This is a genomic window from Arthrobacter sp. PAMC25284 (assembly GCF_019443425.1).
In the GTDB taxonomy this organism is placed as follows: Bacteria; Actinomycetota; Actinomycetes; order Actinomycetales; family Micrococcaceae; genus Arthrobacter; species Arthrobacter oryzae_A.
Map to the genome: position 1 here is coordinate 57,672 of NZ_CP080382.1, position 115,068 is coordinate 172,739.

At 64.9% G+C, this 115,068-nt stretch carries 98 protein-coding genes, 3 tRNA genes, 1 other RNA gene, 13 pseudogenes and 1 riboswitch (1 of these 116 cut by a window edge); of the genes and pseudogenes, 63 read left to right on the forward strand and 52 right to left on the reverse strand.

From position 1 onward, the window contains the following. Positions 1-353, reverse strand: the 5' portion of a protein-coding gene (locus KY499_RS00270) for an ATP-binding protein (protein ID WP_308813063.1). It extends 58 nt beyond the left edge of the window; the window shows 353 of its 411 coding nt (coding positions 1-353); the start codon lies at positions 351-353; its stop codon lies off the left edge, out of view. 141 nt (positions 354-494) lie between these two features. Between KY499_RS00270 and KY499_RS17950 the strand changes: the two are divergent. Continuing rightward, a pseudogene (locus KY499_RS17950) lies at positions 495-773 on the forward strand (IS21 family transposase); the annotation flags it as partial. On the opposite strand, the pseudogene istA reads toward KY499_RS17950, so the two are convergent. After that, positions 773-1,828, reverse strand: a pseudogene (gene istA / locus KY499_RS00275) (IS21 family transposase); the annotation flags it as partial. The pseudogenes KY499_RS17950 and istA sit on opposite strands and share 1 nt — an antisense overlap. Positions 1,829-2,004: 176 nt before the next feature. Between istA and KY499_RS00280 the strand changes: the two are divergent. Then, positions 2,005-3,282 (forward strand): ISL3 family transposase, encoded by a 1,278-nt coding sequence (locus tag KY499_RS00280; protein WP_219886000.1) that lies wholly within the window; start codon positions 2,005-2,007, stop codon positions 3,280-3,282. Between the two features lie 149 nt (positions 3,283-3,431). Here the strand turns inward: KY499_RS00280 and KY499_RS00285 are convergent, their stop codons facing one another. Then, entirely contained in the window at positions 3,432-4,709 is a 1,278-nt protein-coding gene (locus KY499_RS00285; protein ID WP_219886001.1) for an IS1634 family transposase, read from the reverse strand. A gap of 64 nt (positions 4,710-4,773) precedes the next feature. Between KY499_RS00285 and KY499_RS17955 the strand changes: the two are divergent. Next, positions 4,774-5,063: pseudogene (locus tag KY499_RS17955) on the forward strand (IS21 family transposase); the annotation flags it as partial. Between the two features lie 86 nt (positions 5,064-5,149). On the opposite strand, the gene KY499_RS00290 reads toward KY499_RS17955, so the two are convergent. The 4 genes from KY499_RS00290 to KY499_RS00305 form a co-directional block, all read right to left on the reverse strand. Further along, positions 5,150-5,929, reverse strand: coding sequence for a hypothetical protein (locus tag KY499_RS00290; protein ID WP_219886002.1), 780 nt, complete (start codon positions 5,927-5,929; stop codon positions 5,150-5,152). Between the two features lie 321 nt (positions 5,930-6,250). Next, positions 6,251-7,834 (reverse strand): heparinase II/III family protein, encoded by a 1,584-nt coding sequence (locus KY499_RS00295; RefSeq protein ID WP_219886003.1) that lies wholly within the window; start codon positions 7,832-7,834, stop codon positions 6,251-6,253. An 83-nt stretch (positions 7,835-7,917) separates the two neighbouring features. Then, a complete protein-coding gene (locus tag KY499_RS00300) occupies positions 7,918-9,831 on the reverse strand; it encodes a glycosyltransferase (protein ID WP_219886004.1) in 1,914 nt (637 codons plus the stop codon). A gap of 283 nt (positions 9,832-10,114) precedes the next feature. Next, entirely contained in the window at positions 10,115-12,232 is a 2,118-nt protein-coding gene (locus KY499_RS00305) for a glycosyltransferase (protein WP_219886005.1), read from the reverse strand. A 298-nt stretch (positions 12,233-12,530) separates the two neighbouring features. On the opposite strand from KY499_RS00305, the gene KY499_RS00310 reads away from it, so the two are divergent. Together KY499_RS00310 and KY499_RS00315 are read left to right on the forward strand one after the other, a co-directional pair. Next, positions 12,531-12,719: a hypothetical protein gene (locus tag KY499_RS00310; protein WP_219886006.1), complete on the forward strand. Its 189-nt coding sequence runs from the start codon at positions 12,531-12,533 to the stop codon at positions 12,717-12,719. 475 nt (positions 12,720-13,194) lie between these two features. Continuing rightward, positions 13,195-14,542: pseudogene (locus tag KY499_RS00315) on the forward strand (UDP-glucose dehydrogenase family protein). A gap of 259 nt (positions 14,543-14,801) precedes the next feature. Here KY499_RS00315 and KY499_RS17960 read toward each other — a convergent pair. Together KY499_RS17960 and KY499_RS00325 are read right to left on the reverse strand one after the other, a co-directional pair. Beyond that, positions 14,802-15,173: pseudogene (locus KY499_RS17960) on the reverse strand (glycosyl hydrolase). A gap of 337 nt (positions 15,174-15,510) precedes the next feature. After that, positions 15,511-16,392 carry a glycosyl hydrolase gene (locus KY499_RS00325; RefSeq protein ID WP_219886873.1) on the reverse strand — a complete coding sequence of 294 codons (882 nt, stop codon included), beginning with the start codon at positions 16,390-16,392 and terminating at the stop codon, positions 15,511-15,513. Positions 16,393-17,338: 946 nt separating this feature from the next. On the opposite strand from KY499_RS00325, the gene wecC reads away from it, so the two are divergent. Continuing rightward, positions 17,339-18,652, forward strand: coding sequence for a UDP-N-acetyl-D-mannosamine dehydrogenase (gene wecC / locus KY499_RS00330; protein ID WP_219886007.1), 1,314 nt, complete (start codon positions 17,339-17,341; stop codon positions 18,650-18,652). Positions 18,653-18,944: 292 nt separating this feature from the next. On the opposite strand, the gene KY499_RS18655 is transcribed toward wecC, so the two are convergent. The 10 genes and pseudogenes from KY499_RS18655 to KY499_RS00375 form a co-directional block, all read right to left on the reverse strand. Then, positions 18,945-19,130, reverse strand: a complete 186-nt coding sequence (locus KY499_RS18655) for a transposase (RefSeq protein WP_375141152.1) — start codon at positions 19,128-19,130, stop codon at positions 18,945-18,947. Next, positions 19,060-19,458 (reverse strand): annotated as a pseudogene (locus KY499_RS00335) (transposase); the annotation flags it as partial. The pseudogene KY499_RS00335 and the gene KY499_RS18655, both read right to left, overlap by 71 nt. A gap of 67 nt (positions 19,459-19,525) precedes the next feature. Next, the gene (locus KY499_RS00340) at positions 19,526-20,815 is read right to left on the reverse strand and encodes an ISL3 family transposase (protein WP_219886008.1); all 1,290 of its coding nucleotides are present in this window, start codon (positions 20,813-20,815) and stop codon (positions 19,526-19,528) included. Between the two features lie 312 nt (positions 20,816-21,127). Next, the gene (locus tag KY499_RS00345; protein ID WP_219886009.1) at positions 21,128-22,486 is read right to left on the reverse strand and encodes an IS110 family transposase; all 1,359 of its coding nucleotides are present in this window, start codon (positions 22,484-22,486) and stop codon (positions 21,128-21,130) included. Positions 22,487-22,884: 398 nt separating this feature from the next. Next, a complete protein-coding gene (locus KY499_RS00350) occupies positions 22,885-23,082 on the reverse strand; it encodes a transposase (protein ID WP_219886010.1) in 198 nt (65 codons plus the stop codon). Positions 23,083-23,162: 80 nt separating this feature from the next. Next, positions 23,163-24,386 carry an ISL3 family transposase gene (locus tag KY499_RS00355; protein ID WP_258190871.1) on the reverse strand — a complete coding sequence of 408 codons (1,224 nt, stop codon included), beginning with the start codon at positions 24,384-24,386 and terminating at the stop codon, positions 23,163-23,165. 335 nt (positions 24,387-24,721) lie between these two features. Continuing rightward, positions 24,722-25,132, reverse strand: coding sequence for a transposase family protein (locus KY499_RS00360; protein WP_219886011.1), 411 nt, complete (start codon positions 25,130-25,132; stop codon positions 24,722-24,724). 207 nt (positions 25,133-25,339) lie between these two features. Next, entirely contained in the window at positions 25,340-26,485 is a 1,146-nt protein-coding gene (gene wecB / locus KY499_RS00365; RefSeq protein ID WP_219886012.1) for a non-hydrolyzing UDP-N-acetylglucosamine 2-epimerase, read from the reverse strand. Between the two features lie 113 nt (positions 26,486-26,598). Then, a complete protein-coding gene (locus KY499_RS00370) occupies positions 26,599-27,015 on the reverse strand; it encodes a hypothetical protein (RefSeq protein ID WP_219886013.1) in 417 nt (138 codons plus the stop codon). An 86-nt stretch (positions 27,016-27,101) separates the two neighbouring features. Continuing rightward, entirely contained in the window at positions 27,102-27,671 is a 570-nt protein-coding gene (locus KY499_RS00375; RefSeq protein ID WP_258190872.1) for a YdcF family protein, read from the reverse strand. Positions 27,672-27,879: 208 nt separating this feature from the next. Between KY499_RS00375 and KY499_RS00380 the strand changes: the two genes are divergently transcribed. From KY499_RS00380 to rsmD, 5 genes and pseudogenes are all read left to right on the forward strand, one after another. Next, complete coding sequence (locus tag KY499_RS00380; protein ID WP_219886014.1) at positions 27,880-30,837, forward strand: hypothetical protein; 2,958 nt, start codon at positions 27,880-27,882, stop codon at positions 30,835-30,837. 89 nt (positions 30,838-30,926) lie between these two features. Further along, positions 30,927-31,938 (forward strand): annotated as a pseudogene (locus KY499_RS00385) (thiamine-phosphate kinase). 22 nt (positions 31,939-31,960) lie between these two features. Beyond that, positions 31,961-32,999: pseudogene (locus KY499_RS00390) on the forward strand (DAK2 domain-containing protein). Further along, positions 32,989-35,242, forward strand: a pseudogene (locus KY499_RS00395) (ATP-dependent DNA helicase RecG). The pseudogenes KY499_RS00390 and KY499_RS00395 overlap by 11 nt, the downstream one beginning before the upstream one ends. Before the next feature lie 42 nt (positions 35,243-35,284). Further along, entirely contained in the window at positions 35,285-35,890 is a 606-nt protein-coding gene (gene rsmD / locus KY499_RS00400; protein WP_219886015.1) for a 16S rRNA (guanine(966)-N(2))-methyltransferase RsmD, read from the forward strand. Here rsmD and KY499_RS00405 read toward each other — a convergent pair. Together KY499_RS00405 and KY499_RS00410 are read right to left on the reverse strand one after the other, a co-directional pair. Continuing rightward, positions 35,887-36,672, reverse strand: coding sequence for a spermidine synthase (locus tag KY499_RS00405; protein WP_123255002.1), 786 nt, complete (start codon positions 36,670-36,672; stop codon positions 35,887-35,889). The two genes, rsmD and KY499_RS00405, sit on opposite strands and share 4 nt — an antisense overlap. 2 nt (positions 36,673-36,674) lie before the next feature. After that, positions 36,675-37,910 (reverse strand): aminotransferase class I/II-fold pyridoxal phosphate-dependent enzyme, encoded by a 1,236-nt coding sequence (locus tag KY499_RS00410; RefSeq protein ID WP_219886016.1) that lies wholly within the window; start codon positions 37,908-37,910, stop codon positions 36,675-36,677. A 48-nt stretch (positions 37,911-37,958) separates the two neighbouring features. Between KY499_RS00410 and coaD the strand changes: the two genes are divergently transcribed. The 7 genes and pseudogenes from coaD (at position 37,959) to ftsY (ending at position 46,172) form a co-directional block, all read left to right on the forward strand. Then, positions 37,959-38,459 carry a pantetheine-phosphate adenylyltransferase gene (coaD, locus tag KY499_RS00415; RefSeq protein ID WP_123255004.1) on the forward strand — a complete coding sequence of 167 codons (501 nt, stop codon included), beginning with the start codon at positions 37,959-37,961 and terminating at the stop codon, positions 38,457-38,459. A gap of 174 nt (positions 38,460-38,633) precedes the next feature. Further along, positions 38,634-39,159, forward strand: a pseudogene (locus KY499_RS00420) (DUF177 domain-containing protein). Between the two features lie 36 nt (positions 39,160-39,195). After that, on the forward strand, positions 39,196-39,399 hold the full coding sequence (gene rpmF / locus KY499_RS00425; RefSeq protein WP_056738282.1) for a 50S ribosomal protein L32: 204 nt from the start codon (positions 39,196-39,198) through the stop codon (positions 39,397-39,399). Between the two features lie 21 nt (positions 39,400-39,420). Then, the gene (gene rnc, locus KY499_RS00430; protein WP_219886017.1) at positions 39,421-40,200 is read left to right on the forward strand and encodes a ribonuclease III; all 780 of its coding nucleotides are present in this window, start codon (positions 39,421-39,423) and stop codon (positions 40,198-40,200) included. Between the two features lie 9 nt (positions 40,201-40,209). Then, a complete protein-coding gene (gene mutM / locus KY499_RS00435; RefSeq protein WP_219886018.1) occupies positions 40,210-41,178 on the forward strand; it encodes a bifunctional DNA-formamidopyrimidine glycosylase/DNA-(apurinic or apyrimidinic site) lyase in 969 nt (322 codons plus the stop codon). Positions 41,179-41,259: 81 nt separating this feature from the next. Further along, the gene (smc, locus tag KY499_RS00440; protein WP_219886876.1) at positions 41,260-44,907 is read left to right on the forward strand and encodes a chromosome segregation protein SMC; all 3,648 of its coding nucleotides are present in this window, start codon (positions 41,260-41,262) and stop codon (positions 44,905-44,907) included. 41 nt (positions 44,908-44,948) lie between these two features. Beyond that, positions 44,949-46,172: a signal recognition particle-docking protein FtsY gene (gene ftsY / locus KY499_RS00445; protein ID WP_219886019.1), complete on the forward strand. Its 1,224-nt coding sequence runs from the start codon at positions 44,949-44,951 to the stop codon at positions 46,170-46,172. A gap of 78 nt (positions 46,173-46,250) precedes the next feature. Here ftsY and KY499_RS00450 read toward each other — a convergent pair whose 3' ends face one another. The 3 genes from KY499_RS00450 to KY499_RS00460 are packed head-to-tail and all read right to left on the reverse strand — an operon-like array spanning position 46,251 to position 49,232. Beyond that, positions 46,251-46,430: a hypothetical protein gene (locus tag KY499_RS00450; protein ID WP_219886020.1), complete on the reverse strand. Its 180-nt coding sequence runs from the start codon at positions 46,428-46,430 to the stop codon at positions 46,251-46,253. Beyond that, positions 46,390-47,925 (reverse strand): hypothetical protein, encoded by a 1,536-nt coding sequence (locus KY499_RS00455; protein ID WP_219886021.1) that lies wholly within the window; start codon positions 47,923-47,925, stop codon positions 46,390-46,392. The genes KY499_RS00450 and KY499_RS00455 overlap by 41 nt, the downstream gene beginning before the upstream one ends. Positions 47,926-47,966: 41 nt before the next feature. Further along, positions 47,967-49,232 carry an MFS transporter gene (locus tag KY499_RS00460; RefSeq protein WP_219886022.1) on the reverse strand — a complete coding sequence of 422 codons (1,266 nt, stop codon included), beginning with the start codon at positions 49,230-49,232 and terminating at the stop codon, positions 47,967-47,969. 253 nt (positions 49,233-49,485) lie between these two features. On the opposite strand from KY499_RS00460, the gene KY499_RS00465 reads away from it, so the two are divergent. After that, on the forward strand, positions 49,486-50,850 hold the full coding sequence (locus tag KY499_RS00465) for an ammonium transporter (protein WP_219886023.1): 1,365 nt from the start codon (positions 49,486-49,488) through the stop codon (positions 50,848-50,850). Further along, positions 50,847-51,185: a P-II family nitrogen regulator gene (locus KY499_RS00470; RefSeq protein ID WP_123255011.1), complete on the forward strand. Its 339-nt coding sequence runs from the start codon at positions 50,847-50,849 to the stop codon at positions 51,183-51,185. Before KY499_RS00465 ends, KY499_RS00470 begins: the two co-directional genes overlap by 4 nt. Here KY499_RS00470 and KY499_RS00475 read toward each other — a convergent pair. Next, positions 51,182-52,657, reverse strand: coding sequence for a glucose-6-phosphate dehydrogenase (locus KY499_RS00475; protein WP_219886024.1), 1,476 nt, complete (start codon positions 52,655-52,657; stop codon positions 51,182-51,184). The two genes, KY499_RS00470 and KY499_RS00475, sit on opposite strands and share 4 nt — an antisense overlap. Positions 52,658-52,809: 152 nt before the next feature. Between KY499_RS00475 and ffh the strand changes: the two genes are divergently transcribed. Beyond that, the gene (ffh, locus tag KY499_RS00480; RefSeq protein WP_123255013.1) at positions 52,810-54,390 is read left to right on the forward strand and encodes a signal recognition particle protein; all 1,581 of its coding nucleotides are present in this window, start codon (positions 52,810-52,812) and stop codon (positions 54,388-54,390) included. Positions 54,391-54,450: 60 nt separating this feature from the next. After that, the gene (locus tag KY499_RS00485) at positions 54,451-55,185 is read left to right on the forward strand and encodes an alpha/beta fold hydrolase (RefSeq protein ID WP_123255014.1); all 735 of its coding nucleotides are present in this window, start codon (positions 54,451-54,453) and stop codon (positions 55,183-55,185) included. Between the two features lie 40 nt (positions 55,186-55,225). On the opposite strand, the gene thiC is transcribed toward KY499_RS00485, so the two are convergent. Next, positions 55,226-57,067: a phosphomethylpyrimidine synthase ThiC gene (gene thiC, locus KY499_RS00490; RefSeq protein WP_375141105.1), complete on the reverse strand. Its 1,842-nt coding sequence runs from the start codon at positions 57,065-57,067 to the stop codon at positions 55,226-55,228. Next, a riboswitch (TPP riboswitch) is annotated at positions 57,036-57,143 on the reverse strand. It overlaps the preceding gene by 32 nt. Before the next feature lie 76 nt (positions 57,144-57,219). Here thiC and KY499_RS00495 point away from each other — a divergent pair. The 19 genes and pseudogenes from KY499_RS00495 (at position 57,220) to KY499_RS00585 (ending at position 73,907) form a co-directional block, all read left to right on the forward strand. Continuing rightward, positions 57,220-58,332: an amidohydrolase family protein gene (locus tag KY499_RS00495; protein ID WP_219886025.1), complete on the forward strand. Its 1,113-nt coding sequence runs from the start codon at positions 57,220-57,222 to the stop codon at positions 58,330-58,332. Between the two features lie 68 nt (positions 58,333-58,400). Beyond that, positions 58,401-59,276 (forward strand): VOC family protein, encoded by an 876-nt coding sequence (locus KY499_RS00500; RefSeq protein WP_123255017.1) that lies wholly within the window; start codon positions 58,401-58,403, stop codon positions 59,274-59,276. A gap of 208 nt (positions 59,277-59,484) precedes the next feature. Next, on the forward strand, positions 59,485-59,922 hold the full coding sequence (locus tag KY499_RS00505) for a hypothetical protein (protein ID WP_123255018.1): 438 nt from the start codon (positions 59,485-59,487) through the stop codon (positions 59,920-59,922). A 272-nt stretch (positions 59,923-60,194) separates the two neighbouring features. Then, on the forward strand, positions 60,195-62,540 hold the full coding sequence (locus KY499_RS00510) for a bifunctional diguanylate cyclase/phosphodiesterase (RefSeq protein WP_219886026.1): 2,346 nt from the start codon (positions 60,195-60,197) through the stop codon (positions 62,538-62,540). Between the two features lie 146 nt (positions 62,541-62,686). Next, a complete protein-coding gene (gene rpsP, locus KY499_RS00515; protein ID WP_123255039.1) occupies positions 62,687-63,109 on the forward strand; it encodes a 30S ribosomal protein S16 in 423 nt (140 codons plus the stop codon). A gap of 1 nt (position 63,110) precedes the next feature. Then, entirely contained in the window at positions 63,111-63,353 is a 243-nt protein-coding gene (locus KY499_RS00520) for an RNA-binding protein (protein WP_123255020.1), read from the forward strand. 150 nt (positions 63,354-63,503) lie between these two features. Beyond that, positions 63,504-64,082, forward strand: coding sequence for a ribosome maturation factor RimM (gene rimM / locus KY499_RS00525; protein WP_219886877.1), 579 nt, complete (start codon positions 63,504-63,506; stop codon positions 64,080-64,082). Next, positions 64,083-64,872 (forward strand): annotated as a pseudogene (gene trmD, locus KY499_RS00530) (tRNA (guanosine(37)-N1)-methyltransferase TrmD). A gap of 219 nt (positions 64,873-65,091) precedes the next feature. Further along, positions 65,092-65,451: a 50S ribosomal protein L19 gene (gene rplS, locus KY499_RS00535; protein WP_123255022.1), complete on the forward strand. Its 360-nt coding sequence runs from the start codon at positions 65,092-65,094 to the stop codon at positions 65,449-65,451. Positions 65,452-65,555: 104 nt separating this feature from the next. Further along, a complete protein-coding gene (gene lepB / locus KY499_RS00540; protein ID WP_123255023.1) occupies positions 65,556-66,239 on the forward strand; it encodes a signal peptidase I in 684 nt (227 codons plus the stop codon). After that, a complete protein-coding gene (gene lepB, locus KY499_RS00545; protein WP_123255024.1) occupies positions 66,240-67,139 on the forward strand; it encodes a signal peptidase I in 900 nt (299 codons plus the stop codon). It begins immediately after the preceding gene. A gap of 10 nt (positions 67,140-67,149) precedes the next feature. Further along, positions 67,150-67,815 carry a ribonuclease HII gene (locus KY499_RS00550; protein WP_123255025.1) on the forward strand — a complete coding sequence of 222 codons (666 nt, stop codon included), beginning with the start codon at positions 67,150-67,152 and terminating at the stop codon, positions 67,813-67,815. Between the two features lie 96 nt (positions 67,816-67,911). Continuing rightward, positions 67,912-68,238 carry a DUF2469 domain-containing protein gene (locus KY499_RS00555; protein WP_018773443.1) on the forward strand — a complete coding sequence of 109 codons (327 nt, stop codon included), beginning with the start codon at positions 67,912-67,914 and terminating at the stop codon, positions 68,236-68,238. 207 nt (positions 68,239-68,445) lie between these two features. Further along, positions 68,446-68,679 (forward strand): hypothetical protein, encoded by a 234-nt coding sequence (locus tag KY499_RS00560; RefSeq protein ID WP_148045191.1) that lies wholly within the window; start codon positions 68,446-68,448, stop codon positions 68,677-68,679. A gap of 171 nt (positions 68,680-68,850) precedes the next feature. Beyond that, positions 68,851-69,207, forward strand: coding sequence for a YraN family protein (locus tag KY499_RS00565; protein ID WP_123255027.1), 357 nt, complete (start codon positions 68,851-68,853; stop codon positions 69,205-69,207). Further along, a pseudogene (locus KY499_RS00570) lies at positions 69,208-70,756 on the forward strand (YifB family Mg chelatase-like AAA ATPase). 120 nt (positions 70,757-70,876) lie between these two features. After that, positions 70,877-72,064 (forward strand): DNA-processing protein DprA, encoded by a 1,188-nt coding sequence (gene dprA, locus KY499_RS00575; protein WP_219886027.1) that lies wholly within the window; start codon positions 70,877-70,879, stop codon positions 72,062-72,064. Positions 72,065-72,188: 124 nt separating this feature from the next. Then, positions 72,189-73,115 carry a tyrosine recombinase XerC gene (locus KY499_RS00580; RefSeq protein WP_219886028.1) on the forward strand — a complete coding sequence of 309 codons (927 nt, stop codon included), beginning with the start codon at positions 72,189-72,191 and terminating at the stop codon, positions 73,113-73,115. Between the two features lie 288 nt (positions 73,116-73,403). Beyond that, positions 73,404-73,907, forward strand: coding sequence for a DUF3145 domain-containing protein (locus KY499_RS00585; RefSeq protein WP_123255031.1), 504 nt, complete (start codon positions 73,404-73,406; stop codon positions 73,905-73,907). Between the two features lie 123 nt (positions 73,908-74,030). Here KY499_RS00585 and KY499_RS00590 read toward each other — a convergent pair whose 3' ends face one another. The 6 genes and pseudogenes from KY499_RS00590 to aceE all read right to left on the reverse strand — a co-directional run bounded on the left by KY499_RS00590 (position 74,031) and on the right by aceE (position 82,219). Continuing rightward, on the reverse strand, positions 74,031-75,266 hold the full coding sequence (locus KY499_RS00590) for a beta-ketoacyl synthase (RefSeq protein ID WP_123255032.1): 1,236 nt from the start codon (positions 75,264-75,266) through the stop codon (positions 74,031-74,033). Positions 75,267-75,508: 242 nt separating this feature from the next. After that, positions 75,509-75,754, reverse strand: a complete 246-nt coding sequence (locus tag KY499_RS00595; protein ID WP_056426718.1) for an acyl carrier protein — start codon at positions 75,752-75,754, stop codon at positions 75,509-75,511. Between the two features lie 144 nt (positions 75,755-75,898). Next, positions 75,899-76,951: a beta-ketoacyl-ACP synthase III gene (locus KY499_RS00600; RefSeq protein WP_123255033.1), complete on the reverse strand. Its 1,053-nt coding sequence runs from the start codon at positions 76,949-76,951 to the stop codon at positions 75,899-75,901. Then, positions 76,948-77,877, reverse strand: coding sequence for an ACP S-malonyltransferase (locus KY499_RS00605; RefSeq protein WP_123255034.1), 930 nt, complete (start codon positions 77,875-77,877; stop codon positions 76,948-76,950). The genes KY499_RS00600 and KY499_RS00605 overlap by 4 nt, the downstream gene beginning before the upstream one ends. Positions 77,878-77,964: 87 nt before the next feature. Further along, positions 77,965-79,209, reverse strand: coding sequence for a CdaR family transcriptional regulator (locus tag KY499_RS00610; protein WP_123255035.1), 1,245 nt, complete (start codon positions 79,207-79,209; stop codon positions 77,965-77,967). Between the two features lie 228 nt (positions 79,210-79,437). Then, a pseudogene (aceE, locus tag KY499_RS00615) lies at positions 79,438-82,219 on the reverse strand (pyruvate dehydrogenase (acetyl-transferring), homodimeric type). A gap of 399 nt (positions 82,220-82,618) precedes the next feature. On the opposite strand from aceE, the gene KY499_RS00620 reads away from it, so the two are divergent. The 6 genes from KY499_RS00620 (at position 82,619) to KY499_RS00645 (ending at position 86,402) form a co-directional block, all read left to right on the forward strand. Next, positions 82,619-83,038: a DUF3052 domain-containing protein gene (locus KY499_RS00620; RefSeq protein WP_123255634.1), complete on the forward strand. Its 420-nt coding sequence runs from the start codon at positions 82,619-82,621 to the stop codon at positions 83,036-83,038. Then, complete coding sequence (locus KY499_RS00625) at positions 83,035-83,547, forward strand: peroxiredoxin (protein ID WP_123255635.1); 513 nt, start codon at positions 83,035-83,037, stop codon at positions 83,545-83,547. The genes KY499_RS00620 and KY499_RS00625 overlap by 4 nt, the downstream gene beginning before the upstream one ends. A gap of 4 nt (positions 83,548-83,551) precedes the next feature. After that, a complete protein-coding gene (locus KY499_RS00630) occupies positions 83,552-84,472 on the forward strand; it encodes an NAD-dependent protein deacetylase (protein ID WP_219886029.1) in 921 nt (306 codons plus the stop codon). A gap of 143 nt (positions 84,473-84,615) precedes the next feature. Further along, positions 84,616-84,688: transfer RNA gene (locus KY499_RS00635), tRNA-Val, on the forward strand. 93 nt (positions 84,689-84,781) lie between these two features. Next, complete coding sequence (locus tag KY499_RS00640) at positions 84,782-86,047, forward strand: glycosyltransferase (protein WP_219886030.1); 1,266 nt, start codon at positions 84,782-84,784, stop codon at positions 86,045-86,047. 76 nt (positions 86,048-86,123) lie between these two features. Then, positions 86,124-86,402 (forward strand): hypothetical protein, encoded by a 279-nt coding sequence (locus KY499_RS00645; protein WP_123255637.1) that lies wholly within the window; start codon positions 86,124-86,126, stop codon positions 86,400-86,402. A gap of 326 nt (positions 86,403-86,728) precedes the next feature. Here KY499_RS00645 and KY499_RS00650 read toward each other — a convergent pair whose 3' ends face one another. Beyond that, entirely contained in the window at positions 86,729-87,457 is a 729-nt protein-coding gene (locus tag KY499_RS00650) for a FadR/GntR family transcriptional regulator (protein ID WP_123255638.1), read from the reverse strand. A gap of 238 nt (positions 87,458-87,695) precedes the next feature. Here KY499_RS00650 and gndA point away from each other — a divergent pair, with 238 nt between their 5' ends. After that, the gene (gene gndA, locus KY499_RS00655) at positions 87,696-89,132 is read left to right on the forward strand and encodes an NADP-dependent phosphogluconate dehydrogenase (RefSeq protein ID WP_123255639.1); all 1,437 of its coding nucleotides are present in this window, start codon (positions 87,696-87,698) and stop codon (positions 89,130-89,132) included. 153 nt (positions 89,133-89,285) lie between these two features. Here the strand turns inward: gndA and epsC are convergent, their stop codons facing one another. The 3 genes from epsC to msrA all read right to left on the reverse strand — a co-directional run bounded on the left by epsC (position 89,286) and on the right by msrA (position 91,435). Beyond that, on the reverse strand, positions 89,286-89,870 hold the full coding sequence (gene epsC / locus KY499_RS00660) for a serine O-acetyltransferase EpsC (protein WP_123255640.1): 585 nt from the start codon (positions 89,868-89,870) through the stop codon (positions 89,286-89,288). A gap of 39 nt (positions 89,871-89,909) precedes the next feature. After that, positions 89,910-90,845 (reverse strand): cysteine synthase A, encoded by a 936-nt coding sequence (gene cysK, locus KY499_RS00665; protein ID WP_123255641.1) that lies wholly within the window; start codon positions 90,843-90,845, stop codon positions 89,910-89,912. 65 nt (positions 90,846-90,910) lie between these two features. Beyond that, positions 90,911-91,435: a peptide-methionine (S)-S-oxide reductase MsrA gene (gene msrA / locus KY499_RS00670; RefSeq protein ID WP_123255642.1), complete on the reverse strand. Its 525-nt coding sequence runs from the start codon at positions 91,433-91,435 to the stop codon at positions 90,911-90,913. Positions 91,436-91,534: 99 nt separating this feature from the next. On the opposite strand from msrA, the gene KY499_RS00675 reads away from it, so the two are divergent. Both KY499_RS00675 and KY499_RS00680 read left to right on the forward strand, forming a co-directional pair. Continuing rightward, positions 91,535-92,461, forward strand: a complete 927-nt coding sequence (locus tag KY499_RS00675; RefSeq protein ID WP_123255643.1) for a Nif3-like dinuclear metal center hexameric protein — start codon at positions 91,535-91,537, stop codon at positions 92,459-92,461. Positions 92,462-92,584: 123 nt separating this feature from the next. After that, the gene (locus KY499_RS00680) at positions 92,585-93,322 is read left to right on the forward strand and encodes a zinc ribbon domain-containing protein (RefSeq protein WP_123255644.1); all 738 of its coding nucleotides are present in this window, start codon (positions 92,585-92,587) and stop codon (positions 93,320-93,322) included. Positions 93,323-93,395: 73 nt separating this feature from the next. Here KY499_RS00680 and KY499_RS00685 read toward each other — a convergent pair whose 3' ends face one another. Further along, positions 93,396-94,160 (reverse strand): YaaA family protein, encoded by a 765-nt coding sequence (locus tag KY499_RS00685; protein WP_219886032.1) that lies wholly within the window; start codon positions 94,158-94,160, stop codon positions 93,396-93,398. Positions 94,161-94,285: 125 nt separating this feature from the next. Between KY499_RS00685 and rnpB the strand changes: the two genes are divergently transcribed. The 4 genes from rnpB (at position 94,286) to KY499_RS00705 (ending at position 97,670) form a co-directional block, all read left to right on the forward strand. Beyond that, an RNA gene (gene rnpB / locus KY499_RS00690) (RNase P RNA component class A) lies at positions 94,286-94,679 on the forward strand. Between the two features lie 339 nt (positions 94,680-95,018). Continuing rightward, positions 95,019-96,470: a glyceraldehyde-3-phosphate dehydrogenase gene (locus KY499_RS00695; RefSeq protein WP_258190875.1), complete on the forward strand. Its 1,452-nt coding sequence runs from the start codon at positions 95,019-95,021 to the stop codon at positions 96,468-96,470. 68 nt (positions 96,471-96,538) lie between these two features. Beyond that, positions 96,539-96,748: a hypothetical protein gene (locus KY499_RS00700; RefSeq protein ID WP_123255647.1), complete on the forward strand. Its 210-nt coding sequence runs from the start codon at positions 96,539-96,541 to the stop codon at positions 96,746-96,748. Between the two features lie 103 nt (positions 96,749-96,851). Further along, a complete protein-coding gene (locus tag KY499_RS00705) occupies positions 96,852-97,670 on the forward strand; it encodes an HNH endonuclease family protein (protein ID WP_123255648.1) in 819 nt (272 codons plus the stop codon). Positions 97,671-97,702: 32 nt separating this feature from the next. Here KY499_RS00705 and KY499_RS00710 read toward each other — a convergent pair whose 3' ends face one another. Continuing rightward, on the reverse strand, positions 97,703-98,671 hold the full coding sequence (locus tag KY499_RS00710) for a 1-phosphofructokinase family hexose kinase (RefSeq protein ID WP_123255649.1): 969 nt from the start codon (positions 98,669-98,671) through the stop codon (positions 97,703-97,705). Positions 98,672-98,738: 67 nt separating this feature from the next. On the opposite strand from KY499_RS00710, the gene KY499_RS00715 reads away from it, so the two are divergent. Then, on the forward strand, positions 98,739-99,245 hold the full coding sequence (locus KY499_RS00715) for a hypothetical protein (protein WP_123255650.1): 507 nt from the start codon (positions 98,739-98,741) through the stop codon (positions 99,243-99,245). 21 nt (positions 99,246-99,266) lie between these two features. Here KY499_RS00715 and def read toward each other — a convergent pair whose 3' ends face one another. From def to orn, 4 genes are all read right to left on the reverse strand, one after another. Then, complete coding sequence (def, locus tag KY499_RS00720; protein ID WP_123255651.1) at positions 99,267-99,839, reverse strand: peptide deformylase; 573 nt, start codon at positions 99,837-99,839, stop codon at positions 99,267-99,269. A 32-nt stretch (positions 99,840-99,871) separates the two neighbouring features. Next, entirely contained in the window at positions 99,872-101,026 is a 1,155-nt protein-coding gene (locus tag KY499_RS00725) for an acyl-CoA dehydrogenase family protein (RefSeq protein WP_183164536.1), read from the reverse strand. Between the two features lie 129 nt (positions 101,027-101,155). Next, positions 101,156-101,228: transfer RNA gene (locus KY499_RS00730), tRNA-His, on the reverse strand. A 162-nt stretch (positions 101,229-101,390) separates the two neighbouring features. Then, entirely contained in the window at positions 101,391-102,002 is a 612-nt protein-coding gene (gene orn / locus KY499_RS00735) for an oligoribonuclease (RefSeq protein WP_258191041.1), read from the reverse strand. A 200-nt stretch (positions 102,003-102,202) separates the two neighbouring features. Between orn and mptB the strand changes: the two genes are divergently transcribed. Then, positions 102,203-103,771: a polyprenol phosphomannose-dependent alpha 1,6 mannosyltransferase MptB gene (gene mptB / locus KY499_RS00740; protein WP_183164537.1), complete on the forward strand. Its 1,569-nt coding sequence runs from the start codon at positions 102,203-102,205 to the stop codon at positions 103,769-103,771. A gap of 7 nt (positions 103,772-103,778) precedes the next feature. Here the strand turns inward: mptB and KY499_RS00745 are convergent, their stop codons facing one another. The 5 genes from KY499_RS00745 to KY499_RS00765 all read right to left on the reverse strand — a co-directional run bounded on the left by KY499_RS00745 (position 103,779) and on the right by KY499_RS00765 (position 106,144). Beyond that, positions 103,779-104,402, reverse strand: a complete 624-nt coding sequence (locus KY499_RS00745; RefSeq protein ID WP_123255653.1) for a hypothetical protein — start codon at positions 104,400-104,402, stop codon at positions 103,779-103,781. Between the two features lie 72 nt (positions 104,403-104,474). After that, the gene (locus tag KY499_RS00750) at positions 104,475-105,047 is read right to left on the reverse strand and encodes a DUF6286 domain-containing protein (protein WP_148045209.1); all 573 of its coding nucleotides are present in this window, start codon (positions 105,045-105,047) and stop codon (positions 104,475-104,477) included. 10 nt (positions 105,048-105,057) lie between these two features. Then, entirely contained in the window at positions 105,058-105,495 is a 438-nt protein-coding gene (locus KY499_RS00755) for an Asp23/Gls24 family envelope stress response protein (protein ID WP_123255655.1), read from the reverse strand. Further along, entirely contained in the window at positions 105,492-105,671 is a 180-nt protein-coding gene (locus KY499_RS00760; protein ID WP_123255656.1) for a hypothetical protein, read from the reverse strand. The genes KY499_RS00755 and KY499_RS00760 overlap by 4 nt, the downstream gene beginning before the upstream one ends. A gap of 65 nt (positions 105,672-105,736) precedes the next feature. After that, positions 105,737-106,144: an Asp23/Gls24 family envelope stress response protein gene (locus KY499_RS00765; RefSeq protein WP_123255720.1), complete on the reverse strand. Its 408-nt coding sequence runs from the start codon at positions 106,142-106,144 to the stop codon at positions 105,737-105,739. Between the two features lie 275 nt (positions 106,145-106,419). Here KY499_RS00765 and KY499_RS00770 point away from each other — a divergent pair, with 275 nt between their 5' ends. Genes KY499_RS00770 through KY499_RS00780 form a run of 3 tightly spaced genes read left to right on the forward strand, consistent with a single transcriptional unit; the run spans position 106,420 to position 108,018 of the window. Further along, complete coding sequence (locus KY499_RS00770) at positions 106,420-107,016, forward strand: RNA polymerase sigma factor (RefSeq protein ID WP_219886034.1); 597 nt, start codon at positions 106,420-106,422, stop codon at positions 107,014-107,016. Then, entirely contained in the window at positions 107,007-107,594 is a 588-nt protein-coding gene (locus KY499_RS00775; RefSeq protein WP_148045210.1) for a hypothetical protein, read from the forward strand. Before KY499_RS00770 ends, KY499_RS00775 begins: the two co-directional genes overlap by 10 nt. After that, positions 107,587-108,018: an Asp23/Gls24 family envelope stress response protein gene (locus KY499_RS00780; RefSeq protein ID WP_123255659.1), complete on the forward strand. Its 432-nt coding sequence runs from the start codon at positions 107,587-107,589 to the stop codon at positions 108,016-108,018. Before KY499_RS00775 ends, KY499_RS00780 begins: the two co-directional genes overlap by 8 nt. 38 nt (positions 108,019-108,056) lie before the next feature. Here the strand turns inward: KY499_RS00780 and KY499_RS00785 are convergent, their stop codons facing one another. After that, a complete protein-coding gene (locus tag KY499_RS00785) occupies positions 108,057-108,392 on the reverse strand; it encodes a DNA alkylation repair protein (protein ID WP_258190876.1) in 336 nt (111 codons plus the stop codon). A gap of 130 nt (positions 108,393-108,522) precedes the next feature. Between KY499_RS00785 and map the strand changes: the two genes are divergently transcribed. Beyond that, positions 108,523-109,290: a type I methionyl aminopeptidase gene (gene map, locus KY499_RS00790; RefSeq protein WP_123255661.1), complete on the forward strand. Its 768-nt coding sequence runs from the start codon at positions 108,523-108,525 to the stop codon at positions 109,288-109,290. Between the two features lie 186 nt (positions 109,291-109,476). Here map and KY499_RS00795 read toward each other — a convergent pair. Next, a tRNA-Arg gene (locus tag KY499_RS00795) sits at positions 109,477-109,549 on the reverse strand. A gap of 262 nt (positions 109,550-109,811) precedes the next feature. Here KY499_RS00795 and KY499_RS00800 point away from each other — a divergent pair. Continuing rightward, complete coding sequence (locus KY499_RS00800) at positions 109,812-110,393, forward strand: single-stranded DNA-binding protein (RefSeq protein WP_219886035.1); 582 nt, start codon at positions 109,812-109,814, stop codon at positions 110,391-110,393. A 101-nt stretch (positions 110,394-110,494) separates the two neighbouring features. Beyond that, positions 110,495-112,177: an energy-dependent translational throttle protein EttA gene (gene ettA / locus KY499_RS00805; RefSeq protein WP_123255663.1), complete on the forward strand. Its 1,683-nt coding sequence runs from the start codon at positions 110,495-110,497 to the stop codon at positions 112,175-112,177. A gap of 48 nt (positions 112,178-112,225) precedes the next feature. On the opposite strand, the gene KY499_RS00810 is transcribed toward ettA, so the two are convergent. After that, entirely contained in the window at positions 112,226-113,128 is a 903-nt protein-coding gene (locus KY499_RS00810; protein WP_123255664.1) for an acyl-CoA thioesterase II, read from the reverse strand. A gap of 63 nt (positions 113,129-113,191) precedes the next feature. On the opposite strand from KY499_RS00810, the gene KY499_RS00815 reads away from it, so the two are divergent. Then, the gene (locus tag KY499_RS00815; protein WP_123255665.1) at positions 113,192-113,851 is read left to right on the forward strand and encodes a hypothetical protein; all 660 of its coding nucleotides are present in this window, start codon (positions 113,192-113,194) and stop codon (positions 113,849-113,851) included. A 10-nt stretch (positions 113,852-113,861) separates the two neighbouring features. On the opposite strand, the gene KY499_RS00820 is transcribed toward KY499_RS00815, so the two are convergent. Both KY499_RS00820 and KY499_RS00825 read right to left on the reverse strand, forming a co-directional pair. Further along, a complete protein-coding gene (locus tag KY499_RS00820) occupies positions 113,862-114,317 on the reverse strand; it encodes a globin (RefSeq protein WP_123255666.1) in 456 nt (151 codons plus the stop codon). 2 nt (positions 114,318-114,319) lie between these two features. Further along, positions 114,320-114,988, reverse strand: coding sequence for a mechanosensitive ion channel family protein (locus KY499_RS00825; RefSeq protein ID WP_123255667.1), 669 nt, complete (start codon positions 114,986-114,988; stop codon positions 114,320-114,322). Between the last annotated feature and the right edge of the window lie 80 nt (positions 114,989-115,068).

The following is a 115,068-nucleotide window of genomic DNA, read 5'->3' on the forward strand; positions in this document are numbered from 1 at the left end:
CCTGAGGTTTGGCAGACGTGCGCGTGGTGCAGCAGCCGGTCGACGGTGGCGGTGGCGAGGGTTTTGGGCATGAGCTCGTCAAAACCGGCCGGATGTAGGTTCGAGGAGACCGCGATGGAGCGCTTCTCGTAGGCGGCGTCGACGAGGCGGTAGAGCCCCTCGGCCGCGTCGGTGCCCACCGGCAACAGGCCTATGTCATCGACCACCACCAAATCTGCCCGCAGGATCCGGGCGACAACTTTGGTAACGCTGTCATCGGAGCGGTGGGCGCGCATGAGAGCGCCGAGGTCCTCGAGCCGGAACCACGCGACCCGCAGGCCGGCCTCGACGGCCTGTTGAATACTGGCTTCCAAGGGAGCCACCTGCCGTGCGCTTCAGAGCCAGCTGCCCAGATCGCGGATCGTATCGTTCAGCGCCACGATTGGCGTGGTTGAGAGCCACCTGAAAAGCTCCTCCCACCATGTGATGGCCACGTGGTGGGAGGAGTACCGGTAATGGTACGGAAGATCAAGGCGAAACTTGTCTTGCAGTTACGAAATCAGGGTTTGTCAGGCAGGTCGATCGCCTCGGCTCAGGGCATCGCGCGCAATAGCATTCAGGCGGTGCTCGATGCAGCGGACCGGCTCGGCGTCGTCTGGGATGACGTCGCGGAGCTGTCGGAAGCCGAGGTGTATGCGGCCGTGTTCCCTGGCCGCGGCGTTTATGAGAGCGTCTTCGTGCAGCCGGACTGGCCCCGGGTTCACACTGAGTTGGCCCGGGTCGGGGTGACGTTGATGACCTGCTCGTCGGGCCCGGCGCCGTGGGCGCGGACGAACACCCGGGAGCCGAGCAGATACGCCGGAACGGAGTATTGGCCGTTTTCGAAGGTGACCATTGGTGTGTTCTCCGGGACGGTGCGGGAGAGCCCGAACGCGACGGTGTGCGCGGCGTCCGGGATCCGGTGCAACCGCGGCGCCTCCTCGGTGAGCATCGCGGCGGGTTTGCGCCGGGTAGCCCGGTGTTCACGATGGTTGACCTCGTCCATGAACGACTGGCACGCCTGTTCGAGCTCGGCGAACGAAGCGTACTCGGCACGCAGGTTGGTGTCCTTGGGCACGATGTCTGCCTTGGCGAGCTTCACCGAGGACTCCACGCCGCCCTTGGACGCAGGATCCGCCGGCTGGCAGGTCAGCACCGTCACCCCGTAATGGCGGGCGAAGTCGACCGTCTGCTGGTTACGGACCGGGACCCCGGCAACGTGGGACACCGTCACGGTCTTCTCGTTATCCGTCAGAACGTAGGTCGGGGCGCCGCCCAGGACCCGCAAGCTGCGGTCAAGAGCTGCGAACACACTCGGCGCCGTCCGGTCCCGCAGCGCGATCACGATCCTGAAGCGGGACCAGGCCAGCCAGGCCACGAACAAAACGGTCTTCTTCCCCTCGATCACGGGGCCGTCGCCGAAATCGTACTGAAGCCACATGCCCGGTTCCGTGATCCACGGCCGGTGCACCCGGACGTGGCCGAGCCGCCAGGCGGCGCGGACCTGGGCGACGGCCCGGCGGGTTGAGCGCTCCGAGCCCTCGTAGCCGAGGGCCAGGAGTTTCTGGTGGGCTTTGTCGGCGCGGATCTTGCCCTTGGAGGCCTCGATCCATTCCTCGATCTTGGGCAGGAACGCATCGGTGACCCGGCCCCGGTAGACCGGTTCGGCGATCGGCTGGCCCGCGTCCCTGGCAGCGACGTGCCTGGCGACCGTGTGGTGCGAGCAGCCGGTGAGTTCCGCGGCGGCGCGCAACGATCCGGTCAGATCATACGCAGCAAGTATTTCCATGATTTCTCCGTCAAACTTCATTAGGGCCTCTTCCCGGGCGACTTTGGTGCGACTAGACACCGTCATCAAACCCCGGGGAGAGGCTCCCGCCGCTTAAGGGCTCATCAACTTTTAGCGTGGCGTCCTTCAAATGAAGGGGCTCGTAGCCCTGCGAGCATAGGTGTTGTCGAGACATCTATTGCTGAGGACTACGAGCCTTGTTACAGATTACGCAGACGCGCGATGCCGCGTCGATTCTGTTCAATTTGGAGGGCCATGTTGTGCTCTCCGCAGAGCGTACCGGCGACACCCGCACTGTGCTGGTCGAGCCGATCGAGCGGGAAGGAGCCTGCCCTGACTGCGGCGTGATGTCCTCCCGGATCCAGGCCCGCCCGGTCCACCGGGTCCGGGACGTCCCGTGTGGCGGGTCGCCGGTGGAGGTCAGGGTCCGGAAGCGACGGCTGGCGTGTCTGGAACCGCAGTGTCCGCGCCGGTCCTTCGTGCAGACCACCGATGAGATTCCGCTGCGTTCGAGGCTGACCAGCAGGCTGGTGGCCGGCATGGTCGCTGCCCTGTCCGCGGAGCTTCGGGCCGTGTCCCGGGTGGCCGGCGCCTCGGGTGTGTCGTGGACGACGGTCATGCGTGTCATGGAGGACACGGCCGTGGTGGACGGCGGCGTGGACCGAAGACTGGTCCGCCGGCTGGGCGTTGACGAGCATCGCTTCCGTCGGGTCCGGTACCTGAAAAACGAAGCCGGCAAAGTCACCCGGGTGGAGCCCTGGTCGATCGTGTTCACGGACCTGGACACCGGGGCGATCCTGGACATCGTGGACGGCCGCCGCGGCCAGGCGGTGCGGGACTGGATCGGAGCCCGGCCGCGCTGGTGGCGCAACAGGGTCGAATTGGTGGCGATGGACATGTCCACCGAGTTTCGCCGGGCCGTCCGCAAGGTTCTGCCCAAGGCGGCCATCACCGTGGACCACTGGCACGTGGTGGCGCGGGCGAACCAAATGGTCACCGAGGTCCGCCGGCGCCGCGCGCATGACCTCCACGGCCGGCGGGGCCGGGCCACGGATCCGGCCTGGAAATACCGGAAACTGCTGACCTGCAACCAGGAGAACATGTCTTCCGCCCAGCGCGGAAGAATGCAGGAAATCATCGCCTCCGACGTTGAGCTCGGCGTCATCTGGGGCATCAAGGAACACGTCCGCCAACTACTGAAGACCGATCACATCGACGGCTTCCACCGCGCCTGGGCCGAACTCGAACACGCCGTCAAAGCGACCAGAATGCGGGAGGCCAAATCACTATTCACGACCCTGAAGATGTGGCGCAAGGAGCTGCTCACGTTCTGCCGGACCAGGGTCACAAATGCACGCAGCGAGGCGGCGAACCTCAGCGCCAAGAACCTCAAACGGGCCGCCCGCGGATACCGGAATCATGAGCATTACCGGCTCCGGTTATTGTTGTACACGGCAGCCCAACAGGCATGCTGAACACCTGCCACCACGTCAAAAGTGGAAGAGCCCGCTTAAGCGGCAGGGTTCAGTAAGGAAGTGGGCAGATCTCATGGCCACCGACGGGCAGTTTTCATGGCCGTCAGTGGGCAGTTCCGTGGCCGCCTATGGGCAGTTTTTCATGGCCGCTAACAGTAGCCCTTGAGGCCGGCCAGTTGCCGGGCACGTGTCAGTGATGCCTCGTCCAGGCTCCGCGCCCCGCCGCTGGTCTTGACGAATCGCGGGGTCCGGGCCGCTTTCTGGCCGTCAATGACTTCACGGGCTCGGCTCTCCTGAAGCGCGAGGGTGGCGGTATCACGGGCGGCTCTTTTGCGGGAGTAGGCCCACACGGCCCGCCACGAGCCGGGGTGCGTTCCGGGGTCCCAGACGGGTTCGGCGCGGAGGTCGGGATTGTTCTCGTTCCTGTGGCCAGTTCTGGGGGTGAGGGTGTCGATCAGCTGCCCGTCGGTAAACGCGTCGCCGTGCCAGCGGAAGTGCGAGGCCAGATCGGCCGGGGCCTTGGTCATCCGGGAACCGACGATGAACCGCAGGTCCGCCTCATCCAGCTCACGCAGGTTCGAAGACGAGAGCATGCCGGCGTCCGCGACGACAACCATGTCGGCCAGGTTGTGGCGGGCCTGGAACTGCTTGATGATCGGGACGATGGTCGCGGTCTCGGCCTTGTTGCCTTCGAAGCAGCCGATCTCCAGCGGGAACCCGCCACGGTCCACGAGCAGGCCAACCACGATTTGCGGGTCGACGCGACGCTCCTTGGAGTACCCGACCTTTCGCAGTTCATCTTCCTTTTCGGCCTCGAAGTACAGCGTGGTGACGTCGTAGAGCACCAGGGAAACATCCCCGCTGGTGCTGGCGTGCTGGAAGCACCAGGTCGCGATCAGGTCGCGGTACTTACCCGCCCCGGCCCGGCCAAGGGTGCGTTTCATCGTTGCGTAACTGGCCGGGGCCCGGCCCAGGTCCCGCAGGACCCTGCCGGTATCAAGCAACGATGTCGGTTCCACGACCCGGGCGATCACTAAGTCGCGGAACACCTCATCACCGAGACCGTCGAAGCCCAATGCCGTAAACACCCCGGCCAACGCACCGAACAGGATCCGCGAGTCGGTGCCGACCACGCGACCCGGACCGTCACGGCCAGCAGGCACCGCCGTGCCGGCCGCGGCGAACAAGCCCGACCCTACCGGGGTGACCAGCGCCTTCACCGGCGGTGCCGGAACGACACCAAGATCGAAAACACCCTGGGCCGGGTCCTCCAGCAGCTCACTGGCGCGCTGGAGCAGCACGCCGAGCTCGGCTTCCGAATGCGCCGATCCGATGTGCTCCACGATCCGCTGACGGCCCCGCACGTACTCGGCGATCTGCACCGCCGTCGCTCCCGAGGCCGTCAGCACCCGCCTGATGAACACCACACGGCGACCCTAGGCCAAATCCTTAGTGCGTGAAAAGACACAAATCAGAACACATCACCGCAGGTCACAGCCGCAGCCCATCCCCAAGTCACGCCCCGTGAGCCAAGTCAGGTTAAGAGATACAAGCCTTCAAACCCGCCATCAATGCCATGCTGACGGGAGACCTCAGCGCCAAGGAAGCAGCACCATACCGCCCGCAGGGAATTGGCCCGGCTGATCGAGGAGCACGGAGGGGAGGATCCGTCGTATTCCAAGGTGCGTGACTACGTGCGGTTCCGCCGGGCGCAGATCGATGTGAAAGTCGGCCGCCGGGTTGAGGTTTTTGTGCCACAGGGACACGAGCCAGGCGCTGAACTCCCGAACCCACATTCCCCGAATGGCCCTCGACCTGTGCTAAAACCCCCACGATACTCGACATTGTATAATACAACAGAGATTGGTCAACTTAGTATTGAGTTGAGTGTGGAAAACAAGAATCCCGGAAAATACCTGCCTACCTCTGAATGGAGTTCATATTCCTGAACATCCAAAACATGATCTGCGCCCATTTCTTTAAGAAGCTCGACAAAAGGCACTACATGACCTTTATAGTGGTGATCTCCTCTGCCTACGTGCAAATAAATCTGTGGTATATAAGTTGCTCTCTCTAGTTCAATAGGTAGCAACGTATTTAGAAATTCCCTATCCACGTCGGACAGTCCTCCAGAGATGTATTCTCCTACATCTCTATGGTTATTGAAAACAAAGTTCCCCAGTCTAGTTTGAGGAGCCGCGGAAATGACATGGCCAAAACTGTATTTTATGCCAAAATATAGTGCTGCAAACCCGCCTTTGCTAGATCCCATTGAAATAATATGCTTAGTATCGAATCCGTGTTCTCTACTCAGATCCCTAATAAGCGCGATTACAGATTCTTCCACCGCAAAATCTCTATTTCGCCCTAAGTAGTAACTAGCTGACGGACCATACTCGTCCAAAATAAATAGTCTATTACAAGCTACAGGAGAAAGTGTTCTAACATAATTATAGACTGGTGAATGTCCGATTTTTGGGATGGCAGAAAATACAACTATCAGATATTTGCTTTCAGTTGTTGATTTCTGAAACAAATAGTGAAGCTTGAGTTTAGCTTTATCGTAGCTCCTCTCACCAGGAAACCCGGAACCTTTAACTTCTTCAAACTCGATGCTATCTGTTGTCTCGGAATCAAAATTTGTCATAGCACAACATCGACTACAATAGAACTCGTAATTGGCACTTTTACTTCTTTCACAGATTCTTTATCTTCACACTCTCGAAGTAACTAATTAGTGTAAGGCTGAATATTCAAACTGCTTTTTTTGCATCTTGAAAATACAAAAGACAATATAATGCTGTCGTATGCATAGATCTATCCAGGTCGGGCAAACAACCCCGCGATCAAGGACAAGCGCACCGCGAGAGGAATTCGTCAATTGTGCCACTTACACAGCGAAAATTGTGCCGCCAGAGGACTAAGTCAGCACTGGCAAAATCACTTAGGTGGCCCCATCGTGTACGAATCAAGTTTTATCGCTGGAAACTGCGGTGGGGACACCGAAATATAGATAACTACGAAGTGTGCCTGGCCCCGGCCACTGAGACACTAGCCTCGTTGTCGTTTCGTATTCGCCGAAGACTCGTGACGTAACAGCAGTATCCGTAACACCGGTCCCTTTCCCTGCGTATAACGCCGAACCTTCGACGGAATCCTCGGGACTTATCGATAAGGAGTACCCCTCCGCGTCCTTGAAGAGCGCTTGGCCAGACGGGGTGTCGAAGTTCGCAACTGAGAAATGTGGTGATAGTAGCCAATTAGTGAGTATCGAACCATGCTGGCTCGCCGACCTGGCTTGGCATTCCACAACCAGCCGGCCTTGAGCAAGCTTCTGAATATTAACAACTCGGCGAAGTTTCCAATGTGGAACAGAACTGCTAGTGGCGATTAACCTGAGAGGTTCTGTCTTGATCTGTAGTGGCACGGGTTCGGAATTTGTCCTGTCCGAACGCTTAGGAGTAGACCCAGCAACTATCAACGTACTGTGTGCATACGAAGACCTTGCGTACAGGCGAACCGGGTCGTTTTCATTGTGGGAGTAGAGACCTGCGTCGTCCAAGAGGACTCGGTTGCCCACGATCCAGTGGATGGATAGGTCGTCATCCTGCCGGTGGTAACGAGAAAACTGACCGGACTTCAAGATTAATTTTCCAAGCTCGTTGGTGCGTGCATCGATGTAGTCGACCATGAGGTAGCCCGACTCTGCGAAGTCGTGGATTCTCATGTGCCCCTCATTTGCTTTTAGGACAAGGTCATCTTCACCATCGGCTGGCAGGTAATCCGGGTTGACTGGAGTTCCCAACCGTGTGTCACCGATTGCGGGGAGTGTTCTATCGGGCAATGAGATAGCACCGAGAAAACGTCGAGAGTTCTCAAAGTACCGCCTAGCGAGGCCGCCCAGCTCGGGGTCGCCAAATGTTTCGTAGACCAAAAGCTGTTCTAGCCGTGACATCATAAATTGATGATAGCCGGGACTGTTTTCTTTGTGGACGCCTTGATTAGTGAAGGCGAAGGTAATCTCGTCTAACAGCCGTAGTCGGGCAACTCTTGCGAGGCGTGAGGAGTGCTTCCAATCCGGGAAAACAAGTGCCGTAAAAAGCAAAATATCTGCCTGGTCAAAACCATGATTAGTGCGGACACTGTAATTTTCGGGCTTCTCAAGCCATAGGCAGTGTTCTTCGATCTGGACTTCGAGTTCGCGCTGAAGGTCGGATTGGTAGCTGTCAAGAGAGCTAGCTACAACATAGAGATCTCGCAACCCACGGAGGCGGAGGGCCGCAGCGTGATCGTGCCAGGTGAGGGGGATGTTCCCCCGGACGTTCGGGGCGTGCCGCGCCCAATTTCTAAGGACTCGAAGCAAGAAAGTTTGCGCTAACCGATGCTGATTCTCATCAGTTGAGGAGTCGAATCCGTTCACGTACCAGCGATTGACCGGAAGCTGCTGGATCTGCCACCACCAATTTCGGTTCTCTGACCCATTCACCCAATCGAATGAGTCGAGTTCGATGCTTTCCGACGGAAAGCTGTTGAAAGAAATTGAGCCATTCATAGCTCGCTGCAGTCTCGTCTTGTCCTGCGAGCTGCTGCCGTCTATGAGGAGCTTTGCGTAGTCTTGTCGGACATCTCCTAGCATTACCGTTGACTCCTTCGCTGGCTGCCGCTTACGCCGATGAGGATCTCCCGCCAGGCCTCTACAACTCTGCTGGCCTCATAGGCCGTGGGGAGAACTACATCATGTCCGGTGTTACCTTCCAGGATCCGGCGGGCAGCCTCACCGGAGTCACCGACCACGAGGTGAGCACCCCAGATTTCTGTTGCACCCGGCCAGTCCCACACCACGGGGTTAGTGCCTGCTAGTAACGCTTCACCAACGGCCATGTGGAATGACTCGAAGTCCGATGGGGACAATAGATGGCCAACCATGGTGAACCAGTCATTGACGTCATCGCCGGGTGGATCAAAGACTACGCTGTGGGCGAGCAAAGGTGAACTATTTATTCTTGCCAACACGCTGCGATAGAACTGAAGTTCTTCGTGTCGGGACGATATCCATCCATACTCCAGAGGATGTTTTCCCTTAACTCTCAATTGATATCGATTATCCGATGCGCGGAGGACTTCAAGCACGTCTAGCGCTCTGTCCAATCTCTTCCTCGACGGTACGGCGCCGATCAACCCTAAGGTGTATTTTGCGTCCCCCGTCTTCTTCTTTGGGTAAAACCGTTCAGGATCAAGATAGTTGGAAATCACAGATGTCCGGTTTTCCGGAAAGCCAAACGCCTCTTGGCCTTGCCGACGAACTATATCGCTCACGTAACTGATGTGGTCGATCCTGTCCCATTTAGATCTTGCTAGATATGGAAGGGCCCGCTCTTGAAGGTGGAACCGAGCGACGAGGCTCTGGTGCGGCAGTCTCATGTGCGAATACCATTCCAAATTCCCAAGAGCCCATTCGCAAAACACTATATCGGCACGAGCTAACTTGCGTTTGCTTTGATCGGTATCATGCTTGGCGTGCCCTGACCACTCATCGACCTGGAACTTGAAGTCTCCGCTGGCCTCGAGACAACGCTGCAGGCCGCGAAAGAACTTGAGATCGTGACCGGCGACCAGGACATTGAGAGGCTGCTCACGGACTGCTGCCCGGGGAAGAAGCTGCCGTGGGCTCAACTCGAGCCACTTCTTTAAGGTCTCAACTCGATTGCTGAACGTGTGGTCTATAGCAACGGTACACAGGCGGTCAGCGGAGGCTTGGGCGACCTCGTCTGAGGTAAGTGCCAGTTCAAGCTTGGCCAAAAACTCACTGGCACTGTTGGCGTACAAAGGATAGTCAGTTCCCAGAAGCGACTCGTGCAATGGATTGCGGTTCACGATGGCAGCGCAACCCGCCGCACCGTATTCGAGCAGTTTGGTCGAAAACTCTAAAGACGAGTCCATCGACTCCGCACGCCACGAAAGACCGACTCGCGTACGCCGCATTTCCTGCTGCAGTTGCTCACGGGATATGGCGCCTTTCCATTCCAATCCAATAGTCTCACTGAGGGCGGTCTTCATTTTCCCGACAAAGTCCGGCGAGTCAGCGTTAAACTTATCGCCAAAAACTCGAAAATGGGAGCCGGGGATCCTCTGATGCACTTTTTCCCACTGTTCTGCCATCTCCAGTGTGTTCCAGGCCGGCTTGAATTTACCGGCGTACACAGCCGTAATTTCTCGGTTGGCAATCGGTGGGCTATCCGGTGAAAAATCGGGTACAAGAGGAGCATAGGAGCACAGCTTGTTAGTGTCGATGTCGGGAACGAGGCGTGTCCAGAGATTGCGGAAATCCTCGGTTTGACACATGATTCTCGCTGCACCGTGGGCAAGTTGAGTCACTTGTTCACGTTGCTCGGCCGAGTAGTCCTGCAGAACCTGCGGCATGTCCGTTAGGTAGAGCCAGCTTTTCTTCAGCAACCAGGGGCGCTTAAGCATTTTGACGGCTATGTCGAAGCCCCGCACGACGATGACATCGTAGGATTGGGTTTTGTTAAGTATCCGTGCGGCTTTCACTAGACTCGCTGCGTCCCTCAGCCGGGTGCTAAACAAATCCCCCTTAAGTCCAAGAACCTTACTGCCAACAACCAGAGAGATATTGGGTTCATTAACGAGAGCGCCATAGAGCTCGAACCTTCGCGGTATGCTTCGCGTTAGGAGGTCGACTGTTGCTACACCGGTTCTCGCTAGAAGGAGAGCCAGGGATTGAGCCCACACAGAAGAGCCGTCAATGTAGTTCAGATCGGGGTTTGCGCAAATTAGTACGCGTCGATTGTCCAAGCTAGATACTGTTCCCATCCTATAAAGCAGTGCCTGGTGAAAATTCTGAAGAGTCGGCAAAGAAAAGACCGTCGTGTGTCACGAGATGGTCCTCCGAGTGAGCCCAATTTTGGCGAAAGATTTCTGGCCGCCAGATTGAACCGCTGAGGTACCCACTTCCATCGTAACTAAAAGCATCTTGTTCTAGTGATTTCCCCCATCCTGCACCTCCAGGTTGATATTGGGATGCGTTCACAAGGTCACGCAAGTAGTGACGACCATAATGGTGCCGTGTAGAAACCTGGCCCATGAGACTGAATCCGCTTTCTTCTGCGTCAAGAGCAATAACGTTTGCGACTCCAGGGGCGACGGGCGAAATTCGTTCACTAAAGTGTTCAGGGGTATAACCGGGACTTACCTCAGCTAAAACCTTAAAGTTACGATATGACTGATTGTCAGCAAAGGCATTAATTGTCTGAAGATCTGAATCGTCAACAATTTTAGTCTTGAACAGCACTCCGGGACTGGTGTCTGTCTGTTTACCGACTCCACATATTCTGAAGATGTCATTTGCGCGATGAGCGTAAGTATGGTGTGCAAAAACTTCACGAATTCCTGCGAGGCTTCTGCGCCGCCACTCTTCATCATCATTAAGTAGGACATCGAGTGCCTCCCGAGCCTCGCTCGGGGAATCTACTAACCAGACCGCTCCATCGGAAAAGAGTTCCTCTATGCCCAGGGCGTAGGTGCTGATAACGGGTGTGCCGGAAGCCATTAGCTCAAAAACGCGCCGTGAGAACATGGTGGGTGAGTTTGTCACTGAATTCACGTTTAGAAAGACTCTATACTTCGCATACTCCCGGCAGAGTTCTAGGTAGGGTAGCCCTCCCTTAACACTTCCGGAGAATTCGGCGGGGAACGGAAATGTGCCAGTTCCATGGTTGCGGTCGAAAATGTCGAGTCCACTGCCGAGAGCACTTTCCAGCAGCCATTGCATCGCGCTGCCTCTCTCGGCATGCCGATTGCCGTACCAGCTGCCGGCAAATGCCGCCTTAGAAATTCTACCGGTAAGTGGTTTTGGCCTATGGAGCGCAGGCTGCGCTGCAAAAGGAAGAGCATGGACGCTGGCCTTACCTGTCTTTTTCTTGTACGAATCAATCATGTTGGCGTCGGTTGTGAAGATGTGGTCAGCTGATTTGGCGGCAGCCATAAACTTGTCGTGATGCACCGGATCTTCCTTATTCCAGAAAACGGACGGTACACCGTTCTCGCGGCCCCACCGAGTCATTTCGCTCAATTCAGATCCTGGGGTGACACTGTAATTACCGACACGGTACTGCCAGCTACGTCCTTTGCCTTTCCATGCGCTTTCGACAAATATCAACTTTGGCTTGTACTTTTTCGCTAGCGCGAGCCAGTTGTCCGGGCGTGGTTGAAGTAAATTCAGATCGTGCCCGAAGCAGCCTTCCGTAAACTCGTCCATGACGGCCATGGTCAGTGGACGTGAATCAATCCTAGGCTCTGGCCATCCTCCGACGCTCAGCGATTCTGCAGGTGTCAATTCTGCGTCACGTGTAAATGGTTCCAAGGGCACCAGTTCTTCGACAACGCCTCTTATAGGCTCGAGTTTCTTGTCGAGCTCTTTCGCCCATTCCGCGTGTCGCCAAGAATTGTGTCGGATGGTCGATTGCACTGCTGCCTTTTGTCCGGATATTCGTTCTTCGAGGGCAGTCAAATAGTCCTTGTTCCGCCAAGAATTGTGTCGGACGGTCGATTGCACTGCTGCCCTCTGCCGGAAAAGTCTTTCGTCAAGGGCAGTTAAATAGTCGCTGCTCCGCCAGGAATTTTCTGTCATCAGCGACTCTATGGCGGTGAGATGCTCCGCGAGATGCTGATCAATTGTTTGGGACATTTCGTAGTGCAAACGTTTATGCCGAGCAGTCGCCTGGATTGTCTTGAGGCGGAAGCTCATGAAGGCACCTAGCCCGAGGCCCACAATGCTGGCTTGTACCGAAAGAAGTGCAAACATTAGCCCTGCACCGGGGTTATCCCGCACGAATGTTAGTAGGGCCAGTATTACAAAAATTGCGCTGACCGCGAAGGCTGCCACTGCATAGCGGTGGCGCTTCAGGCTGCGCATGACGTACTGATTCGCCACAAAAACTCCTTGTCTCCAGGCGACTGTTTGACGCCCCCGATTCATGTATAATAGTGTACCCAATAATTAGTTGTATGACTGACGCATGGAGCCGCGTTACGCCATTTGAGAGCACTGCAATGTTCAGTTGCGATGCATGGCGTGCGATCCAACGACCGTCCTACCCGTGACTCGTGCCAGGGTCACGGAAAATTCGGCGCCATAGGCCTCTGATCTGCGGTTCCTCGTTGCTTGCGAGGCATTTTTGGTTACTAAGAACCTCTGGGAAGGTAGCCATCGGAGGATGGTTTCGCAGTTCGTGCGCAAGATTACTACGGCCTCCGGTGCTGTCGCGGTCCATGTCGTAGCGAAGGGCCGGGGCCGGGTTGTTGAGATCGATCATTTGGGATCGGCCCACTCCGATGCCGAGCTGGAACTGCTGCTGGAGCTCGCGCGCGAGAGGCTCCACCCGGGCCAGAGGACACTGGATCTGGGCCGGCTGCACTAGGTCCAGGCCCGCACCGAAGACATAGCGGACTGGACCACGGCCAGGCAGATGCCGATCGCCAGCCCTGGTGGCCTGCCGCGGTTGGCGGCGGGCGCGTGGTCACGACCGCTTCGCTGCCGCTCTGGAAAGTCCTCGCCGAGGCGTACGCCCGACTGGGATTCGACACAGTCGGAGACGAGGTGTTCGAATCTCTGGTGCTGGCCCGGATCATCAAACCCACTTCCAAGCCGATGCCATCCGGGTCCTGGAAGAGATCGGCGCCGACACCCCATCCTTGCGGACAGTCTTTTTGCCTGCAGCGCTGCAACGAGCAGAACTGCGGCCTTCTGGCCAATGCGTGCCTGGCCCTACTCGTTCCGAACCGCAGGGACAAGACGCGGACAAGAAACCGGGCCGTCCGATATATAGTAGACCCGTTTGGTTGCGCCATCTGCGCCCAAGACAACGAAATTTACTGCAGCTACTGGGGAACCCAATGACACTACGTATGACTGTGATCGGCACCGGATATCTCGGCGCCACCCATGCGGCCTGCATGGCAGAGCTCGGCTTCGAGGTACTCGGGGTTGACGTCGACAAGGAAAAGATCGACAGCCTCAGCCGTGGCGAACTGCCCATCCACGAGCCCGGCCTGCCGGAACTCCTGCGCAAGCACACGGCCTCTGGCCGGCTGCGCTTCACCACCTCCTTCGAAGAAGCTGGCGCGTTCGGCGACGTGCACTTCATCGCCGTCGGCACCCCGCAGCGGGCCGGCGAGCACGCTGCCGACATGACCTACGTTGATGCCTCCGTCACAGCCATTGCCCGAGCCGCCACCAAGAACGCCTTGATCGTGGGTAAGTCCACCGTGCCCGTTGGGTCCGCACGCCGCCTCAAGGGCGTCGTCGCCGAGGAATCCCGCGATGGCGTCACGGTGAACTTCGCTTGGAACCCCGAGTTCCTGCGCGAAGGCTTCGCAGTGGAGGACACCCTGCGTCCGGACCGCCTGGTCATCGGCACTGACTCCGAGGCCGCCGAAAAGACCCTGCGGGAGGTTTACGCTGACGCCCTCAGCCGCAACACCCCGTTCATCTCCACCGACTTCGAGACCGCCGAGCTGGTCAAGGTAGCCGCGAACGCCTTCCTGGCAACCAAGATCTCCTTCATCAATGCCTTCTCCGAGGTGACCGAGACGGTCGGCGGCAACATCCGGACCCTGGCCGACGCCATCGGGCTCGACGCCCGCATCGGCCGCCGGTTCCTCAACGCCGGCATCGGCTTCGGCGGCGGCTGCCTCCCCAAGGACATCCGCGCCCTCCAGGGCCCGGGTCTCCGAGCTGGGGTTGGACAGCACCATGCGCTTCCTCAACGAGGTCGACGAAGTCAACCTGCGCCGCCGGGACCGCGCGGTGTACGTCGCCGAGACCCTGCTCGGCTCGCTGGAAGGCAAGAAGGTCGCCGTCCTTGGCGTCGCTTTCAAGCCCAACAGCGACGACGTCCGGGACTCCCCGGCCCTGGACGTGGCTGCTCGGCTCTATAACAGCGGCGCAGACGTCAGCGTCTACGACCCGGCGGCCAACGCCAATGCGTCCAAGCGGTACCCGCGCCTGAACTATGTCGATGCCCTCGCGACAGCAGTCGCTGACGCCGACCTCGTGATGCTCCTGACCGAGTGGTCCGAATTCGTGAGCATCGACCCGGCAGAGCTGTCCGCCGTCGTGTCCCACAAGCGGATCGTCGACGGGCGCAATGTTTTGGACCACGACAAGTGGACCGCGGCAGGCTGGGACATCATTTCCCTCGGCCACAAGAGCGAACTGCTCGAGGTTCCCGCGGCCCAGTAGGACTATCCGTGCAAAACAGTTCAGCCCGGCTCCTCAGCGCGATTGCACCGAGGAGGCGGGCTGATGTGTTTGCTGGCCAATTAGAGCGAGGCCCAGAGCCTTCCCGTTGAGGTCAGGATGCCGCCCTGTGATGCAGGGCGGACGAGCGCATGATCGGATCCGTGGCGGACCGGGTCTTCCAGACAAAACGTTCTACGAAGGGCATGGCCCGCATCCCCGCCACAGTCTCCCGAATAATTTCCTCGGTCTCTTTCCTGCCTTACCGTGGCGGAATCGATCTAGTGGCAGCCCAGTCAGCCACTGCAGGCTCTGTTACCCAGATCGGTTTTCCGTACTTTTCATACAGGGCGGAGACTTTGCCGAGGAAGCTCTCCGCGATAGGCCAGGCGTAGACGAGCATCGTCATGAAATCCACGCGCCCACCGGTCTGGCCGGCCTTCTTCATGAAATCCTCGATCCAGAGACGCGTCGGGTTGAATGTCGCCAGGGATCCAAGCCGCAGACCGGTGGCCTCCAGCTGGCGTCAATGCTTGATGGCCTGGTGAACGGACATGTTGGCCTGTGACTTGTGATCCGGCTCGTGGAAGCCAAGGCGGTACTTGGCGTTCGTTTCGGCCAGTTGGGCCTGCATCTTTCCGATGGCGTCCAGCTCCAGCAGCCGCCGGGCGTCCTTGATGATCGGTATAAAGGGCGGATTCGAGGAGAGATAATAGGTTGATTCTCACCGGTAGTACCAGCCGACGTTGAGGCTCCGAGAAGGGCGCCCGGCCCGGCCCGGCCATGGCTGCAAGCAGAACGGCTAGAAATTTCCGGCCATCCATAAATACCTACCTTTATGCACCGTAATGTGAAACGGGTAAACCATTGGGTCGGACGGGCGCAAGTAAGAATTAGCACTGGCATGCTGCGGCGATTCGGTTGCTCGGCGGATGCTGCGCCAATCCTGAGTGTGGTGGCGCCGGGCTTCTCTAGAGAGACTTGTACAGCTCGCCGGTAGGGGAGAGCGATCCGTCTTTCATGAAGAGCGCCGATTTCCCCATAATCGGATCGTCATGGGCCCGGGTCTTCCATGCGAAGCGCTCTACAAAGGGCATTTCGCGAAGGCCAGCCACGGTTTCCTCCATAAAGGTGAGGATCTCGGACTCCGAGAACCGGCTTGGAGACGAGGCCTTGGCCTGCCAGTCGGCCACGGCAAACTCAGTGATCCATACCGGCTTGTCATAGCGCTCGTGCAGGCTCTGCACCGCCTTCAGCAGGGAGTCCGGGTTCGGGGGCGTATAGGAATGCATAGCCACAAAATCAACGCGAAGGTCCTTGGCCGCGGCTTTGTCCATGAACTCCTTGAGCCAATCGCCCAGGGCCTGGACGGGAGCTGGTGAGCCAAGCCTCAGTCCTGCCGCCTCCAACTGGGGCCACAAGTCGATCGCCTGGTCGACAGACATGTTCGCCTGCGCGCGATGGTCCGGCTCGTTGAATCCAAGGAGCTGGGTTGCCCTGGAATATTGGATTTCCGACTGTATTCTCTCCACGGCGTTTCTGCGGAGGCTGCCGCTTCCCCAAACCATAGGAACGAATTCAGGGCCCGGCCGTGCGGCCGGATAGCGCTCGCCCCAATTGTAAAACCAACTCAGATCCAACGAATTAAGCTGCTCAAGCGCAATTCGCCTAGAAAGCGATATGCCGAAGCCCTTGCGTGCCCCCGGCGGGATAGAGGGGATCGGCCGAATGGAGGGGGTCGGCGAGCCGGTGGGAACCGGCCGGAGTGTTGTGATGGACGGTGGGGGCGCGTCTGTTGACGTACATGCAGACAGGGCGCCCGCGGCGGCCGCAAGCGGCAGCGCTAGGAACATCCTGCGGTCCACGTGTTGGTCCCTCCCGTGATATGCCTTCGGCGACTGCCGTCACAGATGTCAGACCGGAGCCGCGAGAACGAGCGGTCGAACATGGGCCGGCAAATAGCTAGGCATCATTGTCTCACGTAGACGGACGTGCGGGGTTTTGTGAGTGCGTTCACAAATACGCACTTGTTAGCTGGGGAATTGGCTTAGTGAGAATGCAGTCAGAAGGATTTGACCGGTTAGATAAGGAATCCCCATTCCTGAGCCTTGTGGCGGAGGAATTTCAGCTCCGCGGCACGAAGCACGGGGGTGAGCTCGCCCAGTGCTGAAGATCGCCGACGGCCGGTCTTAACGCGGGGTCATGCTGCTCGAACAGACAAGCCCGGACGGGTACTGCGCCCATGGGGGCCTCCAGACGTCGTCGCGCTCCAGCGTGCCGCGGCTGATTCCATCCATCTGCGACATCCGCATTGAATCATTGAGGAAACGGTGGAGCCCCTGTTGTGAATCAGACCATCCCTTTTGACTACAACTTCTACAGCTTCCGCGGCCAGGTGGGGACCCGGCGCCCGGCACCTAACGCCTGAGCAGGTCAGGTAAAGTGGCGGCGCGGGGTTTACGTTATGTGATCCAAATCATAGGGCTGAAGGCCGGTTCGGCTGCCCTATCAAGGACTTGGTAGTCTAGGGGCGGCTTGCATGTCATATTTCGAGGGGGGCGAACGGGCACACTAAGCTCCGCGTACAATTGAGCGTTGGCGCGTCGACTGCCAGGGATCGTGGGCCATTTCAGGGGACCTGCCTCAGTTTTGCGGTCTATTCCGTCAAGAGTTTCCACTCCGCGAGTGTGCGACGTCGAGGCATTAGCTGATGACGCCTCGATAATTGAATTGCTAGTTTTCAGAGAATGAAATTTATTTTTCACGCGGCATACCGTGTGTCAATTTGGAGGAACGGAAATGTCAACCAAGATTAAAAACGTTGCAGTAGTCGGGTTGGGCTATATCGGTTTGCCCACTGCCGCAATCCTTGCCACTAACGGCCTGCGGGTTACCGGTGTCGACGTCAATCGCAACAATATTGATGCTATTAATCGCGGCGAGGTACCGTTCGTTGAACCTGATCTGGCAGTTCACGTTGCTGGAGCGGTGACTCAGGGAAACCTTCGCGCGCAGCTGGAAATGCCCGAGGCCGAGGCCTACATCATCGCAGTACCGACGCCTTTCAATGAAGACAAGACGGCGGACCTTTCCTATGTCGAGGCCGCTGCCCGGGCTATTGCTCCCAAGCTTCGCGGCGGAGAGCTTGTGGTTCTCGAATCAACCTCACCCCCCGGCGCCACGCAGCACCTTGCGGACTACCTCGTCGGTCTGCGCCCAGATCTTCGGACGGACGACGCCGCGAGCTCAACTCCCGAGGGACTTCTCCATGTTGCGCACTGCCCAGAGCGGGTTCTCCCCGGCAGGATCATGATCGAACTGGTCACCAACGACCGCATCGTGGGCGGGATCACTCGACGTGCAGCCGAAATGGCGAAGGGCCTTTACAGCGTCTTTTGCCAGGGAGCAATCTTCTTGACAGATGCCACCACCGCCGAGATGGCCAAGCTGGTGGAAAACTCATACCGCGACGTAAATATCGCATTCGCGAATGAGCTTTCAATCATTTCGGACAAACTGGGAATTGATGTCTGGGAACTGATCTCCCTGGCTAATCACCACCCCCGCGTCAATATCCTCCAGCCCGGTCCCGGAGTCGGTGGGCACTGCATTGCAGTCGACCCGTGGTTCGTCGTTGCGGCAGCTCCTGAGGAAGCCCGACTTATCCGCCAGGCAAGGATTACCAACGACTCGAAGCCTGACTGGGTTGTTCGCAAGGTTGAGGAAGCTGCTTCCACACTTGGTCGTCGGCCGGTCATCGCGGCGCTTGGACTCGCGTTCAAGGCAAACATCGATGACCTTCGGGAATCTCCAGCTGTCAGTATCGTCGGCCAACTGGCAGATGCGTTGCCTGAGGCTAAGATTCTCGTAGCGGAACCCCACGTCAGTGACTTGCCGGCCGCGCTCGACACCCGCCAGAAAATTCAGCTCATGGATGTGCACTCGGCCATCGACTGCGCGGACATCGTACTTGTATTGGTCGACCATGATGAATTCAAGGAGATCTCTAAAGAGCTTCTTGAGGGGAAAGCCGTCGTCGACACCCGCGGCATCTGGAGAGGCCACGCTGAGGTATCAAAGACGGAGAGCGCACTCTTGGTCGGCGGCCTTTAGACCGCATTTTAAAGGAATTCTTGAGGCGTTAGCGATCGGGCTGTAAATTGGACGGCGAGGAAATTGACATCTTGGAAATGCACTAAGGAATTATAGAGGCAGCCATTTTCCAGGACGTCAAATCCAATAGCTTCAATCTGAGCTCCTGAAAGCCTACCGACGAGAGAAGCGGACTCTCGACGCAGGTGAGCCCGTCGACGGGGAATTTCATGCCTCGGTCCTGGCAGAGCGAGGATCGCTCTGTCAGGACCTCGAAACTGCCGGCAGGAAGCTGGTTGGTGAACCTTCGCGTCTAGGCATGGTTGGTGTGTTTGATTCGGTAGGGGCGGTGGCCGCCGGCTGCGAGTAGGCACCTGAGCCGGTAGTTGGTGAAGTTGCGGAAGACTCTGGCGATTCGGCGGGTGGTTTCAATGACGCCGTTGATTGCTTCCGAGGGTCCGTTGGAGGCGCCGTTTGTGTCGAAGTAGGCGAGGATGATCGCTTTCCATTGTTTGAGTGTGCGGCCCCAGCCGGGAGACTTCCGGGATCGGGCACGTCGGGAATGAATCGATGACTTCGTTGACGAGTTTCCTGCCTCGTTCCGGTCTGGCGTCGTAGATGTTGCGGAGCTTTTGGTAGCACGGCCAGGCCAGGGTGACTTCGTGGTCCGGGTCCCCAGCGGTGAGTTTCGCATCCAGCCGGGCGGACTGCTTGTCGGAGAGATGTTCGGCGCCGATCTTCAGGGTCCTGCGGACACGAAAGAGCGGATCTCCCTTGCAACCGCGGTGTCCGAGGGTACCTTGCTGCACGGGGCGGCGGACTTCGTCGACCATGGCTGATCCCAGTTTGACGGCTCTCCGCGGTTCGTGGTGAATGTTCTGCCGTGATGGGTGTTCATGCCGTTGTTCTGGCGGCACTGCGCAACAGGATACGCGTTTTGTAGTTGCGTGCGTTGGTGAATCCCCGGCCTGTCCTTTTGATGTGTTTGATCGCGGTGTTGTTGGCTTCGACTTTCGCCGTTGTTGCGCCGGTGACTATGAGGACTTCGATCTCCTTCCACCACCGGCAGATCGTGCGCCAGAGCCGGTTCGTTTCCGGCTGTTCGGCTCGCTCAACCAGACCCTGCAGACGGTCTTTCGCGGCGGCCGCGTCGGCGAGAGAGCCGGTGGCGAGCAGCGTCCGGAGCTGCTCTTTCACCAGCCACGCAGCTTGCAGTCTTCCCGTGGCGTCATCAGTGGCGAACACGGTGCTGAGCCTGTGTCGTGCCCGGTGCGAGAGTGTGTCGCCGCCGCGCAGGAGCAGTCGCCGGTTGGCCCAGACCGGGTCGATGGAGCGTCCCCGACGGCCGTGGACCTGCTGGGTGAGGCGTTGCCGGACTTCGGTGAGCATGTGGTTGCCGAGCTTGACGAGGTGAAACGCGTCGACCGAGACTGCGGTGCGCGGGAGCCACATCCGCAGGGCCTTGCGGAACGCGGCGGAAGGGTCGATCGCGACGACCTGCACGCCCAGGCGCCATTGAAGTGGGCGGGCGAAGAGCCATTCTCCGACGCCCTCGCTGTCGCGGCCGTCTACGATCCCGAGAACTTGTCCGGTGTCGAGATCGACGATGGTGGTCATCCAGGGTTCATAGCGTTTCCAGGCCTGGGTGGCCGGGTCGCGGAAGAAACGAACGGAACGGTAGCGGTGTTCGTCGATGCCGCGCATCCGCGGGGCGAGGGCATCAACATTAGGCAACGTCAGCGCCGCGGAGTCCAGGGCCTTTTGGACCAGCCACCATGAGACGCCGAACGAGGAGGCTGTCTCCGCGGCTGCTCTTCCGGATCCGATGACGGCGGCTACGAGGGCGTCACGGAGCCGGCGGGTGGACCGTGCCCGGCGCGGGACCTGGGCGGTCTCCTCGGTGAATGTCCAGCGCGGGCACAGGTACTCATCGCAGAAGAATCTCCGCTTGATCCAGATCACTTCGACTGGGCCGGCGACGGGGATGTCGCGCAGCCGTTGAGACCGGCGGGAATGAACGCGGGTGCTGATCACGCCGCAGGACGGGCAGCCGGCCTCGGCGGTGGCTTCGACACTGATTCGGCGCTGCCCGAAGGCGAGGACCTCGGCGTCTGTGACGCGGTAGTCGGGCAGGTTGAAAATGGCGGTAGCAGCGTCCGGACGCTGGGCAGTAGGCTCGATCAAGGCTCGTAGCTCCTGACGGTTGATGAATGCGTAGAGAACATCCATCACAGCAGGGCTACGAGCCCTTCAGCTTTCAAGACACGGAACCCGTTTCACCATGAACCACGGAGAGATTCCCTAACGCTTGTCAAGCCTTTTTTGGCTCTGGACGGCAGGCAGGCTGAATGCACCGTCACCTGTGTTCTGCGGTGGCGGCAGAGCTGTCCGTCCCGGAAGGGCCCGTTGCCGGCCCGCTGTTGCCCAGGCTGGTGGAGGGGGGCGAAAGCACGGTCTGTGGCTTGGCGTCGTCCGGTATCGGTGGGGTGCTGGTAGCTACCGCGTCAGGCGTGCCCGTTTCGCTTCGACCGTGTGGGACCGTGACTGGGTGCGCTGTTTTGGCGTGACGGTATAGCGGGAGGCGATGAGCTCTTTCGCGGCCCGTTTGGTGACCGGTTGCCCCTCGACGTCGCGGAGCTCATACATCTGCCCGGTGGTGAGGGTTTTCCAGGTTCTTTCGGCGAGTTTCCTGGCGACCGCGATGGTGGCCTGGGTGTGGCAGTGGCCGCGTTCGGTCATCAGCCGGTGATAGAATGCGGCCAGCTGCGGGTCCATGGTCCGGGCGACGCTGCCGGCCTGGTAGAAAGCCAGGCGCAGGGGCGCCGGTCCTTCCTTGCTGATGGCCCGGCGCGACTGGTTCATCGTCCCGGAGGACCAGTTCGAAGGGGTAATGCCGACATAGTTCGCGGCCTTCTTGGCACTGTCGAACCCGGATCCGTCACCGAAGTAGGCGCGGATGCAAGGACCGATTGCCGGGCCCACGCCAGGCAGGGACAGGGTCAGCGGGTCATCGCCGTAGAGATGCTCCCACCACTGCCGTGAATGCGACGTGAAGCGATCCACCCTAGCCCGGGATTCCTGCAGGTCAGCGAGGTGCTCGGTGACATCGACGGCCAGCGCGTCCAGGTCCAGGTGCCCGTCCCAGAAATCCGCCCATCCCCGGGCCGCGGCCTTGATCGCGGTGGCGCGGGAGGGTGTGTCGGCGACGCCACGGGTGTGCTCGGCGACCACAGCGGTCAGGGTCGCAGCGCGTGCCGATGCCAGGGACCGGAGGTGGGGCCAACGGCCGAGCACGGCCAGTGCTGTCGGCTCGGATCCGGCGAACGCGGTCCACACATCGGGAAAGGCCCACCGTGCCAGCGACAGAAGTCGCCGCCAGTAGCGGTTGCCGTCAATGACGGCGCCGGCCCGGCGGACCACGGCCCGGCGCAGCGCCAGCTGTCCCGGGGATGCCAGGACCAGCGGTGGCGGGTCGAAGATCTCCCCGACGTGGGTGAGGACCTCGGAGTCGATGACGTCGGATTTATTCTTGCCCATGATGGCTCCGCGCAACCGCGAGGAGTGGCGGGCGCCGATCATTTCCATCTGGCCGCCGGCCCGTTCGACCGCGAGGGCCAGCGCCAGCCAGGTCATCGATGTCGGTTCCACAACCGCCGTTAGCGGCGCTGGAACTGCGGCCAGCCGCGCCGAGAGCCTCTCCAACCCGGCCAGTGTCGGGTCGACCGTGAAACGGCTCAGGTGTTCAGTTCCGTCATCGAAAAACTCCCGGACCGCGATATGGTGCCGTGCCGTGATGGCCGCGTCGATACCCGCTACTGCCCGGATGATCTCCGCGGGTTTATTCTGATTTTGCATGATGGTTCTCCTCCTCGCATCGAATACGTGCGATGGGACAACCCGTCGTTGCCGGTCCACCAGCCGAGTCACCAGGCCGGGCTTCCCCATCCTTGGGGAGAACCGTCATGCGCTAACCCGAGCGCCGACGGCGACCTCCCTCACACGCCCGCGACTGCTGAGGAAGCGTCGGATACAGTTCCCGCGCTTGTGAGTTATCCGGTGCCTGCCCGGACGAAAGCCGGTGCTGCGCACCGTTCTCTTCCGGCCACCAATTCCCTCAATCGGGTCTGCTTGGAAGACAGGCCGGGGGTGACGATCTCTTTCACGGGCCATGATGCCCAGCCGAAAACCGGAACCACCCCGGCCCCTCCCAAGGCCACCGTAAACGACGACCACCCCACGTCAACAGGGGGTACTTAAGAGATACAAGCCAGTTTGACGACGTGGAAAACGTCCAGGACCGTGATGGCTTCGGGGGGCTCGTCACGAATTGCGTTGGCGTAGCCGCGGAAAGGATCCAGCGCCGCTGTCTTGATGCCGGCGGTGAACCCGGTGCCGCGGTCGTTTGAGCCAGTCAGGGTAGGCGGCTCTCCGCGGTTCGTGGTGATTTCCACTGTGCGGTGGATGTTCAGGCCGCCGTTCTGGCGCCGCTTCTGAGCATAATGAGAGTGGTGTTGTTGCGGCTATTGACGAATCACCGTCCGGTCCGTTTCAGGTGCTTGATGGCCGTATTGTTCGCCGCTACTTTCGCCGTTGTTGCGCCGGTGACGATGAGTACTTCGATTTCCTTCCACCAGCGGCAGACCGTGCGCCAGAGCCTGGTCGTCTCGGGCTGGGCTGCGTGTTCGACGAGTTCCTGGGGCCGGTGCTTCGCGGCCGCGGCGTCGGCGAGTGAGCCGGTGCGCAACATCGCGCGGAGCTGCTCTTTGACGTTCCAGGCCGCCTGCAGCTTGCCGGTCGGGTCATCGAGGTCGAAGACTTGTTTGAGCCGGTCACTGCCCCGGCCCGAGAGCGTCTCGCCGGCGCGGAGCAGCAGCCGGCGGTTGGCCCAGACCGGGTCCGGGGTGCATCCTCGTCGGCCCTTGGTTTCCTGGGTCAGTCGCTGCCGGACTTCGGTGAGCATGTTGTTCCCGAGCAGGACCAGGTGGAAGGCGTCGACCGAGACGGCGGTGCGGGGCAGCCACATCCGCAGGGCTTTCCGGAACGCCGCGGACGTGTCGATGGCGACGACCTGCACGCAGAACCGCCAGTCGAGCGGGCGGGCGAGGAGCCACTCGCCGACGCCCTGGTGGTCCCGGCCGTCGACCACACCGAGGACCCGGCCCGTGTCCAGGTCAACGATGGTAGTCATCCCGGGTTCGAATCGCTTCCAGGCATTGGTTTCGGGATCCTTGAAGAACCGGACGGAACGGAACCGGTGCTCATCGATGCCCAGCATCCGGGGACGCAGCTTGTCGACGTCCGGAAGCCTGGTGGCCGCCATGTTCAGGGCCCGCTGGACCAGCCACCACGAGACCCCATGCGCCGCGGCGGCTTCAGTGGCGGCGCGGCTGGAATCAATGACCGCGGAGACGAGCATGTCCCGCAGCCGGCGGGTGGAACGGGCCAGGCGCGGGACCTTGGGGGTGGCTTCGAAGAACGTCTTCCGGGGGCATTCGGATTCATCGCAGAAGAACCGTCGCTTGGACCAGATGACCTCCACCGGCCCGGCGACGGGAATGTCACGGACCCGCTGGAGGCGCCGTGAGTGCCGCCGGGTGCCGATCACACCGCAGTCAGGGCACCCGGATTCGACGATGCTCTCGACCAGGATTCTGCGCTGGCCGAAGCCCAGAATCTCGGTTGAAAGAACAAGGTAGTCAGGCAGGTTGAACATGGCGGTGGCAGCGTCAGGGCACCGGGAAGTAAGCTCGGTCACGGCTCGTAGTCCTGTCATCGATGAATGCGTCAAGAACATCCATCACAACAGGGCTACGGGCCCCTCACGTCTAAAGACACGAACCCGAATGCACCAACCACGGAGAGCCGGGTAGGCCTTCCCGGACCGGCCCGGAACGAGGTTCAGCAGCCGGGCGTGGATGACGCCGTGGGCGTCCGGGTGTGGTCAACGATGCCGGTGACCATACCGGTGCCGGGCGGGCCGGTGTGGGACCAGACATGTTCGTCGACGCCGAGGGCGTTCGCGCCGGCGAGCTGATCGGCGCTCCCGATGCGGCGGGTAGCTTCTGCCTTGGTGGCGTCCCAGGCGGAGTGCTAGGAAACGCCAAGCTGGTGTGCCAGGGCCGAGGCCGACGTGTCGAAATGCTGGCGCGCATCGGTCGCCCAGTTCACGGCGCGGGCGGTGAGTTTCGTCCGGGGACCGGCCAGCGGGTGCTCTTCGCTGAACGTGGTCCTTGGGCAGCCCGGGTCCAGGCACCGCGAGAGACGCTTGGCCCACAGCAATCGCACCGGACGGCCGAAACAGGGAATGTCATGGAGCCGCACCTGCCGGCGGCCATGGCCGATAGCGACAACGCCGCAGTCGGGGCAGCCGATGATGTCTTCCCCGGTTTCGGTGCGCCGAACCAGGCCGGTCCCGGATGTCGTGACGGAGCTGACGTGGATGCCCTCGACACCGAGCAGCACATCCGCGCGCGTGCACCAACGGCCATCGGAACAAGACATAGAGTTAGTCATGTCAGGGTCTCTTTTGGTATTGGTTTGCTTGGTCGCTACCAATTCAAAGGTAGCCTGGCCTCTTTCCCACCGCACCACGCCGCACCGGGAACGGCCTCCGCCACGGCGCCCGTCTCAGAACCCTCCCCTCTAACCACGCTCATCTGCGAAGGGCCCGTAAACCCCGCTGGTGTCGCGGCGGTGGGAAGCTTGATGCTAGACTTCGCCGAACTCCCCGATGCGTGAGCCGGTTCCGAGCAGCTGGGCGATAGCCGCCACTGTCCGCGCTGCTGCCTTGCCATCCCCATAGGGGTTAACGGCGTTGGCCATCGAATCGAAATGCGCCTGGTCATGGAGCAGCCGGTCCACTTCCGAGACGATCTTATTCTCGTCGGTGCCGATCAAGGTAACCGTTCCGGCCTCGACGGCCTCAGGGCGTTCAGTGTTCTCCCGCATGACCAGCACGGGCTTGCCCAGGCTGGGGGCTTCCTCCTGGACGCCGCCCGAATCCGTCAGGACGATGTGGGCCATCGACAGCATGCGGGTGAATTCCCCGTAGGCCAGCGGTTCGGAAACGAGCACGTTGGCTTTGGTCTCCACAAAGGGGAGGACCGCGTCCCTCACCACAGGGTTCTTGTGGATCGGCAGAACGATCACTAGATCCGGTTCGGCGTCGGCGATTCGCGCCAGCGCCCGGCCCACACCGCGCATCGCTTCGCCCTGGTTTTCCCGGCGGTGCGTTGTGACCAGCAGGATCTTCCGTCCCTCAGAGGCGAGAGCTTCAAGCCGCGGATCCTCGAACGGGACCTCCTTGCTGACGGTGGTGAGGAGGGCGTCGATCACGGTGTTACCGGTGACCGCGATGTCCGTGGCCGGGACATTCTCGGCAAGCAGGTTCGCCCGGCTGGTCCGGGTGGGGGCGAGATGCAGGCTGGCAATCTGGCTCGTTATTTTCCGGTTGGCTTCTTCCGGGAACGGCGAAAGCATGTCCCCGCTGCGAAGGCCGGCTTCCACGTGTACCACCGGGATGCCGTGGTAGAACGCCGCGATGGCGCCGGCCGTGGACGTGGTGGTGTCACCCTGGACGACGACGGCGTCCGGCCTCGTGTGGGCGAAGAGCTTCTCCAGGCCGTCAATGGTGCGCGTCATGATCGCCGACAGCGACTGTCCCGGCTGCAGGATGTCCAGATCATGGTCCGGCGTGATGCCGAAGAGGTCGTTGACCTGGTCAAGCATGGCGCGGTGCTGGCCGGTGACGGTGACAATGCAGTCAAAGAGGGGTGATTCCTGGAGAGCAAGGACGATCGGCGCCATCTTGATGGCTTCCGGACGCGTCCCGTAGATGGGCATGATGCTTGGCATGGAGGGTTCCCCTGACTAATCGATGGGCTTTTCTCCAGTCAAGGCTACGCGACGCGGGGCGGAATGCACTGACCGCCGGGTGCAGGCACGGTGCTCAGGCCCAGGGCGCGGCTTCAGGCGCTGAGGATGAGCGCCAGGATCAGCAAGGGAATACTGACAGAAACGAGAATCAGGATTGTCATGGCGACCCGCCGTTTGCGACGGTAGGTCGTCGTGGCGCGCTCAGGCGGGCGGAACTGCACGGCATTGGCGGGATTTTCGTCTGCTGACGGCGGTGCCACTTCCGGCACCGCTCCCGGCGGCTCTTCGGCCGGCTGTGGTGGCGTTGGTCCTGACTGCGGCGCCACCGCCGCAACCGGTGCCGCTGGACCGGCCTGCGGCGCCGCTGATCCGGCCTGTGGCGCAGCTGGCAGAACCGGTGCGGCACTTGGAACCAGGAACGTGTCCGGAATGTCCTCGCGCAGGCGGCGGCGGCGCAGGTGCCGCGGGGCGGCGGGCGGCCGGAACGTGGCGTTGGCAGGTTCTTCCACGGGTGGTCCTCCTGGCCTCAGCAAATCGTTCCGCCGGTTGACGGCTTCAGCCGGGCGGACTTCAATTCTTACATTCCCGGCCGCTGTTAGGGGCATTCGGGGCGAAGGGATACGTCCAGGAGCCCTCCGGATTCGATGACGAACCGCCGCAGCCATTGCCCCGCGGACAGGTCCGGATGCGAGGCCACCATCTGCACGTCGGCGCCCGTGCACTGCCGGATCAGCCGCCCGGCCCGCGTGACGTGGTAGCTGGAGGTCACCACCGTGACCGACGTCCAGCCGTTGAGTTCCACGAGCCGGGAAATGGCCCGCGCTTCGCCCCGCGTATCGAGCTCCGGGGGCCGGAAGCACAGCAGTGACGGATTTGGGAACGTTGCCGTGCCGCACGCGGCGTCGGCAATCCGGTTGCCCAACGTATCTGTCTGGGACAGGACCAGGACGGGAATGCCCAGTTTTTCCTGGACCTGCCGGGCCGCGGGGAGCCGCTCCGAGGCGGCACCACCCAGCATGATCACGGCCTCCGTCCGGTGCAGGGTCAGCGGATCCGTGTTGACGAAGAGCTGCACGGCGACGATCAGCCACAGCAGGAATGCTCCGACCGTGACGGCAAAGACCTTTCGGGCTGCGGAGATCACGGCGGTATAGGGGGGAGGCACGCGGGAAAGTCTTTCACGGGGTATTCCCGGAGGGAAACGGTGCGTTGTTCCTGCGCAAAAACTGACGGGAAATAAGCGCGTTGACACTGTGAAACAAGTGACAGATGTGCCCGGGGTGGCAAATGCGAATATCCGCTTATGCTATAGGCACCGACGTAGGTCTCACCAACAGGTCTCCACCTGAGGTCTCACCCTGAAGCGAGCAATTTTGCGAAAACTGAACCTGGCGGCAGCCGTTCTTGCCGCCGTGATGCTGGCCGCCGCGCTGCCTCAGGCATCTCCCGCCTCCGCCCAGGCACCCGTCAGCCTCCCGCAGGCCGTGCCTGCCGTCGCTGACCCCGGGTACAACCCCGAAGTCGACGACTTTGTCCGGCCCGAGCCCGCATCCGGGCGCGCCAGGACAGAGTACACCTACGTCAGCGCCCCGCTGGCCGGCACCATGAAGACCACCCTGGTCACCGTGCAACTGGCCGACAAAACACCGTCCGGGACGGACGCCGCGGTGCCGATGAATTCGGTCAAGACCGCGCTCGGGGCCTCCAGCTCCTATTGGGCCAACGCGACGGCGAACCGGGTTGACATCTCCCTGGTCAGCGAGAAGAAACTCCACAAATCGGCCGCGAAATCCAGCCAGTCGCCGGCGGAGATCGTGGACATCGTTGCCAAGGAACTCGGCTGGACGCAAAGCCCGTACACGGCCCTGGTGATGTTTATCCCGGGCGCCTACCTCAACAACGGCGCCGCCGGCATGGCGTACAGCAACGGCAGCATCGGCGGGCGGATCCTCATGCCGCAAAACAGCCGCCTCACCATTCCCGTCCTCACCCATGAATTCGGGCACACGCTGGGGCTGGACCACGCCAACAGCCTGCTGTGCGGCAGCGGCGCGCAGGATGTCGCCTCCGGATCCTTTGCCGGGTTCGCCGACTCCAGCTGTTCCATCAAGACCTACGGCGACAACCTGGACCTGATGGGAATCTCCCATTGGGACATCATGCCGGAAATCAGTGCCAGCTTTTGGGAAATGGGACGGTTCGGAACCGGCAAGGAGGTCGCCAACCTCGGTACTGTCACCGCTGCCCGCAGCGTGACCCTCAAGCCCTGGGCTGGCACGGGATCGGACCGTGCCGCCAAATTCACGGACCCGAAATCTGGCGAGGTCTACTTTCTGGAGCTGCGCGCCCCGGTGGGTTACGACGCCGTCATCGCCCGAAACGGAAACCGCGGCGTAAAAATCACCCAGCAGGGCGGCGGGAACTCCTCGATCCTGCTCCCGCCAAACACCCGGCCTTCGGCGTTCAATGGCTACTACAGCAACACCCAGACCTGGCAGGCCGGCCAGACGTTCACCACCCACGCCGGGACCGCCGTGTCCATCAATGCCGTCAGCGATACCTCCGCCTCGGTCACGATCCGGCCCGCCGGAAACCCGGCCAAGGGGTCCTTTGACGGCGCCGACGTTTCCGTCACCTCTTCCGGCGCCGTCCTGAAGGTCTCCGGTTGGGCCGTCGACCCGGCGACGAGCTCCGCCTCAACCCAGGCACACATCCACGTCACTGCCCCCGATGGGACCTCGTCAAAAACCATCCTGTCCGCGGACAAGTCCCGGGGCGACGTCAACACCGCCTTGGGGATCAGCGGTAACCACGGCTTTCAGAGCTCCATCGCGATCAAACAGGCAGGCACCTACAAGGTGTGCGCCTACGCGATCGCCGCCGCAGGCAACACCGCGCTTGGCTGCCGGACCGCCACCCTGGCCGGCTCGCCGGCACCGGAGGGGTCCCTTGACTCGGTCACAACGGCGCTGCTGACCGGGGAGCCCCGGATTAAGATCGACGGCTGGGCCGTGGACCGCGGAACGCCCGGTGCGTCCATCCCGGTACGGGTGGATGTCACCGCGCCGGACGGCACGTCAACCACCCGGACCTACACCGCCGACAAATCGCGGCCGGACGTTAACCAGGCCCTTGGCGTCACCGGTTCGCACGGCTTCGCTATCACCGTGCCGGTGACCGAGAACGGCAGCTACAAAGTATGTGTCGCCGGCATCGCCGTGTCAGCGCTGGCTGATGCCTCCAGTACCTCGCTGGGCTGCAAGACAATCACCGCGGCCGTGTCCGACTACCCGCGCGGCTTCCTGGATTCAGTGCGGTTCACCAACGCCGGTTCTTCCGCCGGCCTGCGGGTGGAAGGCTGGTCCTACGACGTCGGCAAGCCCACGGCGTCCCTCGGAATCCACCTGTACGTCAGGTCCCCGGACGGCAGGACCAGCATCGTCACCACCACGGCCGACAAGGCCCGGGCCGACGTGAACGCAGCCATGAAGATCACCGGATCCCACGGGTTCGTGAAGACCGTTCCGGTCACACAGACCGGGACATACCGGGTGTGCGCTTACGGCATCGCCGTCAACGCCCTGACCAAACGCAACGCATTCCTCGGCTGCGCGGACACCGTGGCGACAGCCGCAGCGCCGCCTATTGGCTACGTGGACAGCATGAGCGTCGATACCCGCAGCCCATCCGCCGTGATCACCGTGGCCGGCTGGAGCCTGGAGCGGGCCACCCCGTCGGCATCCAACGGCGTCCACATCTACGTCACGGCGCCCAGCGGTACCACCAAGGGCTATGCCTTCACGGCCAACCGGACCCGGGGAGACGTCAACGCCGCGCTGGCCGTGTCCGGCCGCCACGGCTTCAAAAACAGCATTCCGATCACCGAGTCCGGACGCTACCGCGTCTGCGCCTACGGGATCGCGGTCAGTCCGCTCAGTGCCGGCAACTCGCTGCTGGCCTGTCAGGATCTGACCGCGCAGGCCGCGGCTGCCCCCACGGGCTATCTCGACTCGGTGCGGATTACCGGTACCGGTGCCACGAAGTCCATCACGGCCACCGGCTGGACGGTGGATCCGAACTTCACGAGCCGGAGCATCCCGGTCAACATCAGCGTCAAGGCCCCGAACTCGTCATCGACAACCTACAAGTTTACGGCCAACGTCTCCCGCCCGGACGTCAACGCAGCGCTGAATATCGTTGGAAAGCACGGCTACCGTGCTGTTGTGCCGGCGACCACGCGGGGAACCTACACCGTGTGCGCGTCCAGCCCCGGCATCACAGTGCTCAGCACCGGCGTCTCCCAACTGGGGTGCCTGTCCGTCCGGTACTGAGTGCCGGAGCCGAGGACTGCGTTGTCGGTCCCGCGCGGTAGCGTGGGGATGTGCGTGAAACTCCAGTGCCCAACCTGACCAATCCGCCGCTGACTGTCGCCGGCCTCTCCGAGGCTAAGTTGCTGGAACGCATCTTCCCGCGTCTCAACCGCGGCCCCGAGACCAACGGCTCCCTGCTCCTGGGGCCCGGCGACGACGCCGCGATTGTGGCCGCGCCGGACGGACGCGTAGTCCTGAGCATCGACACCCAGGTGGCGGACCAGGACTTCCGGCTCGAATGGAACAACGGGTACCGGAGCACCGGATACGACGTCGGCTGGAAGGCCGCCGCGCAGAATCTGAGCGACATCAACGCCATGGGGGGCCCGGGCCACCTCGCTCGTCGTCAGCCTCACGATGCCGCCGGAGACCCGCGTCGCCTGGGTGGAGGATTTCGCCGACGGGCTCACCGCCGGCATCCGGGAGCTCGGGGCCACGCAATGCTCCGTGGCCGGCGGCGACCTCGGGCGCGGCAGCGAACTGGCTGTCAGCGTCGCGATCCTGGGAAACCTGGACGGCCGGGCCGCCGTGCTCCGTTCCGGTGCCCGGCCGGGGGATACCGTGGCCCTGGCCGGCACAGTGGGCCGTGCCGCCGCGGGCCTTGCCCTGCTGGAGTCCGGCCCAAACGTCAGCACCCTGACCCGGGAGCAGCGCGGCCTGATGGACACCCAATGCCGGCCGCAGCCGCCGCTCGCCGCCGGACCGCTCGCCTGCGAGGCGGGCGCCACAGCCATGATGGATATTTCGGACGGCCTCGTCCGGGACGGGAACCGGCTCGCGGCAGCCAGCCACGCCGTGCTCAACCTGGACCCCGCAGCCCTGCGGCAACTTGCCGAACCCCTGAAACCGGCGTCGGTCCTGCTCGGGGCGGATGCGATGGCGTGGGTCCTCGGCGGCGGCGAAGACCATGGGCTGCTCGCCACCTTTGCGGCCGGCCGTCCGTTACCGGCCGGTTTCACTGCGATAGGCTCGGTGGAGGCTCCGGCGTCAACCGACGGCGCGGGCGTTACGATTGCGGGCAGGCGTGCCGAGTCCGGGGGATGGGATCACTTTGCAAACTAGGATTACCGCCAACGCGCAAGCGATGAAGCGGTGGCTGGGCAAGGCGGAAACAACGCTCGGTAACCACAGCGACCGTCTCAACGCCATCAATATTTTCCCCGTCGCCGACGGCGACACCGGCACCAACCTCTACCTTACGGTCCGTGCCGCGGCCCATGCCTTCGATCCTGCGGAGACTGCCCCCGCCGCCGTCGGGGACGGTGTCTTCGTGGCGGCGCCCGATCCGGTCCAGAACGACGTCGGGGCCATCCTGGCCTTGGCCGGCCAGGCCGCGATGGAGCAGGGCCCGCGGAAATTCCGGAACCCTGTTCGCCGTGTTCCTGGGCGCTGCGGCGGAACCGCTGGCCGGCCACACCCGGTTGAGCGCGCCATTGCTGGCAGCGGCATTTAACCGTGCCCAGATCCGGGCGTGGTCCGCGCTGAGCGATCCCGTGCCCGGCACCATGCTCTCCGTCATGGAAGCGGCCGCACACGCAGTGGCGGCAGTTGATCAGGCCCACAATGGCGATGACAGCAACCAAACCCTCGGCCTTGCCCTCGACGCCGCCGTCGAGGCAGCCCTGGAAGCGGTGGTGCGCACCGAAGACCAGCTCGCGGCCCTGCACGCTGCCCATGTCGTTGATGCCGGCGGAGTCGGGATGCTGCTGATCCTGGACTGCCTGCGGTCCGCCGTATTGGGTGAAGGACTCCAGGACGAACTGCTGGACGGACTGCATGGCTACGACGTGCAGGCTCCGCACATCCACACCGATATGCCCCGCGACGACGGCGTCGAGGTGATGTGCACCATCGCGCTCTCAGCGCTGGACGCGGCCATGATGCGCCAGCGGCTCGATGAAATGGGCGACTCCGTGATCATGAGCCAGGTCGGCGGCGCCGTGGACGTCGAAGGACACTACCGCTGGCGGATCCACGTCCACGTGACCGATCCTGAGCCCGCCGTTGCCTTCATCCGGTCCCTCGGTGACCCAACGGACATCACGGTCAGCGAACTCGCCGTCCCGCGCGACCCCGATCTCCACGCGGCGGGCGTTTCGGCACGCGACGGACATGAACTCTGAACTGGAGCTCGGCCTGGAACGCCGGATCGGCAAACGTTCCGCAGCTGTAATCGACAAACACCTCGGCATCACCACCGTCGGCGGGTTGCTGGACTACTTTCCGCGCCGCTACCTGAGCCGTGGCGAGCTGACCCCCATCAGCGAAGTCCCGCTGGACGAGGACGTCACCCTGATCGCACGCGTCGTCTCCAACAGCACCCGCCCCATGCGGGCCCCGCCGGGGATCGCTCACCGACGTGGTGATCTCCGACGACGCCGCCACCGCATCATCCCGGACCACCGGTGCCGGCCTGCCCGGCACCTTGAAAGTCAGCTTCTTCAACGGCTTCCGTGCCCGGGCCGAGCTGCAGCCGGGCCGGCGCGCCATGTTCTCCGGGAAGGTGACACGCTACGGCGGCTCGCTGGGCCTGACTAATCCCGATTTCCTGCTGCTCGACGAGGATCCGGACACCCCGGGCATGGACCCCGAGCAACTGGCGGCCATGCCTATCCCGGTCTACCCTGCCACCGCGAAACTCACCAGCTGGTCCATCCAGAAAGTCATCGCCACGCTGCTGGACACCGTGGACCTGGCGACCCTGGGGGACCCGCTGCCGGCCGGGATCACGGCCCGGGAGCAGTTCCTGTCCGTCGCCGACGCCTACCGCCTCATCCACGTCCCGCAGGTTCCTGCGGACTGGCAGCGGGCACGGGACCGTTTCCGCTACCAGGAAGCCCTCGTCCTGCAGACCGCCCTGGCCCGGCGCCGTGCCCAGCTCGCGGCCGAGGAAGCCACCGCCCGGCGACCGGCGGCGGACGGTTTACTCGCCGCCTTCGACCGCCAGCTGCCGTTCACCCTGACCGCCGGCCAATCCGCCGTCGGCAAGACGCTGTCCGAAGAACTGGCCCGTGACTCGCCGATGAACCGGCTCCTGCAGGGCGAAGTAGGGTCCGGCAAAACGATCGTGGCCCTGCGCGCGATGTTGCAGGTGGTCGACGCCGGGGGACAGGCAGCCCTGCTCGCGCCCACCGAGGTACTTGCCGCCCAGCACTTCGATTCGATCCGCCGGACCCTGGGCCCGCTGTCCCGGGACGGGCTGCTTGGCGGCCTCGGCCCGGACAGTGTCCAGGTCACGCTCCTCACCGGCTCCATGCCCACCGCGGCCCGGAAGCAGGCCATGCTGGACGCGGCCTCCGGAACGGCGGGGATTGTGATCGGCACCCACGCGCTGCTGAGTGAGAACGTCTCCTTCTACGACCTCGGGCTGATCGTGGTGGATGAACAGCACCGCTTCGGCGTCGAGCAGCGCGATGCGCTCCGGGCCAAGGCCAGCAAACCCCCGCACCTGCTCGTGATGACCGCCACCCCGATCCCCAGGACCGTCGCCATGACCGTATTCGGCGACCTCGAAACCTCCATCCTGGACGAGCTGCCGGCCGGCCGCGCCCCGATTACCACGCATGTCGTCGGGCTCGCCGAGCACCCCGCCTGGGCCACCCGGATCTGGTCCCGGTCCCGGGAAGAAATCGACGCCGGCCACCAGGTCTACGTCGTCTGCCCCAAGATCGGCACGGACGACGACGGCGACTTTTCACCCGGCGAAGCCGAACCGTCCGCCGCGGACCTCGACGAGGGCAACGGCGCCCGCGAGCTGGCCTCGGTCACCGGGGTTCTCGAGCACCTGCGGGACGAACCCGCCCTGGCCGGCGTCCCGGTGGCCCCCCTGCACGGACGGCAGGACCCGGTCCTCAAGTCCGAGACCATGGCCTCCTTCACTGCCAACCAGACCAAAGTGCTGGTCTCCACCACCGTGATCGAAGTCGGCGTGGACGTGCACAACGCCACGCTGATGGTAATCCTCGACGCCGACAGGTTCGGTATCTCCCAGCTCCACCAGCTCCGCGGCCGGGTGGGCCGCGGCGGGCTGCCCGGGACCTGTCTGCTCGTCACCACGCTGGAGCCCGGCCACCCGAGCCGCCGCCGCCTCGATGCGGTGGCAGCCACCACGGACGGCTTCGAGCTGTCACAGGAAGACCTCAAGCTGCGCCGCGAGGGTGACATCCTGGGCGCGTCGCAGTCCGGCGGGCGTTCCACGCTCAAACTGCTGCGGGTCCTTGAACATGAGGACATCATTGCCCGGGCCCGGCAGGACGCCCAGCGGATCGTGGCGGCGGACCCCGCACTGGCGGACCAGCCTGGCCTGGCCGCCGCCATCGACGAATACCTTAACCCAGAGAAGGAGGCGTTCCTTGAACGCGGCTAGGACCAACTGCCACAGGCGCCAAGAGCGCCAGGAGCTTCACCCATGAGCCGGATCATCTCCGGCGCCGCCGGCGGAAGCCCGCTGGTCAGTGTCCCCGGGACCTTGACCCGGCCCACCACGGACCGGGTCAAGGAGGCGCTGTTCTCGCGGCTGGATGCCTTTGACGTGATCTCCGGTGCCCGGGTGCTGGATCTCTACGCGGGATCGGGCTCGCTGGGCGTCGAAAGCGCCAGCCGGGGCGCGGCCACTGTGGACCTCGTGGAATTCGATGCCAAGGCCAGCGCCGTCTGCCAGCGCAACGCCGACCTCGTCAACACGGTGGCCGGCCGCAAGGTCGTCTCCGTGCACCGGTCCAAGGTGGAGTCCTTCCTGGACCGGACGGCGGACGCTGCACGGTGGGACCTGGTCTTCCTGGACCCGCCGTACCCGCTGGACGAGCCGGCCCTGGCCGCCGTGCTGGCCAAGCTCGCCCCGCACCTGGCGGCCGGCGGCGTCGTTGTTGTGGAACGTTCTTCCCGGACCCCCGAGCCGGACTGGCCCGCGGGGATGGAACGGTTCGCTGAGAAGAAATACGGCGAAACCCGGTTGTGGTATGCCGAACCCGGCATCGAGCCGGACACTGGGGCCGGCGCCGGGCCCGAGGCCTAACCCGAGAGCGCGTCCAGTTCGACGCCGGCGAGGACCTTGGCCGGATGCGGGCCGCGGGCCGTCAACGCGGCGGTCCAGGGCGCGGGCCACGGCTCCTGCGTTCCGGTGAGGATGATGTTCCCCGGATAGCGCCCGGTGAACATCCCCGCCTCGGCGAACGCCGCAACATCGGTCATGGCCCGGCGCAGGGCGGCGACCTGGCTCCGGACCAGGGTCAGCCCGGGCTCATCGCCCACATTTACCACCAGCACGCCCCGTGGGGTCAGCCGCGCCGCGGCCTCACGGTAGAAGTCGGTGCAGGCAATATGCTCCGGCGCCTCGGGTCCGGAGAAGATGTCGAGGATCACGACGTCGAAGCGCAGTTCCGCCGGCAGTACGGCCAGCGCCTCCCGGGCGTCTCCGATCAGCGGGTGCAGCACGGTCCCGTCGGGCAGCGGCAGTTCCTGCAGAACGAAATCCAGGAGCTCCCGCTCCAGCTCCACCGCATACTGCACCGAGCCGGGGCGGGTGGCCTGGATATAGCGGGCCAGAGTCAGGGCGCCGGCGCCGAGGTGCAAAGCACGGACCGGTTCACCCCACGGCGCCGCGAGATCGACCACATGGCCGATCCTGCGCAGATACTCGTAGAAGATGTCCTCCGGCTCTGCAAGGTTGACGTGGGACTGCTCAGCGCCGCCGATGCTCAGGACGAAGCCGCCGTCGGTGAAGGAATCGGACTCGATCGTGGCATGCTGTCCGGTGGTCCGCAGGAACCGTGCGGCGCCCTTATGCTGCCCGGTCATCCTCAGAGCCTCTCGCGCAGGGTCGCGAGCCGCTCGGCGGCTTCCTCCAGGACATGGACCTTCTTGCAGAACGCGAAGCGCAACAGGCTGCGGGTGCGTTCGGCGCCCTCGGCATGACAGAAGACCGGCACCGGGATCGCCGCGACCCCCACCAGCGCCGGAAGTTTGCGGGCCAGGTGCACGGCATCGGTGATCCCCAGCGGGGAGGTATCCACGTTGACGAAGTAGGTCCCCTGCGGGGTCAGGACGTCCAGCCCGGCCGCTCGAAGTCCCGCGCTGAGGATGTCCCGCTTGTAACGCAGGGTGTCGGCGATGCCCGTGTAGAACTCGTCCGGCAGTTCCAGTCCCACCGCGATCGCGGACTGGAACGGCGTGCCGGAACTATAGCTCAGGAACTGTTTGACGGTCCGGGCAGCAGCCACGAGATGGGCCGGGCCGCTGAGCCAGCCGATCTTCCAGCCGGTGAATGAGAACGTTTTTCCGGCGGAGGAAATCGTCATGGTGCGCCCGGCCGCGCCCGGCAGGGTGGCCACAGGGACGTGCCGCACGCCGAAAGTGAGGTGTTCGTAGACCTCGTCGGTGATGATGATGGAACCGAAGCGTTCGGCCAGGTCCACGACGCGCTGCAGGACCTCCGACGGGAAGACCGCGCCCGTCGGGTTGTGCGGATTATTGACCAGCACTACCTTTGTGCGGTTACTGAACGCCGCCTCAAGGGCATCGAGGTCCGGCTGGAAATCCGGCGCCAGCAGCGGCGCTGTGACGTGTGTGGCTCCGGCGAGACCAATGATGGCGCCATAGGAGTCATAGAACGGCTCGAAGGTCAGGACCTCGTCGCCGGGGCCGACAAGCGCGAGCAACGCCGCGGCGATCGCCTCGGTGGCGCCGGTCGTGACGATAATCTCCGTGTCCGGATCCGGGGTCAGTCCGTAAAACCGGGACTGGTGCGCCGAAATGGCCTCCCGGAGAACAGGGATACCCTTGCCTGGCGCGTATTGGTTGGCGCCCGCGGCGATGGCGGCCTGGGCGGCCTCCCTGATCTCCACCGGGCCGTCCTCGTCCGGGAAGCCCTGGCCAAGGTTGATGGCACCCGCGGAAAGGGCAAGCGTGGTCATTTCCTCGAAGATGGTCACGCCCAGCGAGCCGTCGCCGGAGAGCAGGTTTGCTCCCGTCGCGGCGCGTTGCCAGGGGAGCGGGTGGGGGCCGGACACGCCGAAGTCACTCTTCGTTGCTGACATGCTGTCATGCTATCCCGGTCCCCGTTCCCGATACGGTAGGTTCGGAGCATGAGACGCGCTGTATGCCCTGGCTCCTTTGACCCGATCCACAACGGACATCTGGAAGTCATCGCCCGGGCCTCCGGGCTCTTCGATGAGGTCATCGTGGGGATATCGACCAACTACGCCAAGAAGTACCGCTTCAGCCTCGAGCAGCGGATCGACATGGCGACGGAAACGTTTTCTTCGCTGCGCGGGATCCTGGTGGAACCGGTGGGCGAGGGACTCCTCGTCGACTACTGCCGCCAGCGTGGGGTATCGGCGATCGTCAAGGGCCTGCGCTCGTCCTCGGATTTCGACTATGAGCTTCCGATGGCGACGATGAACCGCCAGCTCAGCGGCGTCGAAACGGTGTTCCTCCCGGCGGAAAGCCACTATCTGCATCTTTCCTCGACGCTGATCAAAGAAGTCTTCACGCTCGGCGGCGATGTCTCGGACTTCGTGCCCCGGTCGGTGCTTAAACGCCTGGTCTCGGGCGAGCCGGTCCGGGACCAGCCGCATAGAGGGTAAGCTTGACCGGTACTCGGCGGCCTGCTGCCGGCTACGCGGCCGAATCGAGGCCTGGCACGGCGCCCTGGCGTTGTACCGGCACCCGGTTTGAGTCCGTCCGGAAGTTCAGGCTAGGATAGTACGTCGGTCATATGTTCAACAGGAGTTCTCATTAAACGAGATGCTAGTTCGCCCTTGGCGTTCGACGTCAAGGACCTCGGGCGCAGTCCCGGGAGCATGCGGACGCTGACGGAACATGTACCCGCACCAAGTGATCTTGGTGTGGCGCTCATCGGCGTGCAGGAAGGCTCGGATGTTGAGCTTGACCTGCGGCTGGAGGCCGTACACGAAGGAATTCTGGTTTCAGGAATTGCGCACGTCCGGGTAACCGGCGAGTGTGGCCGATGCCTGGATCCCCTCGCGTATGACCAAGAGGTCGATGTGCAAGAACTTTTCTTCTACGAGGACGTCGAGTTCCCGGACGAAGAAGACGAAGAAGAGCAACGTCGAGTCGAGCGCGATCTGATCGATCTTGAACCGGTGTTGCGGGACGCAGTTGTTACCATACTGCCGTTCCAGCCGGTGTGCCGGGAAGACTGCCAGGGCCTTTGCTCCGAATGCGGAGTTCGCCTGGAAGACGAGCCGGGGCATCACCACGAGGTCGTAGATCCTCGCTGGGGCCGCCCTAGCTGACTTGGCTAAGCCTGACCGGCAAAACTGATCTGTAAGTGTTTTTCTAGAGAGAAATGAGTTAGCCGTGGCTGTTCCCAAGCGGAAAATGTCTCGCTCGAATACCCGCGCCCGCCGCTCCCAGTGGAAGGCGACTGCCCCCCACCTGGTGAAGACCGTAGAGAACGGCCAGGTTGTATACAGCCTGCCGCACCAGGCAAAGGTCGTTACCGACTCGGCTGGCACTGCGCTGTTCCTTGAGTACAAGGGCCGCAAGGTCGCGGACGTCTAAACTGCCTCAAGGCTGACTAAGATGTCTTCAACTGAAGAGCTTCTGAAGCGTCTCGGTGTCACTATTGACGCCGGGACGCTTCGTCTTGCGCTCACACACCGTTCCTACGCCTACGAAAACGGCGGCATCCCCACGAACGAACGGCTCGAATTCCTGGGCGACTCGATCCTGGGCTTCTCCGTCACCGACGCGCTGTACCGCGATAACCCGACGCTGCCCGAAGGGGACCTGGCCAAGCGCCGGTCCGCCGTCGTCAGCACCCGGGCATTGGCCGGAATCGGCCGCAGCATCGGGCTGGGCGACTACATCTACCTTGGGCAGGGCGAAAAGCTCACCGAGGGCAAGAACAAAGCCTCTATCCTGGCGGACACCATGGAAGCGCTGATCGGCGCCACCTACATCTCCAATGACATCGAGACGGCGCGCCAGCTTGTGATGCGGCTGATCGGGCCGCTCCTGAAGGACGCCGCCGCCCTCGGCGCCGGAACCGACTGGAAGACGAGCATCCAGGAACTTGCCGCCGCCCGGCAAATGGGAACCATCAACTATGCCGTAGACGGCTCAGGCCCGGACCACGCGCGGACTTTCGAGGCAGTGCTGCGGATCGGCGGAAACGACTACGGCACCGGCGCCGGCAACTCCAAGAAGGAAGCCGAGCAGGAAGCCGCCGCTGACGCCTGGCGCCGGCTCACCGCTACGGCCGAGCCCGCTGAGGAAGATGCTGCCGAAGCGGCCACCGGACCGACGGACCCGGCTGCTGCCGAGCTCCCCGCCCCGCCGGCCGCGGCGACCAGCAGCTAGGCCACGCCATTGCCTGAACTCCCCGAGGTCGAGGTGGTCCGGCGCGGCCTGGTCAGCTGGGTGCGGGGCCGGACCATCACGCACGTCGAGGTGGTAGACCGGCGCTCGATCCGCCGGCATGTCCTGGGCCCCGAGGACTTCACCGGCAACCTCGAGGGAGCCAGGGTCCTTGACGTGGTCCGCCGCGGCAAATTCCTGTGGCTGCCGCTGGCGGACACCCCGGCCGGAGACACCCCGGCAGCGGACCGCCCTCCCGTCCCCGCCGTGGCCCTGATGGCCCATTTGGGCATGTCCGGGCAGCTCCTGATGCAGGACACTGCGGTACCGGATGAAAAACACCTCAAGGTCCGGCTGCGCCTGAGCCCTGCCGGCGGAATGCCTGACCAGCTCCGCTTCGTGGACCAGCGGATCTTCGGTGGCCTCTTCCTGACGTCCCTGATCCCCACGGAAGACGGCGGCCCGGGCGGACTCGCCGAACTCCCGCTGCCCCTGATCGCCGAAGAAGCCTCCCACATTGCCCGCGACCCGCTCGATCCGGACTTTTCCTTTGACGCGTTCTACCGCCGGCTCCGGGCCAGGAAAACCGGCCTCAAGCGCGCGCTCCTGGACCAGGGCCTGGTCTCCGGGATCGGGAACATCTACGCGGACGAGGCGCTTTGGAAGGCCAGGCTCCACTATGCCCGGCCCACAGACACGCTTCGGCGCGCCGAAGCCCTGCGGGTCCTCGAGGCCGCACGGGACGTCATGACCGATGCCCTCGCGGCAGGCGGGACCAGTTTCGATTCGTTGTACGTCAACGTCAACGGGGCGTCCGGATACTTCGACCGCTCCCTCAACGCCTACGGCCGCGAAGGACAGCACTGCAAGCGGTGCGCCGCCGCCGGTCTCGCCAGCACCATGCGGCGGGACCAGTTCATGAACCGGTCCTCGTACACGTGCCCGGTCTGTCAGCCCCGGCCCCGCAACGGACGCTGGTAGCTCCGGCACACGCGCCAGGCCGGAAGGAAGTCCCTGCCGGGAGAATTCCCGGCCTTGTCATCGAAAGAGAGTCCCAGCACCTTGCACCTCAAGAGCCTGACCGTGCGCGGCTTCAAGTCTTTCGCGTCCGCCACGACGTTCGACTTCGAACCCGGTATCACCGCTGTGGTGGGACCCAACGGCTCGGGCAAATCCAACGTCGTGGACGCCCTCGCCTGGGTCATGGGTGAGCAGGGCGCCAAGACCCTGCGGGGCGGAAAGATGGAAGACGTCATCTTCGCCGGCACCGCCGGGCGTCCTCCGCTGGGCCGGGCGCACGTGTCCCTGACCATTGACAACAGCGACGGCGCCCTGCCGATCGAGTACAGCGAGGTCACCATCTCGCGCACCCTGTTCCGCACGGGCGGCTCGGAATACGCCATCAACGGCGCCGGGTGCAGGCTGCTGGACATCCAGGAGCTGCTCTCCGATTCCGGTTTGGGTAAAGAGATGCACGTGATCGTCGGCCAGGGGCAGCTGGATAAGGTCCTGCATGCCACACCGGAGGACCGGCGCGGATTCATCGAAGAGGCCGCCGGGATCCTCAAGCACCGCCGCCGCAAGGAAAAAACCGTCCGCAAACTTGAAGCGATGCAGGCGAACCTGCAGCGGCTAAGCGACCTCACCGCAGAAATTCGGCGGCAACTGACACCTCTCGGCAAACAGGCCGCGGTGGCCCGGCGCGCCCAGACCGTCCAGTTCGAGGCCCGGGACGCCCGCTCGCGGCTCCTCGCCGATGACCTCGTTCAACTGCAGTCCGCGCTGGCCCGCGACGTCGCGGACGAAACCGCGCTGAAGTCCCGCCGGAACGTCGTCGAGCAGGAACTCGAGGCGGGACGACAGCGGCAGGCCACGCTGGAACGGCACGCAGCCGCCACCATCCCGGCCCTGACCGCGGCCCGGGACACCTGGTACCAGCTCACCGCCGGACGCGAACGGCTGCGGTCCCTCGGAACCCTCGCGGAGGACCGCCGCAGGCTGCTTGGCAGCGCCGACGCCGCCCCGGAACCCGGGCGCGATCCCGACCAGCTGGAGAAGCAGGCGGCCCGCGTCCGCGAGGAACAGTCCGGGCTGGAAAACACGATCCTCACCCGCCACCGGGACCTGGCCACTGCCACGGCTGACAAACAGGCAGCCGAGCATGCCGCCGCGGCCGAAGACCACCGGGTCGCCGGACTGCTCCGCGCGGCGGCGGACCGCCGTGAAGGACTGGCCAGACTTGCCGGACAGGTCGGCGCGGCGCGTTCGGTGGTCGAATCGGCGCAGGCCGAACTGGGCCGGCTGCGGGATTCGCAGCACGCCGGTGAGGAACGCCGGCGGCTGGCCGAGGCCGAATTCCGCGCCCTCGAAGCGCAGGCCGCCGGGGCCGAAGACGGCGAGGAATCCCTCGACGCCGAGTACGAGGATGCCAGCCAGGCGCTGGCGGCCATCCTTGCCGGAATCGACGCATTAAAGTCCGCAGGCCGCGAGGGTGAACGGGAGCGGGCCGCCCTGACCGCCCGCCGCGACGCCCTCCAGCTTGGCCTGAACCGCAAGGACGGCGCGGAGCACGTGCTAGGCGCCGGACTGTCCGGGGTCCTGGGGTCGCTGGCATCGCTGATCTCGGTTGAGGCAGGCTGTGAGGCCGCCCTCGCCGCGGCACTCGGCATTTCCGCGGACGCGGTGGTGGTGGACGGCGCCGTTGCCGCCGCGACGTCAGTACGGCTCCTGAAGGACGCCGACGCCGGCCGTGCCGCGCTGCTGCTGGCCGATGCCCCGTCCGATGCCCCGGCCCGTGCCGGGAGTTCCCGCCCCGCCGGCAGTCTCCCCGCCGGCAGGCTTCCCGACGGAGCCCGCTGGGCGGTATCGCTGGTCTCCGCGCCGGAACCGGCAGATGCGCCCGGCCCGCCGCCTGCGCGGCTCCCGCTGGACCGCCTGCTGGCAGGCGTCGCCGTCGTCGAGGGCCTGGACGCCGCGGCTCAGCTTATCGCCGCACACCCGGACCTGACCGCCGTGACCATGGCGGGCGACGTCTTCACCGCGCTGACGGTGCATGGTGGCTCCGCCACGGCCCCGTCGCTGCTGGAGGTCCAGGCCGCCGTCGACGAGACGGAGGCGAAGCTCGCCACGGTCACCTCTGAGCTCGAACGGAACCGTTTTGCGCTGTCCGCCGCGACCGCCCGGCGTGCCGCGGCCCAGGACCGGGCAGACGCAGCCCTGGACAAACTCCATGACTCCGATGCGAAGCTCGCCGCGGTGGCCGAACGCCTGGGCCATCTGAACTCCGTGCTGCGCAGTGCCGTCGCCGAAAGCGGACGCCTGACCGCGTCGCTGGCCAAAGCCGAGGCTAACCTCAGCTCCGGGCAGGAGGCCCTGGAAGCGATGACCGGACGGCTGGCCGCAGCCCAGGACGCCCCGGCGGAGGAGGAACCGTCCCCGCAGCACCGGGATGCCCTCACGCTTGCCGCCTCGCTGGCCCGGTCCGCCGAAATGGAAGCCCGGCTGGCGTTGCGCAGCGCCGAGGAGCAGCTGACCGCGACAAGAAACCGCGCCGCCGCCCTCGACCGTGCCGCCGCCACTGAGCGCCGGGCCCGGGAGGTGGCTGCCGAACGGGCGCTCCGCCGGCGCCTCCAGGCGCAGCGTGCCGCCGCCGTCGCTGCCGCCGTGGACCAGGTCGCCGGTTTCGTCGACGTTTCCGTGGAGCTGGCCGGCCGGGAGCGGGACAGCGCGGAGGCGCGCCGGGACCGGACGGACCGCGAACTGACCGACGTGCGCACCTCCAACGACGCCCTGGCCCGCGAACTGGCCGAGCTGACCGACTCGGTGCACCGCGATGAACTGGCCCGCGCCCAGCAGCGTCTCCGGATCGAGGCGCTCGAACTGCGGAGCGTCGAGGAGCTCGGCTTGACGGCAGACCAGCTCGTGGCCGACTACGGTCCGGACCGGCCGGTGCCGGTGCCGGCCGCAGACTCCGACGTGGGCGGGGACAAGTGGGCTGCCCTGCACGTTCCCGTTGACGCGGAGGGCCACGACATCATCGAGGGCATCCCGTACGTCCGGGAGGAACAGGAGAAGCGGCTCCGGAAGGCAGAACGCGATCTCACGGCCCTGGGTCGGGTCAACCCGCTGGCGCTGGAGGAATTCGCCGCTCTGGAGGAACGCCATCAGTTCCTCAGCACCCAGCTGGAGGATCTGAGGGCGAGCCGCAAGGATCTGCTGGACATCATCAGGGAAGTGGACGAGCGCGTCCAGACGGTCTTCGCGGAAGCCTTCGCCGATACCTCCGCCCAGTTCGTCCGGGTCTTCGCCCGGCTGTTCCCCGGCGGCGAGGGCCGGCTGGTCCTGACCGACTCGTCCGACATGCTCACCACCGGCATCGAAGTGGAAGCCAGGCCGGCGGGCAAGAAGATCAAACGGCTCTCCCTGCTCTCGGGCGGGGAACGCTCACTGACCGCGGTGGCGCTGCTAGTCGCGATCTTCAAGGCCAGGCCCTCGCCCTTCTACGTGATGGACGAGGTGGAAGCGGCCCTTGACGACACCAACCTGGGCCGGCTCATCACCATCTTCGAGGAGCTGCGCGAATCCAGCCAGCTGATCGTCATCACCCACCAGAAACGCACCATGGAAGTCGCCGACGCCCTTTACGGTGTCACGATGCGCGGCGACGGCGTCTCGACGGTCATCAGCCAGCGGCTCGGCGCAAACGTTTAAGCGGGCCAAAGCGCGTTCGGGGTTTATGAGAAGCTAGGGGAGTGAACGACATCCTCCCCATAATTTTGCCCATTCTCGCTGCCCTGGTGGTCCTTGCTGCCCTGATTCCGGTGCTCATGAAGACCCGGCGGAACATCAGGGACTACCCGGAAACGCGTGACGCGAACGATCCTGCGGAGTCCGGCCAGGCTCCCGGCGGAACCCTGCTGGAGGACCGCCCGGGGGCCGCACGGCCGGCAGCGGAACGCGGCACCCTGGAGGCCGCCGACGTCGACGGCACGGACACCGTCGAGGTCCCGGACGATGTTGCGGGGCTGGAAATCGTTCCCGTGGAGACCCCGATGCCGGTTGCCGGACGGCTGGCCCGGCTGCGTGAACGGCTCGTCAAGTCCAACACTGTCTTCGGCAAAGGCCTCCTGGCCCTGCTCTCGGCAGACAAGATCGACGAAAACGTCTGGGACGAGGTGGAGGAGACCCTCCTGCTTGCCGATCTCGGCACCGAACCGACGATGCAGCTCGTGGACGCGCTCCGGGAACGCGTCAAGGTCCTCGGCACCCGGACGCCCGAGCAGGTCAAGGCACTCCTGCGCGAGGAACTCCTCAAACTTGTGGACCCGGCGATGGACCGCAGCCTGAACGTCACCCGCCAGGGCGACAAGCCCGCCGTCGTGATGGTGGTCGGCGTCAACGGCGTCGGCAAGACCACCACGGTCGGAAAGCTGGCCCGGGTGCTGGTCGCCGAAGACAAGGACGTCCTTCTGGGCGCCGCCGACACCTTCCGCGCCGCCGCCGCCGAACAGCTGGCCACATGGGGCCAGCGGGTGGGCGTGCCCACCGTCAAGTCCGACATCGACGGCGCGGATCCGGCGTCGGTGGCCTACGAGGCCGTTAAAGCCGGCATCGACCAGGAGGTCGATGTCGTGATGATTGACACGGCCGGACGCCTGCAGAACAAAACCGGCCTGATGGACGAGCTCAGCAAGGTCAAACGGGTCATCGAAAAGCTCGCCGCCGTGGACGAGGTACTCCTGGTCCTGGACGCCACGACCGGCCAGAACGGCCTGAACCAGGCACGGGTCTTCTCCGAGGTCGTCAACATCACCGGCATCGTGCTGACCAAGCTGGACGGAACCGCCAAGGGTGGCATCGTCGTCGCCATCCAGAAGTCCCTGGGTGTCCCGGTCAAGCTCGTCGGCCTGGGCGAAGGCGCCGATGACCTGGCCCCCTTCGACGCCGAGAGCTTCGTCGACGCCCTGTTGAACTGAGGCTGAAACGCGGCCGGCCCGCAGCGGTGAGCGTTGAAAAACACTCTCTGCTGCGGGCCGGTCCGGCTTAAAGCCGGTTCAGTACGTGAAGTTCAGGACGGTGACGGTGCCGGCCGTGAGCTTGAACGTCTGCGTCTCGGAACGGTAGGCGAAGCCGGGCACCGTGGCGCGGTCTGCCAACGGCGTGGGTTCGGACTTGGCGCCGTCGATCACGGTCTCATCCTCGGCCGCATAGCTGGGACCGCTGAGCTGCGTCATGGTCCCGGTCACGGCCTTGCCGGGCAGTTTCAGGGTGACGTCGGTCTGGGCGGCCGTCTCCGGGTTGTTCTCGTTGACGAGGACAACGGTTGTGCTGCCGTCCTCGTGCTGGAGGGCGTAGGTGAAGGCCAGACCGCCGCCGGAGTGCTTCAGTTTCAGGAACTTTCCGTCGTTGAGCTCGGCGACCATGGAGATCCCGAAGAAGTTGGCCCGGCCGGACATCACTCCGTTGCCCAGCGGGTAGTCCCCGGCGCTGCAGATCGCGGACATGGGCGGGCCGCCCTTGCAGGTGAACGTGGAGCTGTGAAATCCGATCTTTGTGATCCCCAGCTGCGCGGCGTTCAGGGCGTAGTCGGCAGTCCACAGGGCCGAGGCGTGGGTGCGGGACGTTTCGTTCGAGCCCGGGCAGGCCGCGATTCCCGTTTCCGGCAGCCAGGTCTCCAGCCCCGCGGCCCTTGCCCGCCGCGAGGGCCGCCTGCTGGTAATCGGCGGCACGGTCATGCATGAGCTGGCTCATCAGGTTGGCCATGGTCGGCGATCCCTTGGGGTCGCTGCCGTCGCAGCTGTACAGCGGATAGTTGTGGAAGGAGAGGATCTTCTTCTGCGGGATCTCCGCGTCGATGAACGGCTGCCACCACTTTTGGTCGTAAGCGCCGGGCCCGGCAATCGGGACGTTCGGAGCGACGGCATGAATGGCCTGCGCATAGGCCTTCAGCTCCGTGATGTACTGCTCCAGGCTGTAGCCGTTCGTGCGGACGCCGTTGAAGACGTAGCCGTTCGGTTCGTTGCCGACGGTGATGCTCAGGAGCCGGTCGCCGAATATTTCCGCAGCCTGCTTGGCCATGTCCGCAGCGCGGTCCGGGTTGTAGTGGCCCAGGTCCACCGTGAGCGCGATCTTGGCGTCGCCGGCTTCGAGCAGGGTGTTGATCCGGCTCAGGTCCGCTGGCCCGACTGCCCGGGCCGGGTGGGTCTTGTCACCGCTGTACGGGAGCGGCTCGCCGGTCGAGGTCCAGAAAAACCTCCGGTCCACGGCGTTGCCGCCGAACCGGAGCACCGGCTGGTCAATCTCCTGCAGCAGTTTCACCATGGAGGCGTTCGAGCTGCTGAGATCGGCGTCGGCCAGATCGGTCGCTTCGAGCGAAATGCCCGCGATGCCCTTGGTCAGGGACGTGCCCACGAGGTCCTTGGAGACGTCGACTTTCAGGGCTTCGACCTGTTCCAGTGGGGATCCTTCGGGCGGGCCGGGCTGATCGTAGTACGTCACTGGCGGGCCGGCTTCGGCCGACTGGGTGGACACCGGCGCGGAGGATGCCGGGGAGGAAGGCGCCGGCTCCGGTGCGCCGAGCGTCAGGGGGATCACCACGGCCGCGGCGGCCACGACGGCGGCGATGGCCGCCGCGACGAGGATCCTCCTGCGCTTCGTGGATCCCGCCGGGGCGGGATCGTTGGGCGGCGGACTATCGGCTTTCCCGGGGGAAGAGTCGAATTCGGCCATGGTGCAGTACCTCCGGAAGTTTTTGGGAAAGTCGTCCCAGCTTAGCCAAGGGCCGGGGGTGCCGGGGACGCGGCGGGCCGACGGAATGTCTCCCGGGCCAGCAGCCATCCCACCGCCGCGGTAATGAGGACGCCGCCGGTCACCCCGAAGGCCCACGGATAGCCCAACTGGTCAGCGAGGAGCCCGGCGACCACGGGGCCGATGATGGCGCCGCTGTCCGCCGTCATCTGGAAGAGGGCGAGTACCCGTCCGCCGGAGCGTTTATTGCCGATCACGTCCGCGATGGCCGCCTGCTGGGCCGGTCCGAGCAATCCCGAGCCGATTCCGGCGACGGCGGAGGCCAGCAGGAACCAGGTCAAATCGTGCGTGAAGCCGATGGCCGCCGTGGCTGTCCCCGTGACCAGGAGACCGGCGAGCATCAGGGGTTTACGGCCCAGGGAGTCGGCCAGCCGGCCGGAGAACGTCAGGGCCGCGGCGTTGCCGCCCGCGAAGACGGCCAGCGCCCAGCCGGCCGACTCCGGCCCGGCGCCGAGGGCTGCAACGGCGAACAGTGGCACGGTGGCCATCCGCACGCCGAAGGTGGCCCAGCCATTGGCGAAGCTGGAGAACAGTCCGGCCCGGTAGGCGCTGTCCCGCAGGGCCTCGCGCAGTTCCATGGCCGGTGCCGTCGCGCCGGCGTCGCGGGCGGCCGCCGGCACATGGCTGAGCTGGGTCTGCACCACCAGGGCCGCGACGACCAGCGCCGCCGCGTAGACCAGGAACGGGACGCGGAGGCCGAAGCCGGCGAGCAGCCCGCCGACGATCGGTCCGCAGACGTTGCCGATCAGGAACGCCGAGGCATAGGCGCCCGAGACCCGGCCACGGCTTTCGGGTGGCGCCAACCGCACCACGAGGGCCATCGAAGCGACCGTAAACATCACGGAGCCCGCCCCGCCGAGGCCGCGGAAGACCAGCAGCTGCCAGTAGTCCTGGGCGAACGCACTCGCAGCCGCCGAGGCTGCCACAATGAGCAGCCCGGCGACATAGACCGGCCGTTCACCGAGCCGCACAATCAGTGCACCGCCGGCCGGGGCGAAGACGAGCCGCATAAAAGCGAAGATACTCACGATCACCGCCGCCGCCGTCGCGCCGACGTCAAAGGTGGTGGCGAACTGGGGGAGCACCGGCGCGACAAGGCCGAAGCCGATAGCAATCAGGAACGCAGCGACCAACATCACCTTGATGTCCCGGGGCAGCCGGGTGCGGCCCGGCGGCCGGTTTGCTGCCACAGGGCGGGCGTCACCGGGAGTACGGGAGGATTTGCTCATGCTGCTGTCGTCCTAAGTGGCCGGGCGTGTGCCGGCTGCGGGGGTGGTGCGGCCGGGACAGACGAAACGGGTGAAACACAACCGTAACAAGGCTGAGACACAGCATTTACGTCAGGGTGATCCTTGTAACAAGCCAGCAATCTAATTCCTGCAACTGCGAAACACGGCCCGGCGAAACTTTTAACCAAGAACGCAGCACTATGCGTTGGACCGGCGGGTAAATCCGCACCTTCAGCAAGAGAGGACGCAGACCATGGAACTCACCGCAGGTCTCGTTTGGCTCCTGGTCGCTTCAGCACTCGTGCTGTTCATGACCCCGGGCCTGGCATTCTTCTACGGCGGCATGACACGCGCCAAGTCGGCTTTGAACATGATGATGATGAGCTTCGTCGCCATCGGAACCGTCGCGATCGTCTGGGTCCTGTGGGGCGCCTCGATGGCGACGAGCAACGAGGACAACTTCTTCCAGATCTTTGCGAACCCGTTCAGCCACTTCGGGCTGCACAACTTCAGCGAACCGGCAGACCTGCTCTCGGTAGGCTACGCGGCCACGTTCGCCATCATCACCGTGGCGCTGATCTCCGGAGCCGTCGCTGACCGCGCCAAGTTCTCCGCCTGGGTGCTGTTCACCCCCATCTGGGTCACCCTGGTCTACGCGCCGATGGCCTTTATGGTCTGGGGCGGCGGGCTCTTCTCCGAGGACGGCTGGTTTGGCCAGACGTTCGCCCCGGTCATCGACTTTGCCGGCGGCACCGTGGTGCACATCAACGCCGGTGTGGCCGGCCTGATCCTGGTCCTGATCATCGGCAACCGCAAGGGCTTCGGAAAAGATCCGAACCACCGCCCGCACAACGTTCCGTTCGTGATGCTCGGTGCCGCAATCCTTTGGTTCGGCTGGTTCGGCTTCAACGCCGGTGCCGCCGGAACCGTCGAGCAGGCGGGCCTGATCTGGATCAACACTCTCGTCGCCCCGGCCGCCGCGATGCTCGGCTGGCTCGCCGTCGAACGTTTCCGTGACGGTCACCCGACGTCCCTCGGCGCCGCATCCGGCGTGGTCGCCGGTCTGGTCGCCATCACCCCGGCCTGCGCCAACGTCTCCCCGCTTGGCGCCATCGCCCTCGGAGTCGTCGCCGGTATCGCCTCGGCGCTCGCCGTCGGCCTGAAGTTCAAGTTCGGCTACGACGACTCGCTCGACGTCGTTGGTGTCCACCTCGTCTCCGGTGTCGTTGGCACCGTGGCGATCGGCTTCCTGGCCACCCCGACGCAGGGCACCGCCGGTCTGTTCTACGGCGGCGGCAGCACCCAGCTCGTCGCCCAGGTCCTCGCCGCGGTATTCGCCATGGTCTTCACCGCCGTGGTGACCTTCATCATCGCCTACCCGATCCACAAGTTCATGGGCTTCCGGGTTTCCCAGGAACAGGAAGCGGTGGGTGTGGACCTGAGCCTGCACGCCGAGACCGCCTACGAGTTCGGTGTTGGCGGCCACGGCGGGAGCTTCCAGCCGCTGCATGACCTCATCACCGGCAAGAAGCAGGGCAGCGACACGGCAACCGGCAGCGACACGGCAACCGGCAGCGAAAAGACGACAGACGCAGGCAAGGAAAGTGTGGGGGCATGAAACTGATCACAGCGATCGTCCGTCCGGAAAAGCTCGAGACGATTCGCGAAGGACTCGAAGCCTACGGCGTGCAGGGGCTCACCGTCAGCGCCGCCAGCGGCTATGGCCGGCAGCGCGGCTACACGGAGGTGTACCGCGGTGCGGAGTACAACGTGGACCTGCTGCCCAAGATCCGGGTGGAAGTCCTCGCCACTGACGAGCAGGCAAACGACATCCTCGATGTCATCATCGCCAGCTCAAACACCGGCCGGGCCGGTGACGGCAAGGTCTGGACGATGGATGTGTTCGAAGCAGTGCGGGTGCGCACCGGGGAACGCGGACCGGCAGCCATCTAGCCGGCAACGGCGTTAACAAGCGAAACAATTGGGGGAGCGGGCCGGATACCTGGAAGGTATCCGGCCCGCTTTTTCATGCCGGTCAGACCGGCCAGCCCTCCGGGGCCTGACGACCCGGCCGGATACTCCTCCAGCGGGACGTGACCGGCGGCCCAGGACTTCAGGACCGGGTCAATGATCCGCCAGCAGTCCTCCGCGGTGTCGGCACGGACGGACAGCAGCGGATCGCCGGTCAGGACTCCTTCGAGGACTTCACCGTAGGGCAGCAGGGCGGAGGCGCTCAGCTCGGCCTGCAGCGTCGCACGGTCCAGGTTCAGCACGTTGCCGGGGCCGTTCACGTCGACGTCGAACTGCAGGGTGTCCGGGCCGAAGCCGATCCGAAGCTGGTTGGGGGCGTCCACGCCCGTGAATCCCCTGGGCAGGTGCGGCACCGGCCGGAAGGTCACCACAGCCTCCTTGCGCTTGTTGCCCAGGGCTTTGCCCGAGCGCAGGATGAACGGCACCCCCTGCCAGCGCCAGTTGTTGATCTCGACCCGGACCTCCGCAAGGGTCTCGGTGTTGCGGGCGGCGTCCACACCGTCTTCCGCAACGTAGTCCGGGACCTTCCGGCCCTCGATGCGGCCGGCCGTGTACCGTGCGCGGCGGGTGCTCGTGCGGTAGGGGGCCTTGATGCTGCTGGCCCGCAGGACGGTTGCGACGGCGTCGCGGAGGTCCCGTTCGTCAATGGAGGCAGGGGGCTCAAGGGCCATCAGCGCCAGGATCTCCAGCAGATGGCTCTGGATCATGTCGCGGAGGGCGCCGGCGCCGTCGTAGTAGCGGGCGCGTCCCTCCAGGGCCAGGTCCTCATCAAAGATGATCTCCACCTGCGCAATGTACTGCCGGTTCCAGACCGGCTCCAGGAAAGTGTTCGCGAAGCGCAGGCCCAGGATGTTCAGGACCGTGGCCTTGCCCAGGAAATGGTCCACCCGGTGGATATGGTCCTCGGGGACGAGGCCGGCGAGCGTGGCGTTGAGCCGGCGGGCGGATTTTTCATCCGAGCCGAACGGCTTTTCCAGGACCAGGCGCGTCCCGGCCGGCACCTGTTCCGGCGCGAGGGCCTCGCAGGCCAACTGACTGACATGCGGCGGCAGCGCAAAGTAGACCGCCACCGGGCCGTCCAGTTCCGCGATCAGCCCTGCAAGGCGCCCTTCGGCGGTGACATCGAGCCGGTGGTAGCTGCTGGAAGCAGCGACCCGTTTCAGCTCCCGCTTGCCATAAGCGTCGGCCTGCGAGTTCTCGTCCGCGAAGGACTCCTCAACCCGGTCCCGCCATCGTTCCGGGGGCCAGTCGTCCGAGCCCGCGCCAACGAGCGTCAGGCCGTCGGCGCGGCCGCGGGCCACGAGCCGGGCCAGGCCGGGCAGCAGCAGCCTGCCGGTCAGGTCGCCCGAGGCGCCGAGGATGAGCAGGGTCTTCACCGTTGTTTCGCTGGTCACCTAAGCCAGCATGCCACCTTGACGGCGCGACTTGGTACCCTAGATAGTCGAGTCCCGTTGTCGAGACGGTTCGTTCAGGCGAACCCCAGTCGCGACGCTGGCGTGCCGGACCGGCCGCCATCCGTACATCCACTGAAAGAAGTGCACGGCGCGTGTTCAATTCACTCTCTGACCGGTTGACAGCAACCTTCAAGAACCTCCGTGGCAAGGGCCGCCTGACCGAGGCGGACGTTGACGCCACGGTACGCGAGATCCGGCGTGCCCTCCTGGACGCGGACGTGGCCGTTTCGGTGGTCCGGGAATTCACCGGACGCGTGCGCGAGCGTGCCCTCGGTGCCGAGGTCTCCGGTGCGCTGAACCCGAGCCAGCAGATCGTGAAGATCGTCAACGAGGAACTCGTGGAGATCCTCGGCGGCGAGACACGCCGGATCCGCCTCGCCAAGACCGGTCCCACCGTCATTATGCTCGCCGGCCTCCAGGGCGCGGGCAAAACGACCCTGGCCGGCAAGCTGTCCAAATGGCTCAAAGCCCAGGGCCACAGCCCCATGCTCGTCGCTTGCGATCTGCAGCGCCCCAACGCCGTCACCCAGCTGCAGGTGGTCGGTCAGCGTGCCGGCGTGCCCGTGTTCGCTCCGCACCCCGGTGCGACGTCCGAACTGGAGCACCCGGCCGGTGATCCGGTCGCCGTCGCCCGCGCCGGCGTCGACGAGGCCCGACGCACCCTGCACGACGTCGTGATCGTCGATACCGCCGGCCGTCTCGGCGTCGACACCGAGATGATGGAACAGGCCCGCCAGATCCGCCGGGCCATCGTTCCCAACGAAGTCCTGTTCGTGATTGACTCCATGATCGGCCAGGACGCCGTCAACACGGCGCTGGCCTTCGATGAGGGTGTTAACTTCACCGGCATTGTGCTGTCCAAACTCGACGGCGACGCCCGCGGCGGTGCCGCACTGTCCGTCGCCTCCGTCACCGGCAAACCGGTAATGTTCGCGTCCACCGGCGAAGGCCTGGACGACTTCGAACTCTTCCACCCGGACCGGATGGCCTCGCGCATTCTCGACATGGGCGACGTCCTGACCCTGATCGAGCAGGCCGAGAAGTCCTGGGACAAGGACGAGGCAGCCCGGATGGCGAAGAAATTCGCCGACCAGGAAGACTTCACCCTCGACGATTTCCTGGCCCAGATGCAGCAGATCCGCAACATGGGCTCCATGAAGAAGATGCTGATGATGATGCCGGGCGCGCAGAACATCCGGCAGCAGCTGGAGCAGTTCGACGAACGCGAGATCGACCGGGTTGAGGCGATTGTCCGGTCGATGACGCCGCACGAGCGCGTCGCACCGAAAATCATCAACGGTTCCCGCCGCGCCCGCATCGCCCGCGGTTCCGGCGTGCACGTTTCCGAAGTCAATGGCCTCCTGGAGCGGTTTGCGCAGGCCCAGAAGATGATGAAGAAGATGGCCGCCGGCGGCGGGATGCCCGGCATGCCGGGGATGCCGGGCGCCGGGGGAGCGGCCCGCAAGGGTGCCAAGAACGCGCCGAAGAAGAAGGCGCGCTCCGGCAACCCCGCCAAGGCCGCCCAGGAACTTCGCGACGCGGAGGCCCGGCGCGCGGCAGGGGCCAAGGCCTTGCCGACCGGAGCTTCCTTCGGCCAGCAGGGCGGGGATTTTGATCCCTCCCAGCTGAACCTGCCCAAGGGCTTCGATAAATTCCTCGGCGGAGACAAGTAACCCGCCAACCGCTGCTATGTCGCCCGCCGGATTGACGGGTCGGTGCCCTAGGGTTAGAGAATGTTCAAGCAGCGCGTAGTTTTTGTCCACGGGGCAGGCAGCTTCGGGGCTGCCGCGTGGCCGAAGCAGCACGGATTGGCGCTCTCCTACGATGCCCTTTTCCTCCGGCGTCACGGGTTTGAACCAGACGCTGAACCACTTGAAACGGACTTCGCCGCGGACACCGCCATAGTCCTGGCATCGCTGGCCGATGACGGCCGCGGTGAGGCCGGCGGCCACGTCGTGGCCCACTCGCAGGGAGCCATCGCGGCGATGATGGCCGCCGTCCAGCGGCCCGATCTTGTCCAGTCCCTCACCCTGGTGGAACCGGCCTGCCTGTCGCTGACGGCTGAACTGCCGGCGTCGGCGGCGCACCGGGCCTTGATGCAGCCCCTGTATGACGTCCGCCATCAGCTCAGCGACGAAGACTTTCAGCGCGAGTACCTTCGGCGGGCGTTCTCCGCAGACGCCCCCGGGGCGACAACGCCGGAGGCCGTCCGCGCTGCCCGGCGGCTGCGGTTGCAGGCGCCGCCCTGGGAGGCGCCGCTGCAGATCGTCCCCGGCGTGCCCACCCTGGTCCTGACCGGCGGCTGGGAACCGCTCTACGAGGAAATCGCCGGCTATTTGCGGGAGACCGGCGCCCTGCACCACGTCGCCGCGGGCGGGCACCGGCCCCAGGATTCGGCGGAAGGCCGCCGGATCATCCGTTCATTCATTGCCGAAGTCAGCCGGTCCCAGCACGCCCAGGCGTGCTGATCGGGACCGTCCGCGGATCCTCCGGCAACCGTCCGGCCGGCTAGGCGCGGCCGCCGACTGAGAGCTCCGGAAGGTAAACCTTCCCGCCTGAGGCGAGGAACTCCTGGCTCTTTTCCCGCATCCCGGCTGCCATCTCGGCCAGCGCGGCCTGCGACTCCGCGGATCCGTATTCGTCGCGGATGTCCTGGCTGATCCGCATGGAACAGAACTTCGGTCCGCACATGGAGCAGAAGTGGGCCGTCTTGGCAGGTTCTGCCGGCAGCGTCTCGTCGTGGAAGGATTCGGCCGTGACCGGGTCCAGGGAGAGGGCGAACTGGTCGCGCCAGCGGAATTCGAACCGCGCCTTGGAGAGTGCATCGTCGCGTTCGTGGGCGCCCGGGTGGCCTTTCGCGAGGTCGGCAGCGTGGGCGGCGATCTTGTAGGTGATGACGCCGGTCTTGACGTCGTCCTTGTTCGGAAGCCCGAGATGTTCTTTGGGCGTGACGTAGCAGAGCATTGCCGTGCCGTAGCGGGCAATCTCGGTGGCGCCGATTGCCGAGGTGATGTGGTCATAGCCGGGAGCGATGTCGGTGACCAGCGGGCCGAGCGTGTAGAACGGGGCGCCCTGGCAGAGTTCCTGCTGGCGTTCGACGTTTTCACGGACGAGGTGGAAGGGAATGTGGCCCGGACCTTCCACCATGACCTGGACATCGTATTCCCACGCCCGTTTCGTCAGTTCGGCCAGGGTGTCCAGTTCGGCGAACTGCGCGGCGTCGTTCGCGTCCGCCGTCGCGCCCGGGCGCAGCCCGTCCCCGAGTGAGAACGCGACGTCGTATTTGGCGAAGATTTCGCACAGCTCGTCAAAGTGCGTGTACAGGAAGTTTTCCTGGTGGTGTGCGAGGCACCACCCCGCCATGATGGCACCGCCCCTGGACACGATCCCCGTGACACGGTTGGCCGTGAGCGGTACGTAGCGCAGGAGGACGCCGGCGTGGACGGTCATGTAGTCCACGCCCTGCTCGCACTGTTCGATCACTGTGTCCCGGTAGATCTCCCAGGTGAGCGCGTTGGCCTCGCCGTTGACTTTTTCCAGCGCCTGGTAGATCGGGACGGTGCCGATCGGGACGGGCGCATTGCGGATCAGCCACTCCCGGGTGGTGTGGATATCGTCTCCGGTGGAGAGGTCCATGACGGTGTCCGCTCCCCACTTCGTGGCCCACTGCAGCTTGTCCACTTCCTCCGCGATGGAGCTGGTGACGGCCGAGTTCCCGATGTTGGCGTTGATCTTGACCAGGAAGGCCTTGCCAATAATCATCGGCTCGGACTCGGGGTGGTTGATGTTGTTGGGGATGATGGCGCGGCCGGCCGCCACCTCGCTGCGAACCAGCTCCACATCGCAGTTTTCCCGCAGCGCCACGAACTGCATTTCCGGGGTGATGATGCCCTGCTTTGCGTAGCGCATCTGGGTTACGGTCGTGCCTTCGACGGCGCGGCGGGGCACCGGTTGTGTGCCCTTCCACTCGGCGGAGGCGGCGCCGCGACGCACGGCCGACTTGCCGTCGTCGAGCAGGTTCCGTTCCCGGCCGCTGTACGGCTCGGTGTCCTTGCGGGCCTCGATCCACGGGGCGCGGAACGGCTCGAGACCCACCACGGGATCGCTGCCGGGGCCCTCCGTCCGATAGACCCGGAACGGGGCGTTGGGCTCGCCATTCGGGGAGATTTCCAGCGCGATTTCGGTGACCGGGACGCGGATCCCCGTTGTGTCGTCAGCGATGTAAGCCAGCGAGTGCGACTTCAAGGACTGGGTTTCAGCCCTCTCCGTTGTACCGGGTGCTTCATCTTGGGCAGGGCTGTGCTGTATTTCTGTGGTGCTCAAAGGATTACTCACTTCCTTCGCCGGCATTACCCGGACAGGTTCAACGGTCGCAGGCTGCATCAGCCCGATCTCAGCCCCTGCAAGGGCACCCGTGTGGTCGTAGATGAAGCTACCACACGCCGGACCAGGTGCCGTGATATGACCGGGCCGGGGCCGGCAGGAGGTCTACGCTTGGAGTCATGAACAGGATCATCGAGTTCAGCGGCCCGGTGCTGACCGCCCCGGACCGGGAAGAGCATGGACTGTGGTCGGTCGACGGCGTCCTGACCTTCCGGCGGCCTGCCGTCAGACCGGACCGGGTCCTCGCCGGCTGGGTGATCCCGGGCCTCGTGGACGCCCACTGCCACATCGGACTCGGACCCGGTGGGGATGTCCCGGACCATACCGCCGAGGAACAGGCGCTCACGGACCGGAACGCCGGCACCCTGCTGGTGCGCGACGCCGGGGCTGTCCACGACACCCGCTGGCTGCAGCAGCGGGCCGACCTGCCGCGCATCATCCGGGCCGGACGGCATATCGCCCGGACCCGGCGGTACCTGCGGGGTTTCGCCGTCGAGGTTGAACCGGAAGGCCTCGTAGAGGCTGTGCGGAAACAGGCCAAGGCCGGGGACGGCTGGGTCAAACTCGTCGGGGACTGGATCGACCGTGACGCCGGGGACCTTGCCCCGAGCTTCCCGGCCCGAGTACTTAAGGACGCCGTCGAGGCGGCCCACGACGAAGGCGCGCGGGTGACGGCGCATTGTTTCGCTGAGGACACGCTCGATGACATGCTCGACGCCGGGATCGACTGCATCGAGCACGCCACCGGGCTCCTTCCCCGGCACCTTCCGCGTTTCGTGGAGCAGGGCGTCCCGATCGTCCCTACCCTGATCAACATCGCCACGTTCCCGGACATTGCCGCCCAGGCCGAGGCGAGGTTTCCGCGCTACGCCGCGCACATGCGCTCGCTCTGGCAGCGCCGCAGCGAGCGGATCCTCGAGGCCTTCGAGGCCGGGGTTCCGATTTACACCGGCACTGATGCCGGGAGCGTAATCCGGCACGGGCGCATTGTGGACGAAATCCAGGCATTGCACGCCGCAGGCCTGCCGGCCAGGGCGGCCCTCGACGCCGGGACCTGGTCCGCACGGGACTGGCTCGGCGCCGACGGGATCAGCGAGGGGGCCAGCGCCGACGTCCTGGTCTGCGCCGAGGATCCCCGGACCAATCTGGGCACCCTGCAGGAACTCAAGCACATTGTCCTTCGCGGCGAACCGGTCGCTCCGGCAGCAACCGGCCCATTAGGAATAAATTGAAGCTTCAAGTAATTTAGCCTTATGTAGGGTCATCGAGGGTCGGTGGCCGCAGGAACACCGGAGCGCCCATGACCGCAGAAACCAGCACCCAGGATCTTCTTCCCGCCGAACTCGCCATGGGCACCGTGATGCTCAAGGTGGGGGACATGAAACTCATGTCGGACTACTATCAGCGTGCCCTCGGCCTGGACATTGTGGCGGAGCAGGACGGCGGGCTCTACCTCGGCCGCCGACGTAAACCCCTTGTGCACCTCGCCCCGGCCCCCGGACTGAGGATCCCCTCCCGCGGCGAGGCCGGACTCTTCCACACGGCGCTGCTGTTCGAGGACCAGCCTGCGCTGGCCGCCACGGTCGCCAGCGCTGCGCAGTACGCGCCGCAGTCCTTCACTGGAAGCGCGGACCACCTCGTCAGCGAGGCCTTCTATTTCACCGATCCCGAGGGTAACGGGATTGAGCTGTACTGGGACCGGCCCCGCGATGCCTGGTCCTGGGACGGCATGAATGTGGTCATGGACAGCCTGGCCCTCCCGCCGCAGCGATTCCTCGAACAATTCCTGACCGAGGAATCGGTGACCGGGCAGCGCGGGACCGCGGCCGGCGTCGGACACGTCCACCTCCAGGTCGGCGACGTGCAGTCCGCCCATGACTTCTACGTCGGAACGCTTGGCTTCGAAAAGACCGCCGGCTGGCACGGCCAGGCCCTCTTCGTCTCCGCCGGCGGCTATCACCATCACATGGCCATGAACGTCTGGAACAGCCGCGGCGCCGGACCCCGGCATGACACGCTGGGGCTCGGTGAGGTGCTGATTGAACTGCCCTCGGCAGACGACGTCGGGGCGCTCGCCGACCGGCTTAGGGTCGCCGGTATGGAATCGCACCACACCGGAGCCGAACTGCGCTTCGAGGATCCATGGCGCAACCGCATCCGTGTCGCGGTGCGCTGACGCCAACTGCGCTGACTGCCAACTGCGCTGGCCGCTGGACATGCCCAGCGCAGACTCCCAGCGATGGGCATAGTGGCTATATGTCCAGTGGTCGCGGTCAAGGGAGGGCATGCCCAGTCCAGCCCCGACGATGCCGCCCCCAAGCGGCTAGGCTGAAGCAAATGCCAAGATGCGGCCCAGCGCTGCCAGAAAACTAAGGACCAGCTTCATGGGCTTCACCGAAATCTTTGTGTCCACCCACGACGAAGCCCTCCGGCGCGCCGCGGCCCTTGAAAGTGGCGGGGCCGCCGCGCCGGGGGCACTGCGGATCGCGGACATCAGCGACTTCGAAATTGAACGGCTCGGCGACCTGGCCGGGGCCGCCGTGCACGCCGCGGGATCAAACTATGAGCTGGCCATGGTCGACGTGTCCAGTGACGCGCTCCTCGGCGTCCCGGACGCCATGGTCCGGGTCCTCGCTGACCTGCTCAGCTACGAAACCGAAGGCGAAGGCAACGTCCTTGAGGACGTGGCCGAGGGCTGGGCGGCAGAGGAGGACATGCCCTTCGGCGCGGACCAGGCGCTGGGCCATGTCCGCCGCCTGGCCGAACTGGCCGCCGGCGTTGATCCGACCAGCAGGGCGGGGCTTTACGTCTGGACGGCCTGACCTCCCCGGCGGCACTGGCCGGTAGACCAGGCCAGCAGACCTGGCCGGTAGACCAGGCCGGCGACCTGGCCGGTAGACCTGGCCGGGAGACCAGGCCGGCGACCTGGCCGGTAGACCTGGCCGGCGGCGCTGGCCGGTACATCCGTGCGGGGCATGAGGCCGGACCCTGGTGCCCTTGGCCCACACGGCGCCCCCGATGGTCCCGGGTTCGTTGAGACCGTGGGCTATCCTCGGCTCATTGGTAACAAGGAAAATTTTTTGGGGGAGTAACGATGGGGGAACCGCTGGCGGCCGGGGTGCGGTGGCCTGGCCGGCTGCGCCGACGGGTCCGGGCGATGTCCGGTCCGGCCGTGGCGATGTGGCTCGTGGTGGCCGGGTACCTCGTGGCCCTGGCGATGCACGGCAACGGCTACAGCCTTTGGATTGACGGCTGGCTGGGCCCGGTTGCCATATGGATGCCGGCGCTGGTCTGCTGGGCCGCTGTGGTCAGGCGGCGGCTCTGGAGCATACCCAGCGTTGCGGTCAGCCTGGCCGTGACGTGCTTCGCGCTGGGGGACCAGTACTACATCCTTGCCTCGGATGACGGAGCGGGAATTCCCGACATCTCACTGGCGGACGCGGGCTATCTGGCGGTTTATCCACTCATGTTCATTGCCCTCGCAGCCACGGTCCGGCGGCGGGCCCCGCAGTGGGCACAGTCGGTGCTGCTGGACGCGGCAGTCGGGGCCCTCGGAGCCGCCGCCGTGCTGGCGGTTGTCCTCGACCCGGTTCTTAGCCCGGAAACGGAGGACCCGTTGTCGGCGGCGGCGGTAGTGTCTGCGGCCTATCCGTTGATGGACCTGGTCCTGATCTCGGCAGCCGTGGGAATGGCGGCGGCCCCGAAGCTTCAGCTCGGACGTTCGGGTGTCCCGCTGATCGCAGGCCTGTTCGTCTTCGCCTTTTCTGATGCGGCGTATGCGCTCCTGACGGCTGAAGACGCCTACGTCATAGGAACACTTCTGGACGCCGGCTGGGTGCTGGGACTCGCTCTGATGGCAGTGTGGGTGGAGCACCCGCCCGCGGAGGTGGCTCCAGGCCCGGCCCCCGGGCAGCCCCATGCGCTGGCTGTATCGACGACCGCTACGCTGGCCGGGCTGAGCATCCTGACGATGGGCGCCTTTACCTTGGTCCCGGGGCGTGCGGTCCTGCTTTCCTGCTTGACGTTGGTACTGGCCGCACTCCGTGCCCAGGTGGCCTTTCGGGACCTGGCAAAGATGGCGGATCTGAGGGTGCTTTCGCGGACGGATGATCTGACCGGGTTGCCCAACCGGCGGGCCTTCCACGCGGACGTACCGGACGTTCTTGCCGCCGAAAAGCGCGGCGCGCTGCTGATTATGGACCTGGACAAGTTCAAGGAAGTCAACGACGGGCTGGGGCACGAATACGGCGACATGCTCCTGGCTGAAGTGGGGCAGCGGCTGGCCGGTCACGTCCGCACCGTTGATGTGCTTGCCCGGATCGGCGGCGACGAATTCGCGGTGCTCCTGCCCGCAGCCGGACGCACCCATGCCGCGGCCCGGGCGGCCGAACTCCGGGCCGCCGTCGGCGCCCCGGTCACATTGGACGGCATTACCCTCCGGCCGGATGTCAGCATCGGAATTGCGCTGTGGCCGGACGAGGGAAACGATCTCAGTGGCCTCCTGCGCAAAGCCGACGTTGCCATGTACCGCGCCAAAACCTCCCGCAGCGGCCACCATGTCTACAGCGCGGCTGATGACACCCGCGGTGCAGAGCGGCTCCGCGACCTGGAAGAACTCCGGATCGCCCTGACCTGCGGTCACCTGACGCTCTACTATCAGCCCAAGCTCGACGTCGCATCGGGCCTGATCGACGGAGTGGAAGTCCTGATCCGGTGGGATCACGGCAACCGGGGGATGCTCAAGCCCGGCGAATTTCTGCCCCTGCTCGAAGAAGCCGGTCTCATGCCCCGGATGACCGACTGGGTTCTTGAACAAGCCCTGGACCAGGCCCGTTCGTGGCAGTCGGGAGGGCGCAGCCTCACGGTCGCGGTGAACATCTCAGCCGCTTCGCTGGCCGATGACACATTGCCGGACCGGGTCGCGGCCATGATCGCGGCCCGACGCCTGCCGCCCGCCGCGCTGACCCTGGAGATTACCGAAGATTTCCTCGTGGCGGATCCGGCCCGGGCCCGGCTCATTCTCCTGCGGCTGCGCCAAACCGGGATCCGGATATCCATCGATGATTTTGGCACCGGCTACAGCTCCCTGGCGTACCTGCGCGACCTTCCGCTCGATGAGCTCAAGCTCGACCAGTCCTTCGTGGCGAGCCTGGGCGCTGACCCGCGGGCGACCACCCTGGTGCAGACCACCGTCACCCTCGCCCACGGGCTCGGACTGCGCATGGTGGCCGAGGGCGTGGAAAACCGCGAGGCATTCGAGGAACTGCAACGGCTCGGGTGCGATGAGGTGCAGGGCTACCTGATCGCCAGACCGATGCCGGCGGCAGACCTCACCGGGTGGCTGGCGGCCCGCAGCGGCGCCGGGAACACGGACCCGGGACCGGGAAGCCGCCCTCCCGCAGACCCTGCACGGGGTGTCAAGTCGATATCCCCGGGATGATCTGGCACAATGAACAGGTACTTGATCTGCGTGGCCCCTCTCTCCGCGTCCGGATCTTGTCCTATTAGAACCCCCTAGTATGGCCCGCCCCACGGGTGCAGAACGCCGGGCTCGACCCCGTTTCAGAAACAGGAGTGACCACAAAAGTGGCCGTAAAGATTCGCCTTAAGCGCTTCGGTAAGATGCGCGCACCGTACTACCGCATCGTCGTCATGGACGCACGCTCCAAGCGTGATGGCCGTGCCATCGAAGAGATCGGCAAGTACCACCCGACCGAAGAGCCCTCATACATCGAGGTCGACACGGATCGTGCCCAGTACTGGCTCGGCGTCGGCGCACAGCCGTCCGAGCAGGTTGCCGCGATCCTCAAGATCACCGGCGACTGGCAGAAGTACAAGGGTCTCCCGGGCCAGGAGGGCACCTTGAAGACGAAGGCTCCCAAGGCTGCCTTCGTTGCCCCGGAAAAGGGTTCCGTGATCATCCCGGAAGCCATCACCAAGAAGGCCAAGAAGGACGACGCAGCAGAGGCCCCGGCCGAAGCGGCAGCAGAGACCACCGAGGCTGAGTAAATTGCTGGCAGAAGCGCTCGAACACCTGGTCCGCGGGATTGTTGACAGTCCCGAGGACGTCAAGGTCGGTGCGAAGAACAACCGCCGCGGGGATACCCTCGAAGTGCGCGTTCATCAGGACGACCTAGGACGGGTGATCGGCCGCCAGGGCCGCACCGCACGTGCCCTGCGCACTGTGGTTGCCGCGCTGGCGGATGGCGAACCGGTCAGGGTCGACGTCGTCGACACCGACCGGCGCCGGTAACGCTTTCAGCTTTACTTGTCTTGAGTCCGGCCCCTTCACCAGATACTGGTGAAGGGGCCGGACTGCTTTGTGCCGCAGGCCCCTGTCAGGGGCAGCACGAACAACCGGCACCATGAAATCCAGCAGTACGAATCCGGAACAGAGGAACAGATGAAGCTCCAGGTGGCACGAATCGGCAAACCCCACGGCATCCGCGGCGAAGTCACAGTTCAGGTATTGACGGACGCGCCCGGTGACCGGTTCGTTCCGGGGACGGAGTTCATCGTGGAGCCAGCCACCGCCGGTCCGCTGACGGTGCTGAGCGCCCGCTGGAACAAGGACATCCTGCTGCTCGCGTTCGAGGAACTCGAGACCCGCAATGAGGCCGAGACCGTCCGGGGCGCCAAACTCTTTATTGAAACCGAGGAAATCGACGAGGACGACGATGAAGGCTGGTACGAGCACGAGCTCGAAGGCCTGGACGTCCGGGTCGGCGACGCCGTGGTTGGCAAGGTCACCGGCCTGCGCACGCTGCCCGTCCAGGACCTGCTGGTTGTCACCACAACGGACGGCACGGAAATCCTCATCCCCTTCGTCGAACAGATCGTCCCCGAGGTCAACGTCGGCGAGAAATTCATCCTCGTGACCCCGCCTCCCGGACTCTTCGAAGTCAACGCCGAGGAATCCAGCGGAGCTGCCAGCAGCGCGAAAGACGCCGAAGGCGACGCCGGAACCGGAGAGCGCGCCTAAATGAGGATCGACGTCGTCAGCATCTTCCCGGACTATCTGGCACCGCTGGAACTGTCCCTGATCGGCAAAGCCCGTCAGGACGGCCTGCTGGACTTGCGGGTCCACGACCTGCGGGACTTCACCACGGACCGGCACCGCACAGTGGACGACACCCCGTACGGCGGCGGCGCCGGAATGGTGATGAAATCCGAGCCATGGGCGCAGGCCCCTGGCCTCCGTGGCCGCCGGAAATACCGAAGCGGCAACCAAACCGGTACTGATCGTGCCCTCACCGGCCGGGGAACGGTTCACTCAGGCGGCTGCCCATGAACTCGCTGCAGAGGAACAACTGGTTTTCGCTTGCGGCCGCTATGAAGGAATCGACGAGCGGGTGATGGAGTGGGCGGCTGAGTATTTCACCGTGCGGCCCATGAGCCTGGGGGACTACGTCCTCAACGGCGGTGAGGTAGCTGTGCTGGCCATGGTCGAGGCCATCGGACGCCTGCTGCCCGGCGTGGTCGGAAACCCCGAATCCCTCGTGGAGGAATCCCACTCGGACGGGCTGCTGGAATACCCCGTGTACACCAAACCCTCCAGCTGGCGGGACCGGGAGGTGCCCGCTGTGCTGCTCAGCGGCAACCACGGCAAGATCGCCCAATGGCGCCGCCATGAGCAGTACCGGCGCACTGCGGAGCGCCGTCCGGACCTGCTGGCGGAGTTCGATGCGGCCAAGCTGCCGCGCGCCGACCGGACCGCTTTCGCGGACCTCGGCTTCGACGTCGTCGACGGGCGCCTTCGGCGCCGGGATTAGCGGGAACGCCCGGCATATGGCAAAATAGGGCATTGTGCCTGCTGGGTCGCGAGCCTGCCACAGGGGGAACGCTACCAACAGCCCGGCACCCCGGCCCAGTCAATTCCTGACGGAGCCGGAACAACAAACTTTCGACGGTAATTTCCGGGCGCCACGCGCCCGAACCTGGCCGCCGTAACCCAAAGTGAATGACCTGTGGCGTTTACCAGGAGTGAATCAATGCATATTCTCGATTCCGTAGATGCAGCCTCGCTGCGCACCGATGTTCCCGTCTTCCGTGCCGGTGACACCATCAAGGTGCACGTGAACATCATCGAAGGCAAGAACTCCCGCGTCCAGGTCTTCCAGGGCTTCGTCCTGGGCCGCCACGGCGATGGCGTCCGCGAAACCTTCACCGTCCGCAAGGTCTCCTTCGGCGTCGGCGTGGAGCGTACCTTCCCGGTACACTCCCCGATCATCGACAAGATCGAGCTCGTCTCCAAGGGTGACGTGCGCCGCGCCAAGCTTTACTACATGCGTGCACTGCGCGGTAAAGCCGCGAAGATCAAGGAAAAGCGCGACTTCCAGACCGCCAAGTAAGTCCTTCCGGACTTTCACCGCGGTCCACGGACCGTATCCGGCCGGCGCCGGAGCATTCCGTAACAGCGCTTATGACCTCGGAACAGCGCTAAAGGATACGGACCATGGAACAGACAAAACGCCAGCCCAGGAAACCGGGCTGGCGTTTTGCGTTCCTCGCGCTGGTACTGGCCATGGTCATCAGCGCTGTGGTGCGCTCTTTGTGGCTGGACGTGTACTTCATACCCTCCGCCTCGATGGAACCTCTCTTCCGCTCGGGTGACAGGATCCTGGTGTCCCGAACAGACTTTGCCGCAGAGCCGGTGCGGCGCGGCGACGTCGTTGTCTTCGACGGCCGCGGGTCCTTCGCTCCGCTGGCCAGCGGCAACGGTCCCGCGCTGGACGTCCTCTCCGAAGCCGGGCGCTGGCTCGGCATCGCCGGGAACGACACCACTTACGTTAAGCGAGTGATCGGGATCGCCGGCGATCGGGTGGTGTGCTGCGACGCCGGCGGCGCCCTCACAGTCAACGGCCAGCCGGTTGCGGAATCCTATCTCTATCCGGGGGACGTTCCGAGCGAACTGGTGTTTGACGTGATCGTCCCGGCTGGACGGCTGTGGCTAATGGGGGATCACCGGTCGAAGTCCGCCGATTCGCGAAGCCTCCTGGGTGCACCAGGGGGCGGGATGGTGCCGCTGAACCGGGTCATCGGCAGACCGGTACAGATTCTCTGGCCGCTTGATAGATTTGCAGCAGTAGCGCGGCCCACCGAGGCCGCTGCCGTCACCACCACGAAGAACGGACAATAGATGCCCGAGAGCGAACCCCGGATTCCTGATCCCAGGAATCCTGAGGCGCGGATCCCTGATCCGCGGGGGACGGACCAGTCCGGGGCGACCCCAGCCGCGGCTCCCGCCGCCGGGAACGGTCATCAAGGCGCCGACGGGCCCGCCGACGGGCCGGACGACGAGCTCAGCGCCGAAGGCCCAGACGCCGGGGACACGTCGCGGCGCGCGCTCAGGGCCCGGGCTACGCACAGTACGGCGTTCCTCTGGCTGAAGGAGATCGCCACGATCGTCGTTGTGGCGATCGTGCTGTCCTTCCTGATCAAAACCTTCTTCTTCCGGGCGTTCTATATTCCATCCGAATCGATGGTCAACACCCTGGACATCAACGATCGCATCTTCGTAAATCTCATGGTCCCTGCGCCATTCGCCCTTGAACACGGTGACGTGGTGGTGTTCAAAGACACCAAAGAATGGCTGGCGGTCGCCGCCGAGGCACCGAAGGGGCCATTCACTTGGGTTCAGGACGGGCTGACCTTCGTCGGCCTCCTTCCGGACAACTCCGAACAGCATCTGGTCAAGCGCGTCATCGGGCTCCCGGGCGATCACGTGATCTGCTGCGACGGCGGCGGACGGCTCACCCTCAACGGCGCCGCACTGGACGAAAAGTACATCAACCCCGCGGAGGTGCCTGAGGTCCGGGAATTCGACGTCGTGGTCCCGGCCGGTAAAATTTGGGTCATGGGAGACAACCGCAACCATTCCGCGGACTCCCGGGCGCACCTGGAGATCAGCGGTGGCTTCGTGGACATCGCCGATATCGAAGGTAAGGCCGGCGTGATCGCGTGGCCGCTGAACAGGATCTCCGCCATCGACAACTACCCTGACGTCTTCCGCAACGTGCCCGCAGCCACGGCGAAATAGGCCCGACTCCATGTCCGCAGCACCCACCCTGGATTATGAACGCCGGTTCCGGAGTTCCGGAGCGCGCCTGCTCGCCGGCATCGACGAGGTGGGCCGGGGCGCCCTTGCCGGGCCCGTCAGCGTGGGAATCACCGTCGTTGATCTACAGGACCAGACGCTGCTCGCCGACGTGCGGGACAGCAAACTGCTCAAGGTCGCGGACCGCGAACGGCTCGTCCCGCTGGTCCGGGACTGGGCCGTAGCCGCCGCCGTAGGGCACGCAACTGCCCCGGAAATTGACGCCCTCGGCATCATCGGGGCGCTCAGGCTTGCCGGGACACGGGCGTGGCTGACTGTGCTCGCCGCCGGCGTCACACCCGACGTCGTACTGTTGGACGGCAGCCACAACTGGCTCTCACCGGAGGCCCAGGCGTCGTTGTTTGACGAGGAGCCCGACGGGCAGGGCTGCGAGGCGCCCGTCCACACCCTGGTCAAAGCTGACATGCAGTGCCTGAGCGTCGCCGCGGCCAGCATCCTGGCCAAAGTGGAACGGGACACCATGATGCGTGAACTCCATACGGAGTACCCGGCGTTCGGCTGGGACGTCAACAAAGGCTATGGCACGGCGGTGCATAAGGACGCCCTGCGCGCCGCCGGACCCACACCGCACCACCGGATCAGCTGGCAGCTCCTCTAGGGCCCTGCCGGGGCAATCCGGACGGTAAGAGCCGGCCGCGGCACCGCAGGGGCCTCCGTGGCGCACGGCCGGCGCGGGATGGTGCAAGATGGAACCATGAGTGCCGAGGACCTTGAAAACTATGAAACCGACATGGAGCTGCAGCTCTATCGCGAATATCGCGACGTGGTCGGGCTGTTCAGCTACGTTGTCGAGACCGAACGGCGCTTCTACCTGGCCAATCACGTCGACCTGCAGGCCCGCAGCGCCGACGGCGAGGTGTACTTCGACCTGACGCTCCAGGACGCCTGGGTCTGGGACGTCTACCGCTCCGCCCGGTTCGTCAAGAGTGTCCGTGTTATTACCTTCAAAGACGTCAATGTCGAAGAGTTGCCGCGCAGCGAGGAGCTCGCCCTGCCGAAGGTCGAGGACCTGGGCAACTAGGCCGGGCTCCGGCCTTTACGGTTCCTGGGCCGTGGCTGCGCCCGCGCGCTGACCGCTGCAGCCACCGCTCTGCCACCGCAGCCGGCCACCGCAGCCTGCCAGGCCCACTCGGCGTCGCGGCTCCCCGCACCGGCCCGAGTGAATCGGATGTCACAACGACCTGCCAAACGCTAAACTAATAAGCAGGATGCGCATGGAGGAGGACGAGTGAGAGCGTGGTTCGGCAGGATGATCCGTCGGCACTTGATTGCCGACGACCCATGGCCGGAGCACTCCCGTCTCGACCGCCAGGACGGACTGCCGGCAACGGCCAGGTTCGAACGTCCCGCCCGGGTCCAGCACGCGGAAGAAACCGCACCCGCAGGGAGCAGCCAGGATCAGGCCGACGCTGCGTTTCCTGCCGGCGAGACCACGGACGTCGCGGTCTCACGTTCCAAGTAGTGCAGCGGAGAGTGCCGTCGCAGTCCTGACAAAACCTATGATTTTCTGTGCTTTCCTTGCCGCGCCGGTACACCTCCTGGCGTGGCATTGACTCTTCCTGCACAGCACGCGTTTCCCACATAGCGTCCTGACTCCCTGTGCCGGCCGGTCGCGGGAGCCCACGCTGATGCTATGAGAGCTAAGGACGCAGTAGGCCGCCGCGGCGAGGACATCGCCGAAGCCTACCTTGAGGCCCGCGGACTGCGGATCCTGGACCGCAACTGGCGCTGCCGCGACGGGGAAATCGACCTCGTGGCCCTTGACGGCGCGGTTGTGGTCATCGTCGAAGTCAAGGCGCGGACATCCCTGGCCTACGGGCACCCCTTTGAAGCCGTCGACGCCAGGAAACTGGCGCGCCTGCACCGCTTGGCGGTGGCCTGGTGCCGCGACCATTTGCCCGCGGTACCGCCGTGGCGGGTTGACGTCGTCGGAGTGCTCGACGACGGAAGTGGGAGCCCAGCCGTTGAGCACCTTCGAGGGGTGGCGTAGATGGTGCTCGGCCGCACTTACTCGGTAGCCCTGGTCGGCATCAACGGCTACATTGTCGAAATCGAGGCAGACATCGGCCAGACACTCCCGGCCTTTGTCATCCTCGGCCTGCCGGACGCTGCACTGAACGAGGCCAAAGAACGGATCCGCTCCGCAGCCCAGAACTCCGGCATCCCGCTCAGCCGCCGGAAGATCACCGCCAACCTCATCCCGGCGTCCTTGCCCAAGCGCGGCTCAGGCTTTGACCTGGCCATTGCAATGGCGGTCCTCTTGGCCGCGAATGATGTCCGTTCCACCGGCCGGACCGTGTTTATCGCCGAACTGGGCCTCGACGGCCGGCTTCGCCCTGTGCGCGGCATCCTGCCGGCGGTGATGGCAGCCGTCCGGTCCGGCTTTCCGGAAGTCGTCGTGGCAGCCGCCAATGCCGCCGAGGCGGAGCTGGTGCCTGGCGCCCGCGTCCGGGGCTACACCACTCTGGCCCGGCTGGCGTTCGACTTCGGCGCTGACCCGCGGGATCTGGCGCTCGGCTTTGATCCTGCGCCCGGTGACAATAACGAATCCGACGGCGAACCCGCCCCTGTCCTGATACCGGACATGTCCGACGTCTCGGGACAGTCCGATGCCCGGCGGGCCATGGAAGTCGCGGCAGCCGGAGCCCACCATTTGCTGATCACGGGCCCGCCGGGGGCCGGGAAAACAATGCTTGCTGAACGGCTGCCGGGACTCCTGCCGGATCTTGGGGACACGGAAGCCATGGAAGTGACGGCCATCCATTCGTTGTGTTCACTGACCTCGGCATCAGTCCGGCTGCTGCGCCGGCCGCCCTTCGAAAACCCGCATCATTCCGCAACGCCGGCTGCCATCATCGGCGGCGGGTCCGGACTGCCTCGGCCGGGAGCAGCGTCCCGCGCCCACCGGGGTGTGCTGTTCCTGGACGAGGCACCGGAGTACGAGCGGCGGGTCCTGGACGCGCTACGGCAGCCGCTGGAGAGCGGCGAACTGGTCATCCACCGTTCGGCCGGAACAGCGGCCTACCCCGCCCGGTTCCAACTGGTCCTCGCGGCCAACCCCTGTCCGTGCGGAAAAGCCTCCGGCAAAGGCACGGACTGCACCTGCACCCCGACCATGAGACGCCGGTACCTCGCGCGGTTGTCCGGGCCCCTTCTGGACCGGGTCGATATCCAGCTGCAGGTCGATCGGATCTCGCTGGCTGATTTCAACGGGTCCGGCGAAGGAGAAAGTACCGCTGCCATCGCCGCGCGCGTCACGGACGCCCGCCACCGCCAACGGGACCGGCTGGGCCCCGCTGCGGATCGAAACAAATTCGCAAGTTCCCGGGCGCGTGCTGCGGGGTGCCCTGCGGCTCCCGTCGCCCACCACCCGGATCCTCGATCTGGCGCTGGAACGCGGCGTGCTGACAGCCCGGGGCTACGACCGTGTGCTGCGCCTGGGCTGGACACTGGCTGACCTCTCCGGCCGGGATACCCCGGACGCGGACGACATCGGACAGGCGCTGGGGCTCCGCCAGGCCGCTGCCGGGACCGGCTGAACGCCATGAACAAGCGCGCCTGCCGCATGCGCCGCGCTGGCGGTCACTGCCGGTCCGCTTCCACGCCGCCGCCGCCGGGACCCGGCCAGTGGCCCACCGACCCCGAGGAAGGACAGCACCATGAAAGACGCTGAGAGACTGGCCAGGGCGGCGCTTTCCCGCCTCTTTGAACCGCAGGACGCGCCAGCCCTCGCTCTTGTCCGGCAGGCCGGCGCGGAGGACGCCCTGAAGGTTGCCTCCGGCCAACTCGCCGCCGGACCGGGGCTGGAACGAGAGATCTCCGGGATTCTGGCTGAGAACGGTGCAGGAATCAGCTGGCCGGGTCTCCGCGAGTCCCTGAAGCGTTGGGCCCCCCGGGTGCCCGAGCTGGCACCGGAGCGGGACCTGGAAACGATGAAGCGGCTCGGCGGACGCCTCATCATTCCCGCCGATGAACTCTGGCCTGCGCAGCTGACGGATCTCGGACTCCAGGAGCCACTGTGCCTTTGGTGGCGCGGAGCGGAGCAGGAACTACCGCCAGCCGCCACCGCCGTCGCGCTCGTGGGCTCCCGGGACAGCACGTCCTACGGTGCCTCGGTAACGGGCGACCTTGCCTATGCACTGGCCCGGCGTGGCTTCAGCATCATTTCAGGCGGCGCCTACGGGATCGACGCCCATGCCCACCGGGCAGCAGTGGCCGGCGCGGCATCCGGGCTGCCCACCGTCGCTGTCATGGCCGGGGGAGTGGACCGGTTCTATCCGGCCGGGAACGAGGACCTGCTCCGGACGGTCGCTAACCAGGGCGCTGTCCTGGCCGAAGTCCCACCGGGGTCAGCGCCCACGCGGTACCGGTTCCTGCAACGGAACCGCCTCATTGCCGCGCTCGCTTCGGTCACGGTGGTTGTTGAGGCGAGGTGGAGGTCCGGGGCGCTCAACACCGCGCACCACGCCGAAAGCCTGGGCCGAGCGGTCGGCGCCGTTCCGGGCTCTGTCCACAGCGCCAATTCCGCCGGCTGCCACCGGCTGCTGCGGGAAGGCGGAGCTGTTTGCGTGACGGATGCCGGGGAAATCGCGGAGCTGGCAGCCCCAAGCGGAGCCTCGCTGCCCGACGACAAGGCGGTCCGGGCAGAGGCCCATGATGGACTGGGCCTCGAAGACCTGATCCTGCTCGATGCCCTGCCGCTGCGGACCACCAGCTCCGTTGAAAAATTATCGACCGTCGCAGGGTTGAGCCCGGATTCGGTCCGGGCCGGCCTCGGGCGGCTTGGTCTTCTGGGGTTGGCCGAATCGGACCGGGGCCGCTGGAAGCGGGCAGGGAAGCACGTCTGACTGACCGCCGGCCCACCCCCGCCGGCCCACGCCTCCGGCGGAATCAGCTCCCGAATCATCAGTGGGAGTTGCGGCGCGCCGCCCGGCTGCTTGATTGCCCTGCGAAGACTGCGAGAGTAAGAGGGTGTCTTTAGAAGAACTCCCGGCTGCGCTGGCCAGCGCCGCCCGCGGCTTCGGCCAATATCTGGCTGCGGAGCGCGGCCGGTCCGCCCATACGGTGCGCGCTTACCTTTCCGACGTTGGAAGCCTTCTGGCCCACGCGGCGTCCGAGGGGATCGAGAACCCCTCGGAGCTCGAGCTCGGGACGCTCCGGCGGTGGCTCGGCGCGCAAAGCGAGTCCGGTATGTCCCGTGCCACCCTGGCCCGCCGGTCCGCCACGGCCCGGGCGTTTACTGCCTGGGCCGTCCGCGAGGACATCATCGCAGCGGACCCTGCCCTTCGGCTCAGGGCGCCCAAGCCGGAGAAGTCGCTGCCCGGCGTGCTGCACCAGCGGCAGGTCGTGAGGTTAGTCGAAGGAGCCGGGGCCGCCGCGGCCGAGGGCGCGCCGTTGGACCTGCGCAACAAGGCCATGGTCGAACTCCTCTACGCGACAGGCGTCCGGGTCGGTGAACTGGCCGGAATGGACATCGATGACCTTGATCCGGACCGCCGGACGATGCGCGTCCTGGGTAAAGGCAACAAAGAACGTAAAGTCCCCTACGGGCTGCCGGCCGCGCTCGCCGTCGACGACTGGCTCCGCCGCGGCCGGCCGGCGCTGAGCACCGGGACCAGCGGCCCCGCACTGTTCCTCGGCGCGCGGGGCAGCCGGGTGGACCAGCGCCAGATCCGCAGCGTTGTCCGGCGGATGCTGGAGGCCCTGGGAGACACCGCCGCCACCGGGCCCCATGCACTGCGGCACTCCGCCGCAACCCACCTGCTCGACGGCGGGGCTGACCTGCGCGCGGTGCAGGAAATCCTCGGCCACAGCAGCCTTGCCACCACCCAGCTGTACACCCACGTTTCCGTGGAAAGACTCCGACAGGGGTACCGGCAGGCGCATCCCCGGGCATAGCAAAGGTCATTAGCGGGCCTCCCCAGATCTCCGGGGAGCTGAGCGGCGTGCCGGAACGGGACGCGCCGGGTAGCACTGGCGTAATGCGGGGGCGTACGGCACAATAAAAGTCGCATCCGGGGGGTTTCAAGCGAAGCTTGAAGCCGCATTGATCCGCGCCCCGGCGTGGATCCCGGAGATACATTGGTAATCTGGCAGGACCGCTGGCACCGCTACGGGTCCGGGTTACAGACATACATCCAGGCAGAGGTCGTTGGGGAAGACGTACCTACAGCTATGGAGGATGGAATGTCTGTTGCACTGACCCGCGGTGTGTTGTTCGTTCACTCGGCCCCGACGGCCCTGTGTCCCCACGTCGAGTGGGCCATTGGATCCGTCGTGGACAAGCGGACGGACCTTGAGTGGACTGCGCAGCCTGCCGCGCCCGGAATGTTCCGGGCCGAGCTGTCGTGGACCGGAACGCAGGGCACGGGGGCTCAATTGGCGTCCGCTCTTCGGGGCTGGGCGCATCTGCGCTACGAGGTTACCGAAGAGCCCAGCCAGGGGGTGGACGGCGGCCGCTGGTCGCATACCCCGGAGCTCGGCATCTTCCACGCCACCACGGACGTTCACGGCAATATCATGGTCTCCGAAGACCGCATCCGCTACGCCTATGAAGCCGGCGCCGGCGAACCGTCCGCTGTTTACCACGAACTCTCCCTCGCCCTCGGTGAAGCCTGGGATGAGGAACTCGAGCCCTTCCGCCACGCAGGCGAAGGCGCCCCGGTGCGCTGGCTCCACCAGGTGGGCTGACGTCGCGCCACACCATCGCCACAGCTGCGCGCCAAATGACAGATGGCGGCAATGTTCACGAGGAACATTGCCGCCATCTGTCGTTTCGGCGCGGAGGCGCCTGACAACTGCCGGTGCGGGCAGCTACACGCTGCGGACCGCGATAACGGCGTTGTGGCCGCCAAAGCCGAAGGAGTTGCTCAGCGCTACGATGTCGCCGGAAGGCAGGTCCCGGGCCGTGGTGACGACGTCGAGCGGGATCTCCGGATCCTGGTTCTCCAGGTTGATGGTGACCGGCGCCTTGCGTTCGTACACGGCGAGGACGGTCAGGACTGCTTCCACCGCGCCGGAGGCGCCCAGCAGGTGCCCCATCTGGGACTTCGTAGCCGAGACTGCGACCCTGTCCACATGAGGGCCCAGGGCCGCCTTCAGGGCGGTGTACTCGGGCTTGTCGCCGACCGGGGTGGACGTGGCGTGCGCGTTGACGTGCACGACGTCCTCGGCCTGGATGCGGCCGTCAAACATCGCGGCCTTCAGCGCGCGGGTGGCGCCGAGGCCCTCGGGGTCCGGAGCCGTGATGTGATAGGCGTCGGCCGTGACGGAGGTGCCGGCCAGTTCGGCGTAGATCCGGGCGCCTCGGGCCAAGGCATGCTCCTCGGCTTCGATGACCAAGGCTCCGGCGCCTTCGCCCATCACGAAGCCATTGCGTTCCACATCGTAGGGGCGTGAGGCGCGCTCGGGCTCGTCGTTCCGGCGTGAAAGGGCGTGCATGGAGGCGAAGGCGGCGATCGGCATCGGGTGGATGGCGGCTTCGGCGCCACCGCAGACGACGACGTCGGCCTTGCCGGAACGGATCAGCTCAAGTCCCAGGTGGAGGGCTTCGGTGCCGGAGGCACAAGCCGAGACAGGGGTGTGGGCGCCGGCGCGGGCACCCAGGTCCAGGCTGACCGCCGCCGCGACGCCGTTCGGCATCAGCATGGGCACCGTCATGGGCAAAACACGGCGGGGCCCCTTTTCACGCAGGGTGTCCCATGCGTCAAGGAGGGTCCAGACGCCGCCGATACCGGTGGCGAATGCGACGGCCAGACGGTCGTGGTCGACCTCGGTGATGCCGGCGTCGGCCCAGGCCTCACGCGCGGCAACAACGCCGAATTGCGTGGACGGGTCCATGCGTTTGGCCTCGACGCGGCTCAGGACCTCCAGGGCGGGAGTCGACGCACGGGCGGCAAAATGGACCGGCAGTTCGTACTTGGCCACCCAGTCGTCTTCCAGCGTCCGCGCGCCGGAGACGCCCTTCAGCGCGTTCTTCCACATGGTGGGAACATCGCCGCCAATGGGTGTGGTGGCACCCAGACCGGTAATGACTACTTTGCGTGTCATGGGATCACTCTCTGTCGGTGCGCGTGCCGGGTCCGGTGCCATCGGGGCTGGAGGGCCGGGGCCTGCGGGGGAATAACTTTTCTGGCCTTGCGGACGGGGTCCGGCAAGGATGTGTCATTGGGGGCGGCCACGGGGAGGAGGCTCCGCGTGTCCGGTCAGGCTGACAGTGGTCCGGTCCGGGGCGCTGCTCGTGCAGATCCCCGGACCGGGCACTGGGTCCCGCCATACGGCAGGAGTCAGGACTAGGCCTGGGCGCTGGCGATGAAGCTGACGGCGTCGCCGACGGTCTTGAGGTTTTTGACCTCTTCGTCCGGGATGCGTACGCCGAACTTTTCTTCGGCGTTGACCACGATGGTCATCATCGAGATGGAGTCGATGTCGAGGTCCTCGGTGAAGGACTTGTCCATCTCGACAGCCTCAGTGGCGAGACCGGTCTCTTCGTTGACGATTTCAGCCAGGCCGGCCAGGATTTCTTCGTTGCTCGCCATGGGTGGCTCCTTTTCTTGTTGTTGCCCTCCGCAGCCGGGTGTGCCGGCGGCCTTGGACGGAAATGAGACAAACCGAGGGTTCGGCTTGGTTAGGGAATCCGTGCTGGGTAGAACGTATTCAGTTCGGGAGGGGTGGTGCATGCTTCAGGGAAGCACAACCACCTGGGCACCGAAGACCAGACCGGCTCCGAAGCCGATCTGCAGTGCCAGTCCACCACTGAGCCCAGGGTTTTCCTGGAGCAGGCGGTGGGTGGCGAGGGGGATGGAGGCTGCCGAGGTGTTTCCGGCGTCTGCGATGTCGCGGGCGATGGTGACGGTCTCCGGCAGTTTCAGCTTCTTGGCCATCTCGTCGATGATCCGCATGTTGGCCTGGTGCGGGATGAAAGCAGCCAGGTCCTCGACCCGGATACCGGCGGCCTCAAGGGCCTGCTCGGCAACCTTGGCCATCTCCCACACGGCCCAGCGGAAGACAGTCTGGCCGTCCTGGCGGAGTGTGGGCCACACGGCGGCGTCGGTCACCGCGGCCTCAGCAGCACTCATGCCGCTGCCGGGCTGGGCTGCGTCACGGATTGCCAGTTGTGAGTGCGTCATACCGATCGCGTCCCACTTGCTGCCGTCCGAGCCCCAGACGGAAGGACCGATGCCGGGGGTGTCGGAGGGGCCGATCACGACGGCGCCGGCACCGTCGCCGAGCAGGAAGGAAATGGTGCGCTCGGTGTTGTCGATGACGTCGGAGAGCTTTTCGGCACCGACCACGAGAACATATTTGGCGGCGCCGGACCGCACCAGCGAATCGCCCTGGGCGATGCCGTAGCAGTAACCCGCGCAAGCGGCCGAGATGTCGAAAGCCGGTGCCGGCGTCGCGCCGAGGCGGTCGGCCAGGCTGGCGGCGGCGGACGGGGTCGCGTACGGGTGCGTCACGGTGGATACGATGACGGCGCCGAGTTCGGAAGCCTCGATGCCGGCCTTCTGCAGGGCCTCGCGGGCGGCGCCTTCGGCCATGTCGATGACACTGATCCCGGCGGAGGCCCGGTGTCGTGTGACGATGCCGGTGCGCTGGCGGATCCACTCATCCGAGGAATCGATCCACTGGCACACATCATCGTTGGTGACGATCACGTCGGGCCGGTAGGCGCCGACACCCATAATGCGGGTGTTCGCCTGTACGGGCGCCTGCTTCAGAGTGGGTACGCTCATGCCCCGCCCTCCAGTTCTGCAAATAGGGCCAGGGCCGCGGAAAGATCGTCCGGGGTCTTGACGGTGACGGTCTTCACCCCGGGCATGCCGCGCTTGGCGAGTCCTGCCAGCGTTCCGGCCGGGGCCAGTTCGATCACGCCGGTCACGCCGCGCTGCACCATGGTTTCCATGCACAGGTCCCAGCGGACGGGGCGCGACACCTGGGCGATCAGGCTGTCGACCGCGGCATTGCCGTCGGTGACTTCCGCGCCGTCGAAGTTGGACAGCAGCGGAACCATCGGGTTCTGCGGGGCCAGCGACGGACGGAGGGCCTTCAGGGCGTCGACTGCGGGGGACATGTGCGAAGTATGGAAAGCGCCGGCGACCTTCAACGGAATGACCCTGGCTTTGGCCGGCGGGTTCTCGGCGAGGGCTTTCAGCTGCTCCAGTGTTCCCGCAGCCACCGTCTGGCCGGCGCCGTTGACGTTGGCGGCCGTGGCACCGGAAGCCTCGATGGCGGCCAGCACCTCGGCGGGGTCGCCGCCGACGACGGCACTCATGCCCGTAGGGGTGGCGGCAGCGGCTGCGGCCATGCTGTTCGCACGTTCGCGGACAAACGTCATGGCCTCGGTCTCGGTCAGGACACCGGCCAGGGCCGACGCCGTGATTTCGCCAACGGAGTGACCGGCGAGGACGATCGGCAGTGTGCCCAACTCGACGTCAAAGAGGGACTTCGCGGCCACCAGGCCGGCGGCGACGATCAAGGGCTGCGCGACAGCAGTGTCCTTGATGGTCTCCTCGTCGGAGGTGGTGCCGTGGGCGGTAAGGTCGATACCTGCGATTTCGCTAAGGGAGGCCAAATGGCCTGCGACGGGCGGCAATTCTAGCCACGGGGCCAGAAAACCTGGGGTCTGGGAGCCCTGTCCAGGGCAGACGATTGCAAGCACGTATCCAGCTTTCCAAATTAGCGCGTGATTATCGGTGTATTCATGCACCAAGCTCACTGGGTCAGTTTGTAGGAAGTCTACAACTGATCAGGAGTTGTTGCGCGATGGTTGACGTTCCGTGGCAGGCTTCGGCGGGGCCGACAGCCTGCCCACGACCAGCGCCGTCTGAAGGACGAAGGCCTCCCGGGGCAGCAACGGGTCCCAGCCCGTCACGTCACACACCCGCTTGAGCCGGTACCGCACCGTATTGGCATGGACGAAGAGTTCTCGGGCCGTTGCTTCCAGCGAGTGACCCAGTTCCAGGTAACTGCCCAGGGTCTCAATAAGCCCGTTGGAGGCGGCAAGCAAAGGCCGGTAGATGTTTTTGACCAGGGACCGCCGGGCCGCGTCGTCGCCGGAGATCACCCGTTCCGGCAGAAGGTCGTCCGCCGCCACCGGGCGCGGCGCCGACGGCCAGGCCCGGGCTGCCGTCAGCCCGGCAAAGGCGGACTGGGCGGAGCCGCTGGCTTCAACCAGGGAGCCTGCCTCTGGTCCGTAAACCACCGGGCCGGGGGCGAAAAGTTCGCTGAGTTTCAGGTAGGCGGTCTCCTTGTCCTGGACGCCGCCAAGAATGAGGATGAGCCGGTCGCCCTGGATGCCAACAAGGGCGTCTTCGGCGAAGCGGCCGGCCGTGCGTCGCAATTCGCTGACGTAGCTGGCGCTCGGTTCGGACGGCGAATTGCCCACCATGACCGTGAAACGCTCCTGTGCCTTCCAGCCCAGCGCCGCGATCCGGGACCTCAGCGCGTCCGTGTTCTCGCCCCGCAGGATCGCGTCGACGATGAGGGCCTCAAGCCGCGTGTCCCAGGATCCGCGGGATTCCGCCGCCCGGGCATAAACATCCGCGGCGGCGAAGGCGACTTCCCGTGAGTAGCGCAGCACCGCTTCGCGCATCCCCGCCTGATCAGCTTCCGGGGCGATCACAGGAACCTGGTCCTCCACGACCTCCACCACAATCCGGATCAGCTGGAGGGCTTTTTGCAGACTGATGGAGCGGGTAAGTTCGGTCGGCGCGGTCCCGAAGACGTCAGAGAGGATCCATGACGGCGAGCTCGGGCGCTCATACCACGTCACAAAAGCGGCGATCCCGTTCTGGGCCACCATGCCCAGGGCGGAGCGTTCGTCCGAGTTGAGCCGGCTGTACCAAGGAAGGGATTTCTCGAGCTGGCGCAGCGTCGTAGTCGAAAGTTGCCCGACACTAGCCCGCAGCTTCTTGAGGGTTTCGGCCTTCTCCGGATTCACCGCCCGCGAAGCCGGCTTGCGTTTGACGGGGGTCGTGATTGGCTCTGCCATGCATCGAGCATACGGCGCCCGCCGGTCAAGCTCCATTTGTGCGAAGGCTACAACGGGGTCTGTCGTGAATCACAGCGCGGCCGGAGCCTCCAGCGCCGCCGCACGGTTCAGGACCGGTGCCGCCCGCCGGTCCTGAACGGTGCAGGTGTTGCTTAAACGGCGGCGGCGGCCCCCACCGGTGTGGTGGGGGCCGCCGTCGTTCGCCGTTGGTGCGGGTGCCGGGGTTTTTTAGGAGTCGCCGCCGGCGTTGCCGGTGGTGCCGGCGTTGACGTTGTGGAGCTGGTATTTTTCGATGGCCTGGGTGGGTGTCTGGGCGTTGATTTCGCCGCGGCGGGCGAGCATCTGCAGGGATCGGACCACGATGGAGTGGATGTCGTTTTTGAAGAAGCGTCGGGCTGCGGCGCGGGTGTCGGAGAACCCGAAGCCGTCGGTTCCGAGGGAGGCGAACTCGTTCGGGAGGTACTGGCGGATTTGGTCCGGGACGGCTTTCATGTAGTCCGTGACGGCGACGATCGGTCCGGTGGCGCCGGCGAGTTGTGCTGTCACGAACGGGGTCCGGGGTTCCTGGCCGGGGTTGAGGAAGGCTTCTTCCTCGGCTGCCATCGCGTCCCGGCGCAGTTCGGTCCAGGACGTCACGGACCAGACATCGGCTGAGACGCCCCAGTCCTCGGCGAGGAGTTTCTGGGCCTGCAGGGCCCAGGGGACGGAGACGCCGGAGGCGAGGATCTGCGTGCGGGGCCCGTCGATTTTGGCCGGGGCGAGCAGGTAGATGCCCTTGATGATGCCTTCGGTGTCCAGTTCGGCCGGGGCCGGGGGCTGGTTGATGGGTTCGTTGTAGACCGTGAGGTAGTACATGACGTTCCGGGACGGGTCGTTGTCCGCCGGGCCGGGCCCGTACATCCGGTTCAGGCCGTCCCGGACGATGACTCCCATTTCGTAGCCGTAGGCCGGGTCGTAGGTGAGTACGGCCGGGTTGGTGGAGGCGAGGATCGGGGAGTGCCCGTCGGCGTGCTGGAGGCCTTCACCGGTCAGGGTGGTCCGGCCGGCGGTCGCGCCGATGATGAACCCGCGGGTCATCTGGTCCGCGGCGGCCCAGAAAGAATCCCCGGTGCGCTGGAACCCGAACATCGAGTAGAACACGTAGACCGGGATCAGCGGTTCCCCGTGGGTGGCGTACGAGGTGCCGGCGGCGGTGAACGCCGCGACGGCGCCGGCTTCGTTGATGCCGGGGTGGATCAGTTGGCCCTTGGCGGATTCCTTGTAGGCCAGGACGATGTCCCGGTCCACGGAGAGGTAGTTCTGGCCTTCGGGGTTGTAGATTTTCGCGGTCGGGAAGAACGCGTCCATCCCGAAGGTCCGGGATTCATCCGGGACGATCGGCACGATCCGGGACCCGAAGTCCTTATCGCGCATCAGGTCCTTCAGGAGCCGGACGAACGCCATGGTCGTCGCGGCCATCTGCTTGCCCGAGCCGCGGTTGGTGAACTCGTAGGCCTTCTCCCCGGGCAGGGTGACCTCGGTGTGCGCGGAGCGGCGTTCGGGCACGAACCCGCCAAGTTTCGCCCGGCGTTCCATCAGGTACTGGATTTCCGGGGTGTCCATGCCGGGGTGGTAGTACGGGGGCCGGTACGGGTCCGTTTCGAGCTGTTCGTCCGTGACCGGGATCCGCAGGTGGTCCCGGAAGGCCTTGAGGTCATCAAGGGTCAGTTTCTTCATCTGGTGCGTGGCGTTGCGGCCCTCGAAGTGCGTGCCGAGCCCGTAGCCCTTGACCGTGTGCGCGAGGATCACCGTGGGCTTGCCCTTGAACTCCGCCGCAGCCTTATACGCGGCATAAACCTTGTTGTAGTCGTGGCCGCCGCGCTTGAGGTTCCAGATCTGATCGTCCGTGAGGTCCTGGACCATTTCCTTGGTCTGCGGGCTCTGGCCGAAGAAGTGCTCCCGGACAAACGCCCCGGACTCGGCCTTGTACGTCTGGTAATCCCCGTCGACGGTCTCGTTCATGATCTTCACGAGCGCACCGTCCTCGTCCTTGGCCAGCAGCTCATCCCACTCCCGGCCCCAGACGACCTTAATGACGTTCCAGCCCGCACCGCGGAAGAACGCCTCAAGTTCCTGCATGATCTTCCCGTTGCCCCGGACCGGACCATCCAGACGCTGAAGATTGCAGTTAATGACGAAGTTCAGGTTATCGAGCTTATCGTTCGCCGCGAGCTGGAGCAGCCCGCGGGACTCGGGCTCATCCATTTCCCCGTCACCCAAAAACGCCCAGACCTGCTGGTCAGAAGTGTCCTTGATGCCCCGGTTCTGCAGATACCGGTTCGACTGGGGCCTGATAGATCGCGTTCATCGGCCCGATCCCCATCGAGACCGTCGGGAATTCCCAGAACTCCGGCATCAGCCGCGGATGCGGATAGGACGAGAGCGCATGGCCCTCCTTGGACTTCTCCTGCCGGAACCCGTCCAAATCCTCCTCGGAGAGCCGGCCTTCCATAAACGCCCGCGCATACATCCCCGGCGACGCATGACCCTGGAAAAAAACCTGGTCCCCGCCACACGGATGGTCCTTGCCGCGGAAGAAATGATTGAACCCGACCTCATAAAGCGTCGCAGCCCCCGCATACGTCGAGATATGCCCGCCGACACCAATCTCAGCCCGCTGCGCCCGGTGCACCATCACCGCAGCATTCCACCGCAACCACGCCCGGTACTTACGCTCAATCTCCTCGTCCCCGGGGAACGGCGCTTCCTGGTCCACCGGGATCGTGTTCACATAATCCGTGGTCGTCACCATCGGAACACCCACACTCCGGGCACCGGCCCGCTGCAACAGGCTGCGCATAATGTACTGGGCACGCTCCGTGCCCTGATCCTGAATCAGCGCATCCAGGGACTCACGCCACTCGGCGGTCTCTTCCGGATCACGATCAGGCAGCTGGTTTGTCAACCCGCTGAGGATATGGGAGCTATCTTCTCCTGCAGCCACGTCCAACCTCTCTTTGAGCGCATTCATCGGCGCCCTCAGCTCCGGCAGGGTAACTGCCCGGCGTGAACGCGTCGTGTGCGACGTATCGGTTACAACAGCCCGGTCGTGTGCGCCGGGCAAAGGTCCAATCACAACTACGCCTGCCGGTATTCAGTCGGGCGGTCGCCCTCGCAGGTGTAGTCGTCATCAGTCACTCTAACCGTGAGAGCTGGCTCATGCGTAGCTGTCGAAGACGGGCGCAGTCGTATTTCACGGGCATACTGGTTGTGTGACGACGAACCGCCCGGCGATTTGTCGATCGCACCGTGTGACGCAGAATATGGCGGATCGCGGTGCCAACAGCTTGAAGCGCAGGCGCAAAGGGTGTTGGCTGGTAGTAATGGAAATCACTAGCGTTTTTGAAGTCATCAAGCATAGGAGCAACACGTGAGCGAGGCCGACGCCGCCACTTCGGTAAATGTGGCGGAGAAACTGGGTTTCAAAGCCGGGGACCTGATTCAGGAATTCGGTTATGACGACGATGTCGACTTCGACCTGCGTGACGATATCGAGGACCTGACGGGCTCGGAACTCTTTGATGAGGAAGATCACGAAGTCGTTGACGCCGCCATCCTGTGGTGGCGCGCCGGCGACGGGGATCTGGTCGACGCTCTCGTTGATTCGCTCGTCTCGCTCACGGAAGGCGGGGTTGTCTGGATCCTGACCCCAAAGTCAGGGCGGACCGGCTACGTTTCGCCGTCGGACATCCAGGATGCGGCGCCCACCGCCGGACTGCACGTCACCACGTCAGCCGGAGTCTCGACGGACTGGAGTGCCACCCGACTGGTCACCCGGAAGAACAAGTGACCACTGCCGTCCGGCAGGCCGGTGCGGGGCCTGCCGTTAGTTGTGCCGTCCCGGCAATCGGCGAAGCTGCGCCGGATTTCGAACTGGTCAACCAGTTTGGAGAACCCGTGCGGCTGTCGGATTTTCGTGGCCGGAACGTCGTCATCGTTTTTTATCCGTTCGCTTTTTCCGGTATATGCACAGGCGAGCTGTGCGAACTACGGGACAACCTCGCTCTTTTTGAGAACGCCGACGCCGCGGTGCTGGCCGTCTCGGTCGACAGTAAGTTCACGCAGCGGGCCTATGCGGAGCAGGAAAATTACGGCTTCGATCTGCTGGCCGATTTCTGGCCGCACGGTGCTGTCGCCGGAGAGTATGGCATCTTTGACGCGGAGAGCGGCATGGCCAAACGCGGCACCTTCATCCTCGATGCCGCAGGGATCGTGCGGTACGTCGTCGTGAACCCACGCGGTGAGGCGCGGGACCTTAAGGAATACCGGGCCGCACTGGCCTCCCTCAGCGGAAACTGAGGCCATGCGGCAGCGCCAACCGGGGGTCGGGATGACTGGCTTTGCCAGTCTGCCCCCGGTCGCGGCCGCCGAACCGGCGCGCCATGAGATTGACGCGCTCCAGGACATCCATGTGATTCTCTCTGGTGTCCGGTTTGCGCTGCTCACCGGGGCAGGCCTCAGCACGGATTCAGGCATTCCGGATTATCGCGGGCCGGGATCCGCCCCCAGGGCACCGATGACCTACCAGGAATTCATCGGTGAACCAGGAAACCGGCAACGCTATTGGGCCCGGAACCACCTCGGCTGGTCACACCTGCGCCGGGCGGATCCGAATGATGGCCATGCCGCGGTGGCCCGGTTGGAGCACCGCGGGTTGCTCACCGGGCTCATCACCCAAAACGTGGACCGTCTTCACGAAGAGGCCGGAAGCCAGAACGTCGTGGACCTTCACGGCCGGTTCGACCAGGTGGTCTGTCTCGACTGCTTCCGCCGCTACAGCCGCAGGATGCTGGCCGGAGTACTCGAGGAACTCAACCCCGGGTTCCTGGAACGCGCCGCCGCCGCCGGCATCATCGAGATGGCCCCCGACGCTGATGCCACGATTGAAGATGCCGAACTAATCGAGAGCTTTGTCGTCGCACACTGTCCGGCCTGCGCCGGCACGCTGAAGCCGGACTTTGTGTACTTTGGTGAGAATGTGCCCAAAGACCGGGTCGAGCGCTCCTATGCCATGGTTGACGCGGCCGGGGCGCTGCTCGTGGCCGGCTCGTCCCTCACCGTCATGAGCGGTCTGCGCTTCGTCCGCCACGCGGCCAAGCACGGCAAATCCGTGGTCATCATCAACAGGGGCCCGACCCGAGGCGATGACCTGGCCACGGTCAAACTGGACGCAGGAGTCAGCGAGGCGCTGACTTGGCTTGCCCAGGAACTTCCGCCGCTGTAGGAACCGCAGCCTTGCCCGTTCGGGCCGGCCCGGACTCCTTGTGTCGCGGGTGGCCGCCGGAAGGCCGATTGGCGTTCCGTGCGTTGCATCCGGTACAGTAACACTTCGTTGGTTGAAGCGCTGATGCGCGGACATCAGCCTTTGGGTCTTTAGCTCAGCTGGTAGAGCGCCACGTTTACACCGTGGATGTCATCGGTTCGATCCCGGTAGGACCCACAGATAGATACCCCGTCGCAGCAGGCCTCAGGCCGGCAGCGTCGGGGTTTTTCTGTCGAGGAATATCTTCAACTGGACTCTTGGGGGGTCACCGTGTTTTACGGCGTCACGCGTTACAGCCTTTTCTCGCCCGGATCGCAGTCCTGGAAAACTTCAGGCGGCGGGGTTTTCCAGAGCCCGGCAGAATACAGGGACTACCTCTTCTCCAAGGAGCGGCTCCAGCTGCGGGCCGAGTTGTTCCTGACGCGCTCCGTTCCTGCGCTTGCGACGATGGCGGAAAACCACGATTACAAGCACTTCATCCTGTACTCGGAACTGTTGCCGGCGGAGCACCAGGAACGCCTCTTCGCAGCGGCTGGGCAGTACCCCTTCCTCATCCCTGTGGAGTGGAATGAGGTAGTCCGCGGGTCCGGGATAGAGGAAGTGCGCCCGCTGATCGAGCAGGACCTTGCCGCCAAGATCGGCGCGGGTGAAGGTGTGCAGCCTGTTGTCTGGTTCCGCCTCGACGATGACGACGTCCTGGCCGCTAACTACCTCACCCGCCTCGAAAGCTACCGGACCCTCGCCCACGTTGGTATGGCCGTTTCCTTCGGCCTGGGACTGACGGCGTACAAGGCCCGCAGGGAATTGGTCTCCCTTCGTGAGTACTACCACCCTAAATCCGCGCAGGGCATGGCCTTTATCGCCGCATTCAACCCACGCCAGCGACTCCTTTCGATTACCACTCCAGGCCCGCATCACGGCGTCGACCAGGTGATGCCGGTAATCCTGGACTCCCGGGAGCATATGTTCTTCCAGATACGCCATGGCGACCAGGACTCAACGTTGAACGCAAGCCCCTACCGGCGGATCGCCGGCTCACTGGCCCGGCTGGAAAAACTGCCGTCGATCCGGACCGCCGACGTCGGGGCGCCAAAATGGCCGAGTCTGATGGAAGACCTGACTCGCGGCGAAGCAGACTTCCATGAGCTCACCGCCCCGGGCGCCGAGCCGCTGCTGTTCACCGAGGACACGGAGCTGACTTTCCCGCTGGATGCGCGGATCGAGGCGGGCCTGGTGGAATTCGAGCTTGAATTTGAATCGGCCAAGGACTTGGCGGGCGGTTTCGCGACCATCACGTTCGAGCTTCGGGGCGCGAAACCGGAGGACCTGGGGAATTTGGGGTTGAAGAACGGACGGTTCGGGCCGGGCAGGCAGGTCTGGTCGCGCCAGGCGCGGGGAGTTGTGAAGTACTCCATGCTTCTGCCCGACGGAGTCAGCATCTCCGGGATCACCCTGCGGGGAAAGAATAAACAGCCGGCGGACGTGTTCATCCGGTTGCGGGCACCGCGGGTCGTCGAAATGGCGGCCGTGAGTTAACGCCACCCTGAGCTGTTTCCAAGGGCCGGCTCGGATGTCGTAGCCCCGCAATACTCTCGCTGGCATGGAATATGTGATGGTGAAGACGTGCCCGGAGGGCCGGCCGCAAGCGGTCCTCCGCGGCGGCAGGGAATGGACGCTGGGGGCTGAGCCCGTCCGTTGGTTTGAGCGGGTGAGCTGGTGGGAAGCCGAGCGGCGGATGCCAAAAGGACTGAGCCGGGTGGATGTGGAGGTATGGCAGATCCAGGCCAGGCTCGGGCAGAACCGGGAATCGTCGCTGACCACCATGGAAATCATCCGTGACGGGCTGGGAGGTGGATGGCGCCTTCGCGGGGCCGTCGCAGACGCGGCGTAGCAGCTTCCAGATACGGCGCGGCGGGGTCTGCGGCGCAGAAGCGTTGAGGCAATGGATAAGCCTTCCACCGCGACTATTGGGGGATGCCGCGGTGGAAGGCTTAGCTCTAATATACAGCGATTTTCCACAAATGTGAAATACGTGGACACGTTTCCGCTAGGGCCGAATTGCCCAATCGATGGTCAAAAAATCCCCGTAAATACGCCATTCGGTGGCCTAATGTCACGTCATGGCGTCCACGGTATACGGGAAGACGGTGGCGACGGCGTCGGCTTCCGCCGGCAGGACGGTCAGGGCTCCGTTGCCCGTCCCTCCTGTCCGGGTCCCTAGCTGCGTCCCAGCGGAACAAATACCCGGGGCTGGTCCCGCCAGGTCGGCTCCATCTCGGCGATGGTGTGCCGCATAATCCGGTCTGAGGATTCCCGCGCCATCCGGGCGTCCCCGGCGGCAATGGCATCGGCGACGTCAAGGTGCCACTGGAGTGCTGCTTCGCCAGGGCGGTCCGGCATCAAGCCGTGCACGGTGCGGCCTGTCAGCGTCTCCGCCACCTGGCCGACCAGGTTGGCGAACATTTCGTTGCCGGAGCCGGTCAGCAGGAGTGAATGGAAATGGATATCCAGCTCCAAAAACCGGGGCACATCGCCGGCGTGACCGGCGTCGCGCATGGCGTGCGACGTTTCCACAAGTTCGCGGCGCAGCTCGGCCGGGGCGTTGGCGGCGGCGAGTTCCGCGGCGACAGGTTCAACTGCGGCGCGAAGTTCGGCCAGCGAGCGAAGCTGCGCCCCGCGGCCGTCGCCGGCGAGCCGCCAGCGGATCACGAGGGGATCGAACGGATTCCAGCGGCTGGCCGGGAGGACCCTGATGCCAACGCGCTTAATTGTCTCCACCAGGCCGAGGGACTGCAGGACGCGGACGGCCTCCCGGACCACGGACCGGGAGACCCTCAGTTCCTCTTCCAGGTGCTCGCCGAGCATAACGTGGCCCGCCGGCAGTTGACCTGCGACAATTCGGGCTCCCAGGTGCTCAATGGCACGATGGTGGAGGCTGGTGGACATAGTCGTAAGCATAGTGCGGGAGACCCCGCGGGCGCCTGTGCCGGGAGGGCCTGCGTGGGAAACATAGACTGCAATTGAAGCGTTGTGTGACGCGCAGCATCCCACACCATGGTCACGGCTTCCCTGTTGCCGCGGAGATATATATGATTTATTGACAGTCACTGATCCGAAAAACCGAGTTCCATACAGCGTGTGGGGCGAAAGGCATTCGTTGCCCTGAAATGAATTGGAGTTTTTGATGTCAGCACACATCGGCGTCACCGGCCTTGCGGTGATGGGCGCCAACCTCGCCCGCAACCTGGCCCGTAACGGCTTTACCGTTGCCCTGCACAACCGGTCCGTCGAAAAGACCGACGCACTGCTGGAAAAGCACGGCAGCGACGGGGACTTCGTCCGCACTGAGACCCTGCAGGAACTCGTCGACTCGCTGGAAAAGCCCCGCCGGGTCCTGATTATGGTCAAAGCCGGCAAACCGGTGGACTCCGTCATCGAACAGCTCGAACCGCTCCTGGAGCCGGGCGACATCATCATCGATGCGGGTAACTCCCACTACGAGGACACCCGCCGCCGTGAGGCCGCCCTCGCCAAGAAGGACCTGCACTTCGTTGGCATCGGCGTTTCCGGCGGCGAGGAAGGTGCCCTGAACGGCCCCTCGATCATGCCCGGCGGCTCCAAGGAGTCCTACGACGCACTCGGCCCGCTGCTGGAGAAGATCGCCGCCCACGTCGACGGCAAGCCCTGCTGCGCCTGGATCGGCACGGACGGCGCCGGCCACTTCGTCAAGATGGTCCACAACGGCATCGAATACGCCGACATGCAGGTCATCGGCGAAGCCTTCGACCTCCTGCGCTCCGGTGCGGGGATCGAGCCGGCCGAGCAGGCTAAAATCTTCGCAGAGTGGAACAAAGGCGACCTCGCCTCATTCCTGATCGAAATCTCCGCCGAGGTCCTCGGCCACGTTGATGCGAAGACCGGCAAGCCGTTCGTCGACGTCGTTGTGGACGCGGCAGGCCAGAAGGGCACCGGCCGCTGGACGGTCATCTCCGCACTCGAACTCGGCTCCCCGACGTCGGGCATCGCCGAATCGGTGTTCGCCCGCGCACTGTCCTCACAGACAGAGCAGCGCCAGCTGGCCCAGGAACTGCTGGCCGGCGGCGAAGCCGCCGTCGAGGTCCCGGAGAGCTTTGTTGAGGATGTCCGCCAGGCGCTGTACGCGTCCAAGCTCGTCTCCTACGCCCAGGGACTGGACATGCTCACCTCGGCCGCTAAGGAATACGGCTGGGACCTGAAGCTGGATGAGATCGCTTCGCTCTGGCGAGGCGGCTGCATCATCCGCGCAGAACTGCTCAAGGAGATCACCAAGGCCTACGCCGCCGCGGAGAAGCCGGCCAACCTGCTGTTCGCTCCGGCGTTCACCAAGGCGATCGCCGAGGTCCTCCCGGCCTGGCGCCGCGTGGTCTCGACGGCCGTCCAGCTCGGCATTCCCGTGCCGGTATTCTCCTCCTCGCTCGCCTACTACGATGGCCTGCGCCGCAAGCGCCTCCCGGCCGCCGTAATCCAGGGCCAGCGCGACCTGTTCGGCGCGCACACCTACGGCCGCGTCGACGCCGAAGGCACGTTCCACACCCTCTGGGGCGAGGACAAGTCCGAAATCGAAGCAGTGGACACCCACTAGGCTTCGCACCTGCCCGGCGGCCGGTACCCTCCAGAGACTTTGGACGGGACCGGCCGCCGGCGTTTAATGCCCCCGCCGGGGGAGCCCGCAGGACAGCGGAAAGCCCCGACCGTCAACGGCCGGGGCTTTCGTTTTCCTGCACGGTGTTAGCTGCTAGATGCGGTATTCGATGTAGTACTCCGCCGGGTCCACAGCGGGCTGGGTTTCGCGCCCGGCGTCGCGGTGACGCCAGACCGCGGGAACCCCCGTGAGGATCGATTCCGGCGGGGCGTCCTTGACGACGACGGCGTTGGCCCCAACCGCACTGTCCCGGCCAATGGTGATGGGGCCCAGGACTTTGGCGCCGGCGCCGATCACCACCCGGTCTTCAATCGTCGGGTGCCGTTTGATCTTGGCGAGCGAACGCCCGCCCAGGGTCACCCCGTGGTAGATCATCACGTCTTCACCGATTTCCGCGGTTTCCCCGATGACCACTCCCATGCCATGGTCGATGAAGAAGCGCCGGCCGATAGTGGCGCCGGGGTGGATCTCAATCCCGGTCAGAAACCGTGCCAACTGCGAAATCAGGCGTGCCGGAAAGCGCAGCGACGGGTTCTGCCACAGCCGGTGGGTGACGCGGTGCGCCCAGATCGCGTGCAGGCCGGAGTAGGCGAAGAAGTTTTCGAAGGAGCCCCGGGCCGCCGGGTCGTGGGACCGGGCGGCGTCGAGGTCTTCCTTAAGTCTTGCGAAGAAGCTCACAAAGACCTTTCTGGGGAATCGTGGGACCGCGGTTGGGACTCAGCCGCGGATGTCGTCGTACAGGACGGTGGAGATGTAACGCTCGCCGAAGTCGCAGACGATGGCAACAATGAGCTTACCGGCGTTCTCCGGACGCTTCGCGAGCTCCAGGGCGGCCCAGACGATGGCCCCGGAGGAGATGCCGCCAAGGATGCCTTCCTGAACGCCGAGCTCGCGTGCCACCCGGACGGAGTCCTCCAAGGTGGCGTCGATGACCTCGTCGTAAATGTTGGTGTCCAGGATCTCCGGGACGAAGTTCGCGCCGAGGCCCTGGATCTTGTGCGGTCCCGGTGCGCCGCCGTTGAGGATGGCGGAGTCCTTCGGCTCGACGGCGACGATCTGGACACCGGGCTTGCGCTCCTTGAGGACCTGCCCGACGCCGGTGACGGTACCGCCGGTGCCAACACCAGCCACGAAGATGTCCACTTTGCCGTCGGTGTCTTCCCAGATTTCCTCGGCGGTGGTCTGGCGGTGGATCTCGGGATTGGCTGTGTTGGCGAACTGCTGCGCCCAGATGGAGTTCTCCGTGTTGGCCACGATCTCCTGGGCCTTCTCCACAGCCCCGCGCATGCCCTCGGAACCGGGGGTCAGGACGATTTCCGCCCCGAACGCCCGGAGCATCACACGGCGTTCAGTGGACATCGTCTCCGGCATGGTGAGGATGACTTTGTAACCGCGGGCTGCGCCGACCATGGCCAGGGCGATCCCGGTGTTGCCGGAGGTGCCTTCGACAATGGTGCCGCCGGGCTTAAGGGCCCCGGACTTCTCGGCGGCGTCGATGATCGCGACACCGATGCGGTCCTTGACGCTGTTGGCCGGGTTGTAGAACTCAAGCTTGACGGCCACGGTGGCGTCGAGGCCTTCGGTCAGCCGGTTGAGCCGCACCAGCGGAGTACCGCCAACCAGCTGGGTAACATCGTCATAGATCCGTGCCATGTAGATACGCCTGTCTCTGAAGTGGGATTACTGAGGTCAGCCTAACGAGACCGCACTGGGCCTAGCTAAGCATTAAGCCACGCAGAGTAATATTTCCGGGCTTTCGCCAGCTTGGGGTTGATGATGACCTGGCAGTAGCCCTGTTCAGGGAACTTGCCGTAGTAGTCCTGATGGATATCCTCGGCCACGTGGAACATCGGAAGCCGGCTGACCTCAGTCACGATCGGGTGCGCCCACAACGACTGGTTGCGTTCAATCGCCTCCTCGAAGAGAATTTTTTCCTCGGTGGTCTGGTAAAACATCGAGGAACGATACTGGGTGCCGACGTCGTATCCCTGCCGGTTCAACGTCGTGGGATCGTGCAACGCGAAGAACATGTCCAGGACGATCTCGGCCGGGACCTCCTCCTCGTCGAAGGTCACAGCCACAACCTCGGCGTGACCGGTCGTACCGGAGCACACGGAGTAGTAGTCAGGGTCGCGCTCATGGCCCCCGGTGTAGCCCGACACGACAGAGCTGACACCCTTCGTTTTCTGGTAGACGGCGTCGAGGCACCAGAAGCAGCCTCCGCCGAGGACAAAAGTTTTCATGCTTCCTTCAATGGTTTGGAGGCCCGGATGATTCCCGACTCACCTTACGAGAGCGTGACACATCCCTGCGGGGGCTCCCGGTTGCGTAAGAATGAGTCTATGGAACCTGTGAACAACGATGTTTCAGCCGGCTCCGCCGAAGGCGCCAACGCCGTCGCGGGTACTGCCCCGGGCGCGGCGGAGGCTTCCGGCGCCACCACCCTGGGTATGGTCCTGCTGGCGGTCGAGGAACTGTGGCCCGAATCGCTGGCGGAGCAGTGGGACGAGGTCGGCCTCGTGGCCGGGCACACCACCGCTGAGGTGACCCGGATTCTCTTCGCGGTTGATCCGACCCTTGAAGTGATCGAGGAAGCCATCGACTTCGGTGCGGAACTGCTGATCACCCACCACCCGCTGCTGCTTAAAGGTGTGACCTCTGTCGCATCCACGACGGCCAAGGGCCGGGCCGTGCACCGGTTGATTGAATCCGGCACCGCGCTGCTGACCGTTCACACCAACGGTGACTCCGCCGTCGGGGGTGTCTCCGATGTGCTGGCGGACGCGCTGGGCCTGCAGAACGTGGCGCCCCTGACTCCCGCCACGAACGGACTTCCGGAAGAAGGCATCGGACGGGTCGGGGACCTTAAAGACGTCCTCACGCTCGGCGACTTTGCCGCGCGGGTATTCGGTATCCTGCCCGCGGTCGCCGGCGGAGTCCGCGTCTCGGGGGACCGGGACGGCCTGATCCGCCGGGTGGCCGTGTGTGGCGGCGCGGGGGATTCCCTCTTCGCCGAAGTGCGTGCCAGCAACGCAGACGTGTACCTGACAGCTGATTTGCGGCATCATCCGGCCTCCGAAGCGCGCGAGGCCGCCGTCGATGGCAGGCCGTACCTGATTGACGTTTCACACTTCGCCAGCGAGTGGCTGTGGTTGCCCGCCGCGGCCGGGGCACTGGGCAATGTCCTCAACGACCAGGGCCATGACGTTGAGATCCGGGTCAGCGGCACCAACAGTGATCCGTGGGACTTCATTCTGACTCCGGGCTAAGCCTGGCGTGCGAGGGGCCCCGGGTGAGCGTAGCGAGGCCGGGGAGCACGCTAGGCGCTAGAGTCTAGGGAGCGCCGGTACGGTGCCCGGCTCCGGCCGGCAGGGAACAAGCGGAGGTAAATAGTGGCCAAGGCAGCACCGGCGGAACAGTTGAAGTTGCTCGAATTGCAGGGACTGGACGCCAGGCTCAAGTCCCTGTTTAACCGCCGCCGAAGCCTTGAAAGCGACCCCCGGATCACAGATCTTGAGGCTGCCCTGGCCGTCGCCAACGGCGAACTCGGCGCGGCGAAGATGGCCGTCCACGACGCCGAACTGGAGCTAAAGCGCTCCGAAGCGGATGTTGAGCAGGTGGCAGCCCGGATCGAGCGCGACGAAGCCCGGCTGAACAGCGGCACCGGCCTGTCCAAGGACCTCGTGGCCCTGCAAAAAGACCTGGTCTCGCTTAATAAGCGCCGCTCCGATCTTGAGGACGTGGAACTGGAGGTCCTCGAACGGCTGGATACCCTCCGCCTGCGCCAGGCGACGCAACAACAGATCGTCGATGACATCCAAGGTTCCTTCGGCGTTATCCGTGCCGAACTGGATGAGCAGCTGGCCGAGAACGGCGCGGAAGCCACCACTGTCCGCGGTGCGCGGGCCGAATTTGCTGACGGGCTGGACGCCGGCATGCTGGCAATTTATGAAAAGACCCTCGGGAAGCGCGGCGTGGGTGCGGCCCGGCTGTTCCACGGCACCTCGGAAGGCTCCGGCATGCAGCTGAGCCCTGGCGACCTCGCCGAAATCAAGGCCGCGGCCGAGGACGACATCGTGTTCTGCCCCGACTCCGGCTGCATCCTGGTCCGGTCGGCCGACTGGGCCTAAGCGCCCCGCCCGGCTGCCACACCGGAGGGCCCGGAGCAGTGATTGTCCCGCGGGGACCGGCACCGGCTGCCTGTTAGCCGGGCAGGATGATGTTCAATGCGTGCGGCTTCCGGGCCGTGCCCGGGACGAGCTCGACGGACCACTTCTCGGATGCGGCCTTATGCAGCTGAGCCGGGGACCCGGGAGCCTTGCCGCGCCGGCTCAGCAAATGCCGGGCCAGCTCGCCCCGGGTGTGTTTGGCGAAATGGCTCACGACCTTCCGGACGCCATTGACTTCGGTGAAAACATTCACGGCGACGGTTTGTTCCGGCGGCGGGGCCCACGCGGCAGCATAGGTGCTGGACCGGCAGTCCACGAGCAGCTCACCCGCCGCGGCGGTGCCCAAGGCTGCGGCCAGTTGGGGCTTCCAGAAGGCGGCGAGCCGTCCGACGTCGGGCAGCGCTGTTCCCATCGACAGCCGGTACGCCGGCACCCGGTCGGCGAAGCGGATCGCTCCCCAAAGCGCGGAGATGACCAGCACGCCGGCATCGGCCTTCGTCCGCTGCGCCGCCGTCAGCGTGTCGTAGCCGAGCGCGTCGTAGAGCACCCCGGAATAGACCTGGTGCGCCGGGGCAGCCGGTTCGGCGCGCAACCGCCTGTTGCGTTCGACGTCGGCGCTCAACGACGCGCCGACGCCCAGCAGCGCCAGGGCGTCCTCATGGGCGCTCACGGTGCCGAGGGACTCAAGCACCCGGGCCCGGCACACGTTCAGTTCCGGGAAGCTCAGGGTGGCCCAGTCCATGGCTTCCCCACCGGCAGCGGGGGTCTTGCCCTCGGAGGGCGGCAGTAAAATCAGCACCGTACGATCCTACCGGCGGCCGCGGGCCGGTCCCGATCCCTCCCAACCCTGTTGGAGACCCCCGTCGACGCCGTGTCACCCTTGTCACCGCCGCGTCTCTCCCTGCCCGTAGAATGGAGGGCGGATGGGTTGACCAGGCGGTCGCGCGTCACGCAAGTGGCTCGAGGAACGTCCGGGCTCCGCAGGGCAGGGTGGTGGGTAACGCCCACTCGGGGTAACCCGCAGGCCAGTGCCACAGAGAACAGACCGCCTGCAGGCAGCGTGTGCTTGCACGGGCTGCAGGGCAGGTAAGGGTGAAACGGTGGTGTAAGAGACCACCAGCTTCCCGGGTGACCGGGAAGGCTAGGTAAACCCCACCCGGAGCAAGGCCAGACAGGGCACGTTTGAGGGCTGCCCGCCCGAGTGCCCGGGTAGGCTGCTGGAGGGCGTCGGCAACGGCGTTCGTAGATGGATGGCCGCTATTCCCGCGCCGGTAACAGCGCGGGAACACAGAACCCGGCGTATCGGTCAACCCATCCACACACCACCGCCGCCATGCGGTGTATACGCGCTCGCCACGGGCGGCAGCGCGGTTGCAGACCATGGCGTGTGAGCGATTTCACGCTGCGACGGGGCCCGGGCCTACCCGGCGCAGCCGTAGAATCGATAGTGAACGTGGAAGTTCCGCCGCCGGGTCTGCGTTCGCAGCCGGCGGTTTATTTTTGCACTTTCCACAGGCGCCCGGGGTGGACCGAAACCCCGCCGGCGTCCAGGCTCCGGCACTCCCGGCGGCCGAGCCCTGCATACAGAGTCGTATGCGGCGGATTCTAGGAAGGCAGTTCTGTGAGCCAGACGTCAGATTCTTGTTTTGATACGTGGATGGGCCGTGAGGCGCTCGCCGAGGCCATGATTCCGGTGATCGGCCGGCTCTACCGCGAAAACAACGTGGTAACCAGCATCCACGGGCGCAGTCTGATCAACAAGTCCACCATGAACATCCTCAAGGCGCACCGCTTTGCCCGCCGGATGAGCAAGGAGGAACTCCGCCTCGAAGAGACCGCCCCGCTGCTAAATGCCCTGACGACCCTGGACCTGGGAGCCGCGGCCATCGACGTCGCCCGACTCACCGAGAAGTTCCGCGCCGAACCCGACGGCACCAGCCTTGAGGAATTCCTTCGCGCTGAACTCGCCGACGTCGTCGGCAAGCGCGGAGGAGACGACCGGACGAGTACCGACGTCGTACTTTACGGTTTCGGCCGCATCGGCCGGCTCCTGGCCCGCCTCCTGATCGAAAAGGCCGGCGGCGGCCACGGCCTGCGGCTGCGTGCGATCGTGGTCCGGCGCGGCTCGGACAACGATCTGGCCAAGCGCGCCAGCCTGCTCCGGCGCGACTCCGTCCACGGTCCGTTCGAGGGCACCATCAAGGTGGACCTCGAGAAGGACACCATCACCGCAAATGGCGTCCAGATCCAGGTCATCTACTCGGACAACCCCGCCACCGTGGACTACACCGCCTACGGCATCCACGACGCGCTTGTGGTCGACAACACCGGCCGCTGGCGCGACGCTGCGGGCCTGTCCCAGCACCTGCAAAGCAAGGGCATCTCCCGGGTGCTCCTCACAGCACCGGGCAAAGGCGACCTGAAGAACATCGTGCACGGCATCAACCACGGCACCATCCTGGATTCGGACAAGATCGTCACCGCGGCGTCCTGCACCACCAACGCCATCACCCCGGTCCTGAAGGCCATCAACGACAAGTACGGCGTAATCCACGGCCACGTGGAGACTGTTCATTCCTTCACCAACGACCAGAACCTGATCGACAACTTCCACAAGGGTGACCGCCGCGGCCGCTCCGCCGCCCTGAACATGGTCATCACCGAAACCGGTGCCGCCCAGGCCGTCGCGAAGGCGCTGCCCGAACTGCTGGGCAAACTGACCGGAAGCTCCATCCGCGTCCCCACCCCCGACGTTTCCCTCGCCATCCTGAACCTGAGCCTGGAAAACGGCACCACCAAGGACGAAGTCAACGACTACCTGCGGGAATTGTCGCTGCACTCCGGGCTGCGGAAGCAGATCGACTACATCGATTCGCCCGAGGTAGTCTCCACGGACTTCGTCGGCTCGCGCCGGGCAGGCATTGTTGACGGGCTCGCCACCATTTCCAACGACAAAAACCTCGTGCTCTACGTCTGGTACGACAACGAATTCGGCTACAGCTGCCAGGTGGTCCGCGTCATGGAGGAAATGGCCGGTGTTAACCCGCCGTCGTTCCCCGCCAAGGACGTCGTAACCGCGGCCGCAGCAGAGCTGGCCGTCGGGGTCTGACCGGGGCTTTTCTTCGCTTTCCCGGCCGGGCACTGGCAACGGCCGGGAAAGCGAACCACAATGGTGCCATGGAACAGAACTCGGCAGTGGAGCACGACACCACCCTGGAACACGCACTGGACATCGCCCGGAAAAACGTCAAGGAGGCCCAGCGCCTGCTCGACGACGCGCTCGCCAAACGGAGGACCGGAGACGTCGATGACGACCGCGTCAACCAACTGAAGACGCTACTGGACGTCGCGGCGGAAGATCTCCGGCGTGTGACCCGGGAACAGTAGCGCCACCACCCGTCCTCCACACTGTGGAGAACGGCGGCGCTCCGGGCGGCCTGCTCTAGGCTCGGAGCATGCTGGACCAACGCCGCACGGTTACGGGTGCACGATGACCACCAGGTGGCAGGAGTACCGGCGTGCCCGGCGCCGGACCCGTCAGGCGTGGCTGCTGCTGGCAACTGCGGGTCTTGTCCTGCTTGCGGGCCTCGTCTGGTTCTTTTTCGCCGGCCAGTTCGCCGTCTCCGAACCCGCTGACACCGGCCCGCGGACGGCCCCCGTGCTGGCCCCAGGCTGGATGAAACCTGTTCCGGCTGTCCGGGCTGTACCCCCGGGCACCGCGGCGTCGGCCCTGGATACGCTGACGGTCAAGGGCCGTGCACCCAGGGACAACTACGACCGCGGCGCCTTCGGCGAGGCCTGGCTGGACGTTGACGCCAACGGCTGCGACACGCGCAACGATATCCTCCGGCGCGACCTGACGGATCCCCTATTCAGCGCCGGATCCCGCTGTGAGGTTGCCGCCGGAGCCTTCCAGGAGCCTTACACGGGCCGTGTCATCGTCTTCCGTAGGGGCGCCGCGAGCAGCAAAGCCGTCCAGATCGACCATGTCGTCGCGCTCGGCGACGCCTGGCAGAAAGGCGCCCAGCAGTTGACGGCCCGACAGCGCCAGCACCTGGCCAACGACCCGCTGAACCTGATCGCCGCCGACGGGCCGGCCAATCAGGACAAGGGAGCTGCCGACGCTGCCACCTGGCTCCCGCCGAACAAGGCCTTCCGCTGCCACTACGTGGCCCGGCAGATCTCGGTCAAAGTGGCGTACCGCCTGTGGATCACCCAAGCCGAGAAAGCAGCGATGCAGCGCGTCCTCGGCTCCTGCCCTGGCCAACAGACGATCCTGCCGGCGGGGATTCCGCCCGCGACCGGATGAGGCGCCAGTACGGCCCAGCAGACTGCACGGTCCTAGGCCTCCAACGGGCGGGCCGCGAGTGCGGCTTCCAACCGTTCGACGTCGTCCCGGTGGCACAAATCAGTGGCCGGAGTCATCACCGCGGCGCTGCCGGCGGCGACCGCCGCCTGGAAAGCCTGTGCCAGGCCACGCCCCTGTGCCAGTCGGAGGACGAAGGCGGCCAGGAAACTGTCGCCGGCCCCGACGGTGCTGCGCACCGGTACTTTCGGTACGGCGAGGCGGAGAATTCCGTCCGCGGAGGCGAGGACGGCGCCCTGGCCGCCGAGCGTCAGGGCAACATGTTCCGCAGACCCGCCGGCGACCAGCGAAAGGGCTGCCTGCACCTGGCTTTCGGCGCTCTCCAGCGTCGTTCCGAAATGCAGCCCCAGCTCACGGCGGCTGGGTTTGATCAGGAACACCCCTTCGGCGAGGGCTTCCGCGAGCGGCGGCCCCGAGGTATCCACGACGCAGCGGGCACCAAGTTTCCTGGCCAGGCGGGCCACCCGGGCATAGAAGTCCTCCGGCACTCCCGGAGGCAGGCTGCCGCTGGCTACCAGATAGCCACCGGCCGGCATGGACTCCGACACCCGGTCCAGGCAGGCCCGCCACTCGTTTTCGGTGAGTTCAGGGCCCTCGAGGACGAACCGGAACTGCTCTCCCGTGGCTGTTTCGTCGATGGTGAAGTCCTCACGGGTGCTCCCGCCAATCGGGACCGCAACCGCGGGAACCCGTTCGGCTTCGATGAGGCGGCGGTAGGCCTCGCCCGCGGGACCTCCCGCGGTGTAGACCGCCAACGGCCGCCCGCCGAGCCGCTGAACTACACGGGCCACATTGACCCCGCCGCCGCCGGGGTCAACCCGGCTGGTGGCGCAGCGGAGCTTGTGTCCGCTGAACACCCGCTCCGTCGATGTGCTGATATCCAAGGCCGGGTTCATGGTGAGCGTGACGATGGGCTGTGCCGGGGTCGGTCTCGAAGCATCCATGGGGCAAGCATAGGAGTGCCGGGTCGTGATGGCACGGGCCGGCCGGGCGACTCGGTAGGCTGGGGGAATGTCGAATGAATTTGTTCTGAGCCTGGCCGGGATCGCCGTCCTGCTGTTCCTCGTCCGGCTCCTGGTGCCGGCCGTCCCGCCCGCCTGGCTGGCGCGGCGCATCACGACGGGGGAGCTGGCGCTGACCGTCGTCGGACTGGTGGGCCTGATCCTCCACTGCGGGGCGATGTTCTTCGAGTCCGTCGTGGCCGCGATTCCCGGCACGGGACCCGCGATCGGCCAGATCAACGGCATGGGAACGGCGAGCATGGTCTGGTTCGCGGTTCCGTCGGTGCTGCTGCTTGTGGGCCTGCGGCGGCAGCTGCCCGTTGCCCTGGCGGTGCTCGCGTTCGCCCTGCTGGCCGTGGGCATCACCATGTTCAACGGCGCGGCTCTGGCCACGCATCTGGTCACGATTTACGCCGCCGCCGTTGTGATAGCCGGCATTATGTTCGTGCTGGTCCTGCCGCCGTGGTCCGGCCGCGGCTCAGCCCGCGGAGGGACCGCGGCCACGCCGGCGTCCTGAGCCACCCCGCCACGCGGCGGGTCAGTGGCCGAACGGGTCCGGGTCCACGCCGGGCATCCAGGTCAGGCCGGGCACACCCCAGCCGCTCTTCTTGGCCAGTTTCGTGGCCTTGCGGGCGTAGCGGTCGATCAGCCGGTTGACGTACAGCTTGCCGTCGAGATGGTCGTATTCGTGCTGGATCACCCTGGCGAACCAGTCCGTCGCCTCGAAGTCCACCGGGTTCCCGTCACCGTCGAAGCCCTGTACCCGTGCCCATTCAGCGCGCTTGAGCGGAAACTGACCGCCCGGGAAGGACAGGCACCCCTCTTCTTCCTCGTCCGGGTCCGGAAGCGCGCCGGAAATCTTGGAGAGCGTCAGGACCGGATTGATGATGACGCCGGAGGGCGGAGCGCCATCGTCGTTCTCGAATTTGTACACGAAGAGCCGCCTGCCCACCCCCACCTGGGGTGCGGCGAGGCCGACGCCGTTGGCCTTGTCGTTCGTTTCGAACATGTCGGCGATCAGGGTGCGGAGGTCGTCGTCAAAGACTTCAACTTCCGCGGCCCTGCGGTGCAAAACGGGCTCGCCCCAGATCGTGATGGGTAGAACGGTCATATCAGGTGATTCCTCTGGTGCTCGTGGCCGGATCAGCCGGCGATACTGCGGCCGACGACGTCGCGCATGATTTCGTTTGTGCCGCCAAAGATAGTCAGGAGCCGGGCGGCCAGGTAAGCCTGCGCGACGGGGTACTCCAGGATGTAGCCGTAGCCGCCGTGCAGCTGGAGACAGCGGTCCGTGACGGACTTTGCCCGCTCCGAGGCCCACAGCTTCGCGCGGGCGGCCGAGGCGGCGTCGAGTTCGCCGGCGTTGAAAGCGAGCACGGCCTGGTCCACGTAGGCTTCGGTGACTTCGACCTCGGTGAGGATATCGGCGAGTTCGAAACGGCTGTTCTGGAAGTCGATGATCCGTTCGCCGAAGGCATTGCGTTCCTTCGTGTAGCGGACGGTCGCCTCGTACATCGCGCGGACGACGGCGGCGCCGGCCACCGCGATTGCCAGCCGGCCCTGGGGGAGCTGCTCGGCCGCGTACTGCAGTCCTTTGCCTTCTTCGCCCACGAGGTCAGCGTGCGCGACCCGGACGTTGTCAAAGAACAGTTCGGCGGTGTCGGAGGCCTTGAGGCCCATCTTGTCCAGCTGCTTGCCGGTGCTGTAGCCCTCGCCCTTGCCGACCATAAAGAGGGAGAAGGAACCGCGTCCTCCGCGCCCGGTGCTGGCGTCGGTCCGGGCCAGGACGAGGGACGCGTCCCCGGAGATGCCGTTGCCGATGAAGGTCTTCTGGCCGCTGATCAGCCAGTCGTCGCCGTCTCGGACAGCCTTGGTGCGGATGCCGCGCAGGTCCGAGCCCGCCCCGGGCTCGGTCCAGGCGACGGACGTGACCTTTTCACCGGACACCATGCCCGGCAGCCAGCGACTCTTAAGATCCTCGGAACCGTAGGCCAAAAGGTGGGGGAGGACCATGTCGTCATGCAGGTGGAAGGCGAGGCCCACGGCAAGGTGGTTGCTCTTGGCAAACTCTTCGTCCAGCACGGCACGGAAGCGGTAGTCATCCATACCCAGACCGCCGAATTCCTCCGGAACCGCGAGGCCCAGCAGGCCCTGCTCCCCGGCGGCGGTCCACAGCTCCCGGGACATCATGTGGTCCTTGTCCCACTGCGCGTAATGCGGGGCGACCGCTCGCGCATTGAACTCGGTGGCAATCTCACGGAACATCTCGTGGTCTTCTTCAAAGAGCGTGCGCTTCACTGCGGGTCCTTCCAATGACAGATCCGGGATGGCTGCAGGCAGCGGCCACAACGACAGACAACAAAGGCCGCACCGGATATCCGGTGCGGCCTTTGAAAAGGTCGGACAAACACTGCCGTCCTTCATGAGGGTGAGCGACGGGGGTTGAACCCGCGACCTCCTGGACCACAACCAGGCGCTCTGCCAACTGAGCTACGCCCACCATGTGCCTTTTTGGACCTTCCGGCGAACCGGCTGTCTGGAAAGGCAACGACAAATAGCTTACCTGCTCTTTGAGGGTGCTTTCGCCACTTTTGCCCGATTTGGCAAAATTTTCGTCAAACGTGGTGCAGATTACATCTCCGGCGACGGCTTCCCGGCCGGGCTATTCTGCTCCTGCTCCTGCTCCTGCTGCTGCTGCGTCGGCCGGTTCGCCGCCGGCCATGACCTTCTTCGCGATCAGCTGCGCGGTCTTGCTGTCCGGGCCCGGGGCGGGGACAAAAACGGCTTCCCGGTAGTACCGGAGCTCGTCGATGGAATCCTTAATGTCGCCGAGCGCGCGGTGTCCGCCTAGCTTCGCGGGGGACTGGAAATAGGCCCGGGCGAACCAGCGCCGGGAAAGTTCTTTGATGGTGCTCACATCGACGACCCGGTAGTGCAGGTGTTCGACGACCTCGGGCATGTCACGCACCAGGAAGACCCGGTCCGTCCCGACTGAGTTGCCGCCCAGTGGGGCCTTACGCGGCTCCGGCACCCACTTCTTGATGTAGTCCAGGATGATGGACTGCGCCTCGGCCATGGTCTTGCCGTGGGGAAGTTCCGCGAGCAGCCCGGACCGGGTGTGCATGTCCCGGACAAAGTCGTTCATCTGCGCCAGCGCGGCGTCGTCGGGTTTAATAACGACGTCGACGCCGTCACCGAGAATGTTCAGCTCCGAATCCGTCACCAGGGCAGCCACCTCGATCAACGCGTCGTTGACGGTATCAAGGCCGGTCATTTCGCAGTCGATCCAGACGATGCGTTCATTAGATATAGGCACCCGCCCAGCGTAACGGTTTCGACGGCCCGGATCGGTCCGGTGCTAGGATTTCGGGTACCCGGGTGTCGGTTTCTTTCGTCGGCCCGGCGCGCCCAGGGGCCCATTCCGCGGCCGGATGCGGGCGAAGACGTGTCCCCAACAGATTGGACGATCCTGAGATGACGGCGCGTGTACCGGCGGTGCGGACAACGGCTTCTGCCGCAGCGTCCCGGACCGCACCGACGGCAGCCGTTGCCGAAGTCGATAACGCCCGGTCCCCGCTCATTGCCGGCTTTATCGGTTCGATGTTTATGGCGGTCGGCTCACTCGGCGTCGGCTGGCTGGCTCCGGTCTCCGAACTCCGCAGGGTGCCCTTGTTTATCTGGATGCGCACCGAAGCGGTCGGCGTCGCCTTGTCGATTATCCTGTTGGCCGTCGGCGGTATGCTCCTGGTGCGGGCGTGGCTGAGGCTGGGCCAACGCGTCCGTGTCTGGGGCGCGCAGGCGCATAAGGCCACGCTCCAGGCCATGGTTGCCTGGGGACTGCCCATGATGTTCTCCGTGCCGCTGTTCAGCCGGGACGTCTACGCGTACATCGGCCAGGGCCGGCTGATGGTGGAAGGCTTCAACCCCTACGAAAACGGCATTTCGGCCTTGTCCAACTACTTCCAGCTGGGCGCTGACAAGATGTGGACCGAGGCTCCCGTCCCGTATGGTCAGTTGTTCCTGTGGATCGAGCAGTTCGTGGTCTGGGCCACCCAGGTCCACCCCGAGGCCAGCATCATGCTGTTTCGGCTCGCCGCACTGATCGGGATCGTCCTCTGCGTCGTCTACGTGCCCAAGCTCGCCGAACTCCACGGCGTTAACCCGCACCGGGCACTGTGGTTGACCGCTGCCAACCCGCTGTTCCTCACCAACTTCATCGCGAGCGTCCATAACGATGCACTGATGATCGGCCTGGCGCTGGCCGGTCTCTACTACTGCGCCACCCGCCGGGTCATTCTCGGCCTTGTGCTGGTGACGCTGTCCATCGCCGTCAAGCCCATCACCATCGTTTTCCTGCCCTTCATCGGGTTGCTGTGGGCCGGCAAGAACGCCGGATGGCCGCGGAAGATCCTGTTCTGGGGACTTACGGCCGGATTCAGCCTGGCTCTGCTGTACGCCATGAGCCTGGTCAACGGCTTCGGCTTCGGCTGGATTAACGGACTGTCCGCGCCGGGTAGCATCTGGATCTGGTACGCGCCGGTCGGTCTTCTTGGCCTGATCGTCGCCTCGATCTTTAATGCCTTCGGCCTCGACGGCTGGGGACTGGCCAAATGGGTGTACGACGCCGGCAAGCTGCTTGCCGTTGGGGTCATTGCCTGGCAGATCTTCCGTGGCGACCACGACCGGCTGATACGCCGGCTGACCCTGGCATTCGCCGCCGTCGTGCTGCTGGCGCCGATGATCCAGTCCTGGTACATCGTCTGGCTGATTCCGCTGTTTGCGGTCACCGGCATCCGGGATGACTGGCAGGTCAAAGCACTCTACTTCGTGGTGTCCTTCTTTATGGTTTACGCCATCTCGGACCAGCTGGAGGTCTTCCCCTACCTGCAGACTGCGGACCTCGGACTAGCCCTTGCGCTGGCCCGGAACGCTGCTGCGATTATTGCGCTGCTCTTCGGGCTGTACCTGATCTTCCTGGATCCACGGACGAAGCTGTTGTTTGCTAAGTCGGACGAACCCGTGACGACGCGGCCGGTTATCTGACGGGGTTTCACCGCAGGACAATGCCCGACGCCGTCACCGGCGATCCGCCGCTTTGAGGGCGGGCGCTGACGTCGACCTGCAATCTCCACCGCAGGCGCGGCGTTTCGAGAGCCGTGGACAGTTCGGCGAGGGCGGACGTCCGGATCTGGCTAATCAGGTCCTGGATGTCGGTTCGGTCAGTGACGGTGAGGCGCGTCGTTACATCCGGGGCGTCGGCGGTACCGCGCAGCACGGAATTAGAGGACACAACCCCGGGGAGCGTCGAAACGCTGGCGTCCAGGGCCCCGGCCAGGACTGAAGCGTCACAGAGGGTAAACCCGGCCGCATCGCCGTCGTGCAGACGATACGGTGTGGCACGGCCCTTCCTCGGAAGCTGGGCGAGGATCCACAACAGACCCAGCAACGCGGCCAAAATTCCCACGATCCCAAGGATCACCGCCGTCTCAGGGCGGTTGGCCACTGCCCACAGGTCTCCGCTTATAACGCGGGAACCGGCGTCCGGCAAGGCCATGCCGCTCAGGCCGGCCAGCAGTCCGCCAGCCTGCAGCAGAACGATGATGCCGGCGATCAGCAACAACAAGCCCAAGACAATCAGCCAGATCCGGTTCAACGTCCCCGCGTGCTGTCCCATGTGGCGGCCCTTGTCTCGTGGTTGGTTCTGGTGGTTGGTTAGAAGATGGCAGGCTATCGAGTGGCGGAGGGGTCAGCTCCGCGACCGGACGGTGGCGGTGACCTTTGGCAGCGGCTCCAGACCCGCCACGGCCAACTGCTCGCGGACCTCGCCCACGACCCTGGCCCGAAGCTGCGAAGTTTTGTGCAGGGGAGTCTCAACGATCAGATGGATCCTCGTAGCGGTGGCGGTAGCTGTGACCGATCCGACGCCATCAATCGCGGCGCAGCGGGCGGACGCCAGCCGGGCCGCTCCCCGCCGGGTCATCACGATCTCGCGTTCGCCCGGTTGTTCCGGAGCGTCAGGGTCACCGCCCGGCGCGTTCAGGGGAAGTGCATTGAATGCGCCCGGTACTACGGCCGCCAGTGTCAGGATCAGTCCCAGCAGACACGCCGCAGCGCCTGCTCCCCACATCTCCGGGCCGTTCCAGGTCAACGCCGTCAGCCAGTCCCGCGAATCCTGCAGGAAGCGTGGCCACGCCTCGCTGAGCAGCCTTGTTGTGCTGATCCACACCAGGAAAACTCCGGCCGCCAGCAAGAGTAACCCGACCCCAATGGCCGGGCCGGCGCGCCCGGGTCGATGCCGGAGTCGCTGCACGTCGCTCATGACCCACCGCTCATAGCAACACCCGGCGGGCCGGAGCGTCCCTGCCGCTCTTGAGCCACAAGATGCGGATGTCCACCTGCCTGACTTGCACCCCCGTGAGTTCCGTAACCCGCGACATGATTCGTTGGCGGAGACGTCCTGCCGCCTGACGCAGGGGGACCGGATACGGCATCGCCACCTCGATCGTCAGGGCGGCAACATTGCCCGTGAGTTCCACGGACGTCTTCGGACGGGCCGACATGTCCGCGCGTGCACCAATGCCCATAAAACCCCCGGATGCGCCCCCGGACGACGATTCCTCCCGGGCGACTTCGCCAGCGATCTTCTCGATCACCTTCACCGCCAGTTCAGTCCGTCCGCGGGACCCGTCGCCTGCACCGTAGCCCGCGCCGTCGGCGGGGCGAAAACTGGGAGGCTCCGGCGGCAGGGCATGGGCGCCGGCATTCATCGGCTCGAAGCCTTGCCAAACAAGGCGTTCAGATCCAGTTTGCCGTCCGCGACCCTGCCGACAATAAGCCCGACCAAACCGAACAGCACAACAATCAAGAGCGCGAGCCACCCGCCGAACGCCAGGACAATGCCAAGCACCAGACCGACGGTCAAACACCAACGTGTAGTGGACATCAGATTTCCTTCCTTCCCGTTCTCCGCCCCGGTCAATACCCGCCGGGTTCAGGCAGTCACGCAGGCTACTGGAGACGATCGGGCTTGGGTTCGTCCGGCGCGCTCTCATCACCGGGCAGATGGACGTCGGTGACGTGGATGTTGACCTCAAGAACTTCAAGGCCCGTGGCGTGTTCCACGGATTGGATGACATTACGTCGGATGTTGTTGCTGATCTCCACGATGGAGATGCCGTACTCCACCACGATTGAGACATCGATCGCGGTTTGGCGTTCGCCCTTCTCCACGCTGACGCCGCCGCTGACATTCGTCTGCGAGCCGGGAATCCGCTCCGCCAGGGCGCTGAAGGCACGCCGTCCGGCACTGCCCATGGCAAACACGCCGGGCACTTCGCGTGTTGCCATCCCGGCCAGTTTCTGCACCACACCTTCTTCGATCGTGGTGTCGCCACGGTCTGTGTGTAAGGCGTCCATTTTCTTCGCCGGCGCCGGGGTGTCTGCCTGCCCTGACGATGCGGCGACCACGCCGCCGGATGATCCGGACGGGGACTGTTGCTCTGCCATGGGAACTCTCTCCTCAAGGGACGATCCAGTGTGTGTACACCGATTAAGACGTGGCCCGGACGGAATCGTCACGCCGATTCGAAGAAAAGTTTTGGCCCCGGGCAACTTCCGCCCGTGGTCCGTCCGTGCCATATTTGGCAGAGGCATACAGCCGGGCGCAGGGCCCGGGCAGGACGGGTGGCCTAGTGGATGGGCAACGACGTTTTTCCGAGGAAGCGACCGATCTGGACGAAGGCTCGCTCGTTGCCCTCGCCCAGGACGGAGATCCGGCCGCGTTCGAAGGCCTTGTCATCGAGTATCAAGGTAAGCTTTTCCGCCTCGCCTACCGGATGCTTAATGACAGGGGAGCGGCCGAAGACGCGGTCCAGGAGGTCCTGACCGCGAGTTGGCGTGGCTTGCCAACGCTGCACAATGCCGATGCCTTTGGCGGGTGGCTCTACCGAATGGCCACGAACCACTGCCTGGATGTTTTGCGGCGGCGCGCCCGGCATCCGGAACCGTGCGTCGACACTGCGCAGTGGGAATGCGCGAGCGGCAGTGGCTTGTCCGGGGCGGTCGACGACCCGCCCGCGGTTGCCGAGGCTGCAGCAGAGATGCGCGCTCTCACTGCCCTGCTGCTGAGTCTTTCCGCGGAACTGCGGGTGTGCTGGTTGCTCTACGAAATTCATGGCCGAAGCTACGCGGAGATCGCCGCCGGGCTGGGAATCAGCCAGGGTGCAGTTCGTGGTCGGCTCGCCCGCGCCCGGCACCAATTAGCGGAGGGGCTGGAGCAATGGCGGTAGAACGTGACGTCCCGCGGCTGGGTTGCGGAGAACCAATCGACACGATTTGGGCGGGCATTGGACGCCCGCCGACCGCGCACCAGGCGCAGTGCCCCCAGTGCAGTGCCGCACGGGAGAGCCTGCTGCGGCTGCGCCACGCAACGGAAGCAATGCGTGACGCGGACGTTCGAAACCCGGGGTTGGAGCCGCGGCTTGACGTCACTGCCGCTGTGATGGACGTTGCCCGGTCGGAGGTCCGCCGGGGCCGGACAATTCGCCTCCGTGACACGCTTGCGGGCGCTATCAGCATCAGCGAGCAGGCCATTTGTGGGGTGGTCCGTGACGCGGTCCGGGAAGTTCCCGGGGTGCGGGCGCGGCGATGCCATATCGAAGTGGCCGCCGAGTCCGTCAGCGCCGGCCCGAACGGCGCCCGTACCGCCTGGCTGGACGTGAATCTGCGCGTCGTTGCAGCTGCAGGCACGTTAACGCCGGCCCGCATCAACAGCCTGCGCCACACCTTGGCGGAAACCCTGCTCGCCCACTTCGGCGTCACCGACGGCGCCATCAACATCACTGTGGAGGACCTCTACGATGAATGAAAAACCTGTTCGTGGCCAACTGATCGACGGCGGAGTGATCGCGGACCTTGCCATCCAGGCAGTCCTCGACACCCCCGGTGTGCTCCGGCTCGAACCCACGCTGCGGAACCTGCTGACCGGACTCGGACCCCGGCTGGGACGGAACCTGCCGGGCGTCGCCGGGCGGATTAAGACCTCACGGCACAACGGAGTCTGGGCCACCATCCGGGACGGGCGGGCGGACGTCCAGGTCGACATCGCAACGGACATCACGTTCACGGCGCTCGCCGTGGCTGAGGACCTCCAGCAGTTGATCCGGAAAAAGATCAGTCTGACCGGGCTGGAGGCCGGCCGGATTGATGTAACTATTCTCGCCGTTGAAGCCGCAAATTCCGGCCGCCGCTCCGGGTCCGGACGAGGGCACGTACCGTCGAAATCCCGCTAAGAACTGATCTTCCGGAGAGCTTCCAGGCGCGGTCGGTACTACAACGCCGCAGCACCGGGGGTCATGTCCTCCCGATAGGCCTTCATCAGATCGCAGAGGCGGTGCGCGACGCCGTCCACGAGGTCCCACCAGGCGCCGCTGCGAATTATCTCCTCGTAGAGCGGCAGCATGCCCGGCTCGCCGGCGGCCAGCCTAAGCCCGGTGAGGTCGCTGGCCGCGTACCGTTCCTCCCGCCAGCCGGCTCCGCGCCAGAGTTCCAGGATGGGTGCCTGCAGTTCTTCCAAGGACCCGGGCTGCAGCTCTCTGAAGGCGGCCGTGACGATCCGGCGAACCTCGGGCACCCGGACTCCCAGCGAGGGCATCTCCGACTTCATATACGCCTGCGCGCAGCCGGCCCGGCCTGGATCAGCAGCGGCCGCCGGCCGGGCCGGCTCACGGCGGTCAACTCCGAAGGGGCCATGGGGACACTTTAGCCAGACGCCCGGTGGCCCTAGAGTTGAAACCATGTCGATGATCAAGAGCCCCGCCGAGATTGCCCTGATGCGCGAAGCCGGCCGCGTGGTGGCCACTACCCTGGAACGCGTCCGTGCAGCGGCCGCCGTCGGCGTCTCCCTCAAGGAACTTGACCAACTCGCCGCAGCATCGATTGCCGACGCCGGGGCTACGCCGGCGTTCCTGAACTACAAGCCGCGCTGGTCTTCCGCGCCGTTCCCTGGAGTCATCTGCGCCAGCGTCAACGATGCCGTCGTGCATGGAATCCCCAACGACTACCGGCTCCAGGACGGAGACCTGCTGAGCGTCGATTGCGGTGCCTTCCTGGACGGCTGGTGCGGCGACGCCGCGGTCAGCTTCATCGTCGGCACGGTGGACCCGCTCGACCAGGCGCTGATCGATGCCACGGACGCTGCCCTGGCCCGGGGAATCGAAGCGGCCCGGATCGGAAACAAAATGGGGGATCTCGGCTACGCGATCGGAGGAGCCGCCCGCCGGGCCGGCTATGGCCTGCTTGCAGACCACGGCGGCCACGGGATCGGCAAGACCATGCACGCCGAGCCGCACGTCCCCAATGAGGGGCGGCCGGGCCGCGGCATCAAGCTCACTGAAGGACTGGTGATCGCCATCGAGCCAATGCTCATCGTCGGCGGCAAGGACGACTACTTCCACGACGACGACGAATGGACCCTCCGCTCGGCCAACGGGCGCCGCGCGGCCCACAGCGAGCACACGGTCGCCATCACGGCGGACGGCCCGGTAGTCCTGACCCTGCCCTGAGGCCTGCCCCGGCGCAGCCCTGACCCTGCCCTGAGGCCTGCCCCGGCGCAGCCCCGGGGCCGGTCTCTTGGCAGGGTCTCCGGTGCGGAGTCCCGGCGGTCCCCTCGTGGCTCCGTCCGCACTATTCCTGTGGCACAACAAAGCGGCCCTGACGATGCGTTTTGCACGTCAGGGCCGCTTTCTTTGTGCCCCAGGAGGGAATCGAACCCCCGACCGGCGGATTAGAAGGCCGCTGCTCTATCCCCTGAGCTACTGGGGCACGGTGGCGCGCTGCCCGGCCGCTGCCGGGCACGCCTAGAAAAGTTTAGCGTGCCTGGCGGCCGCTGATGCTCAACGTCGCGGCACCGGCTGGTCGCGAGCCGTACCGTCCCACGCCGGTTCCCCCGGGGGCCACGCCACGGATCCAGACCTCAGGTTATCCACATGGCGCTCCTGGGCACTGCCATCCGGGGGACTCCGGCGGGAGGCTGGTTCTACCTGCTAAGGCACGGAAAAATCGAGATTCGAGACAGGACAAGAGCATGAGTGACAACATTACGGTCCGGGGCTTTGTCGCCACGGACATCAGAAGTTCGACAACCCCCGGTGGTGTGGGCACAGCCTCCTTCCGGATGGGAGCCACCGAGCGGCGGTTTGACCGCACCTCCAACACGTGGGTCGACGGCACCACGAACTGGTTCACCGTCCAGGGCTACCGGCAGCTCGCGGGAAATATGGGCTGCAGCATCAAGAAGGGGCAGCGGGTCATCGTCGTTGGCAGGCTGCAGATGCGGAGCTGGGAAAAGGACGGGAGGATTTACCATGTCGCGGAAATCGACGCCGAGTCTGTCGGCCACGACCTCATGTGGGGTTCGGCGAACTTCACGCGTTCGGCCAGCGCCGGGTCCCATACGGCTGAGCTGCCGGCCGGTGCGCAGCATGGCGACGAGGCCGGCCGGGTGGGCGGAGGGGGGCTTCCACCGGAGGGACGGGACGACGATGGCGACGGCGGTGGGGGAGGTGACGGTGACGATGCGGCGTCCGGGGAGGGGTTTCCGGATGATGATGGCGGGGTTGGGGACGTTGATCGGGAGACCGGAGAGCTCAAAGACGCGGCCGCCTGAATCCGTGCTTCGCCGGGCGGCTGCCCTGAGGCGGGCGCCCGGTGGCGTAGCGCAGGCCCAAGAATGTGAGTTATGCCCGCCGAGCCACTAGATTTGTAGGCATGGCGGAATTTATCTACACAATGACCAAGGCCCGTAAGGCCGTTGGCGAAAAACTTATCCTCGACGACGTGAGCATGTCCTTCTTCCCGGGCGCCAAGATCGGCGTCGTGGGGCCGAATGGTGCCGGTAAGTCCACCATTCTGAAGATCATGGCGGGACTGGACACTCCCTCAAACGGGGAGGCCCGGCTCAGCCCCGGATACACGGTCGGCATCCTGCTGCAGGAACCTCCGCTGAACGAAGAGAAGACCGTTCTGGGCAATGTCCAGGAAGGCGTTGGTGAGATCTACGGAAAGATCCAGCGTTTCAACGAGATCTCCGAGGAGATGGCCAGTCCTGACGCGGACTATGACGCCCTCCTGGAGGAAATGGGACACCTGCAGGAAGCGATCGACGCCGCTGACGCCTGGGACCTCGACTCCCAGCTCGAACAGGCCATGGACGCCCTGCGCTGCCCGCCCGCCGACTCCGATGTCACGCTGCTCTCCGGTGGTGAGCGCCGGCGTGTCGCCCTGTGCAAGCTCCTGCTTCAGAAGCCGGACCTGCTTCTTCTCGACGAGCCCACCAACCACCTAGACGCCGAGAGCGTGCTGTGGCTCGAACAGCACCTCTCCAACTACGCCGGTGCCGTCCTTGCCGTCACCCACGACCGGTACTTCCTCGACCACGTGGCCGAGTGGATCGCCGAAGTGGACCGCGGCCACCTGTACCCGTACGAGGGCAACTACTCCACGTATCTCGAAAAGAAGCGCGCCCGCCTTGAAGTCCAGGGCAAGAAGGACGCCAAGCAGGCCAAGCGCCTGACCGAGGAACTCGAATGGGTCCGCTCCAACGCCAAGGGACGCCAGACCAAGTCCAAGGCACGTCTGGCCCGCTACGAGGAAATGGCAGCCGAGGCTGACCGGACCCGCAAGCTCGATTTCGAAGAGATCCAGATCCCGCCGGGTCCCCGCCTCGGCGGCCTCGTCCTGGAAGCGAAGAACCTGCAGAAGGGCTTCGACGACCGCACCCTGATCGACGGACTCTCCTTCTCGCTGCCGCGCAACGGCATCGTGGGCGTCATCGGGCCGAACGGCGTCGGCAAGTCGACCCTGTTCAAGACCATTATCGGGCTGGAGCCGCTCGATGGCGGCGAACTCAAGATCGGCGATTCGGTCAAGATTTCCTACGCCGACCAGAGCCGCGGCGGCATCGACCCGAACAAGACCCTGTGGGAGGTCGTGTCGGACGGGCTCGACTACATCCAGGTCGGGCATGTTGAAATGCCGTCCCGCGCCTATGTGGCAGCGTTCGGTTTCAAGGGTCCGGACCAGCAGAAGAAGGCGGGGGTGCTCTCCGGTGGTGAGCGGAACCGCCTCAACCTGGCCCTGACCCTCAAACAGGGCGGCAACCTGCTGCTTCTTGACGAACCGACCAACGACCTCGACGTTGAGACCCTCAGCAGCCTCGAGAATGCCCTGCTCGAATTCCCGGGTTGCGCCGTTGTGGTCTCGCACGACCGCTGGTTCCTGGACCGCGTGGCTACGCACATCCTCGCCTATGAAGGCGACGAGGAGAACCCCTCGAAGTGGTACTGGTTCGAGGGCAACTTCGAGTCCTACGAGGAGAACAAGATTGAGCGTCTGGGCGCCGATGCGGCCAAGCCGCACCGGGTCACGCACCGGCGCCTCACCCGCGACTAGAAGCAAAAAGGCCGGCTCCCCCCTCGGGGAGCCGGCCTTTTTCGTGTCCTACGGCACCCGGACCATGCCCTCCTGCGCGACGGTGGCCACATGCCGGCCGTCCCGGCTGAAGATCTTGCCCGTCGCCAGGCCACGGGCGCCCTGGGCGCTGGGGGATTCCTGGACGTAGAGCAGCCATTCGTCGACCCGGACCGGCCGGTGCCACCACATGGCGTGGTCCAGGCTCGCCACGGACATGCCGGGGGTGATCCAGCTCAGGCCGTGCTGGCGGAGAATCGACTCAAGGATCGTATAGTCGCTGGCATAGGCCAGGGCTGCGCGGTGCATGCCCGGGTCGTCGGGCATCGGGCCGAGGGTCTTCATCCAGACGGCGTTCCGGGCCTCTTTGGGACCGTTGGCCGACACATACAGGGCCGGGTCAACGTGCCGGATGTCGAAGGGCCGTTCGAAGGACCAGTGCCGTGCCACGGGGTGGTCGAACTTGCCCAACAGGTCCGCGGTGCTGGGCAGGGACTCGGGATCGGGGATGCCGGCGGGCATCGCTGACTGGTGCTCGACGCCGTCGTCAGCGTTCTGGAAGGACGCGATCATCGAAAGGATGGGCATGCCCTCCTGATAGGCATGGACCCGCCGCGCCGAAAACGAGCGTCCGTCGCGCAACCGCTGGACGCCAAAGGTGATCGGCTTGTTCGCGTCCCCGGGCCGCAGGAAATAGCCGTGCATGGAGTGCACGCTCCGCGCCGGATCCACTGTGCGGCTCCCGGCCACGAGCGACTGGGCCAGCACTTGGCCGCCAAAGACGCGCTGGTGGGGCTGCTGCTGGGACGGACCCATAAAGATATCCTCGTCCGTCCGGGCGCCCTCCAGTTCGCCCAGGTTCAGGAGGTGAATCAGGGAGGAGGTGGGATCCACGGCGGATGGCGCCTGCAATCCGGCTTCAGCTTCAGTCATGGTTCGACTCTAGACGGCCATCCGGCACCGCTCCAAGGAAGCGCAGCCGGTAGAGTCGATAGTGTGTCTGACGTCCTAACCCGCACCCTGCAGTTCACCGATCCCCGCGACCTCGCCGATCTGCGCACCTTCGCGACCCGGGCCAAAACCATTGACGACGGTGCCATCCGGCTCCAGGCGTCCGGTCCGGTCCTCGCCGCCTATGTCTGCGTCCTGCGGCCCCGGCTGCTCGGGGAATCCACGCCCACCATTCTGGGGCTCCGCACGATGGCGCTTGCGAAGCCCGCCGACGCGGATGTGACCGTGGCATTGTCCGCGGTGCTGGACCGGCTGGCGCGTGCAGGGGAGCACGACATCGAACTTGCCCTGCCGCCTGTAGCGGTCAATGAATCGTGGGCCGGCATCGGCGCACCGCGGTCCGGCTGGGAACTGCTGGGCGAGCTGCCGGACGCCGCCATGCGGCAGGCTGCGGAGGCAGGCATTTCCGAGGTGGCCGCCATCATGCCGGACAAGCCCGGCGCGCTGATCGTCAACAATGCCCGCGCCACAGTCTGGGGACGCGAACTTCCCGGCACCGGTGGCCTGCCGGCCGGCGCCGCGTTCGCCGCGCTGACCCTGGGCTTTCTGGCCGACGGCGAGCAGAAGCTCTACCGGGCCGGGCGCTGGTATCGCCTCAGCGGACCCCGCGGGCACGTCCTCGCCCGGACCGGCTCGGGCCTTTAGTCGCGGCCTTTCAGCCGTCCGACGGGCTGTTCACCATCGACAGGGCAGCCCGCTCCATGTAGTCCCACAGCGTTCCTTCGTGCAGCGGCGGGAGCTCCAGGGCATCCACTGCGGCACGCATGTGGTGCAGCCAGCGGTCCTTGGCCTCGGGGGTGACCCGGAACGGCTGGTGCCGCATCCGAAGCCGCGGGTGTCCGCGTTCCTGGCCATAGGTCGTTGGTCCGCCCCAGTACTGTTCCAGGAACATCAGGAAGCGCCGTTTGGCCGGGCCAAGGTCTTCCTCCGGATACATCGGCCGCAACAGGGCGTCGGCTGCGACTCCGTCATAAAAAACGTCGATCAGCTTCACGAACGTCTCGTGGCCGCCAACGGCTTCGTAAAAGTTGTCCGTGTACGCGGGCTGGCTAAAAGGATCGTTCTGCATCAGTTGCCTGGGCCGGGCGGGCTCGCCGAGGGGGATTGTCATGGTTACTGTTCTCCGGATTTCTGCTGGGGGTCCGCCCCTGCCTCGGGGCTGTCTGCCGTGTCCGCGGCGGGCGGGAGGTAGCGGCCCTGGGAGCGGTTGCCGACGCGCAGGATCTCGCCGTTGCGCAGGTACCAGATGGTGCCGTTCTCCGCCCGCACCCGGGTGATCCTGAGTCCTACCGACTCCACTACGCCCACGACTTCGGAGGTTTCGATCACGTCGCCGATCCCGAACTGGTCTTCGATGGTGATAAAGATCCCGGACAGGAAGTCGCGGATGAGTTGCTGGGCGCCGAAACCGATGGCGACGCCGAGGATTCCGACGCTGGTGAGCAACGGTGCGATGTTCACGTTCAGGTTGTTGAAGACATAAATGATGGTGATCATCACGATCACGACGCCGGTCACGCTGCTGAGCAGTGAGCCGATGGTGTTGGCCCGCTGGACCCGGCGCTCGTGGTCCAGGACCCGCAGCGCAGGCTGCACCCAGCGGAAATGGGGTTTCTTGAAGAACGTCGACCCGGCAGCGACGCGCTTGGTGATCCGGGCGATCGCGAACGACGCGACGAGCCAGACCGAGACGCCCACTGCAACGCTGATGATCAGGCCAGAGACATTGATGGCCGAAATTTCCTGGGTTGTGAGGAGGTATGGCGGGGACATGCGGTACATCGGCGGGGGCGCTCCTTTGGCACGGTGTTCAGCTTCAAGATTAGCGCCGCAGGATGGAGCCCCGCGCCGTCGTCATCCCC

Excerpts from the sequence above, each read along its gene's own strand:
- KY499_RS00550 (WP_123255025.1), top strand. The coding sequence starts at position 67,150 with ATGTCCGCAGCACCCACCCTGGATTATGAACGCCGGTTCCGGAGTTCC.
- lepB (WP_123255024.1), top strand. The coding sequence starts at position 66,240 with ATGCCCGAGAGCGAACCCCGGATTCCTGATCCCAGGAATCCTGAGGCG.
- KY499_RS00460 (WP_219886022.1), bottom strand. The coding sequence starts at position 49,232 with ATGAGCAAATCCTCCCGTACTCCCGGTGACGCCCGCCCTGTGGCAGCA.
- KY499_RS00765 (WP_123255720.1), bottom strand. The coding sequence starts at position 106,144 with ATGGACGCCTTACACACAGACCGTGGCGACACCACGATCGAAGAAGGT.
- ettA (WP_123255663.1), top strand. The coding sequence starts at position 110,495 with ATGGCGGAATTTATCTACACAATGACCAAGGCCCGTAAGGCCGTTGGC.
- KY499_RS00810 (WP_123255664.1), bottom strand. The coding sequence starts at position 113,128 with ATGACTGAAGCTGAAGCCGGATTGCAGGCGCCATCCGCCGTGGATCCC.
- wecC (WP_219886007.1), top strand. The coding sequence starts at position 17,339 with ATGTCAACCAAGATTAAAAACGTTGCAGTAGTCGGGTTGGGCTATATC.
- KY499_RS00755 (WP_123255655.1), bottom strand. The coding sequence starts at position 105,495 with ATGAATGCCGGCGCCCATGCCCTGCCGCCGGAGCCTCCCAGTTTTCGC.
- KY499_RS00695 (WP_258190875.1), top strand. The coding sequence starts at position 95,019 with ATGGGCCGTGAGGCGCTCGCCGAGGCCATGATTCCGGTGATCGGCCGG.
- KY499_RS00780 (WP_123255659.1), top strand. The coding sequence starts at position 107,587 with ATGAATGAAAAACCTGTTCGTGGCCAACTGATCGACGGCGGAGTGATC.
- KY499_RS00295 (WP_219886003.1), bottom strand. The coding sequence starts at position 7,834 with ATGAATGGCTCAATTTCTTTCAACAGCTTTCCGTCGGAAAGCATCGAA.
- KY499_RS00800 (WP_219886035.1), top strand. The coding sequence starts at position 109,812 with ATGAGTGACAACATTACGGTCCGGGGCTTTGTCGCCACGGACATCAGA.
- KY499_RS00510 (WP_219886026.1), top strand. The coding sequence starts at position 60,195 with ATGGGGGAACCGCTGGCGGCCGGGGTGCGGTGGCCTGGCCGGCTGCGC.
- KY499_RS00610 (WP_123255035.1), bottom strand. The coding sequence starts at position 79,209 with ATGGCAGAGCCAATCACGACCCCCGTCAAACGCAAGCCGGCTTCGCGG.
- rnc (WP_219886017.1), top strand. The coding sequence starts at position 39,421 with ATGTCTTCAACTGAAGAGCTTCTGAAGCGTCTCGGTGTCACTATTGAC.
- KY499_RS00505 (WP_123255018.1), top strand. The coding sequence starts at position 59,485 with ATGGGCTTCACCGAAATCTTTGTGTCCACCCACGACGAAGCCCTCCGG.
- KY499_RS00360 (WP_219886011.1), bottom strand. The coding sequence starts at position 25,132 with ATGTCTTGTTCCGATGGCCGTTGGTGCACGCGCGCGGATGTGCTGCTC.
- KY499_RS00345 (WP_219886009.1), bottom strand. The coding sequence starts at position 22,486 with ATGCAAAATCAGAATAAACCCGCGGAGATCATCCGGGCAGTAGCGGGT.
- rimM (WP_219886877.1), top strand. The coding sequence starts at position 63,504 with ATGAAGCTCCAGGTGGCACGAATCGGCAAACCCCACGGCATCCGCGGC.
- KY499_RS00290 (WP_219886002.1), bottom strand. The coding sequence starts at position 5,929 with ATGACAAATTTTGATTCCGAGACAACAGATAGCATCGAGTTTGAAGAA.
- cysK (WP_123255641.1), bottom strand. The coding sequence starts at position 90,845 with ATGGCACGGATCTATGACGATGTTACCCAGCTGGTTGGCGGTACTCCG.
- KY499_RS00750 (WP_148045209.1), bottom strand. The coding sequence starts at position 105,047 with ATGAGCGACGTGCAGCGACTCCGGCATCGACCCGGGCGCGCCGGCCCG.
- gndA (WP_123255639.1), top strand. The coding sequence starts at position 87,696 with ATGTCAGCACACATCGGCGTCACCGGCCTTGCGGTGATGGGCGCCAAC.
- KY499_RS00600 (WP_123255033.1), bottom strand. The coding sequence starts at position 76,951 with ATGAGCGTACCCACTCTGAAGCAGGCGCCCGTACAGGCGAACACCCGC.
- dprA (WP_219886027.1), top strand. The coding sequence starts at position 70,877 with ATGAAAGACGCTGAGAGACTGGCCAGGGCGGCGCTTTCCCGCCTCTTT.
- rplS (WP_123255022.1), top strand. The coding sequence starts at position 65,092 with ATGCATATTCTCGATTCCGTAGATGCAGCCTCGCTGCGCACCGATGTT.
- KY499_RS00565 (WP_123255027.1), top strand. The coding sequence starts at position 68,851 with ATGAGAGCTAAGGACGCAGTAGGCCGCCGCGGCGAGGACATCGCCGAA.
- KY499_RS00455 (WP_219886021.1), bottom strand. The coding sequence starts at position 47,925 with ATGGCCGAATTCGACTCTTCCCCCGGGAAAGCCGATAGTCCGCCGCCC.
- rsmD (WP_219886015.1), top strand. The coding sequence starts at position 35,285 with ATGAGCCGGATCATCTCCGGCGCCGCCGGCGGAAGCCCGCTGGTCAGT.
- KY499_RS00500 (WP_123255017.1), top strand. The coding sequence starts at position 58,401 with ATGACCGCAGAAACCAGCACCCAGGATCTTCTTCCCGCCGAACTCGCC.
- KY499_RS00785 (WP_258190876.1), bottom strand. The coding sequence starts at position 108,392 with ATGAAGTCGGAGATGCCCTCGCTGGGAGTCCGGGTGCCCGAGGTTCGC.
- KY499_RS00555 (WP_018773443.1), top strand. The coding sequence starts at position 67,912 with ATGAGTGCCGAGGACCTTGAAAACTATGAAACCGACATGGAGCTGCAG.
- lepB (WP_123255023.1), top strand. The coding sequence starts at position 65,556 with ATGGAACAGACAAAACGCCAGCCCAGGAAACCGGGCTGGCGTTTTGCG.
- KY499_RS00775 (WP_148045210.1), top strand. The coding sequence starts at position 107,007 with ATGGCGGTAGAACGTGACGTCCCGCGGCTGGGTTGCGGAGAACCAATC.
- KY499_RS00645 (WP_123255637.1), top strand. The coding sequence starts at position 86,124 with ATGGTGAAGACGTGCCCGGAGGGCCGGCCGCAAGCGGTCCTCCGCGGC.
- KY499_RS00325 (WP_219886873.1), bottom strand. The coding sequence starts at position 16,392 with ATGTTCCTAGCGCTGCCGCTTGCGGCCGCCGCGGGCGCCCTGTCTGCA.
- KY499_RS00630 (WP_219886029.1), top strand. The coding sequence starts at position 83,552 with ATGCGGCAGCGCCAACCGGGGGTCGGGATGACTGGCTTTGCCAGTCTG.
- wecB (WP_219886012.1), bottom strand. The coding sequence starts at position 26,485 with ATGCCAAGCATCATGCCCATCTACGGGACGCGTCCGGAAGCCATCAAG.
- coaD (WP_123255004.1), top strand. The coding sequence starts at position 37,959 with ATGAGACGCGCTGTATGCCCTGGCTCCTTTGACCCGATCCACAACGGA.
- msrA (WP_123255642.1), bottom strand. The coding sequence starts at position 91,435 with ATGAAAACTTTTGTCCTCGGCGGAGGCTGCTTCTGGTGCCTCGACGCC.
- KY499_RS00700 (WP_123255647.1), top strand. The coding sequence starts at position 96,539 with ATGGAACAGAACTCGGCAGTGGAGCACGACACCACCCTGGAACACGCA.
- KY499_RS00745 (WP_123255653.1), bottom strand. The coding sequence starts at position 104,402 with ATGGGACAGCACGCGGGGACGTTGAACCGGATCTGGCTGATTGTCTTG.
- KY499_RS00485 (WP_123255014.1), top strand. The coding sequence starts at position 54,451 with ATGTTCAAGCAGCGCGTAGTTTTTGTCCACGGGGCAGGCAGCTTCGGG.
- KY499_RS00760 (WP_123255656.1), bottom strand. The coding sequence starts at position 105,671 with ATGTCCACTACACGTTGGTGTTTGACCGTCGGTCTGGTGCTTGGCATT.
- KY499_RS00470 (WP_123255011.1), top strand. The coding sequence starts at position 50,847 with ATGAAACTGATCACAGCGATCGTCCGTCCGGAAAAGCTCGAGACGATT.
- KY499_RS00715 (WP_123255650.1), top strand. The coding sequence starts at position 98,739 with ATGTCGAATGAATTTGTTCTGAGCCTGGCCGGGATCGCCGTCCTGCTG.
- thiC (WP_375141105.1), bottom strand. The coding sequence starts at position 57,067 with ATGCCGGCGAAGGAAGTGAGTAATCCTTTGAGCACCACAGAAATACAG.
- KY499_RS00465 (WP_219886023.1), top strand. The coding sequence starts at position 49,486 with ATGGAACTCACCGCAGGTCTCGTTTGGCTCCTGGTCGCTTCAGCACTC.
- KY499_RS00825 (WP_123255667.1), bottom strand. The coding sequence starts at position 114,988 with ATGTACCGCATGTCCCCGCCATACCTCCTCACAACCCAGGAAATTTCG.
- KY499_RS00405 (WP_123255002.1), bottom strand. The coding sequence starts at position 36,672 with ATGACCGGGCAGCATAAGGGCGCCGCACGGTTCCTGCGGACCACCGGA.
- KY499_RS00705 (WP_123255648.1), top strand. The coding sequence starts at position 96,852 with ATGACCACCAGGTGGCAGGAGTACCGGCGTGCCCGGCGCCGGACCCGT.
- KY499_RS00595 (WP_056426718.1), bottom strand. The coding sequence starts at position 75,754 with ATGGCGAGCAACGAAGAAATCCTGGCCGGCCTGGCTGAAATCGTCAAC.
- KY499_RS00450 (WP_219886020.1), bottom strand. The coding sequence starts at position 46,430 with ATGACGCAGCTCAGCGGTCCCAGCTATGCGGCCGAGGATGAGACCGTG.
- mptB (WP_183164537.1), top strand. The coding sequence starts at position 102,203 with ATGACGGCGCGTGTACCGGCGGTGCGGACAACGGCTTCTGCCGCAGCG.
- KY499_RS00820 (WP_123255666.1), bottom strand. The coding sequence starts at position 114,317 with ATGACAATCCCCCTCGGCGAGCCCGCCCGGCCCAGGCAACTGATGCAG.
- KY499_RS00675 (WP_123255643.1), top strand. The coding sequence starts at position 91,535 with ATGGAACCTGTGAACAACGATGTTTCAGCCGGCTCCGCCGAAGGCGCC.
- KY499_RS00650 (WP_123255638.1), bottom strand. The coding sequence starts at position 87,457 with ATGTCCACCAGCCTCCACCATCGTGCCATTGAGCACCTGGGAGCCCGA.
- KY499_RS00495 (WP_219886025.1), top strand. The coding sequence starts at position 57,220 with ATGAACAGGATCATCGAGTTCAGCGGCCCGGTGCTGACCGCCCCGGAC.
- KY499_RS00590 (WP_123255032.1), bottom strand. The coding sequence starts at position 75,266 with ATGACACGCAAAGTAGTCATTACCGGTCTGGGTGCCACCACACCCATT.
- KY499_RS00585 (WP_123255031.1), top strand. The coding sequence starts at position 73,404 with ATGTCTGTTGCACTGACCCGCGGTGTGTTGTTCGTTCACTCGGCCCCG.
- map (WP_123255661.1), top strand. The coding sequence starts at position 108,523 with ATGTCGATGATCAAGAGCCCCGCCGAGATTGCCCTGATGCGCGAAGCC.
- KY499_RS00710 (WP_123255649.1), bottom strand. The coding sequence starts at position 98,671 with ATGGATGCTTCGAGACCGACCCCGGCACAGCCCATCGTCACGCTCACC.
- orn (WP_258191041.1), bottom strand. The coding sequence starts at position 102,002 with ATGACCGGCCTTGATACCGTCAACGACGCGTTGATCGAGGTGGCTGCC.
- KY499_RS00410 (WP_219886016.1), bottom strand. The coding sequence starts at position 37,910 with ATGTCAGCAACGAAGAGTGACTTCGGCGTGTCCGGCCCCCACCCGCTC.
- def (WP_123255651.1), bottom strand. The coding sequence starts at position 99,839 with ATGACCGTTCTACCCATCACGATCTGGGGCGAGCCCGTTTTGCACCGC.